General features: G+C 60.2%; 84 protein-coding genes, 8 tRNA genes and 1 pseudogene (1 of these 93 only partly in view). 35 read left to right on the forward strand and 58 right to left on the reverse strand.

The features are described 5' to 3' along the window. On the forward strand, positions 1–476 hold the 3' portion of the coding sequence (locus HX805_RS13715) for an SGNH/GDSL hydrolase family protein (protein WP_177116932.1). It extends 439 nt beyond the left edge of the window; 476 of the gene's 915 nt are visible here — the last part of the coding sequence; the start codon falls outside the window, past its left edge; it ends in the stop codon at positions 474–476. Between the two features lie 27 nt (positions 477–503). On the opposite strand, the gene HX805_RS13720 is transcribed toward HX805_RS13715, so the two are convergent. Then, entirely contained in the window at positions 504–740 is a 237-nt protein-coding gene (locus HX805_RS13720; protein WP_177116933.1) for a hypothetical protein, read from the reverse strand. Further along, on the reverse strand, positions 740–1,516 hold the full coding sequence (locus tag HX805_RS13725; RefSeq protein ID WP_177009388.1) for an AraC family transcriptional regulator: 777 nt from the start codon (positions 1,514–1,516) through the stop codon (positions 740–742). The genes HX805_RS13720 and HX805_RS13725 overlap by 1 nt, the downstream gene beginning before the upstream one ends. A 211-nt stretch (positions 1,517–1,727) precedes the next feature. On the opposite strand from HX805_RS13725, the gene HX805_RS13730 reads away from it, so the two are divergent. From HX805_RS13730 to HX805_RS13755, 6 genes are all read left to right on the forward strand, one after another. After that, positions 1,728–3,344: an APC family permease gene (locus tag HX805_RS13730; RefSeq protein ID WP_008438731.1), complete on the forward strand. Its 1,617-nt coding sequence runs from the start codon at positions 1,728–1,730 to the stop codon at positions 3,342–3,344. A gap of 30 nt (positions 3,345–3,374) precedes the next feature. Next, the gene (locus HX805_RS13735; RefSeq protein ID WP_177009387.1) at positions 3,375–4,301 is read left to right on the forward strand and encodes a 4-hydroxyproline epimerase; all 927 of its coding nucleotides are present in this window, start codon (positions 3,375–3,377) and stop codon (positions 4,299–4,301) included. A gap of 38 nt (positions 4,302–4,339) precedes the next feature. Then, positions 4,340–5,287 (forward strand): dihydrodipicolinate synthase family protein, encoded by a 948-nt coding sequence (locus HX805_RS13740; protein ID WP_087693960.1) that lies wholly within the window; start codon positions 4,340–4,342, stop codon positions 5,285–5,287. 179 nt (positions 5,288–5,466) lie between these two features. Next, the gene (locus tag HX805_RS13745; RefSeq protein WP_177116934.1) at positions 5,467–7,038 is read left to right on the forward strand and encodes an aldehyde dehydrogenase (NADP(+)); all 1,572 of its coding nucleotides are present in this window, start codon (positions 5,467–5,469) and stop codon (positions 7,036–7,038) included. A 3-nt stretch (positions 7,039–7,041) separates the two neighbouring features. Next, positions 7,042–8,301, forward strand: a complete 1,260-nt coding sequence (locus HX805_RS13750) for an FAD-binding oxidoreductase (RefSeq protein WP_177116935.1) — start codon at positions 7,042–7,044, stop codon at positions 8,299–8,301. Between the two features lie 214 nt (positions 8,302–8,515). Then, positions 8,516–9,607 (forward strand): carboxylesterase, encoded by a 1,092-nt coding sequence (locus tag HX805_RS13755; RefSeq protein WP_250884727.1) that lies wholly within the window; start codon positions 8,516–8,518, stop codon positions 9,605–9,607. Between the two features lie 23 nt (positions 9,608–9,630). Here the strand turns inward: HX805_RS13755 and gltS are convergent, their stop codons facing one another. Continuing rightward, on the reverse strand, positions 9,631–10,842 hold the full coding sequence (gene gltS, locus HX805_RS13760) for a sodium/glutamate symporter (protein WP_177116936.1): 1,212 nt from the start codon (positions 10,840–10,842) through the stop codon (positions 9,631–9,633). 361 nt (positions 10,843–11,203) lie between these two features. Here gltS and HX805_RS13765 point away from each other — a divergent pair, with 361 nt between their 5' ends. After that, positions 11,204–12,328 (forward strand): acyltransferase, encoded by a 1,125-nt coding sequence (locus tag HX805_RS13765; RefSeq protein ID WP_177080683.1) that lies wholly within the window; start codon positions 11,204–11,206, stop codon positions 12,326–12,328. 204 nt (positions 12,329–12,532) lie between these two features. On the opposite strand, the pseudogene HX805_RS13770 reads toward HX805_RS13765, so the two are convergent. From HX805_RS13770 to HX805_RS13780, 3 genes and pseudogenes are all read right to left on the reverse strand, one after another. Then, positions 12,533–12,873, reverse strand: a pseudogene (locus tag HX805_RS13770) (transposase domain-containing protein); the annotation flags it as partial. A 112-nt stretch (positions 12,874–12,985) separates the two neighbouring features. Further along, positions 12,986–14,200 (reverse strand): hypothetical protein, encoded by a 1,215-nt coding sequence (locus HX805_RS13775; protein WP_256344563.1) that lies wholly within the window; start codon positions 14,198–14,200, stop codon positions 12,986–12,988. 188 nt (positions 14,201–14,388) lie between these two features. After that, positions 14,389–14,465, reverse strand: a tRNA-Val gene (locus HX805_RS13780). 183 nt (positions 14,466–14,648) lie between these two features. Here HX805_RS13780 and HX805_RS13785 point away from each other — a divergent pair. Next, positions 14,649–15,932, forward strand: a complete 1,284-nt coding sequence (locus HX805_RS13785; protein ID WP_003212689.1) for an FAD-binding oxidoreductase — start codon at positions 14,649–14,651, stop codon at positions 15,930–15,932. Positions 15,933–16,098: 166 nt separating this feature from the next. On the opposite strand, the gene HX805_RS13790 is transcribed toward HX805_RS13785, so the two are convergent. The 19 genes from HX805_RS13790 to leuC form a co-directional block, all read right to left on the reverse strand. Further along, a tRNA-Asp gene (locus HX805_RS13790) sits at positions 16,099–16,175 on the reverse strand. A 105-nt stretch (positions 16,176–16,280) separates the two neighbouring features. After that, positions 16,281–16,357: transfer RNA gene (locus HX805_RS13795), tRNA-Asp, on the reverse strand. Positions 16,358–16,412: 55 nt separating this feature from the next. Further along, positions 16,413–16,488: transfer RNA gene (locus HX805_RS13800), tRNA-Val, on the reverse strand. A 107-nt stretch (positions 16,489–16,595) separates the two neighbouring features. After that, positions 16,596–17,360 carry an SDR family oxidoreductase gene (locus HX805_RS13805; protein WP_003212687.1) on the reverse strand — a complete coding sequence of 255 codons (765 nt, stop codon included), beginning with the start codon at positions 17,358–17,360 and terminating at the stop codon, positions 16,596–16,598. 11 nt (positions 17,361–17,371) lie between these two features. Continuing rightward, positions 17,372–18,583, reverse strand: a complete 1,212-nt coding sequence (locus tag HX805_RS13810; RefSeq protein ID WP_177116937.1) for an O-succinylhomoserine sulfhydrylase — start codon at positions 18,581–18,583, stop codon at positions 17,372–17,374. Between the two features lie 66 nt (positions 18,584–18,649). Then, the gene (gene purF / locus HX805_RS13815; protein WP_003212683.1) at positions 18,650–20,155 is read right to left on the reverse strand and encodes an amidophosphoribosyltransferase; all 1,506 of its coding nucleotides are present in this window, start codon (positions 20,153–20,155) and stop codon (positions 18,650–18,652) included. Positions 20,156–20,196: 41 nt separating this feature from the next. Then, positions 20,197–20,754 carry a CvpA family protein gene (locus HX805_RS13820; protein WP_003212681.1) on the reverse strand — a complete coding sequence of 186 codons (558 nt, stop codon included), beginning with the start codon at positions 20,752–20,754 and terminating at the stop codon, positions 20,197–20,199. A gap of 254 nt (positions 20,755–21,008) precedes the next feature. After that, the gene (locus HX805_RS13825) at positions 21,009–21,671 is read right to left on the reverse strand and encodes an SPOR domain-containing protein (protein ID WP_087693954.1); all 663 of its coding nucleotides are present in this window, start codon (positions 21,669–21,671) and stop codon (positions 21,009–21,011) included. Then, entirely contained in the window at positions 21,655–22,962 is a 1,308-nt protein-coding gene (gene folC, locus HX805_RS13830) for a bifunctional tetrahydrofolate synthase/dihydrofolate synthase (protein ID WP_177116938.1), read from the reverse strand. Before folC ends, HX805_RS13825 begins: the two co-directional genes overlap by 17 nt. Beyond that, positions 22,959–23,879 (reverse strand): acetyl-CoA carboxylase, carboxyltransferase subunit beta, encoded by a 921-nt coding sequence (gene accD / locus HX805_RS13835; protein ID WP_003212675.1) that lies wholly within the window; start codon positions 23,877–23,879, stop codon positions 22,959–22,961. Before accD ends, folC begins: the two co-directional genes overlap by 4 nt. Before the next feature lie 243 nt (positions 23,880–24,122). Beyond that, positions 24,123–24,755, reverse strand: coding sequence for a phosphoribosylanthranilate isomerase (locus HX805_RS13840; protein ID WP_003212673.1), 633 nt, complete (start codon positions 24,753–24,755; stop codon positions 24,123–24,125). A 63-nt stretch (positions 24,756–24,818) separates the two neighbouring features. Continuing rightward, complete coding sequence (truA, locus tag HX805_RS13845) at positions 24,819–25,643, reverse strand: tRNA pseudouridine(38-40) synthase TruA (RefSeq protein WP_003212671.1); 825 nt, start codon at positions 25,641–25,643, stop codon at positions 24,819–24,821. A 156-nt stretch (positions 25,644–25,799) separates the two neighbouring features. Then, positions 25,800–28,361 (reverse strand): FimV family protein, encoded by a 2,562-nt coding sequence (locus HX805_RS13850; RefSeq protein ID WP_177116939.1) that lies wholly within the window; start codon positions 28,359–28,361, stop codon positions 25,800–25,802. A 160-nt stretch (positions 28,362–28,521) separates the two neighbouring features. Then, on the reverse strand, positions 28,522–29,532 hold the full coding sequence (locus tag HX805_RS13855; protein WP_003212668.1) for an aspartate-semialdehyde dehydrogenase: 1,011 nt from the start codon (positions 29,530–29,532) through the stop codon (positions 28,522–28,524). A gap of 248 nt (positions 29,533–29,780) precedes the next feature. Continuing rightward, complete coding sequence (asd, locus tag HX805_RS13860; protein WP_003212667.1) at positions 29,781–30,893, reverse strand: aspartate-semialdehyde dehydrogenase; 1,113 nt, start codon at positions 30,891–30,893, stop codon at positions 29,781–29,783. A 64-nt stretch (positions 30,894–30,957) separates the two neighbouring features. Further along, on the reverse strand, positions 30,958–32,040 hold the full coding sequence (gene leuB, locus HX805_RS13865) for a 3-isopropylmalate dehydrogenase (RefSeq protein WP_003212664.1): 1,083 nt from the start codon (positions 32,038–32,040) through the stop codon (positions 30,958–30,960). 53 nt (positions 32,041–32,093) lie between these two features. Beyond that, complete coding sequence (locus HX805_RS13870) at positions 32,094–32,858, reverse strand: class I SAM-dependent methyltransferase (RefSeq protein WP_003212662.1); 765 nt, start codon at positions 32,856–32,858, stop codon at positions 32,094–32,096. A 146-nt stretch (positions 32,859–33,004) separates the two neighbouring features. Continuing rightward, a complete protein-coding gene (leuD, locus tag HX805_RS13875; protein ID WP_003212660.1) occupies positions 33,005–33,649 on the reverse strand; it encodes a 3-isopropylmalate dehydratase small subunit in 645 nt (214 codons plus the stop codon). Between the two features lie 10 nt (positions 33,650–33,659). Beyond that, entirely contained in the window at positions 33,660–35,078 is a 1,419-nt protein-coding gene (gene leuC, locus HX805_RS13880) for a 3-isopropylmalate dehydratase large subunit (protein ID WP_003212658.1), read from the reverse strand. Positions 35,079–35,223: 145 nt separating this feature from the next. Between leuC and HX805_RS13885 the strand changes: the two genes are divergently transcribed. After that, positions 35,224–36,114, forward strand: coding sequence for a LysR family transcriptional regulator (locus HX805_RS13885; RefSeq protein ID WP_003212656.1), 891 nt, complete (start codon positions 35,224–35,226; stop codon positions 36,112–36,114). A 64-nt stretch (positions 36,115–36,178) separates the two neighbouring features. After that, the gene (locus tag HX805_RS13890) at positions 36,179–39,484 is read left to right on the forward strand and encodes a bifunctional diguanylate cyclase/phosphodiesterase (protein ID WP_003212653.1); all 3,306 of its coding nucleotides are present in this window, start codon (positions 36,179–36,181) and stop codon (positions 39,482–39,484) included. Here HX805_RS13890 and HX805_RS13895 read toward each other — a convergent pair. From HX805_RS13895 to HX805_RS13910, 4 genes are all read right to left on the reverse strand, one after another. Then, the gene (locus tag HX805_RS13895; protein ID WP_177054538.1) at positions 39,438–39,686 is read right to left on the reverse strand and encodes a hypothetical protein; all 249 of its coding nucleotides are present in this window, start codon (positions 39,684–39,686) and stop codon (positions 39,438–39,440) included. The genes HX805_RS13890 and HX805_RS13895 overlap by 47 nt on opposite strands. 167 nt (positions 39,687–39,853) lie before the next feature. Continuing rightward, complete coding sequence (locus HX805_RS13900) at positions 39,854–41,818, reverse strand: hypothetical protein (protein ID WP_177116940.1); 1,965 nt, start codon at positions 41,816–41,818, stop codon at positions 39,854–39,856. A 221-nt stretch (positions 41,819–42,039) separates the two neighbouring features. Then, positions 42,040–42,993 carry a hypothetical protein gene (locus HX805_RS13905; protein WP_218167347.1) on the reverse strand — a complete coding sequence of 318 codons (954 nt, stop codon included), beginning with the start codon at positions 42,991–42,993 and terminating at the stop codon, positions 42,040–42,042. A gap of 79 nt (positions 42,994–43,072) precedes the next feature. Then, entirely contained in the window at positions 43,073–44,056 is a 984-nt protein-coding gene (locus HX805_RS13910) for an adhesin (RefSeq protein WP_177116941.1), read from the reverse strand. Positions 44,057–44,218: 162 nt separating this feature from the next. Between HX805_RS13910 and HX805_RS13915 the strand changes: the two genes are divergently transcribed. Then, positions 44,219–44,425 carry a hypothetical protein gene (locus HX805_RS13915; protein WP_134326072.1) on the forward strand — a complete coding sequence of 69 codons (207 nt, stop codon included), beginning with the start codon at positions 44,219–44,221 and terminating at the stop codon, positions 44,423–44,425. Positions 44,426–44,601: 176 nt separating this feature from the next. Here the strand turns inward: HX805_RS13915 and HX805_RS13920 are convergent, their stop codons facing one another. From HX805_RS13920 to gltX, 9 genes are all read right to left on the reverse strand, one after another. Further along, positions 44,602–45,567, reverse strand: coding sequence for a tRNA-dihydrouridine synthase (locus HX805_RS13920; RefSeq protein ID WP_003214454.1), 966 nt, complete (start codon positions 45,565–45,567; stop codon positions 44,602–44,604). A 40-nt stretch (positions 45,568–45,607) separates the two neighbouring features. Then, entirely contained in the window at positions 45,608–46,057 is a 450-nt protein-coding gene (locus HX805_RS13925) for a thioesterase family protein (RefSeq protein ID WP_177020871.1), read from the reverse strand. Positions 46,058–46,107: 50 nt separating this feature from the next. Further along, positions 46,108–46,941 carry an alpha/beta hydrolase gene (locus tag HX805_RS13930; RefSeq protein WP_102368520.1) on the reverse strand — a complete coding sequence of 278 codons (834 nt, stop codon included), beginning with the start codon at positions 46,939–46,941 and terminating at the stop codon, positions 46,108–46,110. A gap of 28 nt (positions 46,942–46,969) precedes the next feature. Continuing rightward, positions 46,970–47,509 (reverse strand): TetR/AcrR family transcriptional regulator, encoded by a 540-nt coding sequence (locus HX805_RS13935; protein ID WP_003214462.1) that lies wholly within the window; start codon positions 47,507–47,509, stop codon positions 46,970–46,972. Between the two features lie 184 nt (positions 47,510–47,693). After that, a tRNA-Glu gene (locus HX805_RS13940) sits at positions 47,694–47,769 on the reverse strand. 80 nt (positions 47,770–47,849) lie between these two features. Beyond that, a tRNA-Ala gene (locus HX805_RS13945) sits at positions 47,850–47,925 on the reverse strand. Between the two features lie 50 nt (positions 47,926–47,975). Then, a tRNA-Glu gene (locus HX805_RS13950) sits at positions 47,976–48,051 on the reverse strand. Positions 48,052–48,130: 79 nt separating this feature from the next. Then, positions 48,131–48,206 (reverse strand) — tRNA-Ala (locus HX805_RS13955). Positions 48,207–48,353: 147 nt separating this feature from the next. Beyond that, positions 48,354–49,835, reverse strand: a complete 1,482-nt coding sequence (gltX, locus tag HX805_RS13960; RefSeq protein WP_177040487.1) for a glutamate--tRNA ligase — start codon at positions 49,833–49,835, stop codon at positions 48,354–48,356. A gap of 196 nt (positions 49,836–50,031) precedes the next feature. Here gltX and HX805_RS13965 point away from each other — a divergent pair, with 196 nt between their 5' ends. Continuing rightward, positions 50,032–51,078: an HlyD family secretion protein gene (locus tag HX805_RS13965; protein ID WP_102368518.1), complete on the forward strand. Its 1,047-nt coding sequence runs from the start codon at positions 50,032–50,034 to the stop codon at positions 51,076–51,078. Further along, positions 51,068–52,618 (forward strand): MDR family MFS transporter, encoded by a 1,551-nt coding sequence (locus HX805_RS13970; protein WP_177116942.1) that lies wholly within the window; start codon positions 51,068–51,070, stop codon positions 52,616–52,618. Before HX805_RS13965 ends, HX805_RS13970 begins: the two co-directional genes overlap by 11 nt. A gap of 152 nt (positions 52,619–52,770) precedes the next feature. Here the strand turns inward: HX805_RS13970 and uvrB are convergent, their stop codons facing one another. Further along, the gene (uvrB, locus tag HX805_RS13975; protein ID WP_003214470.1) at positions 52,771–54,786 is read right to left on the reverse strand and encodes an excinuclease ABC subunit UvrB; all 2,016 of its coding nucleotides are present in this window, start codon (positions 54,784–54,786) and stop codon (positions 52,771–52,773) included. Positions 54,787–55,129: 343 nt separating this feature from the next. On the opposite strand from uvrB, the gene HX805_RS13980 reads away from it, so the two are divergent. Beyond that, positions 55,130–56,326, forward strand: coding sequence for an amino acid aminotransferase (locus HX805_RS13980; RefSeq protein ID WP_177116943.1), 1,197 nt, complete (start codon positions 55,130–55,132; stop codon positions 56,324–56,326). Between the two features lie 310 nt (positions 56,327–56,636). Beyond that, positions 56,637–56,846, forward strand: a complete 210-nt coding sequence (locus HX805_RS13985; RefSeq protein ID WP_017478782.1) for a hypothetical protein — start codon at positions 56,637–56,639, stop codon at positions 56,844–56,846. A gap of 528 nt (positions 56,847–57,374) precedes the next feature. Here the strand turns inward: HX805_RS13985 and HX805_RS13990 are convergent. Next, positions 57,375–58,250 (reverse strand): LysR family transcriptional regulator, encoded by an 876-nt coding sequence (locus HX805_RS13990; protein WP_003214475.1) that lies wholly within the window; start codon positions 58,248–58,250, stop codon positions 57,375–57,377. A gap of 104 nt (positions 58,251–58,354) precedes the next feature. Here HX805_RS13990 and HX805_RS13995 point away from each other — a divergent pair, with 104 nt between their 5' ends. Beyond that, complete coding sequence (locus tag HX805_RS13995; RefSeq protein ID WP_177116944.1) at positions 58,355–59,746, forward strand: aldehyde dehydrogenase family protein; 1,392 nt, start codon at positions 58,355–58,357, stop codon at positions 59,744–59,746. 34 nt (positions 59,747–59,780) lie between these two features. On the opposite strand, the gene HX805_RS14000 is transcribed toward HX805_RS13995, so the two are convergent. Then, positions 59,781–60,419 carry a TetR family transcriptional regulator gene (locus HX805_RS14000; RefSeq protein ID WP_177048505.1) on the reverse strand — a complete coding sequence of 213 codons (639 nt, stop codon included), beginning with the start codon at positions 60,417–60,419 and terminating at the stop codon, positions 59,781–59,783. A 129-nt stretch (positions 60,420–60,548) separates the two neighbouring features. Between HX805_RS14000 and HX805_RS14005 the strand changes: the two genes are divergently transcribed. The 3 genes from HX805_RS14005 to HX805_RS14015 are packed head-to-tail and all read left to right on the forward strand — an operon-like array spanning position 60,549 to position 63,665. Next, the gene (locus HX805_RS14005) at positions 60,549–61,205 is read left to right on the forward strand and encodes an O-methyltransferase (RefSeq protein ID WP_003214482.1); all 657 of its coding nucleotides are present in this window, start codon (positions 60,549–60,551) and stop codon (positions 61,203–61,205) included. Between the two features lie 22 nt (positions 61,206–61,227). Further along, positions 61,228–62,433 carry an arabinose transporter gene (locus HX805_RS14010; RefSeq protein WP_177116945.1) on the forward strand — a complete coding sequence of 402 codons (1,206 nt, stop codon included), beginning with the start codon at positions 61,228–61,230 and terminating at the stop codon, positions 62,431–62,433. Positions 62,434–62,453: 20 nt separating this feature from the next. Next, a complete protein-coding gene (locus HX805_RS14015; protein ID WP_177116946.1) occupies positions 62,454–63,665 on the forward strand; it encodes a YeeE/YedE family protein in 1,212 nt (403 codons plus the stop codon). Positions 63,666–63,780: 115 nt separating this feature from the next. Here the strand turns inward: HX805_RS14015 and HX805_RS14020 are convergent, their stop codons facing one another. The 5 genes from HX805_RS14020 to HX805_RS14040 form a co-directional block, all read right to left on the reverse strand. Continuing rightward, entirely contained in the window at positions 63,781–64,164 is a 384-nt protein-coding gene (locus HX805_RS14020; RefSeq protein WP_102368511.1) for a cytochrome c, read from the reverse strand. 33 nt (positions 64,165–64,197) lie between these two features. After that, positions 64,198–65,097, reverse strand: coding sequence for an alpha/beta hydrolase (locus tag HX805_RS14025; RefSeq protein WP_102605764.1), 900 nt, complete (start codon positions 65,095–65,097; stop codon positions 64,198–64,200). Between the two features lie 147 nt (positions 65,098–65,244). Beyond that, the gene (locus HX805_RS14030) at positions 65,245–65,685 is read right to left on the reverse strand and encodes a TspO/MBR family protein (protein ID WP_076016149.1); all 441 of its coding nucleotides are present in this window, start codon (positions 65,683–65,685) and stop codon (positions 65,245–65,247) included. Positions 65,686–65,809: 124 nt separating this feature from the next. Next, on the reverse strand, positions 65,810–66,202 hold the full coding sequence (locus tag HX805_RS14035) for a hypothetical protein (protein ID WP_008438809.1): 393 nt from the start codon (positions 66,200–66,202) through the stop codon (positions 65,810–65,812). 48 nt (positions 66,203–66,250) lie between these two features. Beyond that, on the reverse strand, positions 66,251–66,850 hold the full coding sequence (locus HX805_RS14040; RefSeq protein WP_177116947.1) for a hypothetical protein: 600 nt from the start codon (positions 66,848–66,850) through the stop codon (positions 66,251–66,253). A gap of 114 nt (positions 66,851–66,964) precedes the next feature. On the opposite strand from HX805_RS14040, the gene HX805_RS32345 reads away from it, so the two are divergent. After that, positions 66,965–67,093: a hypothetical protein gene (locus HX805_RS32345; RefSeq protein ID WP_256344535.1), complete on the forward strand. Its 129-nt coding sequence runs from the start codon at positions 66,965–66,967 to the stop codon at positions 67,091–67,093. Between the two features lie 321 nt (positions 67,094–67,414). Continuing rightward, positions 67,415–67,747 (forward strand): DUF6124 family protein, encoded by a 333-nt coding sequence (locus HX805_RS14045; RefSeq protein WP_177040495.1) that lies wholly within the window; start codon positions 67,415–67,417, stop codon positions 67,745–67,747. Positions 67,748–67,769: 22 nt separating this feature from the next. Here the strand turns inward: HX805_RS14045 and HX805_RS14050 are convergent, their stop codons facing one another. Next, positions 67,770–68,003 carry a hypothetical protein gene (locus HX805_RS14050; RefSeq protein WP_003214497.1) on the reverse strand — a complete coding sequence of 78 codons (234 nt, stop codon included), beginning with the start codon at positions 68,001–68,003 and terminating at the stop codon, positions 67,770–67,772. 509 nt (positions 68,004–68,512) lie between these two features. Between HX805_RS14050 and HX805_RS14055 the strand changes: the two genes are divergently transcribed. Both HX805_RS14055 and HX805_RS14060 read left to right on the forward strand, forming a co-directional pair. Beyond that, the gene (locus HX805_RS14055; RefSeq protein ID WP_177116948.1) at positions 68,513–69,736 is read left to right on the forward strand and encodes a DUF262 domain-containing protein; all 1,224 of its coding nucleotides are present in this window, start codon (positions 68,513–68,515) and stop codon (positions 69,734–69,736) included. After that, positions 69,729–70,340 (forward strand): HEPN domain-containing protein, encoded by a 612-nt coding sequence (locus tag HX805_RS14060; RefSeq protein ID WP_177116949.1) that lies wholly within the window; start codon positions 69,729–69,731, stop codon positions 70,338–70,340. Before HX805_RS14055 ends, HX805_RS14060 begins: the two co-directional genes overlap by 8 nt. A 520-nt stretch (positions 70,341–70,860) precedes the next feature. Here the strand turns inward: HX805_RS14060 and HX805_RS14065 are convergent. Next, the gene (locus tag HX805_RS14065; RefSeq protein WP_177116950.1) at positions 70,861–71,109 is read right to left on the reverse strand and encodes a hypothetical protein; all 249 of its coding nucleotides are present in this window, start codon (positions 71,107–71,109) and stop codon (positions 70,861–70,863) included. Between the two features lie 680 nt (positions 71,110–71,789). Here HX805_RS14065 and HX805_RS14070 point away from each other — a divergent pair. Next, a complete protein-coding gene (locus HX805_RS14070) occupies positions 71,790–72,734 on the forward strand; it encodes an EamA family transporter (RefSeq protein ID WP_177116951.1) in 945 nt (314 codons plus the stop codon). An 88-nt stretch (positions 72,735–72,822) separates the two neighbouring features. On the opposite strand, the gene HX805_RS14075 is transcribed toward HX805_RS14070, so the two are convergent. The 3 genes from HX805_RS14075 to HX805_RS14085 all read right to left on the reverse strand — a co-directional run bounded on the left by HX805_RS14075 (position 72,823) and on the right by HX805_RS14085 (position 74,477). Then, entirely contained in the window at positions 72,823–73,065 is a 243-nt protein-coding gene (locus HX805_RS14075) for a hypothetical protein (protein ID WP_177116952.1), read from the reverse strand. Positions 73,066–73,077: 12 nt separating this feature from the next. Next, on the reverse strand, positions 73,078–73,557 hold the full coding sequence (locus HX805_RS14080; protein WP_177116953.1) for a hypothetical protein: 480 nt from the start codon (positions 73,555–73,557) through the stop codon (positions 73,078–73,080). Between the two features lie 266 nt (positions 73,558–73,823). Continuing rightward, positions 73,824–74,477 (reverse strand): hypothetical protein, encoded by a 654-nt coding sequence (locus HX805_RS14085; protein WP_177116954.1) that lies wholly within the window; start codon positions 74,475–74,477, stop codon positions 73,824–73,826. Between the two features lie 601 nt (positions 74,478–75,078). Here HX805_RS14085 and HX805_RS14090 point away from each other — a divergent pair. Both HX805_RS14090 and HX805_RS14095 read left to right on the forward strand, forming a co-directional pair. Continuing rightward, positions 75,079–76,794, forward strand: a complete 1,716-nt coding sequence (locus HX805_RS14090; RefSeq protein ID WP_177116955.1) for an ABC transporter ATP-binding protein — start codon at positions 75,079–75,081, stop codon at positions 76,792–76,794. Between the two features lie 320 nt (positions 76,795–77,114). Beyond that, entirely contained in the window at positions 77,115–78,452 is a 1,338-nt protein-coding gene (locus HX805_RS14095; RefSeq protein ID WP_177116956.1) for an MFS transporter, read from the forward strand. A gap of 199 nt (positions 78,453–78,651) precedes the next feature. Here HX805_RS14095 and HX805_RS14100 read toward each other — a convergent pair whose 3' ends face one another. After that, positions 78,652–80,151, reverse strand: coding sequence for a PLP-dependent aminotransferase family protein (locus HX805_RS14100; RefSeq protein ID WP_177116957.1), 1,500 nt, complete (start codon positions 80,149–80,151; stop codon positions 78,652–78,654). 77 nt (positions 80,152–80,228) lie between these two features. Here HX805_RS14100 and HX805_RS14105 point away from each other — a divergent pair, with 77 nt between their 5' ends. Further along, a complete protein-coding gene (locus HX805_RS14105) occupies positions 80,229–81,902 on the forward strand; it encodes a M24 family metallopeptidase (RefSeq protein ID WP_177116958.1) in 1,674 nt (557 codons plus the stop codon). Positions 81,903–81,987: 85 nt separating this feature from the next. Further along, positions 81,988–82,206: a DUF4287 domain-containing protein gene (locus HX805_RS14110; protein ID WP_003214516.1), complete on the forward strand. Its 219-nt coding sequence runs from the start codon at positions 81,988–81,990 to the stop codon at positions 82,204–82,206. A 28-nt stretch (positions 82,207–82,234) separates the two neighbouring features. On the opposite strand, the gene HX805_RS14115 is transcribed toward HX805_RS14110, so the two are convergent. The 3 genes from HX805_RS14115 to HX805_RS14125 form a co-directional block, all read right to left on the reverse strand. Further along, positions 82,235–82,738, reverse strand: a complete 504-nt coding sequence (locus HX805_RS14115; protein ID WP_177116959.1) for a DUF2867 domain-containing protein — start codon at positions 82,736–82,738, stop codon at positions 82,235–82,237. Positions 82,739–82,758: 20 nt separating this feature from the next. Continuing rightward, the gene (locus HX805_RS14120) at positions 82,759–83,136 is read right to left on the reverse strand and encodes a glyoxalase/bleomycin resistance/extradiol dioxygenase family protein (RefSeq protein ID WP_177116960.1); all 378 of its coding nucleotides are present in this window, start codon (positions 83,134–83,136) and stop codon (positions 82,759–82,761) included. A 293-nt stretch (positions 83,137–83,429) separates the two neighbouring features. After that, complete coding sequence (locus HX805_RS14125; protein WP_177116961.1) at positions 83,430–84,662, reverse strand: MFS transporter; 1,233 nt, start codon at positions 84,660–84,662, stop codon at positions 83,430–83,432. Positions 84,663–84,727: 65 nt separating this feature from the next. On the opposite strand from HX805_RS14125, the gene HX805_RS14130 reads away from it, so the two are divergent. Continuing rightward, a complete protein-coding gene (locus HX805_RS14130; protein ID WP_177116962.1) occupies positions 84,728–85,717 on the forward strand; it encodes an AraC family transcriptional regulator in 990 nt (329 codons plus the stop codon). 4 nt (positions 85,718–85,721) lie between these two features. On the opposite strand, the gene HX805_RS14135 is transcribed toward HX805_RS14130, so the two are convergent. After that, positions 85,722–86,585, reverse strand: coding sequence for a LysR family transcriptional regulator (locus HX805_RS14135; RefSeq protein WP_177116963.1), 864 nt, complete (start codon positions 86,583–86,585; stop codon positions 85,722–85,724). Between the two features lie 107 nt (positions 86,586–86,692). Between HX805_RS14135 and HX805_RS14140 the strand changes: the two genes are divergently transcribed. Then, positions 86,693–87,085: a tautomerase family protein gene (locus HX805_RS14140; RefSeq protein ID WP_003214522.1), complete on the forward strand. Its 393-nt coding sequence runs from the start codon at positions 86,693–86,695 to the stop codon at positions 87,083–87,085. A 32-nt stretch (positions 87,086–87,117) separates the two neighbouring features. Here HX805_RS14140 and HX805_RS14145 read toward each other — a convergent pair whose 3' ends face one another. Both HX805_RS14145 and HX805_RS14150 read right to left on the reverse strand, forming a co-directional pair. Then, entirely contained in the window at positions 87,118–88,221 is a 1,104-nt protein-coding gene (locus tag HX805_RS14145; protein ID WP_177116964.1) for a beta-eliminating lyase-related protein, read from the reverse strand. Positions 88,222–88,279: 58 nt separating this feature from the next. Beyond that, a complete protein-coding gene (locus HX805_RS14150; protein ID WP_177021312.1) occupies positions 88,280–88,522 on the reverse strand; it encodes a hypothetical protein in 243 nt (80 codons plus the stop codon). Positions 88,523–88,621: 99 nt separating this feature from the next. On the opposite strand from HX805_RS14150, the gene HX805_RS14155 reads away from it, so the two are divergent. The 4 genes from HX805_RS14155 to HX805_RS14170 are packed head-to-tail and all read left to right on the forward strand — an operon-like array spanning position 88,622 to position 91,215. Continuing rightward, complete coding sequence (locus HX805_RS14155; RefSeq protein ID WP_003214523.1) at positions 88,622–89,071, forward strand: MarR family winged helix-turn-helix transcriptional regulator; 450 nt, start codon at positions 88,622–88,624, stop codon at positions 89,069–89,071. A gap of 28 nt (positions 89,072–89,099) precedes the next feature. Continuing rightward, positions 89,100–89,663 carry an isochorismatase family protein gene (locus HX805_RS14160; RefSeq protein ID WP_177116965.1) on the forward strand — a complete coding sequence of 188 codons (564 nt, stop codon included), beginning with the start codon at positions 89,100–89,102 and terminating at the stop codon, positions 89,661–89,663. Positions 89,664–89,665: 2 nt separating this feature from the next. Then, entirely contained in the window at positions 89,666–89,995 is a 330-nt protein-coding gene (locus tag HX805_RS14165) for a hypothetical protein (RefSeq protein WP_102368490.1), read from the forward strand. 5 nt (positions 89,996–90,000) lie between these two features. Then, entirely contained in the window at positions 90,001–91,215 is a 1,215-nt protein-coding gene (locus tag HX805_RS14170; protein ID WP_003214526.1) for an MFS transporter, read from the forward strand. Positions 91,216–91,255: the final 40 nt, after the last annotated feature.

A 91,255-nucleotide genomic window follows, 5' to 3' on the forward strand; every position in this document is an offset into this window, starting at 1 on the left:
GGGCCGACTTCTCGCACACCGAGTCGGTTGCCGTACTTAGCCAGAACAGCGTGGCAAATATTCAGAAAGCCACCGAGACACTGATTACAGCGGGCGCAAAACACGTGATGGTAGTGGGCACCACGGATTTGAGTCATGTGCCAGCCGTGGTGCAGGGCAATCAAGTCGAGAACGCGAAAAACTACCAGCAGGTACTGGAACAAGAACTGCCGGTTGTGCTGAGCACATTGGCTAAGGCGCATCAGGTCAGCATCAGCTACTTCGACCACGTGGCGTTCAGCGACAAGCTGCGCGCAGCTCCCCAGGTGGCGGGGTTGAAAGACCTGGATACGCCCTGCCAACACACCTATCCGGACGTGAAGCCGGTGTGTGAAAACCCGGATGCGCATTACTACTGGGATGAATGGCATCCGACGCGCAAGGTGCATGCGCTGGCAGCACAGGCGATGCTTGAAACGTTGAAGGCCGGCCAGTGATTACCCAGGTGACGCCGTCCTACTGAGTCAAGGCGAACACCCACCGATAACCGCTTCTCTTCTGAACGAATCGGGAGAGCCCCCGGTGCTTTTGTCGGTGACATCCACCACGCAGCCACTCACCGGCACGGACTGGATGACTTGATAAGTCGCACCAACGGCAGGGATAAAACTGACCAGGTTTGCGCAACTGCGAAGAGCGTTGGCGCCCTCCTTGTTGGCGCCACCGCTGCTCATGACATTCACGTAGATCCAATTAGACATCACCGCACACTGGTCGCCTGCCGATACTGGCGCGGCGTAAACCCGGTCAACGCCTTGAACTGCCGGGTAAACGCACTGTGGTCGGTATACCCGCACTGCAACGCCACCTCAGTGATCGGCAGCTCGGTATGCAGCAGCCGGTGCGCATGTTCCAGGCGTACCTTCTGGATCATCTGGCGCGGTGTCAGGTGGAACACGCGCTTGCAGTAGCGCTCCAGTTGCGCCACGGAAATCCCGGCGATCCGCGTCAGTTCACCCAACGTGACCCGCCGATTGAAATGCGCCCGGATGTGCTCGTCCACCGCCGCCAGCCGTTGATAGGCCGGGTGGGTTTCGCTGGCGGTTTGCAGGTCGACCGAGATGCCCGCCAGGCCGATGATTGCAGCGTCGCGGCTGTACAGCGGCCATTTGTGGGTCAGGCACCAACCCGGCTCGCGGGTACCGTACAAATGCAATTCCAACTGGTCTTCGAGGACAAATCCCTGCTCCAGCACCCGCCGATCCTGCTCGGTATAGCCGGGCCCCAACTGCGCGGGAAATACCTCGGCGCTGGTTTTTCCCAACAGCGGTTGCAAGTCCTTCAAGCCGCACCGCTGCACCAAGGTGCGGTTGGCCAATACGTAGCGCGCCTGCACGTCCTTGATAAAGATCGCGGCATTGGGAATCACGTCCAGCATCGGCAACAGCAACCCCACGCCGGCCAGTAATTCTTCGATGGTCTGTGGACGATTCGACCCGCTCCCTTGGCATAGGGTCGCGAACGCGCTCTGCATCATGACGCTCTCTCCTGCATTTTGCGGACAGGCCAGGCGCCCGGCGGGCGGTGCCTGGCGAGCAGATTGCCGCATGGCGGTGGCCCTGTCGAGCACTCGCAATTGTGCTGATTTCGTCATCGCAGCCTGCGCAAAACATCAATCGCGGCGCCGTTGATGGGTTCACTGTATGGCCACTGCATGCCTATCCAATAACCCACAAGAAGGCGCCGCCATGTCAGCCCAAGGCAAGTTCAAGAAACAGCTTTCATTGATCGACCTCACCTTTATCGGACTGGGAGCGATCTTCGGTTCGGGCTGGCTGTTCGCGGCCAGTCACGTCTCCGCCATCGCCGGACCGGCGGGGATTTTTTCCTGGTTGCTGGGCGGCTTCGCCGTGTTGCTGCTGGGCATTGTGTATTGCGAACTGGGGGCGGCATTGCCCCGCGCCGGCGGCGTGGTGCGCTACCCGGTCTATTCCCACGGCCCGCTGCTGGGCTACCTGATGGGCTTTATCACGCTGATCGCGTTTTCAAGCCTGGTGGCAATTGAAGTGGTCGCCTCGCGCCAATACGCCGCGGCGTGGTTTCCCGAGTTGACGCAGGCGGGTTCCAGCAACCCCACCGTCCTCGGCTGGTTCGTGCAGTTTGCGCTGCTCTCGCTGTTTTTCGCCCTCAACTACCGCAGCGTGAAGACCTTCGCCATGGCCAATAACCTGGTCAGCGTGTTCAAGTTCATCGTGCCCCTGCTGGTGATCGGCGTGCTGTTCACCTTTTTCAAGCCGGAGAATTTCCACGCCCAGGGCTTCGCGCCGTTCGGCCTGTCGGGGATTGAAATGGCCGTGTCTGCCGGCGGGGTGATTTTCGCCTACCTGGGCCTGACGCCGATCATCTCGGTGGCCAGCGAAGTGAAGAACCCGCAACGCACCATTCCAATTGCACTGATCCTGTCGGTGCTGCTCTCCACTGCAATCTACGTGCTGTTGCAGACCGCTTTCCTCGGCGGCATCCCCACCGAAATGCTCGCCAACGGCTGGGCCGGCGTCGCCAAGGAACTGGCCCTGCCGTACCGCGACATCGCGCTCGCCCTGGGCGTGGGCTGGCTGGCGTACCTGGTGGTCGCCGACGCCGTGATCTCCCCCAGCGGCTGCGGCAATATCTACATGAACGCCACGCCACGGGTGATCTACGGCTGGGCGCAAACCGGAACCTTCTTCAAGATCTTCACCCGCATCGACGAAAAGTCCGGCATCCCGCGCCCGGCGCTGTGGCTGACCTTTGGCCTGTCGGTGTTCTGGACCCTGCCCTTCCCGTCGTGGGAAGCGCTGATCAACGTGGTGTCCGCCGCGCTGGTGTTGAGCTACGCCGTGGCGCCGGTATCCGTGGCCGCCCTGCGCCGCAATGCGCCTGACCTGCCGCGCCCGTTCCGGGTCAAGTGGATGGGCTTGCTCGGCCCGCTGTCGTTCATCATCGCCGCGCTGATCGTCTACTGGTCCGGCTGGAGCACCGTGTCGTGGCTGCTCGGCCTGCAAATCCTGATGTTCGTGGTGTACCTGCTGTGCGGCCGTTTTGTGCCGACCCTGCACCTGAGCCTGGGCCGCCAGGTTCGCTCCTCCGCCTGGCTGATCGGCTTCTACGCCGTGACCATCATCCTGTCGAAGCTCGGCAGCTTCGGTGGCCTGGGCATCCTCGGCCATCCCTTCGACACCGTGGTCGTCGCCGCTTGCGCGCTGGGGATCTATTACTGGGGCGCGGCCACCGGCGTGCCGGCGCACCTGGTTCGCCTGGAAACCGAAGACGACGAAAGCGAAGCCCCTGAGCCCGACATCGGCCGAGTGCAGCTTGCTTCCTGAGCCTCAGCCAACCACTGGATGGATTGTTCTATGAAACGAGTGCACATCATTGATTCCCACACCGGCGGCGAACCCACGCGCCTGGTGATGACGGGGTTTCCCACGTTGGCCGGCGAGACCATGGTCGACAAGCTCGACGACCTGCGCACCCGGCATGACCAATGGCGCAGGGCGTGCCTGCTGGAGCCCCGTGGCAACGATGTACTGGTGGGCGCGCTGTATTGCGCGCCGGTCTCGGCCGATGCCACCTGCGGCGTGATTTTCTTCAATAACGCCGGCTACCTCGGCATGTGCGGCCACGGCACCATCGGCCTGGTTGCCTCGCTGCATCACCTGGGGCAGATCGCGCCGGGGGTGCACAAGATCGACACGCCGGTCGGCCCGGTCAGCGCCACGTTGCACGCCGACGGCGCGGTCACGTTGCGCAATGTGCCCGCCTATCGCTATCGCCAGCATGTCTCGGTGCAAGTGCCTGGACATGGCTTGGTCTACGGCGATATCGCCTGGGGCGGCAATTGGTTCTTCCTGGTTTCCGATCATGGCCAAGCGCTGGAAATGGACAACGTCGAAGCCCTGACCGACTACACCTGGACAATGCTCAAGGCCCTCGAAGCCCAGGGCATCCACGGCGAAGACGGTGCCCTGATCGACCATATCGAACTGTTCGCCGACGACCCCCAGGCCGACAGCCGCAACTTTGTCATGTGCCCAGGCAAGGCCTACGACCGCTCGCCCTGCGGCACCGGCACCAGCGCCAAGCTCGCATGCCTGGCGGCCGACGGGAAACTCGCCGCCGGTGAGCCGTGGATACAAGCCAGCATCACCGGCAGCCAATTCGAAGGCAGCTATGAATGGGAGGGCGAACGTGTGCGCCCTTCCATCACCGGCCGCGCCTACATGACCGCCGACAGCACCTTGCTGATCGACGAACAGGACCCCTTCGCGTGGGGCATCTGAACCGCCCCCGCCCCTTCAATCAAACTGGAGCTGAAACAATGAATACCACTATCTTCACCGGTTGCATCCCTGCATTGATGACGCCGTGCACCGCCCAGCGCAAACCGGACTTTGACGCACTGGTCGCCAAGGGCCGCGAACTGATCGATATCGGCATGAGCGCGGTGGTGTACTGCGGCTCTATGGGCGACTGGCCGTTGCTGACCGAGGCCGAGCGCCAGGAAGGCGTGGCGCGCCTGGTGGCCGCCGGTGTGCCGACCATCGTCGGCACCGGCGCGGTCAACAGCCGTGAAGCCGTGGCCCATGCAGCGCATGCGGCGAAGGTCGGCGCCCATGGTTTGATGGTCATCCCGCGGGTGCTGTCCCGTGGCGCATCGGCGACGGCGCAAAAAGATCACTTTGCAGCCATCCTCAAGGCGGCGCCAAACCTGCCGGCGGTGATCTACAACAGCCCTTACTACGGCTTCGCCACCCGCGCCGACCTGTTCTTCGAACTGCGTCGCGAGTACCCGAACCTGATCGGCTTCAAGGAATTCGGCGGTGCTGCAGACCTGCGCTACGCGGCCGAACACATCACCTCCAAGGACGATGACGTGACCTTGATGGTCGGCGTGGATACCCAAGTGGTGCACGGCTTCGTCAACTGCAACGCCACCGGCGCAATCACCGGCATCGGCAATGCACTGCCACGGGAAGTCCTGCAACTGGTGGCCTTGAGCAAGAAAGCCGCCAAGGGCGACGCCACTGCACGTCGCCAGGCGCGGGAGTTGGAGTCGGCGCTGGCGGTGCTGTCGTCCTTCGACGAAGGCTGCGACCTGGTGCTGTTCTACAAACATCTGATGGTGCTCAACGGCGACAAGGAATACACCCTGCACTTCAACGAGACCGATGCCCTCAGCGATGCCCAGCGTCGTTATGCAGAGAACCAGTACGCGCTGTTCCGCCAGTGGTACGCCAACTGGTCGGCCGAGCAGAACGTCGCTTAACACTATTCAAGGCAGCAAAAATCAAATGTGGGAGCTGTCGAGCTCCGGCGAGGCTGCGATGGGATCACTGCGGTGTACCTGCCAGACCGCAGCGCCTGCATCGCAGCCTCGCTGGGGCTCGACAGCTCCCACAGTGGATTCTCTTCGCCAAGCCCATCTTTACTTTCCAGGACTACGCCATGACTCTGACGGGCACCATGCTGATTGGTCAGCACTCCATTCCAGGCAGCCGCGAGGCCATCCGGGCGATCAATCCTGCCACCAACCTTGCGTTGGAACCCGCCTACGCCGGCGGCACCGCCGAACATGTCGAACACGCCTGTGCGTTGGCCTGGAGCGCCTTCGATAACTATCGCGAAACGCCGTTGGCGGCTCGCGCCGAATTCCTTGAAACCATCGCCAACGAAATCGAAGCCCTGGGCGATGAACTGATTGAACGGGCGATGGCCGAGACCGGCCTGCCCCGCCCACGCATCCAGGGCGAACGCGGGCGTACCTGCCAGCAATTGCGCACCTTTGCCCGCACCGTGCGCGCGGGTGAATGGCTGGATGTGCGGGTGGATACTGCACAACCGGAACGCCAGCCGCTGCCTCGCTCGGACCTGCGTCAACGCCACGTACCGCTGGGGCCGGTGGCCGTGTTCGGCGCGAGCAATTTTCCGCTGGCATTCTCGGTGGCGGGCGGTGATACCGCGTCGGCACTGGCGGCCGGTTGCCCGGTGATCGTGAAGGCACACGGCGCGCATCCTGGCACCAGCGAACTGGTGGGCCGCGCGGTGGCCCGGGCCGTTCAGCAATGTGGCCTGCCTGAGGGTGTGTTTTCGCTGTTGTATGGCTCGGGCCGCGAGGTCGGTATCGCGCTGGTGTGCGATCCGCGCATCAAGGCCGTGGGTTTCACCGGTTCGCGCAGCGGCGGTATTGCCTTGTGCCAGGCGGCCCAGGCGCGCCCCGAGCCGATCCCGGTGTATGCAGAGATGAGCTCGATCAATCCGGTCTACCTGTTTCCCGCTGCGTTGAGCGCACGCGGTGAAGCATTGGCACAAGGTTTTGTCGCGTCCCTGACCCAGGGTGCCGGCCAGTTCTGCACCAACCCCGGGGTGGTGATTGCCGTTGCAGGGCAAGCGCTGGACCACTTCGTCGGCACGGCTGCCAACCTGCTTCAACACAGCACTGCCCAGACCATGCTGACACCGGGGATCTTCAAGGCTTACGAAGACGGTGTCAGCGCCCTGACCCGGCATGCTCAGCTCGCAGGTACCGGTCTGCCGGCAGAAGGGCCGAACCAGGGACAGGCCCATTTGTTCGTGACCCAGGCCCGGGACTTTCTCGCCAATCACAGCCTGCAAGCCGAGATATTCGGCGCCGCGTCATTGATCGTGCAATGTGCCAACGTCGATGAGGTCCGCCGGGTCAGCGAACACCTGGAGGGCCAACTGACCGCCACACTGCATCTGGATGACGACGACCTGGCAACTGCCCGCGCGCTGCTGCCGACCCTGGAACGCAAGGCCGGCCGCCTGCTGGTCAACGGCTGGCCGACCGGCGTTGAAGTGTGTGATGCGATGGTGCACGGAGGACCATTCCCGGCCACCTCGGACTCACGCACCACCTCGGTGGGCACCGCCGCGATCCTGCGATTCCTGCGGCCGGTGTGCTACCAGGATTTCCTGGATAGCTTGCTGCCGACGGCCCTGCAACACGGCAACCCATTGCTGCTGCGGCGCTTGCTCGACGGTCAGAGGGAAGCCTAGAACATGTCCGATAACGTCATGCCAGACATCGCCGTAGTGGGCGCCGGCATCATCGGCGTCGCCTGCGCGCTGCAACTGGCGCGCCAGGGCCGGCGGGTGGTCATCATCGATCAGCAGGAACCCGGCCACGGCGCCTCGTTCGGCAATGCCGGCCACCTGGCGACCGAGCAAGTGTTCCCCATCGCGGATGCGTCGATCCTGACGCGTTTGCCCGCCATGCTCATGGACCCGATGGGCCCGCTGCGCCTGGACTGGAAATACCTGCCGCGTGCACTGCCGTGGTTTACCCGGCTGCTGCTGAACCTGCGCCCGGCGCCCTTCCAGCGCACCGTCGCCGGGATCCGCGCGCTCAATGAAGGCAGCCTGGGCGCCTGGCACCGGCTGCTGGGCAGCATCGAGCGCCCGCACCTGATGCGCGAAGACGGCTCGTTGCTGGTCTTCGAGCGCGCCGAGTCGCGACAGGCCATTGATGCATTGCTGGCACGCATGAGTCAGCAGGAAGTGCCGGTGGACCACTGGCACGCCAGCGGGGTGCAGGACGCGGCGCCACAACTCAGCAAAGGGATTCAGGGCGGGTTGTTCTTTCCTCGCACCGGGCATTTTCTCGATCCCTATGGGGTGGTTTGCGAGCTGATGGAAGCGGCCAAAGCCAGCGGGGTGCAATTTCTCAAGCGCCAGGTCGTGGGCGGGAAGCTGGACGAGCACGGTGTTTCATTGCGGACTGACCAAGGCACCGTGGCCGCGCGCCAGGTGTTGATCGCATGCGGTGCGCACTCAGCCAGCCTGACCGGCGCACTGACTGGCAAAAAGGTCCCGCTGGATACAGAGCGCGGCTATCACCTGATGTTGCCCCATGAGCATGGACGGTTGCCGTTTGCGGTCACGTCATTGGAGCGCAAGTTCATCATGACGCCCATGGACGGCGGATTGCGGCTGGCAGGTACCGTGGAGTTCGCCGGCCTTGATCGCCCACCGAACATGGAACGCGCGTGGCAGTTGCATCGACTGAGCCAGGGGCTGTTTCGTCGTGACTTGAGTGCCGAGGACGCAACGCCGTGGATGGGGTTTCGCCCTTCCCTGCCGGACTCGCTGCCGATTATCGACAAGGTGTGCGAGGGCAAGGTGCTGCTTGCCTTTGGGCATCAGCATCTGGGCCTGACGCAGGCTGCGGTGACGGCGGAGTTGATTGCACGGCTGGCATCGCCTGCGGCCGCGTCCAACGGGCTGCCGGCGCTTGAGCCCTACCGGCTGGATCGTTTCTGAGATCATCGGAAACGTCTTGCTACTGTTTCGCACTTTCGGCGATACAAGGCAGGTCATTATCGTGCATGACCTTACGGTTACGCTCCGTTGAGAACCTGCCTTGAACAACCACACCTGTATGCAGCCCCGTCCATCGATGCGCAGAACGCTCCGAAGCGTTGCTTGCGGCATGCTCGCCCTATTGCTCTGCACGACAGCCCTGGCAGAACCGGGCATGCCGCTTGGCCAGAAGTCATTCGAAGCGTATCGCGCCGCTACCTTGCAATGGCTGCGGGACCATCGTGACTTCCAGGGCACCGACAAGGATGCCGAACTCAACTGGAACGCCCCGCAGGAATGGCGCCCGGCTGGTGCCCCCAAGCGCGGGATCATTCTCGTGCATGGCCTGGGTGACTCACCCTGGTCTTTCCACGATATCGGCAGCGCACTGGCCGCCCGCGGCTTCCTGGTCAGGACCGTGCTGCTGCCCGGCCACGGCACGCAACCGGCCGACATGCTGCAGGTGCGCATGGAAGACTGGCGCCGGGTGGTGGACGAACAGGCTGCGATCCTTCGCGCAGAGGTGGGAGAAATCTACCTCGGCGGCTTTTCCACCGGCGCCAACCTGGTACTCGACTACGCCTACAAACACGACGACGTCGCGGGGCTGCTGCTGTTCTCTCCCGCGTTCCAGTCCAGCATGACCTACGACTGGCTGACACCCCTGATCAGTTGGGCGCGCCCCTGGCTGCTGGCGCCAGACGCCAGCCGGCCACAACAGAGCCTGGTGCGCTACATGACAGTGCCCACCAACGGTTTTGCCCAGTTCTACCGCAGCAGCCGGCTAGCCCGCCAGGACCTGGAGCGGCGCCCCTATGACAAGCCGGTGTTCATTGCCGTCGCAGCCCACGACTCAGTACTCGATACGCACTACGTGCTGGAGACCTTCCAGCAACGCTTCAGCAACCCCCATAGCCGCCTCGCCTGGTACGGCACATTGCCAGAGAGCGCCTGGGATACCCGCCGTGTAAAAGCGCGTACCGACTACCTGCCGGAGTTGCGGATCAGCCAGTTCTCCCACATGGGGTTGCTGTTCTCACCCGACAACGCTCTGTATGGCGAACAGGGCAGCCTGCGGTTTTGCTGGAACGGCCAGACGGACGACGCAACCCGCGCCTGCGAACAAGGGGCCGACGTGTGGTATTCGGACTGGGGCTACCGTGAGCCGGGCAAGATGCACGCGCGGTTGACGTTCAATCCGTATTTCACCTGGCAGCTTGGGGTGATTGACGAGGTCCTGGGCAAGCAGGACCTGGCGAGTCATTAAACGGCAAATCCGGTAAACCGCGTTTATCCCGCGACGCCCAGGAACGGCAGCGCCAGGTACAACTTGATCACGATCGCATTGGTGATATCGATGAAAAAGGCGCCCACCATCGGCACCACCAGAAATGCAATCTGCGATGGCCCGAAACGCTGGGTCACCGCCTGCATGTTCGCAATGGCAGTTGGCGTGGCACCGAGCCCGAAACCGCAGTGCCCCGCCGCCAGGACCGCCGCGTCATAGTTGCTCCCCATCACCCGGAACGTCACGAAAATCGCAAACAGCGCCATCATCAACGCCTGCGCAGCCAGCAGGATGAAAATCGGCAGGGCCAGCGCGGCGAGGTCCCAGAGCTTGAGCGACATCAATGCAATCGCCAGGAACAACGACAGGCTGACATTCCCGAGCACCGAGACTTCGCGCTCGAATACCTGGTGCCAGCCGAGCGCCGACAGGCCATTACGCAACACCACACCGACAAACAAGACACACACAAACGTCGGCAGCTCAAAGGCCGTGCCCTGGATAAAACCGCTGAGGAACGTGCCCACTTGCAGGCTGATGGCGAGCAGCGCCAGGGTCTCGATAAACGAGAAGGAGGTGATCATGCGCTCTTGATTCGGCTGCTCGAATCCTTTTGGCCCACGCGGTTGTACCGGCGCCAGGGCGGGCGTCTGGACGCGCTTGATCAGCAGGCGAGCGACCGGGCCGCCAATCAGGCCGCCGAGCACCAGGCCAAAGGTCGCGGAAGCAATGGCCAGTTCGGACGCCGACGCCACGCCATACTTCTCGCTGAACACCGCGCCCCAGGCCGCGCCGGTCCCGTGCCCACCCGACAGCGTAATGGAGCCCGCCAACAACCCCATCAACGGATCGAGCCCCAGCGCCTTGGCCAGCGCAATCCCCATCGCGTTCTGGACCACCAGGAGCGCCGTCACCACCAGCAGGAAAATCCCCAGCACCCGCCCGCCTTTCTTCAGGCTGGCAAAATCCGCATTCAAACCAATGGTGCCAAAGAAAGCCAACATCAGTGGCGTCTGCAGCGACGAATCAAACCGGACCTCAATGCCAGCGAGCATACGCAGGACCAGGAGCAGCACCGCCACCACTAAACCGCCGGCCACCGGCTCCGGAATATTGTAAGTGCGCAGGAAACCGACTCGAGCGACCAGCCCGCGCCCGAGTAAAAGCACCAGGGAGGCGGCGACCAGCGTTGAATAGAAGTCGAGTTGAAGCATGGGGCAGCTCTCTGTAGTTATTTATGACGAATCGGGGCAGGCCTATCGATCCTTCGGAACAACACAGGAAGAGTAGTAGTACGACGCCATCTTTAACCTCGGAAAAGTCCTAACGTTGCCGAACGGAATCCCCAAGACGTTCAGGCGAAAGACTTGCGAAGCGCAATCTGAAGGGGCACGACGAGAAAATCGAGTGCATGACAATGGCTGCAGAACTGCGTCTGGACGGGCGCTTTACAGGTTCCGCGGCATCCTGCCGACTCAGCGCCCATTCGAATTTGACAATCTCCGGCGTCCTGTCCAAAGCCACCTATAATCATGTCCGGTCGACAGGATCGTCGATGATAAACAGGACAACATCATGCAACGGATCGCTTTCGCAAACGCTTTGCGAGGTATTGCGGCGCTCAGCGTCGTCATTGCCCATTACATTCTGATGTTCAACTACCTCAAAGGTGGCTTCGGTGGCCTGCCACCCCTAGCTGAGCCACCCTTTCCAGCCTGGATGATCAGCATCTTTAATCCGCTCAACAACGTGAACATGGGCGGGTTCGGAGTGGCATTGTTCTTTCTGATCAGCGGTCTGGTAATTCCAATCTCGGTATCCAGCCTGAGCGGAACGGCTCTTGCGAAAACGAAATTCGTGATTGGCCGGCTTTTTCGAATATGGCCTACCTATATCATTGGCCTTCTAATCACCCTGGGTAGCCTTGAAATAGCTGCCTCATATATGGGGAACATCACGACCTACACGACTCTCCAGGTCCTCGCGCAAATGTCTTTGTTTCGAGACTGGTTTGGCAGTTCCGCACCGCTGGATGGCGTGGTGTGGACACTGGAGGTTGAAATCAAGTTCTACCTGATCGTGCTTCTGTGTTGGTCAATGATTACCAAGGGAAAATTGCTGCCGCTCGTGTTGCTGGGCGTCGCAACTGTGCTGGCCGCGAACCTATACCCTGGAGATATTTATCTCACCGGTCCGTTGGCCGCGTTCGTCTTCCCGTTCAAATACATTTTTTTCATGATGATCGGCGTTGCGTTCAACTATTACTACCGTGGACTGTTAAGCCTTGAAAAGCTGTTCGGCATAACCATCTGTATGCTCTGCGTGTTCGGGTATAGCGGGTTCACTGAAGGCTGGCCGTTTGAAGTGATCGCTGCCTACTTTATGGCATTTGCGCTGTTTACCGTGTTCTACCTGTTTTGCAGCAACTGGACGGGGCCCCCGGTATTCAATTTTCTGGCCGATATCAGCTATCCGCTATACGCCTGCCATGGGGCGTTTGGTATTGTCGGGATGCGGATTATGATTGACCAGGGGATCAGCCCGATTCCTGCCCTCGTTATCCAGTCACTAGCCACCATTTTACTGTCCTGGCTTATCCATCAGGGGGTTGAAGCCCCTACCCACGTACTCGGAAAAAGAATCGCCGGCCTGTTCAGTACAAAGCCAACTAATAATTTGCTACCTGGACAATCCCAATAAAAAGCCCGCTCAATGCGCAATGCTGTTCACTTAAGCGGAGCAGCATTGCGGGTAATCGAATACCGGTTTTTTGACAGCCTCACCGCCCTAAGCCTCGCTGGCCTGGGGCGTTTTGTTATGAAGAGCACACCTATGCTGCCGCGAAGCTCTTCCATGCGTCTTGGCGTGTGTGATGGCGACACGGCGCCAGCCATGGCCACCAAGGAGTCCACGCCAGTCGTCTTGTAGGTAGCGCTCATATCCCCAGGCGTTGGCGATCCTGGGCAGTCCGCTCTTGCCCAGGAGCATCTCCTTGGCAATTCCATCGGCGCAGATATTTAATCAACGGGCGACTTCAATGACCGGCTCGCCCCTGAAAAGGGCCATCCCGACAACCAGCCAAAGCACCATATCCGAAGGCAGACGGCGACGTCGGATCGTTGCTTTATCAGCCAGCGTGGCCGCTGCTTTTATCCATCAGGAATATGATCGGCGAACACCTCAAGACGTGAGAGTGGTCGCTCAGCAAAATTCAGAACGGTGTTTAAATCCTGAGCAACAGGCATAAAAAATCCGAAGTCCTTATCAGACTTCGGATTTTCCGGCTGCTTGAGGATTAGTCAACAATCCTTAAGTGAACAGCATTGCGCTCAATGCGGGCTTTCTTTTCCATGATTATCAGGAAAAAGGTATGGGCTCAACCATATAGCAATCAACGCAGTCTGAAGTGATGACGTTATCCAGAATCAGAGGGGACTCGGTCGCAGGTCGAAGGAACCCGGTACGAATAGACGCTGTATAGACCCCAACGTTTACTGTATTGAGGCGAGCCCTAGCGTTAATCGACACACAATCAATGCTGTAATTCATCCCCATCCCCAAGCCGCAATTTTCACCACCTGAATTAATCACGCGGGTAGAGTCCTGCCCCTCAATGACAACACCCCAGGCGGTCTGTTCAGGATCAACACCTGGCTCAGTAGCCGTGCAATAACTATCAAGAATGGTGTTGTACTCGCCACCGTTGTCCAGCAGCAGCATGCAGCGCCCGGTCCAGTCAACCGACGTGATGTTCTCTATAACACAGTGTTGTGCGTAGTGCAGATGCAGGCCAACCGCAGCGTCCCCGGTGAACTCAAGGTTGCGGATATACACGTTTTTAATCGGGTCACATAAAGCCACGATTGCGCCCAAGGGATGATCACGTTTGATTACGCGATTAACAATCAATGAGTTAGCCAGCACATATATAACCTGGCGAACCTCCAGGGGGCCGTCAAGTGGCATAGGGTAGGTTGCAAAATCGGTTGAAGCGTCCGAGATGACGATCCAGGAACCGTTTGTGTACGGAGTCGTGTCGGCCACGGAGATTTCGGTCGTATTGACGTAGGCCGGCGCGGTCAAATAACTGCCCGGGCGAACATTGCCTTGGTAGTCGATGGCGGCATAACTTGGATCTGTGGGGTCCAGCGGGTTACGGCCGATCCCTGAAACGTCAATAGTGACCTTATCGATCCCTGGGGCAGGCTCGATGATCTGCCCACTGTAGGGCCAGTTGTCATCACGGTTTAGCAGGACTGTTGTCCCGATAGGGCAGTCAGTGCCATTGATTTGAATCCAACGGTATCCGGCCTTCATCACCGACTGGAGTTGAGGGCCGTTATCCGCAGAAGGATTCGGGGTAAAAACATAAGGGGTATCGATGTAAATTGACATATGACTTCTCCTGATTTCCCATGGCCATTTTTCGGCGAAACAACTGTACATGCATACAGCTAAAAATCCTACAAAAGCAGCACTCTCAATGCTCACTTTATTGCCCACAGACACCGACATACGCATCACACGCGCCGGACGCGTGATCAAGCCGTTATCGCGTTCAGTGAGGCTCATGGGAGACGGGAAAAGAAGATGCCGAAGCACGCTCAGAAAGGCGCAACGGGACAAAAATCGACAAGCCAGGAGGAGCCGCCGAATCGTCATTCTGAGGGGGTAGGTTGTAAAGGCTTCGCAAATCGCAACAAAAAAGGGCCCACCTTTCGGTGAGCCCTTCTAGACCGCCCAGCAGAGCGGATTTTGTTTGGTAGGCGCGATTGGACTCGAACCAACGACCCCCACCATGTCAAGGTGGTGCTCTAACCAACTGAGCTACGTGCCTGCTGTGAGGCGGCATTCTACGGAATTCCCGAGGGGTGTCAACACCTTTTTTGCAGCTAAGCCTATGAATATGCGAATTTTTTATTTGTGGCCAGCACAACGGTATTTTCCGGCGGCTGGCAGCGGATTTTCAACTCAGGTAGGATCGGCGCACTCGTAAAAAATATAAAACAGAGGTTCCAGGATGGCGAACACCCCCTACCCCCAGTCGTATTACGCCGCGTCCGCGAATGCGGTACCTCCTCGCCCAGAGCTGCAAGGTGAAGTCGAAACCGATGTGTGCGTGATTGGCGCCGGTTATACCGGCCTGTCCAGTGCGCTGTTCCTGCTGGAAAACGGCTTTCGCGTGACAGTGCTGGAAGCTGCCAAGGTAGGCTTTGGCGCGTCGGGCCGCAATGGTGGGCAGATCGTCAACAGCTACAGCCGTGATATCGATGTGATCGAGCGCAGTGTCGGCCCCCAGCAGGCGAAATTACTCGGCGACATGGCATTTGAAGGCGGCAGGATCATTCGGGAGCGGGTGGCCAAGTATCAGATCCAGTGCGATCTGAAGGACGGCGGTGTATTTGCGGCACTGAACAGCAAGCACATGGGCCACCTGGAGTCGCAGAAGCGCCTGTGGGAGCGCTACGGCCACACCCAGCTGGAGCTGCTGGACGAGCGGCGCATTCGAGAAGTGGTCGCCTGTGACAACTATGTGGGCGGCCTGCTCGACATGAGCGGCGGGCACATTCACCCGCTGAACCTGGCGCTGGGCGAAGCGGCAGCCGTGGAGTCCCTGGGCGGCACCATTTATGAGCAGTCGGCGGCGACTCGCATCGAGCGCGGCGCCAATCCGGTGGTGCATACGGCGCACGGCAAGGTCAGGGCCAAATTCATTATTGTCGCGGGCAACGCCTATCTGGGGAACCTGGTTCCGGAACTGGCGGCCAAGTCGATGCCGTGTGGTACGCAGGTGATTACCACCGCGCCACTGGGCGATGAACTGGCGAAGACGCTGCTGCCGCAGGATTACTGCGTCGAGGACTGCAATTACCTGCTGGACTACTACCGCCTGACGAGCGACAAGCGCCTGATCTTCGGCGGTGGCGTGGTGTACGGCGCGCGTGACCCGGCGAATATCGAGGCGATCATCCGGCCGAAGATGCTCAAGGCCTTCCCGCAGCTCAAGGACGTGAAGATCGACTACGCCTGGACCGGCAATTTCCTGCTGACCTTGTCGCGCCTGCCGCAGGTCGGTCGCCTGGGGGATAACATCTACTACTCCCAGGGCTGTAGCGGCCATGGCGTGACGTATACCCACCTGGCGGGCAAGGTACTGGCGGAAGCGCTGAGAGGCCAGGCAGAACGTTTTGATGCGTTTGCCGGCCTGCCGCACTACCCCTTCCCCGGCGGACAACTGTTGCGCACGCCGTTTGCGGCGCTGGGGGCCTGGTATTACGGGTTGCGGGACAAGCTGGGATTCTGACCCCGGACCACGGGGCTGGCTTGCCGGCCCCTGTACTTGCCGCCCCGGCACCCAATCGCAGACACAAAAAACCCCGGTCTTTCGACCAGGGTCTTTGCTATCGATCCAACCAAGCCAGCGGCTTGCTTTGGCGTCTCAGGGCGTTCAGTGGGCCCTGGAACAGATATGGCGCAGCGGACGGGACTCGAACCCGCGACCCCCGGCGTGACAGGCCGGTATTCTAACCGACTGAACTACCGCTGCGTATCGCTCAGACTGCTGAAGTGTCACCTTCAACCGCCTTCAAACATCTGACTGACCAACCTTGGCTGTTCAATCTAAAATCTGAAACATCAGACCTGGAAAATATGGCGCAGCGGACGGGACTCGAACCCGCGACCCCCGGCGTGACAGGCCGGTATTCTAACCGACTGAACTACCGCTGCGCGTCGGTGCAACCTTTAACGTTGCGTCTTGCCCTAGGGCAAAACTCTCAAGAAGTGGTGGGTGATGACGGGATCGAACCGCCGACCCTCTGCTTGTAAGGCAGATGCTCTCCCAGCTGAGCTAATCACCCTTTGCTTCGTTGAGGCCGCGAAATTTACGCAGGTAGCGGACCTAAGTCAATAGCCTGCTTGAAGTTTTTCTGAAAAAGACAAAATGGCTTCAGGACCGCGACCCGCCCTACTCGGTGTAAATCATCTTCTTGCTCATGCCGCCGTCGACGACGAACTCTTGCCCGGTGACAAACCCGGCATTGCGCGACAGCAACCACGCCACCATCGCCGCTACGTCTTCCACAGTGCCTACCCTGCCCGCCGGGTGCTGGGCGTGATCCGCATCCGTCAGCGGCTCGGCACGGCGTGCAGCCGGGTCACGGGCATCGATCCAGCCCGGGCTGACGGCATTGACCCGTACTTCCGGCCCGAGGCTGATAGCCAACGCGTGGGTCAGGGCCAGCAAACCGCCCTTGCTCGCCGCATAGGCTTCGGTGTCCGGTTCCGACTGGCGTGCCCGGGTCGACGCCAGGTTGACGATGGCGCCGCCGTGGGCCCGCAGGTAGGGCGCACAGTGCTTGGCCAGCAACATGGGACCACTGAGGTTCACCGCCAGTACACGATTCCAGTAAGCCAGGTCGAGACTTTCCAGGGTGATGTTGCGCGGGTCGGCCACAGCGGCATTGCACACCAGCGCATCCAGGCGCCCGAACTGGCCAAGTACCTCGGCCACGCCCTGGGCAACCTGCCGCTCATCGGCCACGTCCATGGTAATAAACCAGGCGTTGTCGCCGAGCACCTTGGACACCTTGGAACCGCGCTCACGGTCCAGGTCCGTCAATACCACCTGCCAGCCTTCGCTGATCAACCAGGCGGCAATCCCCAGGCCGATGCCCCGCGCCGCGCCGGTCACCAGCGCGACCCGCCCGTTACTGGCGCTCGCCGCCTCCATGGACCACTCGATCACAGGGCAGCCAACCCACGGGCCAGGTCGGCCTGCAGGTCAGCGACGTCTTCCAGGCCCACCGCAATGCGGATCAGGCTGTCACGGATCCCGGCAGCTTCACGCTCCTGCGGCGCCAGGCGGCCGTGGGAGGTGGTGCTCGGGTGAGTGATAGTGGTCTTGCTGTCACCCAGGTTGGCGGTGATGGAGATCAAGCGAGTCGCATCGATAAAGCGCCAGGCGCCCTCTTTGCCGCCCTTGACCTCGAAACTCACCACGGCGCCGAATCCACGTTGCTGGCGCTGGGCCAACTCGTGTTGCGGGTGACTCTTGAGGCCGGCGTAGTGGACTTTCTCGATGCCGTCCTGCTGCTCCAGCCACTCGGCCAGGGCCTGGGCGTTGGCACAATGGGCCTTCATCCGTAGGCTCAAGGTCTCCAGGCCTTTAAGGAAGATCCAGGCGTTGAACGGGCTCAGGGTCGGGCCGGCGGTGCGCAAGAAGCCCACCACTTCCTTCATCTGCTCGCTGCGGCCGGCAACCACGCCCCCCATGCAACGGCCCTGGCCGTCGATGAATTTGGTGGCCGAGTGCACAACGATGTCTGCGCCCAGCTTCAGCGGCTGCTGCAATGCAGGGGTGCAGAAGCAGTTGTCGACGATCAGCATCGTGCCCTTGGCGTGGGCCACTTCGGACAATGCGGCAATGTCCACCAGCTCGGCCAATGGATTGGACGGCGACTCGACGAACAGCAATTTGGTGTTGGCCTTGATGGCCGCGTCCCAGCCGGACAGGTCCGCCAGCGGCACGTAGTCGACTTCAATACCAAAACGCTTGAAGTACTTTTCGAACAGGCTGATGGTCGAACCAAACACGCTGCGCGATACCAGGACGTGGTCGCCGGCGCTGCACAGGCTCATGACTACCGCGAGAATCGCGGCCATGCCCGTGGCAGTGGCGACAGCTTGCTCGGCGCCTTCCAGCGCGGCGATACGCTCTTCGAACGCGCGCACGGTCGGGTTGGTGTAACGCGAATAAACGTTGCCCGGTACTTCACCGGCAAAACGCGCAGCGGCGTCGGCCGCAGTGCGGAACACATAGCTGGAGGTAAAGAACATCGGGTCACCGTGCTCACCTTCCGGGGTGCGGTGCTGGCCGGCGCGCACAGCCAGGGTATCGAAAGCTACGCCATCGAGGTCGCTGTCCAAGCGACCGGCATCCCATTCCTGACTCATGCTCTACTCCTCAACTCGAATGCTTTATCAAAGATACAAAACCGGCCCCTCAGGGCCGGTGTCTACTCAGTTGTTGTACAGGTCGATGATCGCGCTGACCGCCTGGGTCTTGATCTTCGAGGAATCGTTACGGGCCTGCTCGATCTTGTTCAGGTAGGCCTCGTCGACATCGCCGGTGACGTACTTGCCGTCGAACACCGCGCAATCGAACTCCTCGATCTTGATCTTGCCACCACCGACGGCTTCGATCAGGTCCGGCAGGTCCTGGTAGATCAGCCAGTCGGCGCCGATCAGGTCCGCAACGTCCTGGGTCGAACGGTTGTGGGCGATCAGTTCGTGGGCGCTCGGCATGTCGATGCCGTACACGTTCGGGTAACGCACGGCAGGCGCGGCGGAACAGAAATAAACGTTCTTCGCACCGGCTTCGCGGGCCATCTGGATGATCTGCTTGCAGGTGGTGCCGCGTACGATGGAGTCATCCACCAGCATCACGTTCTTGCCGCGGAACTCCAGCTCGATCGCGTTGAGCTTCTGGCGCACCGACTTCTTGCGCGCAGCCTGGCCAGGCATGATGAAGGTACGGCCGATGTAACGGTTCTTGACGAAGCCTTCGCGGAATTTCACGCCCAGGTGGTTCGCCAACTCCAGCGCAGCGGTGCGGCTGGTGTCCGGGATCGGGATAACCACGTCGATGTCGTGATCCGGGCGCTCGCGCAGGATCTTGTCCGCCAGCTTCTCGCCCATGCGCAGGCGCGCCTTGTACACCGAAACACCGTCGATGATCGAATCCGGACGCGCCAGGTAGACGTGTTCGAAGATGCACGGGGTGAGTTTCGGGTTCAGTGCGCACTGACGGGTGTGCAGCTTGCCGTCTTCAGTGATGTAGACCGCTTCGCCCGGCGCCAGGTCGCGAATCAGGGTAAAGCCCAGCACGTCCAGGGACACGCTTTCGGAAGCGATCATGTACTCGACGCCTTCGTCGGTGTGACGCTGGCCGAACACGATCGGGCGGATGCCGTGGGGGTCGCGGAAACCGACGATACCGTAGCCGGTCACCATCGCCACTACCGCATAGCCACCGACGCAGCGGTTGTGCACGTCAGTCACGGCAGCGAACACGTCTTCTTCGGTCGGCTGCAGCTTGCCGCGCTGGGCCAGCTCGTGGGCGAACACGTTCAGCAGTACTTCGGAGTCCGAGTTGGTGTTGACGTGGCGCAGGTCAGATTCGTAAATCTCCTTGGCCAGTTGTTCAACGTTGGTCAGGTTGCCGTTGTGCGCCAGGGTGATGCCATAGGGCGAGTTGACGTAGAACGGCTGGGCTTCGGCCGAAGTCGAGCTGCCCGCTGTCGGGTAGCGCACGTGGCCAATGCCCATGTGCCCGACCAGGCGCTGCATGTGGCGCTGATGGAACACGTCACGCACCAGACCATTGTCCTTGCGCAGGAATAACCGGCCGTCGTGGCTGGTCACAATACCGGCAGCATCCTGGCCGCGGTGCTGGAGGACGGTTAGCGCGTCATACAGCGCCTGATTCACGTTCGACTTACCGACGATACCGACGATGCCACACATGCGACGCAACCCCTACTTAATGAATCTTGACTGAACACAACTTACTGAGGCGTTTTGGCCGGCAAGAGGTGTTCCTTGAACGGAAGATCAGCGGGTACGCTGATCCCGCTGGCCAGCCACTGACTGCTCCACCCCAAAATGAGGTTTTTGGACCAATCTGCAACCAATAGAAATTTTGGCACGAGTACCGACTCCTGCCACCACGAATCCTGCTGTACCGGCCCCAGGCTCAACAGCCCGACCGCCACGACCACCAGCAAGCCGCCACGCGCGGCGCCGAAGGCCATGCCGAGAAATCGATCGGTCCCGGAGAGGCCGGTGACGCGTATCAATTCGCCGATAAGATAATTGACCATTGCCCCCACCAACAACGTGGCGATGAACATGATGGCGCAGCCCGCGATGACGCGAGCCGAAGGTGTCTCGATGTATCCGGCCAGGTAGACAGACAATGAACCGCCGAACATCCAGGCTACAACTCCTGCGATGATCCATGTCAGCAGCGACAATGCTTCTTTGACGAAGCCGCGGCTCAGACTGATCAAAGCGGAGATGGCGACGATTGCAACGATCGCCCAATCAACCCAGGTAAATGGCACAGTTCAGCCTACAGACGGATAAGGCGGCGCATTTTAGCAGAGCGCTGGGCTATCGGTAAGCTGTGATTGGCAGTGCATTTGAAATCAATGAGTTATAGGGGAAACCGGCCTGTTGCGGCACACCCAAAACACTTGTGGGAGCGGGCGTGCTCGCGAAGGCGGTGGGGCAGCCAATAAATCTGCTGGCTGATACACCGCTTCGCGAGCAAGCCCGCTCCCACATTGACCGCATTCCAGCTTGAATCCCTGCAGCCTCAGCCTTTTTCGGGCTGGAAGCGAACCACAAAACCCTTGAGGTTCTGCTGGCGATCCAACAGGTCCCGCAGGCGATCGGCTTCGGCGCGCTCGATCAGCGGCCCGATGAATACCCGGTTCTTGCCATCGGCGCTGCGGATATAGGCGTTGTAACCCTGGGTGCGCAGCTTCTTCTGCAACGCATCAGCACTTTCGCGGTTAGCCAGGCTGGCCAGCTGGATCGACCAGCTGATCGGCAAGCCATTCGGGTCAATACGGCTCTGGCCCACGTCCGGCTTGCCTGGTGCCGCAGGTTGCGGGGCCACAGGTTTTGGCGCTGGCGCCGGCGCCGCAGGCTTCGCAGCAACTGCAGGAGCAGCAGGCGCAGGCTTAACCACCGGCACGCTCGGCTGCACCGGCATCGACGGCGCTTGCTGTGCAGCCACTTCGTCATCGGTCGGCACCGGCTCTTCTTCCGGCAGCGCTTGCGGCTCGGGAACCACCACCGGCTCAACCTGAACCTGAGGCACCGCAGGCGCCTGGGGCGCAGCTGGCGCTTCAACGGTCACTTGGCGCTGCTCATCCTGACGGGAAAACAGCATCGGCAGGAAAATCACCGCCAACGCCACCAGGACCAGGGCTCCAACCATTCGCTGCTTGTATGCGCTATCCAGTAATGCCATGTGCAGCTTCCTCCGTGGAGCGCCGGGCCAACCATTCGAGCGCCTCGGCAACACAATAAAATGATCCGAACAACAGAATCTCATCCTCAGGCGTCGCAACCGCGCACTGGGCTTCCAGGCCGGCTGTCACGCTTGCATGGGACGTCACGGACGCGCCAAGGTTCTGCAAGGCAACCTGCAACTCGACGGCAGGACGACTGCGGGACGTATCCAGCGGTGCAACCGCCCAGGCCTGGACGTCACCCAACAAGGGTGCAACCACGCCGTCCAGGTCCTTGTCGGACAACAACCCGAACACCGCGAGGCGGCGACCGGCGGGCGGCGTGCGTGCCAGGCGCCTGGCCAGGTATTCAGCGGCGTGAGGGTTATGCCCCACATCCAGCAGCAGGTTCAGGCGCTTGCCCTCCCAGTCGAACGTGCGCCGGTCAAGGCGCCCCACCACGCGAGTAGCCTGCAACGTAGCGGCAATCTGCTCGGCATGCCAGGGCAAATCCAGCAACAGGTAGGCTTGCAGCGCGAGCGCGGCGTTTTCCATCGGCAGGTTCAGCAGTGGCAAGTCGCGCAACTCGACGGTTTGACCGCGCGCGTCAAGCCCGCGCCATTGCCAGAATTGGTCGCCAATCTCGAGATTGAAATCACGCCCACGCAGGAAGAACGGGCAATCCAGCTCGCGCACCTTGTCCAGCAAGGTATGCGGCGGATCCAGGTCGCCGCACAGTGCAGGCTTGCCCTGGCGGAAGATCCCGGCTTTTTCATAGGCCACGGACTCACGGGTGTTACCCAGGTAGTCCGCATGGTCGACGCCAATACTGGTAATCAGCGCCAGGTCGGCATCCACCACGTTGACCGTGTCCAGACGCCCGCCCAGACCGACTTCCAGCACCACTACATCCAGCTGCGCACGCTCGAACAGCCAGAACGCCGCCAGGGTGCCCATCTCGAAATAAGTCAGGGAAATCTCGCCACGCCCGGCATCAAGTGCGGCGAAGGCTTCGCAGAGTTGCTCGTCAGTGGCTTCGACGCCATTGAGCTGCACCCGCTCGTTGTAGCGCAGCAGGTGCGGCGAGTTGTACACGCCGACCTTCAGGCCCTGGGCTTGCAGCAAGGCCGCGACAAAGGCGCAGGTAGAGCCCTTGCCGTTGGTGCCGGTCACCGTGATCACACGCGGCGCCGGCCGGCCCAACCCGAGGCGGGCCGCTACCTGTTGCGAGCGCTCCAGGCCCATGTCGATGGCTGACGGATGCAACTGCTCAAGGTAGGCGAGCCATTCGCCCAGGGTACGTTGGGTCATATGTTTGCAGGCACCGGTGGCACGACAATCGGCTCGATTTTAGGCGCGACGTACACAGGTGTCGGCAGGCCCATCATTTGCGCCAGCAGGCTACCCAGGCGCGGACGCAGTTCGCCGCGCGGAATGATCAGGTCGATCGCGCCGTGCTCCAGCAGGAACTCGCTGCGCTGGAAACCTTCCGGCAGTTTTTCGCGAACGGTCTGCTCGATAACACGCGGGCCGGCAAAGCCGATCAGCGCCTTCGGCTCACCGACGATCACGTCACCCAGCATCGCCAGGCTGGCGGAAACACCACCGTAGACCGGGTCGGTCAGCACGGAGATGAACGGAATACCTTCTTCGCGCAGACGCGCCAGTACCGCGGAGGTCTTGGCCATTTGCATCAGGGAGATCAGTGCTTCCTGCATCCGCGCACCGCCGGAGGCGGCGAAGCAGATCATCGGGCAACGGTTTTCCAGCGCGTAGTTGGCGGCACGTACGAAACGCTCACCGACGATGGCGCCCATCGAGCCGCCCATGAAGGAGAATTCGAAGGCCGAAACCACCACCGGCATGCCCAGCAGCTTGCCGCTGACGGAAATCAGCGCGTCCTTTTCACCGGTCTGCTTCTGGGCCGCGGTCAGGCGGTCCTTGTACTTCTTGCCGTCGCGGAACTTCAAACGGTCAACCGGCTCCAGGTCAGCGCCCAGTTCGGAGCGACCATCGGCGTCGAGGAAAATATCAATGCGGGCGCGGGCGCCGATACGCATGTGGTGATTGCACTTGGGGCAAACGTCCAGGGTCTTTTCCAGCTCCGGGCGGTACAGCACCGCGTCGCAGGATGGGCACTTGTGCCAAAGACCTTCAGGAACCGAGCTTTTCTTCACCTCGGAACGCATGATCGAAGGGATCAGTTTGTCTACTAACCAGTTGCTCATGCTTTCTTTCTCCAGTACCGGTGGCTTGAACACAGCCCCGCGTATGCCCTTGAGCTAAATTCATATGTGGCGATGACACAAACTGGACGGGGTCAGACGTTCGACCAGCCATTTCCTGCCTGTGCCCTCAGCCTTCCAGACAACCTGCCGTGCAGGGTTGCCACTTCATTTCCGGGCCTCCCACAGGCGGCGCCGGGCTGTTTTACACAGTGGTAGTTATGGACGGCGGCAGACTGCCAGCCGTCACATCGTCCCGCTGCTGTCGCGCACGGCCTGCATGAATGCGCGAATCCTTGCGTGATCCTTGATGCCCTTGCCCTGCTCTACCCCGCCGCTGACGTCCACGGCATACGGCCGAACCTGCTGGATGGCACTGGCCACGTTGTCCGGATTCAGGCCGCCCGCGAGGATAATCGGCTTGCTCAACCCCTCGGGAATCAACGACCAGTCAAACGCCTCGCCCGTACCACCGGGAACGCCTTCGACGTAGGTGTCGAGAAGAATCCCGCGAGCCCCGCCATAGGCAGCGCATGCCGCAGCAATATCGTCCCCGGCCTTGACCCGCAGCGCCTTGATGTACGGGCGCTGGTAGCTCTCGCACTCGTCCGGACTCTCATCGCCATGGAACTGCAGCATGTCCAGTTGCACGGCGTCGAGGGTTTCATTGAGCTCGCAGCGGCTGGCGTTGACGAACAACCCCACGGTGGTCACGAACGGTGGCAACGCGGCAATGATCGCCCGCGCCTGCAAGACATTCACCGCCCGCGGGCTTTTGGCATAAAACACGAAACCGATGGCATCGGCCCCCGCCTCGACCGCCGCCAACGCGTCTTCTATGCGGGTAATCCCGCAAATCTTGCTGCGAACGGCAGACATGTCGATGAAACCTCAGGGCGTGTCCGGGAAAGTCCCGGATGGTAACAAATGCTTTTGAGGGCGTCAGCCGCCAAGTTCGCTGAAACCTGTGAGGAAGTGTGGCCCGATGAATCGCTGGGGCAATTCGAACTCGTCGCGGTACTCCACATCCACCAGGTACAGGCCGAACGGATGCGCCGTGACGCCGCCGGTACGGCGAATCCGGCTTTCCAGGACTTCCCTGGCCCATTCCACCGGGCGTTCGCCGGTACCGATGGTCATCAGCACCCCGGCGATATTGCGCACCATATGATGCAGGAACGCGCCGGCGCGGATATCCAGCACGATCATCTTGCCGTGGCGCGTCACCCGCAGGTGGTGGACTTCCTTGATCGGCGACTTGGCCTGGCACTGCCCGGCACGGAACGCGCTGAAATCGTGGATACCTACAAGATGCTGGGCCGCCTCGGCCATGCGCTCGGCGTCCAGCGGGCGGTGGTTCCAGGTGATTTCTTCGTTGAGATGGGCCGGGCGGATCTGATCGTTGTAGATCACATAGCGATAACGCCGGGCGATGGCCTTGAAGCGCGCGTGAAAGTCCGCCGGCATCACCTTGGCCCAACTGACGCTGACGTCGTGGGGCAAGTTGATATTGGCGCCCATCACCCATGCCTTCATCGAGCGCTCGGCCTGAGTGTCAAAGTGCACCACTTGCCCGCAAGCGTGCACGCCGGCATCGGTCCGCCCGGCGCACATCAGCGACACCGGTGAGTCGGCGACTTTCGACAGGGCCTTCTCCAGGGTTTCCTGCACCGTCGGCACACCGGAGGCCTGGCGTTGCCAGCCACGATAGCGCGAGCCTTTGTATTCCACGCCCAGGGCGATTCTGAAAAAGCCTGCGGCCGCCATTTCGGCGGCCGCGTTATCTATATTTGCCAAGAACTGAGAGCCTGATGAGTTGCGCAAAGGCGGCCATTATAAGGCCGTGCGCCTGGGACGCCATGGATTTGGTGCCTGGATGGCAAAACGGCAGCCCGAAGGCTGCCGTTGTATTTACCGCGCGTATCAAGCCAGCCGGCTGAGCATTTCCTTGGCTTCGCCCTTCTGACCGTCATCGCCTTCCTTGAGCACCTCGCCAAGAATGTCCCGCGCCCCGTCGGCATCGCCCATGTCGATGTAGGCCTGCGCCAGGTCGAGCTTGGTGGCCACTTCGTCGGTACCCGAGAGGAAGTCGAATTCCGGCTCATCGCCACCCAACGCCGCGTCGTCGGCGGTGAAGGACGGTTCGATTGGCGGATGTTCCAGGCTTTGCGACAGGCGATCCAGCTCGGCGTTGACATCATCAAGCTCCGACGCAAACGCGTCCGGCTTGGCCGCTGCAGGCGCCTCGGGCTCGTCGGCCAGGGACAGGTCGAAATCCTCCGGCAGGTCGAGGTCGTCCAGGTCGGCCGGCGTCAGTGTCGGCGGCTCTACCGGCGGCAGGTCCTTCATCTGGTCTTCAAGGCCGGAGAGGAAGTCGTCGTCTGACTGGGTCGACGAGGGTGGATCGAGTTGCAGGTCCAGGTCGAAATCCGAGAGGTCTTCCGCACTGGCCTTGGCCTCGGTCTGCTGTTGCAGCACCGATTCAAAGCTCAGGTCGTCGTCCGACGTCGGGCGGACCACAGCTGGCGAAGCAGCCTCCAGATCGTCCAGGCTGAGGTCGAAGTCAGTGTCAAACGCGTCCGGCGCAGGCTCAGGTGCAAGCGGTGCCGGGTCGTCCTTGAGCAGGTCCTTGACGTATTGGGCGTCGAGAGCGGCAGCGGCAACGGCAGCGCTGACGCCTGCTGCGAACACGGCCATGGCCGGGAAGCGGCTTTTCAGTTGTTCGACCTGGGCATGGTTGTCGCCATTGGCGACCAGTTGGCGCTCCTGGGTGACAAACCCGTCCTTGTTGCCCTGCAAGCCGTGGACTTCCATCAGCTTGAGACGCAGGTCACTGCGGGCGGGCTCTTGCTTGATTGCATCTTCCAGCACTTCCGCAGCCTGGTTCAGGTGGCCACGGTCGATATGCGACTGGGCTTGCGCCAGGGCGTCGGTCGGACGCTGCACAGCAACAGGTGCGACCACCGGCGCAATCACCGGGGCAACCACCGCCGCTGGAGCTGGAGCTGGAGCTGGAGCTGGAGCCAGCTTGACGTTCGGCGGCGGTACATCAAGGCCTTCGAAACTGTCGGATGGCAGGTCGTGATCAATGTTCGGCGCAAATTCCGGCTCTTCAGCCAGGGCCCGTGCCATGCGCAGGTGCTTTTCTTCTTCAAGGCGCGCATTGCGATGACGGGCCCACAGCAGCAGAAGCAACAGCACCAGCAAACCCGCTGCGCCGCCGATCACCCCCAGCACGATCGGGTTGGTCAGCAGGTCGTTGAATTTACCTTCAGTGCTGGCAGGTGCCGCATCCGGCTTGACCGGGGTCTCGACCGGCGCAGCCGCGGGGGTTGCTGCCGGAGCTGCCGCTGCCGCCGCCGGTTGTGCAGCCAGCTCGGCCGGCATCGCCGCCGTTGCAGCAGGCTGCGCCGCAGCGCCACCCGGGGTCTGCAACTTGGCCAGTTGGTTGTTCTTGAGCTCGATCAGCCGCTGCAGCTTGTCCAGCTGACTTTGCAGGTCAGCCATGCGGCTTTTCAGTTCTTCATTCTCGCGACGGGTCGAATCCAGGCTTTCCTGGGTCACCGCCAGCTTGTTGTTCAAGGCCCGGCTGTCGCCCGCCGCGCCCTTCCCGCCTTTCCTGGCCGCTTCGGCCGAGACCAGGCTCAAATTGTCCTTGGTATTGGTCTGCGACGGCGCATTACCCGCCTGGGTACGCTTGGTCGCGTCCAACTGCGCCTTGCCGGCGAGCTGATTGCCGCCACGGCGACCCTCGCGCCACGCCGCGTTTTGCGCCGTCACTTCAGCAATCGCCTCGGGCTGCGGCAGGCTGGTGCTTTGCCCCGAATCCGGCAGGCGCAGGACCTGGCCGGTTTTCATGCGGTTGATGTTGCCGTCGATAAAGGCGTCAGGGTTCAGCGCCTGAATGGCCAGCATGGTCTGCTGCACCGAGGCGCCATTGCGGTTTTTCGCGGCGATTTCCCACAAGGTGTCACGGGAAGTCGTGGTGTGTTCCTTGGCCTTGGTGACTGCCGGAGCCGTCGTCGCAGGCGCACTCAAGCGTGGCGCGGGTGCAGGTGCACCGGCGGCCGGGGTCGACTGGTCAAACTTGGCCGGGTCCAGCAACACGCTGTAGTCGCGCATCAGGCGACCGTTGGGCCATTGCACCTGCAGCAGGAAACGCACGTAGGAATCCGGCAGCGGCTTGCTGGAGGTGACACGCACCACACTGCGGCCGTTGGGATTGACCACCGGGGTAAAGGTCAGGTCGTTCAGGAACGCCTGGCGATCGACGCCCGCATCCACAAAGGCCTGGGACGACGCGAGGCTGGGGGTGATCTCGGAGGCGGTCAGGCCACCGACATCGAGCAACTCGATTTCCACCGACAGCGGCTGGTTCAGCTTCGACTTGAGGGTCATCTCCCCAAGCTGCAGTGCTTGCGCCATACCGGAGGACAGCGCCGAGGCGGCCGCTATTGCTAACACCAGTTTGCGAACTTGAACCATAGCCTCATCCTTTTTGAACACTCCCCGGCCGGCGAGAAGGTGGGTAACCGCTGCCATTAGGCATGGCGAGCCGATAGGTCACCGACGCGCAATTTTTCCAGCTTGGGGCCAAGCATAGCGCTTGGCTAGAATCAATCTACAAATTGCCGCCAAGTATCTTTTACACAAGGCCTTTTATCAACAACTGCGCCAGCTGTACGGCGTTCAGTGCCGCCCCTTTGCGTACGTTATCTGACGCCAGCCACATATTTAGTTCCGCAGGGTCATCAACACCGGCACGAACCCGGCCCACGTAGACCACGTCCTGACCGACCGCATCGCCCACAGCCGTGGGGTAATCGCCCTCTTCCACCAACTCGACACCCGGTGCCGAGTCCAGGGCACGGTTGACGGCAGCGAGATCCACCGCTGCCCCCAATTGCAGTGACACAGTCAGGCTATCGCCAAAAAACACCGGGGCTTGAACGCAAGTGACGGAAATCTTTAGCAAAGGCATTTCCAGCACGGCGCGCAATTCGTGCACCAGGCGTTTTTCCAGGGCGGTGTGGCCTTGCGCGTCAGGCTTGCCGACCTGGGCCAGCAGGTTAAAGGCCATTTGCCGGTCGAAGAACTTCGGCTCCAGCGGGCGCACATTCAGCAACTCGGCGGTCTGCCGGGCGAGTTCGCTGACAGCCTCACGGCCCTGGGCGGAAACAGCGAGGTTGGCGGTGACGTTGACGCGCTGAATGTCCAGCAAGCCGCGCAGTGGCGCCAGCACCACGGCCAGGGCAGTGGCCGACGGGCTTGGGCTGCTGACCTGATAAGGTTTTTTCAGGCCATCGAGGATCTGTGCGTTGGCTTCCGGCACTACCTGCGGCGCCTGATCGGCCGGCAAGGCGCCGGACAAGTCGATCAGGGTGCAGCCCGCAGCGGTGGCGCGCGGGGCAAAACTCAAGGTGACCGCAGGGCCGGCGGCGAAGAACACCAGTTGGACTTTGCTGAAATCGAATTCATCGACTTCCCGCACCCGCACGTTCTTGCCACGAAACGGCACCGAATGCCCGGCCGACTCGCTGCTGGCCAACAGGTGCAGGCTGCCTACCGGGAAGTCCTGCTCTTCGAGGATCTGCACCAGGGTTTCGCCAACGGTGCCGGTGGCGCCGATCACGGCAATATCAAAGGTCTGGGTCATGGGGGCTGCCTCGGGCATTGCGGGGGGAGCGGCACTTTACCGGGTGGCTGGGGGTGAGGCAATTAACCTGGGGGTTGTGGTGTGGCTGATGGCCTCTTCGCGAGCAAGCCCGCTCCCACATTTGATCGCATTTCAACTGAAGAAACTCGCTCGAATGTGGGAGCGGGCTTGCTCGCGAAGAGGCCCGAGCGCGCAATAAAAAACCCGCGCCTGTCACCAGAACGCGGGTTTCTTATTACCAGCAGCGATTACCGCTCCAGCAAGATCCGCAGCATGCGACGCAACGGCTCAGCCGCGCCCCACAGCAGTTGGTCGCCGACGGTGAACGCGCCCAGGTACTGCGTCCCCATGTTCAGCTTGCGCAGACGGCCAACCGGCACATTCAGGGTACCGGTCACCTTGTTCGGGCTCAGTTCCTGGATACTGATATCACGGTTGTTCGGCACCAGCTTGACCCAAGGGTTGTGCTGGCTGATCAGCCCTTCGATATCGGCGATCGGCACGTCTTTGTTCAGCTTGATGGTCAACGCCTGGCTGTGGCAACGCATGGCGCCGATGCGCACGCAGATACCGTCCACCGGGATCGGGCTCTTGAAGCGACCGAGGATCTTGTTGGTCTCGGCCTGGGCCTTCCACTCTTCACGGCTCTGGCCGTTAGGCAGTTCCTTGTCGATCCACGGGATCAGGCTGCCGGCCAATGGCACACCGAAGTTCTCGGTCGGGTAGGCCTCGCTGCGCATGGCCTCGGCCACACGGCGGTCGATGTCGAGGATCGCGCTGGCCGGGTCAGCCAGTTGATCGGCGACAGCGGCGTGGGTCGCGCCCATCTGCTTGATCAGTTCACGCATGTTCTGCGCGCCGGCACCGGAGGCCGCCTGATAGGTCATGGCGCTCATCCACTCCACCAGGCCGGCTTCGAACAAGCCGCCCAGGCCCATCAGCATCAGGCTGACGGTGCAGTTGCCGCCGATGTAGTTCCTGGTGCCCGCGTCCAGTTGCTGGTCGATCACCTTGCGGTTGACCGGGTCCAGCACGATCACCGCGTCATCCTGCATGCGCAGGCTGGAAGCGGCGTCGATCCAGTAACCCTGCCAGCCGGCTTCGCGCAGCTTGGGGAAGACTTCGCTGGTGTAGTCGCCACCCTGGCAGGTCAGAATGACGTCGAGGGTCTTCAGTTCTTCAATGTTGTAGGCGTCCTTGAGCGGAGCAATGTCCTTGCCCACGGACGGCCCTTGACCACCTACATTGGAGGTGGTGAAAAACACCGGCTCAATAAGATCGAAATCCTGCTCTTCCAGCATCCGCTGCATGAGCACGGAACCGACCATACCGCGCCAACCGATCAGACCTACACGTTTCATCGCAACTACACCTTGTTCAAAAGTGGGCCGCCTTGCAGCAACATCTGCAAGCGGGCCCGAGAGATTACAGATTCCGCAGCGCGGCGACTACTGCGTCGCCCATTTCTTGCGTACCGACCTTGGTGCAACCCTGGGACCAGATGTCGCCAGTGCGCAGGCCCTGGTCGAGCACCAGGCTCACGGCCTGCTCGATGGCATCCGCGGCGTCGGTCAGGTTGAAGCTGTAACGCAGCATCATCGACACCGACAAAATGGTCGCCAACGGGTTGGCAATGCCCTGCCCGGCGATGTCCGGCGCCGAACCGTGGCACGGCTCGTACATGCCCTTGTTGTTGGCATCCAGGGAGGCCGACGGCAGCATGCCGATGGAACCGGTGAGCATCGAGGCCTGGTCGGACAGGATGTCGCCGAACAGGTTGTCGGTGACGATCACGTCGAACTGCTTCGGTGCACGCACCAGCTGCATGGCGGCGTTGTCGACGTACATGTGGCTCAGCTCGACGTCCGGGTAGTCCTTGGCGACTTCTTCGACGATTTCACGCCACAGCTGGCTGGACGCCAATACGTTGGCCTTGTCCACCGAGCAGACCTTCTTGCCACGCACACGGGCCATGTCGAAACCGACACGGGCGATACGGCGGATTTCACTCTCGCTGTACGGCAGGGTGTCGTAGGCCTGACGCTCGCCATTCTCCAACTCGCGCACGCCCCGTGGCGAGCCGAAGTAGATACCGCCGGTCAGTTCGCGGACGATCAGGATGTCCAGGCCCGCGACGATTTCCGGCTTCAGGCTGGAAGCGTCCGCCAGTTGCGGGTAAAGGATCGCCGGGCGCAGGTTGCCGAACAGGCCCAGTTGCGCACGGATCTTCAGCAGGCCGCGCTCAGGGCGGATGTCACGTTCGATCTTGTCCCATTTCGGGCCACCCACGGCGCCCAGCAGCACGGCGTCGGCTGCGCGGGCACGCTCCAGGGTTTCGTCGGCCAGAGGCACGCCGTGCTTGTCGATGGCCGCGCCGCCGATCACGTCGTGGCTCAGTTCGAAGCCCAGGCTGTACTTGGCGTTAGCCACTTCCAGCACCTTGACCGCTTCGGCCATGATTTCCGGACCAATGCCGTCGCCAGGGAGAATCAGAATCTGCTTGCTCATGGGTTCCTCATTTCATCAAGCGACCCGCCCGTGGGCAGGTCGGGAAAAATTAATCAGCGTTCGGCCCACACCACCAGCACGTCGGTGCTGAAGGTGCCGTCGGCTTGAATCTCGAAGTAATCGCGCACTTCCTGGCCCATTGCCTTTTGCAGCTCCAGGATCGCGGCACGCAATACCTCTGGGGTGCGCATGCGCTCGACCCACGAGGTGTATTCCAGGCGCAGGCGCTGGCGGCTGCTGTTGCGCACATGCAAACCGGCTTCGCTGAGCTGGCGCATCCACTCGCCGGCGGAATAGTCACGCACGTGGCTGGTGTCGCGCAGCACTTCGACGGTTTGCAGGTAAGTGTCCAACAGCGGGCTGCCCGGTGACAAGACGTCCACGAAAGCGGCCACGCCACCCGGCTTGAGCACCCGGCGCACTTCACGCAGGGCCAGGCCCAGGTCGCTCCAATGGTGCGCCGAGTAGCGGCTGAACACGAAGTCGAATTCGCCATCGGCAAACGGCAGGCGCTCGGCGGCGCCGTGCACGGTGCGGATGTTGTCCAGGCCACGGTCCACGGCCGCGGCGGCGACCACGTCAAGCATCTGCTGGGACAGGTCGTACGCCACCACTTCCTTGACCAACGGTGCCACGTTGAAACTCACATGACCGGCGCCGCAACCCAGGTCCAGCAGTCGTGCAGCGCCCTGCCCGGCCAGTTCGGCCTGGAGCAGCGCGAACTCGGTGCCTTGAGCATGTACTGCGCTGCTCAGGTAGGCCGAGGCCTGTTCGCCGAATTGTTTTTGCACGACTTGGGTGTGGGCGGTGCTGGTCATGATGATGTCCCTGGTTTTTGTGTTGCTGTTGCTGGCCCTTTCGCGAGCAAGCCCGCTCCCACATTCGACCGAGTTCCTTCAGTTGAAATGCAATCAAATGTGGGAGCGGGCTTGCTCGCGAAGGGGCCAGTCCGGTCTACATGGAATCAAGCGTCACGAAACAACCAAGGCTGGCTGGCCCGGTGTTTGGTTTCAAACGCTGCAATCGCATCGCCGTCCTGCAAGGTCAGGCCGATATCGTCCAGGCCATTGATCAGGCAGTGCTTGCGGAAGGCGTCCACTTCAAAGTGATACACCTTGCCGTCCGGACGGGTCACGGTCTGCGCCGCCAGGTCGATGGTCAACTGGTAGCCCACATCGGCTTCCACCTGCTGGAACAACTCATCCACTTCGGCATCGCTCAAGATGATCGGCAGCAAGCCGTTCTTGAAGCTGTTGTTGAAGAAGATGTCGGCGTAGCTCGGCGCGATGATGCTGCGAAAGCCATATTCTTCCAGGGCCCACGGCGCGTGCTCACGGCTGGAGCCGCAACCGAAGTTTTCCCGGGCGAGCAACACGCTGGCACCCTGGTAACGCTCGGCGTTGAGTACAAAGTCCTTGTTCAGCGGGCGCTTGGAGTTGTCCTGGTAGGCGTAGCCCACGTCCAGGTAGCGCCACTCGTCGAACAGGTTCGGGCCAAAACCGGTGCGCTTGATCGATTTCAAGAACTGCTTGGGAATGATCTGGTCGGTGTCCACGTTGGCACGGTCCAACGGCGCGACTAAACCGGTGTGTTGAGTAAAAGCTTTCATCGGGTATTCCTCAGATCAATTCGCGAACGTCGATGAAACGACCGTTGACGGCAGCCGCAGCAGCCATGGCCGGGCTGACGAGATGGGTACGGCCACCGGCGCCCTGACGCCCTTCGAAGTTACGGTTGGAGGTGGACGCGCAATGCTCGCCCGACTCCAAACGGTCCGGGTTCATCGCCAGGCACATCGAGCAACCCGGCTCGCGCCATTCAAAACCGGCTTCGAGGAAGATCTTGTCGAGGCCTTCGGCTTCAGCCTGGGCCTTGACCAGGCCCGAACCTGGCACCACGATCGCCTGCTTGATGGTAGAGGCGACTTTGCGGCCCTTGGCGATCACCGCCGCAGCGCGCAAATCCTCGATCCGCGAGTTGGTGCAGGAGCCGATGAATACGCGATCCAGCTGGATGTCGGTAATCGCCTGATTGGCTTTCAAGCCCATGTACTTCAAGGCGCGCTCAATGGAACCACGCTTGACCAGGTCGGTTTCCTTGGCCGGGTCCGGCACGTTCTGGTCAACGGCCAACACCATTTCCGGCGAGGTGCCCCAGCTGACTTGCGGCTTGATCTGGGCGGCATCGAGGGTAACCACGGTGTCGAACACCGCATCGGCGTCGGAAACCAGGTCTTTCCAGGCTTCGACAGCGGCGTCCCAATCGGCACCGCTCGGTGCGAATGGGCGACCCTTGACGTAGGCAATGGTCTTTTCGTCCGCCGCCACCATGCCCACGCGGGCACCGGCTTCGATGGACATGTTGCAGATGGTCATGCGGCCTTCGATGGACAGGTCGCGAATCGCGCTGCCGGCGAATTCGATGGCGTGGCCGTTACCGCCGGCGGTGCCGATCTTGCCGATCACGGCGAGGACGATGTCCTTGGCAGTGACGCCGAAAGGCAACTCACCTTCCACCGACACCAACATGTTCTTCATTTTCTTGGCGACGAGGCACTGGGTGGCGAATACATGTTCCACCTCGGAGGTACCAATACCGTGGGCCAGGGCGCCAAACGCCCCGTGGGTAGAGGTGTGGGAGTCGCCGCAGACCACGGTCATGCCGGGCAAGGTAGCGCCCTGCTCCGGGCCGATCACGTGAACGATGCCCTGGCGCACGTCATTCATCTTGAATTCGGTGATGCCATATTCGTCGCAGTAATCATCGAGGGTCTGCACCTGGAGGCGCGACACGGTGTCGACAATGGCGTCGATCCCGCCTTTACGCTCCGGGGTGGTCGGCACGTTGTGGTCCGGGGTGGCGATGATCGAGTCGACGCGCCAAGGCTTGCGCCCGGCCAGTCGCAGGCCTTCGAACGCTTGGGGCGAGGTCACTTCATGGATGATGTGACGGTCGATGTAGATCAGCGACGACCCATCATCGCGCCGTTTCACTTCATGGGAATCCCAAAGCTTGTCGTAAAGCGTTTTGCCGGCCATCACGCGGTCCTCATCAGGTGTTTCTATGCCCCGGGCCTTGAACGATTCAATAACCCTTTGGCTTGTGAGGCTGATGGTATGGCGCTACATTAAATAACTCAAATTCATATTTTTTATGCTTTGGATTACCAACTGGAATAGCACAATGGACCTGGCCAACCTCAATGCCTTTATCGCCATCGCCGAGACCGGCAGCTTCTCCGGTGCCGGTGAACGCCTGCACCTGACCCAACCGGCCATCAGCAAGCGCATCGCCGGCCTGGAGCAACAATTAAAGGTGCGCCTGTTCGACCGGCTGGGGCGTGAAGTCGGCCTCACCGAAGCCGGACGGGCGCTGCTGCCCCGGGCGTATCAGATTCTCAATGTACTGGACGACACTCGCCGCGCCCTGACCAACCTGACCGGCGAGGTCAGCGGTCGTCTCACCCTGGCCACCAGCCATCACATCGGCCTGCATCGCCTGCCGCCCGTACTGCGAACGTTTACCCGGGAATACCCGAACGTCGCGCTGGATATTCAGTTTCTCGATTCGGAAGTGGCCTACGAAGAAATCCTCCATGGCCGCGCCGAAGTGGCCGTGATCACCCTGGCGCCGGAGCCCCACACGCTGGTGCGGGCCACCCCGGTGTGGGACGACCCGCTGGATTTCGTGGTGGCGCCGGAACACAGCCTGATCAGCAACGGCAGCGTCAGCCTGGCGGACATCGCCCGGCACCCGGCGGTGTTTCCCGGCGGCAACACCTTTACCCACCATATCGTGCAGCGGCTGTTCGAGGCCCAGGGCCTGACGCCAAACATCGCCATGAGCACCAACTACCTGGAAACCATCAAGATGATGGTCTCCATTGGCCTTGCCTGGAGCGTATTGCCGCGCACCATGCTCGATGACCAGGTGGCACGCATCGCTTTGCCGGGCATACAGCTCAGTCGCCAGCTAGGCTATATCGTGCACACCGAAAGGACGCTGTCGAACGCTGCGCGGGCTTTCATGAGCCTATTGGATGCACAGGTCGATCTGCCAGGGAATCAGGCTTGAATCGCCGTGGCCCGTAGACCGTGGAACCCGCGCCGAACGCCCATCGAGCCAAGGCCCTTTGATAATGCGCAACCCCGTCGATACCGTGCCACCCCTGCCCCGCATCTACGCCCTGGACCCACAGGAGGCGGAGCAAAGCTGGGACAGCGCGCCGCAACTGCTGGCGGCGCTCAACGCTGCCCGGCTGGGCGCCTGGAGCTGGGAAATCGATACCGGCCGGATCAGCTGGTCCCGAGGCACTCAGGCCCTGTTCGGCTTCGACCCGCGCCAGCCGCTGCCTGAAGACCTGGAGTACCTGGACCTGCTGGCCCCCGAGGACCGCGCCAAGGTGGTCCGGGCCTTTCATGCGGTGCTGGCCGGCGAACCCGCTGTCCAGGCCATGCACCACCGTATCCAATGGCCCGATGGCAGCCTGCACTGGCTGGAAATCAACGGCAGCCTGCTACCGGACAAGGCCGGGCGTCGGCGAATGATCGGGGTGATCCGCGAAATCACCCACCAGCGCGAGCGCGAACACGCCCTCAGCCATTCGGAAAAGCGCTTCGCCACCCTGTTCCATTTGTGCCCGCTGATGGTCCTGCTGACCCGCCAGGCGGACGGCCTGATCAGCGAAGCCAACCAGTATTTCGAAAGCCTGTTCGGCTGGCCGTTGGCCGATGCCATTGGCCGCAGCACATTGGAGCTGGGCCTCTGGGTACACCCGGAACAACGCGCGCATCTGGTCAAGGCCACCCAGCGCAAAGGCGCCCCCATCACCATGGAAGTGCAGTTTCGCGCCAGCAACGGGCAGGTCCACGATGGCACCCTCAGCGCCCAGAAAGTCGAGCTGGACGGCGAGGACTACCTGATCAGCACCTTCCTCGACACCACCGAGCGCAAGAATGCCGAGCAGGCCCTCAAGGACAGCCAGGAACGCCTGGACCTGGCCCTGGACTCGGCGCAACTGGGCACCTGGGACTGGCACATCCCCAGCGGCATGCTCTATGGCTCGGCCCGCGCCGCCCAACTGCACGGGCTGGAACCCCAACCGTTCCACGAATCCTTCGAGGCCTTCTTTGAAGGCATGCCCCAGGAAGAGCGCGAGAGCATGCGCAACGCCTACCGCACCCTGCGCGAAGGCCCGGCGGGCAACTACCAACTGACCTACCGCGTGCAACTGGAAGACGGCAGTTCGCGCTACCTGGAAAGCCGCGCCCGCCTGTATCGCGATGACACGGGCGTACCGTTGCGAATGGCCGGGACTTTGCTCGACATTACCGACCAGGTTGAACGTGAGCAGCGCCTGATCGCATCCGAAGAAAAATTCGCCAGCCTGTTCCTCGCCAGCCCCGACCCGATCTGCGTGACGCGCCTGGAGACCGGCCAGTTTATCGAAATCAACCCGGCCTTCACCCAGACCTTCGGCTGGACCGCCGCCGAGGTGCTCAACAACAACGCCGAGCAGATCGGCTTGTGGGAGGAGTCCAGCCAACGCCTGCAGCGCATCGAGCAGGTGATCCGCGAACAATCCCTGAGCAACGTGGCAATCACCGTTCATCACAAGAACGGCCAGACCCTGAACTGTGTGATATCCAGCCGCCTGATCCAGGTCAGCGACCAACCCTGCATCGTCACCACCCTGCGGGACATCACCCAACAACAACGCTCGGAAGCGGCGCTCAAGGCCAGCGAAGAGAAGTTCGCCAAGGCCTTTCATTCCAGCCCCGATGCGGTGTCGATCACCGAGCGCGATACCGGGCGCTACGTGGAGGTCAATGACGGTTTCTGCCGCCTCACCGGCTACCGCGCCGAAGAAGCGATCGGCCTGACGCTGTACCAGATCGGCATCTGGGCCGATGAAAACCAGCGCGCGGCGTTATTGGCCGAGTTGCAGATCAAGGGCCGCATTCATCACCTGGAAATGCTCTGGCACAACAAACGCGGCGAAGTGCTGGCGGTTGAAGTGTCGGTGGAGCCCATCACCCTCAACGAAACCCCCTGCCTGTTGCTGACCGCCCGGGACGTCAGCCTGCTGAAAAACGCCCAGGCGCAGATTCGCCACCTGGCCTATCACGACCCCCTGACCAACCTGCCCAACCGCGCCCTGCTGATGGACCGCCTGAGCCAGCAGATCGCCCTGCTCAAGCGCCACAACCTGCGGGGCGCCCTGCTGTTTCTTGACCTGGACCATTTCAAGCACATCAACGATTCCCTCGGCCACCCGGTCGGCGACACGGTGCTGAAGATCGTCACTGCACGCCTCGAAGCCAGTGTGCGCATGGAAGACACCGTGGCACGCCTGGGCGGCGATGAGTTTGTGGTGCTGCTCAGCGGCCTGGAAGGCACGCGCCCGCAAGTCAGCACTCAGGTCCAGGAGCTGGCCGATACCCTGCGCGAACTGTTATCCGAACCGATGTTCCTGGATGGCCACCGCCTGCAAGTCACCCCGAGCATTGGCGTGGCGCTGATCCCCGATCACGGCTCAACCCCGGCCGATTTGCTCAAGCGCGCCGACATCGCCCTGTACCGGGCCAAGGATTCAGGGCGCAACACCATCCAGATGTTCCACAACAGCATGCAGAAAACCGCCAGCGAGCGGCTGCGCATGGAAACCGACCTGCGCCTGGCCCTGTCCCGCGGCGAGTTCAGCGTGCATTACCAACCCCAGGTGGATGCGCGCGGCAACACCATCGTCGGCGCCGAGGCCCTGGTGCGCTGGCAACACCCGCAGTTGGGCGCACAGTCCCCGACGGAATTCATCAAGGTCCTGGAAGACAGCGGCCTGATCCTTGAAGTGGGCACCTGGATCCTCGACGAAGCCTGCAGCACCTTCGCGCAGTTGATTGCCGAGGGGCTGGTAGACCCGCTGAACTTCAGCCTGTGCGTCAACATCAGCCCGCGGCAGTTTCGCCAGAATGATTTTGTCGAACGGGTAGAACGCAGCCTGCGCACCCACCATCTGCCTTATACCCTGCTGAAGCTGGAAATCACCGAAGGCATCGTGATCCAGAATCTGGACGACACCATCAGCAAAATGCGCCGCCTGAAAAAGCTCGGCGTGAGTTTTGCGATGGATGATTTCGGCACCGGCTATTCGTCGCTGACCTACCTCAAGCGCCTGCCGGTGGATGCGCTGAAGATCGACCAGTCGTTTGTGCGCGACGCCACCCATGACCCCAACGATGCGGAGATCATCCGTGCCATTGTGGCCATGGCGCGCAGCTTGAACCTGGACGTCATTGCCGAAGGAGTGGAAACCCCTGAGCAACTGGCGTTTTTGCAGGGGCTTGGGTGTCATTTGTATCAGGGGTATCTGCACAGTCGGCCCTTGCCGGTGGAAGGGTTCAGGCAGGTACTGAAGCGAATGCCCCAGGCCACTTCATCGGAATAAGTTGCACCGGATTTTCCTGATGGGCAGCTGCTTTTTGAGCCTGTAGGTTCAAGTGCTTTCCATTTTCGGGCACACCTACCATGCAGGATGCAAAGCACTCCCCGGCGCTGCTGGGCGGCGCCTCGAGATAACCGGCGCCAGGGTTGATGGACACCATGGGAGCAGACAGGGCATACAGCCAATGCTGTTGAATTTCATCCATGACCAGGAGGTTCCAGAGTCGATGAGAGTAGCCGAGGCCAACTACCTATGCGGACACAGATTGCAAGGCATATGTAGCCGGCCACCATCGGGCTTGTCCTTTCTGCGCGCAGAAAAAAGACCACGAGATCTCGTGGCCTGTGTTTCTCAAACTTTGCACCTTTAAACCTAAACCAGCGTTAGCGCGGTGCCCTCTTCATCCATCCAGCTTGATGATTTCAGTGGGTGTTTATACCCGTAATCATCAAAAGCCCCATCAACGACGACAACAGAATGCATGAAGTTCGCCAACGTGCCGGTTGCACCATCTGCCAGCGCCTGGACGCTGCTGCTTCGGGTAAAGGCGAACAAACCCAGGCGCCGCAGTGCATCACCAGGGGTCTCGCCATCATTGAGCGTGCTCATCGCCGCTTCAAAGCTCTCGCCGGCACGAAACTCGTGGTTCTCCATTTGCGCCCGCTTGGCGCTGACGGCGTACAGGAAATTCGCATCCTTGAGCAGGCCGGCGTCGGTGCCTTTGAAATTCGAGTGTTCGCGGGCTGTTTTCAGTTCTGCATGGGTCAAGCTGACCTTGCTGGAATCGCGCATCGTCACGGTGTAACCGTCGCGGGTCTCGGTGATGTTTTTATAGATGCCCCGGGGACTTTGCCCATACTTCATCATCGCCGCCTTGATCGCCGATACCGTGACACAGTTCCCCTCGACACCTTGATAGAATCCACTCCAGATATCCCCAGGCTTGACCCCGACCGGTACATTGGAAATAGGCGGGGGCCGCGAGCTTGAACCAACGGGCACTCCGTCCGGTACCTCCTCGGCGAGCATGTAGCCATAAGATTTGACGATAGATGGCTTGTCACCATTGCTGTGCTGCAGGCCATCCAGTACCAAGGCACTCGAATAGCCAAAAGTACTGACCACCCCCACCGCGCCCTGCTCCTGCATCTTGGCGGGTGGCACGATGCGCAAGAAGCCAGTCATGCCCAAGCCCTTCAACACGCGGTATTCCGTATCGCCTTTGAGCGTGTTCGATAAAATCTTTTCAAACGATGCCCCAGGGTCCTGGTCACCGCGGGTCATCTGCTTGCGCTTCGTGTACGCCGCCAGCATGAAGTTGGCCTGCTTCACCGCGTCGGGGTTGTTCCCAGCGAAACGCGAGGCCGTGGTCGCTTGCTGCAACTCTTGCCGGGAAAAATGCAGTTCGAAACCGTCCTTCATCGTGATGTCATAACCGTCTCCCGCCGGGGTGACTTTCTCGAACATATCCGTGGCGTCTGGACCAAACCTCATCATCATCATTTTTATGACGCAGGCATGGCTGCTGCCATCAACAACCTCACCGAATCCTCGCTCGGCCGCGTTAAATCCGCTGAGAATGTCAACGGGCTTGCGGCCACGCCGGGTGGACGGCGTATCGACGTGGGGAACATCGACCGGAGCAACCGGCACATCTCGCTTGACCGGCTTAGCCGATTGCCCCTCCTTGTCCAGCACGTAGACGTAGGGACGGTCGGGGCGATATTGACGGTCAAACCGATGCGCCACCCCATCCCGAATCAACGCGGCACCGAAGTTATGCGCCTCCATGACGCCGACGGAGTTCCTGCCGACGAGTTGCTCCGAAGGGATCTGCTGCATAAAACGGCCCATGCCCATGCCCTTGAGCAGGTTCGATGCAGTCTCACCCTGTAAGGACGTGGTCAAGGCCGCGTTAAAGCTGCTGCTGATACGGCTGTCGGAACTGGACAATTGTTTGCGCTTGACGAAGACAGCCAATGCGAAATTCGCGTTTTCCACTGTACTGGCATCACCACCGACAAATCTCGACGCTGACGCAGTGCCATGCACTTCATGATCGGAAACATGCAACTTATAACCGTCTTTCAGCGTAATGTCATACCCCGAGCCAACGCGCTTTACTTCATCAAATAGATCAGCGCGCGCGGGACCGAAGGTCGATATCATCATCTGGATAACAGCAGAATGGCTGCTCGTATCAAAATGCTCACCGAACTGTCGCTCGGTAGAATTCAAAGTACTTACACTGTCGACGGATTTATTTTCACCCCCGTGTACACGCGCAGGATGATGGACCGCCGTACTCATTGTATAACCCGTATTCATCGTAATCATGGAGCACTCCTTTAAAGGGCGAACACACAATGGCCCGTGGTAAACGCTGCCACCTGCACGTTGTGTTCAGGCATAAAAAGAAAGTGCATGAACACGGCATACAGTATTTTCTGCACGCGATGAACTGCACTCAGTCAGATAATAAGTTCAACAAGATCTAGTTATAGATTTAACGTATTGCGCAGCAACGATCATCTTCTTATTGTTTTATGGACGGCCCGTTAGCCAACCAATGCAATAGCCCGTCCAAACCGCGGTCTTCCCGCTTTAGTCCCATACATCTCCTCACACCCGTCAACCACTGCTACAGAGTGCCTGCTCCTGTTGACCATACCGATCAATGATTTATCAGCAAACGCACTGACCGGAACTTCTTTCATATGCTGGCGCAAGCCCAGACGCTTGAAGCCTTCCCCGGGTCCCGTTTCGTCTTCACCGTCGTTGAGGCTGTTTATCGCGGATTGAAAGCTCCTGCCTGCAGTCCCGTCATTGTTTTCCAGCATCGCTCGCTTGGCGCTGACGGCAAATAGAAAGTGCGCATCCTTGAGCATGCCGGGATCGCGCATCGGGACAAACTTCGAGCCACGCCTGGCTTGGGCCAATTCATCCTTGCTCAAATCCAGCGCGTACCCGTCACGCATGACAATGTGATAGCCATCACCCTTGGCTTGAACAGACTTGAAGATATCGGTCGGGCTTTGACCGAACTTCGCCATCGCCGCCTTGATCGCCGAAATGGTCACGCAATTACCATCAGGGCCCTGGCGAAAACCGTTCCATATATTTGCAGGCTTGGCGCCGTTGCGCTTATCGGACAGATCAGGAAGCGGCTGCGGTGCTGGATCCGGCAGGGGTGCATCCGGCTTGGGCAGCACTGCCGGCGGGGGCGCAGGCGTTACCTTGGTCGCCACTGTATTCGCCAGTTCCTTGCCCGCCAGCAGGCCTTGCAACTGTGTAAAAAACTGGGTGAACAGTTCGAGGAGCTTTGCTAACAGCGGGGTGTCGCTGGCTGTGTTTCCAACGGTACTTTGATCGTTATTACCGAACGATGAGAGGACTTGGTTATTAACGAATACCGGCTGCACGGGAACCGATCGTCCTGGTGTGTTGCCGGTTTGCGAATGTTGATAATAGTTTCTGACCGCGCCCGCATTATTGATTTCTGAACAAGACATATAACCATCCTTCATCAAGGGCCCCCCGACGTTTTTGATCGGGAGCGCCTTGTTGAAAAAAACTGAGGAAGTGGCCGACTTACCTGCTTATCCGGCGGCCGGGATTAAACCGCCAGTCGTTGTCGAACGCTCGACGCCTGCCGCTGGTTTCGAACTCAAAGAAATCCTCAGACGGCCCTGGCGAAGTGATGTCCGGCTCCGGCTTATCCGGCTTCGGAGCATCTGGTTTAGGCGCATCCGGCTTCGGTGGGACCGGAGCGTCTGGCTTCGGCGGGACCGGCACATCGGGCTTCGGCGGAACCGGTGCATCGGGCTTCGGCGGAACCGGCACGTCTGGCTTCGGCGGGACCGGTGCATCGGGCTTAGGCGGGACCGGCTTCGTTGCATCCGGGTGAGGGCAATGGCAGTTCATCACTTGGACCGTGACGTTCACGTCGGAACTGCTCCGGGCGTTCGGCTGCACGTCCTTGCCCGATGCGGGGTCTGGCCTGCGGGGCTCTGGCAGGGGTTTAGGCGTTACCTTAACCTCGGAACTCGGGACCGCTGGATTGTTTGCTGGCTTGTCTTTCTGTACTGACACCTCAGGGTTGGTCCCGGACTTGTCCTTGAGTGCAGTGTTCAATACCGGCGAGTTGGTCTCGGCTTTGTCCTTGGCTACAGTGTTCGGCACTTGCGAGTCAGTCCCCGCCTTGTCCTTGGCCGCAGTGTCCGGCACATTCGATTTACTGTCCGCCTTATCCTTCACCGGAGTATCGCTACTCTTTTCGGGTTTAGGCAGCGGGCCAGCATCGGGTACCAACTTGGGCATCCCGCCCTGCCCGGAGAGCATGTTCCGTATGGCCTTGAATGCATATTCAAACAACTCGAACAACTTCTCGAGTGCATCCTTGTTGAAGGTGACGGTTCCATCCGTCACCACGGCGGGATTGTTTTTCAATACTGTGCCGGGCGTATTCGCCCGGATTTCGCCGGCGCTCTTGTCGACAGACTTTGGCAGGTCTGCATTCTGCTGATTGAAGTCATTAGTCAAGCGAGGGAAATTATTGACCGACAAATTAGACATAAACAAATCCTTATTCAGTGATTGCCAAAACTCCTTCAGCGGTCTGCAAACAGACCGTCCAGGTTCTGGACTGGAAACAAACCCGAGTGCTGCACACTCCCTACTTTCGTGGGTGTTGCGAGCATCGGGTTCCGAAAATCGGCCTTCACATAAGGAAATCAAATGAAAATAGAGACTTTATCCTATGGACTTTCCGTAAAACATCATGCTTACCCGGTGGTCGCCGTGGGCAAAATGGATATATCAGGCAACAGTCAGCCGTTAAGGCAAATTGATGAAATCACTCACCCACGCCAGTCATTCATATCTGTGTTATTGCGCGCGCCCCTCATACTCCAACTAACAAAACTTAAAAATATGCGCCGCTGACACCGCAAGACCCTGTAGCAAACAAGAAACTTGCTCACATATATAAAGCAATCAAAAAGCTCTAGCCACGTGCCCACAAACACTCGCTGTTAACGATCCGCGGCCTTATTTCAAGCAAAAAAAAGGGCGCCCACGGCACCCTTTCCTACTGGATTGAAACGCTTATATATATGTACTCAATTTTGCAGCGCAACCGAATCAGGCACCCCTAACAATCGTCCTACCTGCTCCAGGTCGGTTTCCCGCCGCATCAGCGTAAATAGTTCAACTGCTTCGGGATAGTTGCGGGTCAGCATCGCCAGCCATTGCTTCAAGCGTCCCGGCGCCTGGCGCTCGGTCAATTGCTCAACGGATTGCCGCCAGAATTCCTGGAGCATGGGTTGCATCTGCGCCCAAGTCATCTCGACCACCTCTTCCCCGGCCCGCGCGGCAGCAATCTGCCGGGCCAGGTCGGGACGAGCCACCAGGCCGCGACCGAGCATGATGTCTTCGACACCACTGATTTCGCGACACCGCCGCCAGTCTTCAACGCTCCAGATATCACCGTTGGCGAACACCGGCACCTTGACCACCTCTTGCACACGCGGGATCCACTCCCAGTGCGCCGGAGGTTTGTAGCCGTCAGCCTTGGTGCGGGCATGCACCACGATATGCGCTGCGCCGCCTTCGGCCAGGGCCGTGGCGCACACCAGGGCACCGTCGGGGCTGTCGAAGCCCAGGCGCATCTTGGCCGTGACGGGAATATGTGCCGGCACCGCACGCCGTACGTGTTCGACGATCTGGTTAAGCAGCTCCGGCTCCTTGAGCAGCACCGCACCGCCACGGGACTTGTTCACGGTCTTGGCCGGGCAACCGAAGTTGAGGTCAACCACCTGAGAGCCCAGCTCACACGCCAGGGCTGCGTTTTCCGCCAAACACACCGGGTCTGAACCGAGTAACTGCACACGCAGCGGCACGCCGGCAGCGGTCTTGGCACCGTGCAGCAACTCAGGGGCGAGTTTGTGGAAATAGGCAGGCGTCAGCAGGCGGTCGTTGACCCGGATGAACTCGGTCACGCACCAATCAATACCACCGACCCGGGTCAGCACGTCCCGCAGGATGTTGTCGACCAACCCCTCCATGGGCGCCAAAGCAATTTGCATGGAAAACACTCAACGAAAAACGTGGCGCAGTTTACTGGTTTCAGACGCTGGCAGGTAATTCGCCATGCAGCGCAGGGCCATAACCCTCAAGAAATTCCGACGGCATGCGCTTGGGCTTGCCGCTGGACAGTTCGATGCAGACAAAGGTGGTTTGCGCTCGCAGCAAGGTAGCGCCATCACGCGGGCGTACCAGCTGGAAGCGTCGGGTCATTTTCAGGCGCTGGTCCCAGTCGACGATCCAGGTCGCCAACTGCAGCTCATCGCCCTCGTAACCGGCGGCGAGGTAATCGATCTCATGACGCACCACGGCCATCGCGCGATCCAGCCTGCGGTACTCGCTAAGGTCCAGCCCCAGGCGCTGGGAATGGCGCCAGGCGCAGCGTTCGAGCCAGGACACGTAAACGGCGTTGTTGGCATGCCCCAGACCGTCGATGTCTTCGGCACCGACCTGCAGATCAATGATAAACGGCGTTGCCAAATCCCAGCCCATGGGGTGCTCCCGGTCGATTAATGTCGGCGGCGAGCAGTGTAACCCATGGCTCAGGCGGTTTGGCGCTCCGGCACGTGGCGGCCGGCCAGCAGCGCCAGCACGCCTTCGATCACACGCGGATCCGCCAGCACTTTCTGGTGCCCGCCCTGCTCCAGGCGCAGCAGGCGGCTGTCGAACCAGGCGTCATGGATGACCTGGCAAGCCTTGACCGAGACGAAGGTATCGTCTTCGGCATGCACGATCAGGCCCGGGATATTCATTTGATAGTGGGCGACATCGAGGTGCTTGAGAGGCATGCCCATCGTCAGCTCGACCTCCTGGATAAACGCCGAACGCGCTCGCGCCGGCAAACCGACCATGCCGGCAAAGCCGCGCAGTACGTCGAGAAACCGCGAGGGTGCGGCGATACTGACCAACGCCTTGGTGCGCAAGCCCAACTGCACCGCCAACATCGCGCTGGCCCCACCCATGGAGTGACCGACAACCGCATGCAGCGGTGGCAGTTCGGCAGCCGCTTCCAGCATGGCACGGGCAAACAGCAGCACATGGGCTTCGCGCCCCGGCGAACGCCCGTGGGCCGGGCCGTCCAGCGCAACCACCGAATAACCCGCGTCCACCAATGCGCTGATCAGGCTGGCGAATTGCGTCGGGCGCCCTTCCCAGCCGTGCATCAACAGCACCGCAGGGCCCTGGCCCCACTTCAGCGCCGACAGGCCGAAACGCAAAGTGATGCGCTCGGACTGCGCCAGCAGCGGCAGCTCCCAGTCACGGGGCGGCAAATCGCGAGGCGTCATGAACACCCGACGCATCTTGCTGGCCACCGTTTGCGGCGCCAGCCGGCCCAAGGTGCCATTGACGCCACGAATCCATTTCAACGTGCCCATCGCTCATCCCTCAGGCCAGAAGCCGTTCTTAACGCACTGCGGACTTGGCCGCACGCAATACACGATCCGATAACTCACCCGGGCCCAGGGCGCGGGCCAGCGACAAACCGCCGATCATCAGCGCCATGTCGGCCAGGGCCTTGTCGGTGTCTTCCGGGCTGGCGGCCAGCTGTGCTGCCATCAGTTCGCAGTGTTCGTTCAAGGCCTGGCGAAATTCGTCCGGCAGGCGGCTCATCTCGCCCACGGTGGACGGGATCGGGCACGCCTGGCTGGTGGAGTCACGGTGCTTGCGCGACAGGTAGAATGCTGCGACCAGCGCGCGACGCTCTTCACCGGTCAGCGAGGAGTCCATGTCATCGACGGCGGCGCGACGCCGGGCCAGCAACTCGGTGAAGGCCTCCAGCATCAGTGCGTCCTTGCTTTCAAAGTGCGCGTAGAAACCGCCGACGGTAAGCCCCGCCGCGCCCATGACTTCGCCCACACTCGGCTCGGCCGGGCCGCGTTGTACCAGGGCGGCGCCGGCAGCTTGCAGAATGCGTTCGCGGGTTTGCGCTTTTTTATCGTTCATCGTTGCCTCCGAATCTCATGCTTCGAATATTATTACCATAATAATATTTCGCAAGCCACAGGCATGACCATTGGTCAGAAGAACATTCAGGGAAAAAGGAAGGAGGATTGGCCAAACGCCAGACAAACAAAAGGGCCATTCAATAATTGAATGACCCTTCAAAATCCCGCAGAGCGGGTAATCGTGGCGTCCCCTAGGGGACTCGAACCCCTGTTACCGCCGTGAAAGGGCGGTGTCCTAGGCCACTAGACGAAGGGGACACAAACCTTCTGTACAACTGATCAGCGCTGAGAACTGATCGAATTCAAGGACGGTGTGGCCAGACCTTGAACCTGTAAATTGGTGGAGCTAAACGGGATCGAACCGTTGACCTCTTGCATGCCATGCAAGCGCTCTCCCAGCTGAGCTATAGCCCCGGATTTTTCGCCTCGCGGCGCAGCAGACCTTTCGAACTGCTTGTTGAAACTGGCGTCCCCTAGGGGACTCGAACCCCTGTTACCGCCGTGAAAGGGCGGTGTCCTAGGCCACTAGACGAAGGGGACACAAACCTTCTATACAACGTGATCAGGCTGAGTCTGATCGAATTCAAGGACGGTGTGGCCAGACCTTGAACCTGTAAATTGGTGGAGCTAAACGGGATCGAACCGTTGACCTCTTGCATGCCATGCAAGCGCTCTCCCAGCTGAGCTATAGCCCCTCGTCGGTGAGGACGGGGCGAATCTTAATGGCGTATTCGAAACGTGTCAAATTTATTTTCAACAATTTTCAAAATTTTTTGCCGAGATAACAATCACTTACCGAGCAAACCCCGGAAAACCGGGGTTTGGCCGTTACAACAGCGTGCTTAAGCGATAGCGCCCAGCAGCTTTTCCCATTCCTTGTTTTCTTTCTTCGACACACCACCAAGCAAATCAAGGGCTTGGCGCAGACGGAAGCGAGTCAGGTCCGGGCCCAGAATTTCCATCGCATCGAGCACCGACACCGAACTCGCCTGCCCGGTGATCGCGGCAAACATCAGCGGCATCGCATCGCGCAATTTCAGCTCCAGGGATTCAACCACCGCCTGGATAGTCGCGGTAATCGCCTCCTTCTCCCACTGGCGCAGGCTTTCGAGCTTCCACAGGATCAACTGCATCAACTGGCGAACCTGGTCACCCGAGAGTTTCTTCGACTCAAACAGCTTCACGTCCGGGTTCACGCCACCGGCAAAGAAGAAACTCGCCAACGGTGCGACCTGGCTGAAGGTCTCCACCCTGCCCTGCACCAGCGGCGCGATCTTCATCATGTACTCGGGGTTCAACGCCCATTTCTGCACGCGGCTGGCGAACTCTTCCACCGGCAGGTCACGCAGCCACTGGCCGTTGAGCCACGAGAGTTTCTCGATGTCGAAGATCGGCCCACCCAGGGACACGCGGGACAGGTCGAAGTTATCGACCATTTCCTGCAACGAGAACTTCTCGCGCTCGTCCGGCATCGACCAGCCCATGCGGCCCAGGTAGTTGAGCATCGCTTCGGGCATGAAGCCCATGCGCTCGTAGAAGGTCACCGAGGTCGGATTCTTGCGCTTGGACAGCTTGCTCTTGTCCGGGTTACGCAGCAGCGGCATGTAGCACAGCTGCGGTTGTTCCCAGCCGAAGTACTCGTACAGCAGGATCAGTTTCGGCGCCGATGGCAGCCACTCTTCGCCACGCAGTACGTGGGTGATGCCCATCAGGTGGTCGTCCACCACGTTGGCCAGGAAGTACGTCGGCAGGCCGTCAGTCTTCATCAGCACTTGCATGTCCATGCGGTCCCACGGGATCTCGACGTCACCGCGCAGCATGTCCGGCACCACGCACACGCCTTCGCTCGGCACCTTCATGCGGATAACGTGCGGCTCGCCGGCGGCCAGGCGCCGGGCCACTTCTTCCTTCGACAGCAGCAGTGCGCGGCCGTCATAGCGCGGGGTTTCGCCACGGGCCTGCTGCTCGGCGCGCATCTGGTCCAGCTCTTCGGCGGTGCAGAAGCACGGGAAGGCGTGGCCCATGTCGACCAGTTGCTGGGTGTACTGCTTGTAGATGTCGCTGCGCTCGCTCTGGCGATACGGGCCGTGGGGGCCACCGACGTCCGGGCCTTCAGCCCAGGTAATGCCCAACCAGCGCAGGGCATCGAAAATCTGCTGTTCCGACTCGCGCGTGGAGCGCAGTTGATCGGTGTCTTCGATCCGCAGGATGAATTCACCGCCATGCTGCTTGGCAAAGCAGTAGTTGAACAAGGCGATGTAAGCAGTACCTACGTGGGGATCCCCAGTAGGCGATGGCGCGATGCGCGTGCGGACGGTGGTCATGGCGGGTCTCGAATTGGCGATAAAACTGAAAATGAAACAAGGGGCGAATGGTAACAGCCCCAAGCCCTTGGGCTCCAGCGTGGGGAGGCGAACAAAGGGCATATGAGACAAGCTCCGGTCTCAAGTCTCGACATGGCTATTTGCCAGACCGTTCGCTGGCTATATTCCATTACCTTTTGTCGACGACATCATCGCCATGCCTGCCCCGCTCAAACGCCGCCTGTTTATCTTCCTGTTTATCGTGGTCCTGATCGCCGCGGGCTTTTTCGCTCAGTGGTTCTTCAAGGGCCGTTTTTATGAAAGCACCGACAACGCCTACGTCCAGGGCGAGATCACCCGGGTCTCCAGCCAACTGGGTGCGCGCATCGTCGAGGTGCTGGTGGGCGACAACGAGCACGTGGAAAAAGGCCAACTGCTGGTCAAGCTCGAAGGCGACGACTTCCACCTCGCCGTCGACCGCGCCAACGCCGCCCTGGCCATGCGCGAAGCCGAGCGCGTGCAGGCCCAGAGCAAACTGACCCAGCAAGCCAGCCTGATCGCCGCCGGTGCAGCCAAGGTCTCGTCCAGCCAGGCCACCCTCGGCCGCTCGCAGATCGACCTGAACCGCGCACAAACCCTGCGCAAACCCGGCTATGTCTCCGAAGAACGGGTCACCACCCTCGACGCCGACAACCACATCGCCCGCTCCCAGGTGACCATGGCCCAGGCCGACCTGCAGGGCCAGCGCCAGCAGGTCAACGCCCTGAACGCCGAGATCAAGCGCCTCGACGCGATGATCGCCAACGCCAGGACCGACCTGGCCCAGGCCGAACTGAACCTGACCCGCAGCGAAATCCACGCGCCCATCAGCGGCCTGATCGGCCAGCGTGCCGCACGCAACGGTCAATACGTACAGGCCGGCGCCTACCTGCTGTCGATCGTCCCGGACCAGGACATCTGGGTGCAGGCCAACTTCAAGGAAACCCAGATCGGCCATATGCAGCCTGGGCAAAAAGCCGAGCTGACATTCGACGCCTACAGCGATACTCCAATCGAAGGCCGCGTGGCCAACCTGTTCGGCGCTTCCGGCGCGCAATTCAGCCTGCTGCCGCCGGACAATGCCACGGGCAACTTCACCAAAGTCGTACAACGGATTCCGGTCAAACTGACCTTCGCCACCGACAACCCGCTGCAGGGCAAAATCCGCCCGGGCATGTCGGTGACGGTCAAAGTGAACATCCAAGACCCGCACGATGGCCGGTGATCAACTGCTGCCGCCGGTAGGCGAACCGAGCCGGCGCGACTGGATCGCGGTCATGAGCGTGATGCTCGGCGCCTTCATGGCAGTGCTCGACATCCAGATCACCAACTCGTCCCTCAAGGACATCCAGGGCGCGCTGTCGGCCACCCTGGAAGAAGGTTCGTGGATTTCCACCTCCTACCTTGTGGCCGAAATCATCATGATCCCCCTCACCGCCTGGCTGGTGCAGCTGCTGTCGGCGCGTCGGCTGGCGGTGTGGGTCTCGGGCGGGTTCCTGATCGCCTCGCTGATGTGCTCCATGGCCTGGAGCCTGGAAAGCATGATCGTATTCCGCGCGCTGCAGGGCTTTACCGGCGGCGCGCTGATCCCCCTGGCGTTCACCCTCACGCTGATCAAGCTGCCCGAACATCACCGCGCCAAAGGCATGGCCATGTTCGCCATGACCGCCACCTTCGCCCCGTCCATCGGCCCGACCATTGGCGGCTGGCTCACGGAAAACTGGGGTTGGGAATACATCTTCTACATCAACATCCCACCGGGCCTGATCATGATCGCCGGGCTGCTGTACGGCCTGGAGAAAAAGGACTCCAACTGGGACCTGCTCAAAAGCACCGACTATCTTGGCATCGTCACCATGGCCGTGGGCCTTGGGTGTTTGCAGGTGTTTCTGGAAGAAGGCCATCGCAAGGACTGGCTGGAGTCGAACCTGATTGTCAGTCTGGGCACCGTCGCTCTGTTGAGCTTGATCACCTTTGTGATCGTGCAGATGTCCAAGCCCAACCCGCTGATCAACCTGCGGATCCTCGGCAATCGCAATTTCGGGCTGTCGAGTATTTCGAGCCTGGGGATGGGCGTGGGGTTGTATGGCTCGATTTATCTGCTGCCGCTGTACCTGGCGCAGATCCAGAACTACAACGCCCTGCAAATCGGCGAAGTGATCATGTGGATGGGGGTTCCGCAGCTGTTTTTGATTCCGCTGGTGCCCAAGCTGATGAAGTACGTGTCGCCCAAATGGCTGTGTACGCTGGGGTTCGGGCTGTTCGGGTTGGCGAGTTTTTCATCGGGGGTGCTGAACCCGGACTTTGCCGGCGACCAGTTCAACCGCATCCAGATCATCCGTGCGCTGGGGCAGCCGTTGATCATGGTGACAATTTCGTTGATTGCCACGGCATACATCATGCAGAAGGACGCGGGGTCGGCGTCGAGCCTGTTCAATATTTTGCGAAACCTGGGCGGGGCGATCGGGATTGCGTTGCTGGCGACGCTGCTGGATGCACGCACCAAGACCTACTTTGATTACCTGCGTGAGGCGATTGTGCCGACCAATCCGCAGGTGGCAGAGCGCATGGCCAGGCTGACGGAGACGTTTGGGAGTGAGACGGCGGCGTTGGGCCAGTTGAGTGAGATAGCGCATCAGCAGGCGCAGATCATGGCCTATAACGATGCGTTCCATTTTGTAGGGTTGGCGTTGGGGATCAGTATGGTGGCGATCTTGTTGACCAAGGCGTTGCCGGCGGGGCTTAAGGCTGGGGAAGCCCACTGAAATAACCTGTGGCGAGGGAGCTTGTTGTGGCGAGGGAGCTTGAAGATCGTTCCCACGCTCTGCGTGGGAATGCCTCACTGGACGCTCCGCGTCCGCTCTTGGGACGCAGAGCGTCCCGGGCTGCTTTCCCACGCAGAGCGTGGGAACGATCATCAGACCGCCAGTAACCGCTCCCGCAACTTGCCGATCTCATCGCGCATCTGCGCCGCCGCTTCAAACTCCAGATCCCGCGCCAGCTGGTACATCTTCTCTTCCAACTGACGAATACGCTTGGTGATCTCGCTCGGCGAACGCAATTCCGCTTCGTACTTGGCATTCTCCTCCGCAGCCTTGGCCATGCCCTTGCGCTTCTTGCTGCGCGAACCCGGCACGGTGGCGCCTTCCATGATGTCGGCCACGTCCTTGAACACACCCTTCGGCGTGATGCCATGCTCCAGGTTGTAGGCAATCTGCTTGTCGCGACGACGCTCGGTCTCGCCAATCGCCCGTTCCATGGAACCGGTGATCCGGTCCGCATACAGAATCGCCCGGCCATTCAGGTTGCGCGCCGCCCGGCCAATGGTCTGGATCAACGAACGCTCAGACCGCAGGAAGCCTTCCTTGTCCGCATCCAGAATCGCCACCAGGGACACTTCCGGCATATCCAGGCCTTCACGCAGCAGGTTGATCCCCACCAGCACATCGAACGCCCCCAGGCGCAGGTCGCGGATGATTTCCACGCGCTCCACGGTGTCGATGTCCGAGTGCAAATAGCGCACGCGCACGCCGTGGTCGGCCAGGTAATCGGTCAAGTCTTCGGACATGCGCTTGGTCAGCGTGGTGACCAGCACCCGCTCCTCCAGGGCCACGCGCTTGGTGATCTCCGAGAGCAAGTCATCCACCTGGGTCAGCGCCGGGCGGATTTCGATTTGCGGGTCCACCAGGCCGGTCGGGCGCACCAGTTGCTCAACTACCCGCCCGGCATGTTCGGCCTCGTAGTTACCCGGCGTGGCCGAGACAAAAATCGTCTGCGGGCTGATGCCTTCGAACTCGTCAAAACGCATCGGCCGGTTATCCAGCGCCGATGGCAGGCGGAAGCCGTATTCCACCAGGGTCTCTTTACGGGAACGGTCACCTTTGTACATCGCGCCCACCTGCGGCACGCTGACGTGGGACTCGTCGATCACCAGCAAGGCATCGTCCGGCAGGTAATCGAACAAGGTAGGTGGCGCCTGCCCGGACTCGCGGCCCGAGAGGTAGCGCGAGTAGTTTTCGATGCCGTTGCAGTAGCCCAGTTCGAGGATCATCTCCAGGTCGAAGCGGGTGCGCTGTTCCAGGCGCTGGGCTTCCACCAGCTTGTTGTTGGAACGCAGGTATTCCAGGCGCTCCACCAGCTCAGCCTTGATGCCCTCGATGGCGCCCATCAGGGTTTCGCGCGGGGTCACGTAGTGGCTTTTCGGGTAGAAGGTGAAGCGCGGCAGCTTGCGGATCACTTCGCCGGTCAACGGGTCGAAGGCCGACAGGCTCTCGACTTCATCGTCGAACAGCTCGATGCGGATCGCTTCCAGGTCGGATTCCGCCGGGTAGATATCGATCACATCGCCGCGCACGCGGAAGCTCGCCCGGGCGAAGTCTATGTCGTTGCGGGTGTATTGCAGGCTCGTCAGGCGACGCAACAGTTCGCGCTGGTCGAGTTTGTCGCCGCGGTCGACGTGCAGCACCATCTTCAAATAGGTTTCCGGGCTGCCCAGGCCGTAGATGCACGACACCGTGGTGACGATGATCGCGTCCTTGCGTTCCAGCAGCGCCTTGGTCGCCGAGAGTCGCATCTGCTCGATGTGGTCGTTGATCGAGGCGTCTTTCTCGATAAAGGTGTCGGAGGACGGTACGTAGGCTTCGGGCTGGTAGTAGTCGTAGTAGGAAACGAAGTACTCCACCGCGTTGTTCGGGAAGAACGCCTTGAACTCGCCATACAACTGCGCGGCCAGGGTCTTGTTCGGCGCCAGCACCAGGGTCGGGCGGTTCACCTGGGCGATCACGTTGGCGATGCTGAAGGTCTTGCCGGAGCCGGTCACGCCGAGCAAGGTCTGGTGCGCGAGGCCGGCCTCAATGCCTTCGACCATCAGGCGGATGGCTTCCGGTTGATCGCCGGCGGGCTCGAAGCGGGTGACTAGCTGGAAATCCGACATAACGTACCTCTTGAGTCACCCCGGGGCCGGAAAAAGCAACGGGGACGAAAAAGACCGCGACCCGCGACTGTTCGGCGCAGGTTGCAGGAAAAAACCATGATAGCTGTAGAAGTGGAGGCGAATGTGACGGGTTTCAAGGCAATCGTCCTACATGCCGTTGGTCACCCATGTTGCAATAAGACTAACGGTCGGTAAATAAACCGAAAAACTTGGCCGAAAAGCCGTTTCGGCTGTCGCCGTGAGCAGTGATGGCCTCTATACTAGCTCCCCGTTTGTGCACCGCTCTAGTGCATTCGGCTGGAGCGCGACACGTCCCTCCACTCTCTATAGAGCTGCCGCAAAAATGAGCCTGTTCTCCGCTGTCGAAATGGCACCACGCGATCCAATCCTGGGCCTCAACGAAGCATTCAACGCCGATACCCGAACCACCAAGGTGAACCTTGGCGTGGGCGTTTACTGCAACGAGGAGGGGAAGATTCCACTCTTGCGTGCCGTTGCCGAAGCGGAAGCCATTCGCGTGGCGCAACACGCCGCCCGTGGCTACTTGCCGATCGACGGTATTGTCGCCTACGACCAGGCCGTGCAAAAGCTGCTGTTCGGCGAGCAATCGCCGCTGATCAGCTCCGGCCGCGTCATCACCGCCCAAGCGGTCGGCGGCACCGGCGCCCTGAAAATCGGCGCTGACTTCCTCAAGCAACTGCTGCCCAACGCCGTCGTCGCCATCAGCGACCCGAGCTGGGAAAACCACCAGGCGCTGTTCGAAAAAGCCGGCTTCCCGGTGCAAACCTATCGTTACTACGACGCCGCCACCCACGACGTAAACCGCGCCGGCCTGCTGGAAGACCTCAACGCCCTGCCGCCACAGTCCATCGTCGTGCTGCACGCCTGCTGCCACAACCCGACCGGCGTCGACCTGAGCCCGGCCGACTGGCAACAAGTGCTGGACGTGGTTAAGGCGAAAAACCTCGTGCCGTTCCTCGACATGGCCTACCAGGGCTTTGGCGACGGCATCGACGAAGACGCCGCTGCGGTGCGCCTGTTCGCCGAGTCGGGCCTGACCTTCTTTGTGTCCAGCTCGTTCTCCAAGTCGTTCTCGCTGTACGGCGAGCGCGTGGGCGCCCTGTCCATCGTCACCGACTCCAAGGAAGAAAGCGCGCGCATCCTGTCCCAGGTCAAGCGTGTGATCCGCACCAACTACTCCAACCCGCCGACCCACGGCGCGGCGATCGTGGCAGCGGTGCTGAACAACCCTGAGCTGCGCGCCCAGTGGGAAGCGGAACTGGCGGAAATGCGCCTGCGTATTCGCGGCATGCGCGAGCAGATGGTGGCTGACCTGGCCAAGGCTGCTCCGGGCCACGACTTCAGCTTCGTCGGTCGCCAGCGTGGGATGTTCTCCTACTCCGGCCTGAGCGTTGAACAAGTGACACGCCTGCGTAGCGAGTTTGGTATCTACGCGCTGGATACCGGCCGTATCTGTGTGGCGGCGTTGAACCAGAAAAACATTGATGCAGTGACCAAGGCCATCGTTCAGGTGCTGTAAGCCTGTTGTGATGCAAAAAAAGGGGAAGCCAATGGCTTCCCCTTTTTCATTCTGAAAACCGCGCCCCCTGTGGCGAGGGAGCTTGCTCCCACTGGGATGCGAAGCGGCCCCAAAACCTGCCACCGTGAACTTTATGAATGAATGCGGTGCCTGAACTGGGGCTGCTGCGCAGCCCAGCGGGAGCAAGCTCCCTCGCCACAGGGTGGGTGGTTTGCCTTCAAGAGCGGGTGTTCAGCCCCTAAAAATTCGCTGCTTTCAGTCCGCTGCCCCTAGACTGACAGCAAGACAGTCCCTTCCCCTTGAGTATCCTATGAGAAACGACGACCTGGACCTGCGTGCCGACCGCGACGAACTGGACCACTTCACCCCGCGCCCACCACCCGCCAAGCGCCAGAAAAGCCTGGTGCTGCAAGTCGCGCTCGGCGTATTCCTCGGTGGTTTGGCCTTATGGCTGGTGCAACTGGGCGCCGGCGCCCTGATGGCCAAGCTGGCCATGGGCACCTTCCAGTTCGGCGGCTGACAAAGATCAAATGTGGGGGCCGTCGAGCTTTAGCGAGGCCGCGATAGCGGTGGGTCAGGCACCCTCAATGTCGACTGTGCCGACGCCTTCGCAGCCTCGCTGAAGCTCGACAGCTCCCACAGGAGATCTACTCCCGCCTTCAGTCCGCGCTCGTATGGTTGGTGCAACTCGTGCAAGCAGACACCTGCAATTTGGCGGCTGACAAAGACCAAATGTGGGAGCCGTCGAGCTTCAGCGAGGCCGCGATAGCGGTGGGTCAGGCACCCTCAATATCGACTGTGCCGACGCCTTCGCAGCCTCGCTGAAGCTCGACAGCTCCCACAGGAGATCTACTCCCGCCTTCAGTCCGCGCTCGTGTGGCTGGTTCAACTCGATCCAAGCAGTCCCCCTGCAATTTGGCGGCTGACAAAGATCAAATGTGGGAGCCGTCGAGCTTTAGCGAGGCCGCGATAGCGGTGGGTCAGGCACCATAAATGTCGACTGTGCCGACGCCATCGCAGCCTCGCTGAAGCTCGACAGCTGCTACGGCTACGATGCCAGGGCCAGGCCACGCTCTTCCAGCAACTGCACAAAACTGTTCAGGCTCTGCGACACCGTACCCCGGCGCCAGATCAGCCAGGTATTCAGAATCCGGAACGTATCGGTCAGCGGCCACACACTCACCGCCGTAAACCCCGGCATGCTCTCCAGCATGCTCCGCGGCATCAGCGCCAACCCGGCACCGGCACTCACACACGCGAGCATCCCGTGGTAGGACTCCATCTCAAAGATCTTCCCCGGCACCGCGCCATCCTGTGAAAACCAGCGCTCGAAGTGATGCCGGTACGAACAGTTCGAACGAAACGTGTAGATGCTCTCCCCGCTCACATCCCGCCCCCGGGTGATCGGCGCGTGATGCAACGGCGCAATCACCACCATCTCCTCCTCGAACACCGCCACGCCCTCCAGCGTCGCGTGCAACACCGGCCCATCGACAAACGCCGCCGCCAGCCGCCCCGACAACACACCCTCGATCATCGTGCCGGACGGCCCGGTGGTCAGGTCCAGCTCAACCTTGGCGTGCTTCTGGTTATACGCCGCGAGCAATGCCGGGATGCGCACCGCCGCCGTACTCTCCAGCGAGCCCAACGCAAACGCGCCCTGGGGCTCCTCCCCCGCCACCGTCGCCCGGGCCTCTTGCACCAGGTCGAGAATGCGCCGCGCATACCCGAGGAAATTCCACCCGGCCGGCGATAACCGCAGCCGGCTCTTCTCGCGAATAAACAAGTCCACGCCCAGGTCCTGCTCCAATTGCTTGATCCGCGTGGTCAGGTTCGACGGCACGCGATGGATCAATTGCGCTGCAGCGCTGATGCTGCCTTGCTCGGCAACGGCTTTGAAAATTTCCAGCTGGACCAGATCCAAGTCATTCTCCAAACGTGAACGTATTGCTTAATATTATTCAGTTTCCGAAAAAGATACAGCCCCGTACGCTGGCGTCCATCCCATTCACTGCGCAGGACGGTGCCATGAACTCCATTTCCTCCCAGACCCACGCGTTGTCGATCAACCCCGCCAACGGTGAAACGGTCGCCAGCTACCCGTACGAAACCGAGGCGCAGCTGGATGCCGCCCTCACCCGCTCGATCAACGCCTTCCGCAACGGGCGCAATACCCCCGTCGCCCAGCGCGCCGAATTACTGCTGGCCCTGGCCAGCACCCTGCGCGACCAGGCCGAAGAAATGGCCCAGATGATCACCCTGGAAATGGGCAAACCCATCGCCCAGGCCCGTGGCGAAATCGAAAAATGCGCGCAACTCGCCGAGTGGTACGCCGCCCACGGCCCAGCCATGCTGGCCCCGGAAGCCACCCTGGTGGACAACGGCACCGCCCAGATCGAATACCGCCCGCTGGGCCCGATCCTCGCTGTAATGCCGTGGAACTTCCCGGTGTGGCAAGTGCTGCGCGGCGCGGTGCCAACCATGCTCAGCGGCAACACCTACGTGCTCAAGCACGCGCCTAACGTGATGGGCAGCGCGTACCTGATGAAACAAGCCTTCCAGCGCGCCGGCTTCGCCGATGGCCTGTTCGAAGTGATCAACGTCACCCAGGACGGCGTGTCCAAAGCCATCGCCGACCCGCGCATCGCCGCCGTGACCCTCACCGGCAGCGTGCGCGCCGGCATGGCCATCGGTTCCCAGGCCGGGGCCGCGCTGAAAAAATGCGTACTGGAGCTGGGCGGTTCCGACCCGTTCATTGTGCTCAACGACGCCAACCTCGACGAAGCCGTGCAAGCCGCCCTGATCGGCCGTTTCCAGAACTCCGGCCAGGTGTGCGCCGCCGCCAAGCGCCTGATCATCGAAGAAGGCGTGGTGGAAGCCTTCACCGCCAAATTCCTCGAAGCCAGCCGCAACCTGGTGATGGGCGACCCGACTGCCAGCGAGACCTACATCGGGCCGATGGCCCGGTTCGACCTGCGGGACGAACTCGACGGCCAGGTCCAGGCCACCCTGGCCGAAGGCGCCACCCTGCTGCTGGGCGGCAACAAAGTCGAAGGCGCGGGCAACTATTACGCCCCCACCGTGCTGGCCAACGTCACCGACCAGATGACCTCGTTCAAACAGGAACTGTTCGGGCCGGTCGCCTCCATCATCACCGCCCGCGATGCGGACCACGCCGTGGCCCTCGCCAACGACAGTGAGTTCGGCCTGACCGCCAGTGTGTTCACCACCGACCCGCAGAAGGCACGCAGCATCGCCAACCAACTGGAAACCGGCGGGATCTTTATCAACGCCTACAGCGTGTCCGATCCCCGGGTCTCGTTTGGGGGTGTGAAAAAGAGCGGCTTCGGGCGGGAGTTGTCGCACTTCGGTGTGCGGGAGTTCTGCAACGCGCAGACCGTGTGGCTGAACCGCCGCTAAGGCAAGCGCTGCAAACGATGGCCCGCCCTGCGGGTCATCGTGCTGTCTGGTTCAGCACCGTCACGTACGCACCGAACATATCCGCCATGGCGTCCGCATAGGCGGTGATTTGCGCCTCGGTGCGCGGGCTTCCCGAGAATTCCTTCGCCACCGAACTGAAGGTGGTGGCGATCAAATCGCAGGCCAGGGCGCGGGTGGCTTCAGGCACCTGCGGCAGCAGTTCCAGCATGAACGCCTGGAAAATCTGTTGCCCTTCTGCGCGAACCTCATGGGCTTCGGGCGCATCACGGTACAGTGGCGCGGCGTCGCTCAGGGCGACGCGCATCTGCGCCTCCTCACATTCCGAACGAATAAACGCATGCACCAACGCCCGCAAGCGCTCAAGGGCCGGCTGGCTTACGTCCTGCAGAATGCGGCTGAGCATCTGCGAGGTTTGCTGCCACTCATCCGTCTGCAGCCGAAACAGGATGGCCGCCTTGTTGGGAAAGTACTGGTACACCGACCCCACGCTGACACCGGCCTTTTCCGCGACACGGGCGGTGGTGAAACGGCTGGCACCTTCCTTGGCCAAAACCTGAATAGCCGCTTCGAGAATGGCCGACACCAACCCGGTGGATCGCGCCTGTTTGGGCTCTTTGCGTGAGGAAATCTGCGAGGTCTGGCGATCGGTCATGGGGCGTTCCTGCTGCCGTTGGAATGCGAATAGCGAATGTGACGAATTGTTCGCATACTTTAAATGCGACGAATCATTCGCATACTAGCCCGGCGCCTCACGGCGCTCAACCTGCAGCAGGACATCCCCATGAATACGCTTACCTCGGCCCCGATGGCGGCCCTGATTGAACGGCTGTACACACAGGCCGATGCCGCCACCAGCCCCATCATCAACACAGTGACCCACGAAGAACGCGACCGCCTGATGCGCAGCAAGACCGACTACCTGGCACTCTACGGAATGCTGAAAGACCTGTGGTTGCCCGTCTCCCGCGACACCGGCACCCTGCTGTACATGCTCGCACGCAGCAGCAAAGCGCAGGCCATCGTCGAGTTCGGTACTTCGTTCGGCCTGTCCACCCTGCACCTGGCGGCCGCCCTGCGGGACAACGGCGGCGGCACGCTGATCAGCAGCGAGTTCGAGCCCTCGAAGATCGCTCTCGCCCGGCAACACCTGGAGCAAGGCGGCGTGAGCGACCTCGTGGAGATCCGCCAAGGCGATGCCCTGGTTACCCTGGCCACCGGCCTGCCCGACAGTGTCGACCTGCTGCTGCTCGACGGCGCCAAGGCGCTGTATGGCGATGTGCTGAACCTGGTGGAAAGCCGCCTCAAGCCCGGCGCGCTGATCATCGCCGACAACACCGACTACTGCCCCGACTACCTGGCCCGGGTGCGCTCGCCGGCAAACGGCTACCTGTCGGTGCCGATCGGTGACGACGTCGAGCTTTCCGTTCGCCTGGGCTGATGCCCGTCAGAGGATTCAACTCATGTCTGGATTGGTAAGCCCAGTGGTACTGAAATTACTGCCCATCACCCTGGCGGTGTTTGTCGGGTTCCTGATCATCGGCATGCAACTGCCGGTGCTGCCGCTGCACCTGCACAACACCTTGGGCATGGACCCGCTGGTGGTGGGCGTGGTGATCGGTGCGCAGTTTGCCGGGGCATTGTTGTCGCGGTCCTGGGCCGGCAATTTTGCCGATATGCGCGGCCCCAAGCGCGCCATGCTCGTGGGCATGCTGGTGGCGGCCAGCTCCGGCTTGATCTACCTCGCGTCCCTGGCGTTTGTGGCATCACCGGTCATCTCGGTGTGGGTGTTGCTCGCCGGTCGCGTGGTGCTGGCGCTGGGGGAAAGCCTGATCGTGACCGGCTCGATGGGCTGGGGTGTCGGGTTGGTGGGGCCGCAAAATACCGGCAAGGTCATGGCCTGGATCGGCATCGCAATCTACGCCGCGTTTGCCCTGGGCGCGCCCCTCGGGGTGGCGGTGAATAGCCAGTGGGGTTTCAGCGGGATCGCCGTCGGGACCATGGTGATTCCGCTGCTGGCACTGGCCATCGTCGCCGGAGCGCAAGGCGTTGCGCCGACCAGCCAGCGGCGCACCTCGTTTTTCAAGGTGCTGCGCTCGGTGTGGGTACCGGGGTTGGGCCTGGCCTTTGCAAGCGTCGGGTTTGGCGTGATTACCGCGTTTATCGCGCTGCTGTTTGCCACCAAGGCCTGGGGCAATGCGTCATTGGCGTTTACCGCCTTTGGTCTGGCGTTTATCGGCGCGCGGATTTTCTTCGGGCACCTGCCCGACAAGATCGGCGGTGCCAAGGTCGCGCTGGTGTGCGTGATAATTGAAGCCGCCGGTCAGCTGTTGATCTGGGGCGCAGACAGCGCCTTGACCGCCTACCTGGGCGCGGCGCTGACCGGTTTCGGCTACTCCCTGGCGTTTCCCGGCTTTGGGGTGGAGGCGATAAAGCGCGCGCCGCCCCAATCCCGCAGCCTGACGATGGGTGCGTATGTGGCGTTCCTGGATATTTCGCTGGGGGTCAGCACCCCGCTGATCGGCGCCTTGGCCGGCATGGCCGGAGTGGCATCGGTGTACCTGGCGGGCGCAGTGGCCGTGGCGCTGTCGGTGATCGTGGCGCTGGCGTTGCTTTTCAAGGCGCCAGTGGCGGAGCGCGAGGTTTATACTTCGCCACCTCGCCCTTAACCCATCACCCGAGATTCCCGATGAGCCTTTCCCTGTCCACAACCCCAGCGCGCAAGCCGGTCGCGCCATTGCTGGCGTTTGCCATCCTGCTGTTCGGCGCCGTCTTCCTGCAAAACAGCGTCGGCTCGCGCCAGGTGCTGTTGCTGGTGGTCGGCGCCGCACTGGGCCTGACGCTGTACCACGCTGCCTTCGGCTTTACCTCGGCCTGGCGAGTGTTCATCACCGACCGGCGTGGCGCGGGCTTGCGTGCGCAGATGGTGATGCTGGCGATTGCCGTGGTGCTGTTCTTCCCCGCGCTGGGGGCCGGCACCCTGTTCGGCCAGCCCGTGGTCGGGCTGGTGGCACCGGCCGGGGTTTCGGTGGTGTTCGGGGCATTCATTTTCGGCATCGGCATGCAGCTGGGCGGCGGTTGTGCGTCCGGCACCCTGTTCACCGTGGGCGGCGGTAATGCGCGCATGCTGGTGACGCTGTTCTTCTTTATCTGTGGTTCGTTGATCGCGACTCACCACGTCGACTGGTGGTTCTCGCTGCCTTCGTTCCCGGCGGTTTCCATCGTCAAAAGCTTCGGCGTGGTGCCGGCCTTGCTGCTGAGCCTGGCCGTATTTAGCATCATCGCAGCAGTCACCGTGCGCCTGGAAAAAGGTCGTCACGGGCAACTCGAAGCCGGCGTCACCAGCGAACACCAGGGCCTGCGCCGCTTCCTGCGCGGGCCATGGCCATTGGTGTGGGGCGCAATTGGCCTGGCCCTGCTCAACTACGCCACCCTGGCACTGGCCGGGCGGCCATGGGGTATCACTTCGGCGTTCGCGCTGTGGGGCGCCAAGGTTGCCGGCGGGTTGGGCGTAGACGTAGGCAGCTGGGCGTTCTGGCAAATGCCGGGCAATGCCAAGGCCCTGGCGGCGCCGGTGTGGGAAGACGTCACCAGTGTGATGGACGTCGGCATCATCCTCGGTGCGCTGTTGGCTGCGGGATTGGCCGGGCGTTTCGCTCCAAGCCTGAAGATTCCGGCACGCTCGCTGTTCGCCGCGGTGATCGGTGGGTTGCTGCTGGGTTATGGCTCGCGACTGGCGTACGGCTGCAACATCGGCGCGTACTTCAGCGGGATTGCCTCGGGCAGCCTGCATGGCTGGGTGTGGTTGGTGGCGGCGTTTATCGGCAATAGCGTGGGCGTGCGGTTGCGGCCGTTCTTCTTTGCAGGTGAGCGTCCGCAAGTAGCGTTGAGCGGTTGCTGACTGATCGTTCCCACGCTCCGCGTGGGAATGCCGCCTGGGACGCTCTGCGTCCCGCTGTTGGTGACGCGGAGCGTCACGGGATGCATTCCCACGCAGAGCGTGGGAACGAGCAGCATCATCGGCTTTTTGAAATCACTCCACTCATGTACTGATTCAAGTCGCGGAAGTCCTGAACTTTCCAGGTGAACGGTGACAACCTCACACCGTTCTCCCGCAACGTTCTGGGAATCAGGTCGCCATTTGGACGAAGAATGACGGACGACACGATAACGCCCGGATAATCACTCAAGCGTTTTTTGAAAGTAGCCGTTGTCAGGTCAGGCGTAGGCGGATTGCTTTTATTCGCCAAGGGTCCCGTGCCTTTGATATCCGCGCCGTGGCACATGGCGCAGCGCTGCAGATAAATGTTTTTCCCGTTAGCGTTGTCCGCAAAGGACAGTGATGTTTGAACCAGCGATAAAATCCCCAGCGACGCGATGAACGACTTTCTTATTTTCATCTTTCCATGTGGCCTTGTTGTAAAAATCCAATATCAACCAACCGAGCGTAAACGACCCGTGATCCAATCGCGGCTGTAAGCCAGCACGCGGCCCGACATCGCCGTCGGAAAATGAATAAACCCATGAGCCGCCTGCGGTAACAAAAACACCTCGGACCCCGCCCACCGCTCGGCCATCTGCAGCGTGTCGTCCAGCAACGGGTCCAGCTCCCCCACAAACATCAGCGCTGGCGGCAGCCCGGCAAGGTCGCCATACAACGGTGACAACGGCGGCTGCCGACGCTGCTCGTCACTCAGGCCCGGCGTCAGCAAACGCAGCGCCTCCACCATGCCCGGCCCGTCCAGCAACAGCGTTTCCCGCCCCGCCGTGCGCACGCTCGGTGTACCGGTCAAATCGTAGACGCCGTAATACAGCACCGCCCCGCTCACCCGCGCCAGCAATTCGGGCGATTGCTTCAGCGCCAGCAGCGTGGCCGCCGCCAGATGCCCACCGGCAGACTCGCCGACAACGATCACCGGCAGGCCGGCGAACTCCTCACAGTCCCCGAGCAACCAGCGCGCCGTGGCCAGACAGTCTTCCAGAATCCCTTCGACCGGTGTATTCACCGCCAGCCGGTAATCCACCGACACCACCGCCACCTCGCACGCATTCACCATGGCCACGTTGAGGTCGTCATTCATCTGCGCATTGCCAATCACCCAGCCGCCGCCATGGATATCCAGCACCACGCCTTTGGCCTTGCCCTTCGGCCGGATGATGCGCACCGGCACCGAGCCCACCCGCCGGCTTTCAGCCTGCAGGCCATGCTTGAGCAACTTGTTGCCGGCCACCATCTGACTGGAGCGCAACAGCGCTTGGATCACCCGGGGCGTCACGCGGTTGCGGATGCGAAAGCGCGGCATCCAGGCGAGCTTCTGGTTAAAGCGCTGCATTTGCGCCAGTTCATGTTCTTCAGCAGGCCACAGCGTGTGAGTTCCCAATTCGATATTCCCTCTATCTCTAAAAGAGATGTTCACCTTGGCCAGTGTGCGTGGGCATCATGGCAATGATGTTTCCGCCCTCTGCCCACGCCGCCAGGCTCAGCGGTTATTGCGCAGGATGGAGAAATTCAACGCAGCCGCAACGCTTAGCCACACCAGGTACGGGAACAGGATCAGCCCGGTGATCAAATCCAGCCGCACCGTCAGCAGCACCATGGCGGCCACTACCAGCCACAGCAGCGTGATGATCACCATCCCGGCGAAAATCCGGTGGGCACCGAAGAACACGGGCGTCCACAGGGTGTTGAGTGCGATCTGTGCGGCCCATAGAGCCAGCACGATTTCGCTGCCGGGAATCAGGGTCAAGCGATAGCCAGCCCAAGCCAGCAGCAGGTAGATGATGGTCCAGGCGACCGGGAACAGCCAGTTGGGAGGGGTGAAGCTGGGTTTGACCAGGGTGGCGTACCAGTCGCCCGGTTTGAAGATAATGCCGGTGCTCGCAGCAGCACCGCAGGCCAGAAGAAAAATAAACAACGTCACCATGATCGGTCCTTAGCTGAGAGCAGCTGCCTGGAGATGAAAGCCTTGACGGCGGTTTCAGGGTTGGACGCCCCGCGCAGCAAAAAGTGTATTTTTCTTTGCTCCGTGCCCCGCCACAGATGCCCTAGCTGAACGCGATGTAAACAGGCTGCTGCTCCACCGCCGACTGCTCACAAGCACGGACCAGATCCCGTACACAATAAAGTCGCCAGCCCTTGCCCGCGCCCCACTTGGCAGCCACATCATCAAACGACGCCGCTTCATCCCGCGCGGCCCGCTCCCAATCATCGTGCCCGATATCGGCGATCAAGCGTGTTTGGTAGTCCTTCAAAAAGGGAAGCAAGCCCTGCGCATGATCAACCTCCAGCAGCACAACGTCAGCCGAGTCCAGTTGCTGCCTGGCCGCCTCGACCCAGTCCCGCGCCTGCAACGGAAGCGCGTCCAGCACCGCCTCAAAGGCCGACCCCGACTTGTCGCTGCCCTGAAACGAACCACACCCAATCTCGCCACCCGCCATGTCGCTCTCCTTGATAGTGATTCATACGCGCTGGGTTACTGCCGGCGACTACTTTTCCGGACAGGGATTGAACACTTCCGTCGCCGCCACCGCAGACACATACGGAATTTTCGTACCTGGAATGATCCCGACGGAGTAGGCATTTTTGCCGGTGTCACGCACATAGGTCTTGTCGGTGGTCAGACCGCCCGGCTGGTTCTCACCGAGCAGGTAATCCAGAAACTGGATTTTCACCGGCGTATTGAACTGCCCTTCGGCCGTCAGCGGAATGATCTGAGCAGCCCCCGCCCGAGTGAACGCGAAAAACGCCGCGGCGGCTTCACGGCTGCGGAAGGTTTTCACGCACAGCACATCGCGGGTACGCAGCGTGATAAAGCGCTGATAACGACCACCGGAATAGGTGCTCAGAATCAAGCCATCGTCCACCAGAACGCCCAGCCCCTGAGTGGCACGGCACTGGCCATCGCCGCCATTCTCCGAGCCGTAGGGCAAGTAGCACCAGTTGGTCTGGCTCAGGGCCCGCACCGAACCGGGGGCAATCTGCAGGTCGTGCTCGATTTGCTGCCGGGCTTCGGGTGTTTGATACGGAATGCTGCAGCCGCTGAGGATCAGGGCCAGTAACACGTACAACAGGCGATAAGAGCGCATAGGTTTTCCATAACGGGCACGGCAGGTCGTTGCGCGGGTTGCCAGGGGGTCATTCCTTTGAAAGCTGCGCAGGTTCTGTCACATTCTACGACAAGTACCTTTCGGCGAAACTTTATGGAAATACAGATTTCGGAAACGTCCGACTGGCAATTGTTCGCGGCCACAGCCGAAGTGCTGGAGCACGGTTTGAACGGTGAATGGACCGTAAAGGCCGACGGGCTGGTGGTTCCATTTGCGGGATAAAGGAGACTTTGCGTAGGCCGTAGCACCTTGCTCCTTTGCCTACGCTTGCGTCAGAATCCGCCGGCTTGTGCACCTGGGTGGTCATCTCTAAGGTTGCTCGGTCGCTGAAAACTCAGTGATCGGGTTTAGTAGCCTGAGTTTGGATATCTGTGCATGAGCTTCACCTTCTTCAGACAAGTTGTCTGTGCTTGATGGTGGCTGTGTGCAGGGCGCCTTCGGGCGCGCCGGCTCTAGATATCCACCGGTCTACTAACCTGTGCACAGCTGCCACCCTATCGTTTAGTAGCGACAAGGTGGCCGCCTCATCCAGGATATCTATATATGTTCAAAATAACGCCGAATCCGCCAAACAAGCCGGATCTAAAACTCCACCAGGCTGCCCAGCGCGCCATTGATCACTACCTCAATCCCGGCACTGATGCCGAGACAGTCCCAGAGACAACCGCCCTCTTCAGCGTCACCTCCGGCGTCAGCAGCGAAATCCTGATCGCCAACAGCTACGAAACCGTTTCCTCCGTCAGCGCCCTGCTGCTCGACCTGTCCGACGAACTGACCGGCAAAGACCGCGACGTGGCATTGGCCATACACCAACTGAGCGAATTGAGCGTACTGCTGATCGGCAAACTGATGGACCGCGAAACACCTCGGGCGTGAAGCCCAACGCGGTCCTGCGGGACTAGCCCTTCAACTCACCCAACCGATTACTCGCCGCGTCGTCGTATGCCACATACAACGACTCGGCGATTTGGCTTTTGATGGCTTTGGCACTTTCCAGCCCCAATACAAAACCTTCGGCTTTGCCGCCTGCGCGGTTCAGGTCTTCTTTGGTGTCAGCACCGGTGATGGCGTCGAGGAGCTTGATGGCCTGCGGGCCTACGCCTTTTGGGAGGCTGATTTGGTCGATGCTCATTGGGATGCCTCGGATGTGGGGCGGGATGGGGTGGTGCGGGTGAACGAGGTCATGGGCGGTACCTTGAGATTGAGGTCGGTAGCGCGTGGAACCACTGCCGGGGGTGGCATGGTAGACCGGTATGGGAATTAAAGGGCCTATTTCGGCCAAAAGCGGTCGCTGATGATGGACAGCAAACGTACATAAGTAGACTGCAAACGAACCAAGCCCAGAGTCACTAGCCATAACCAGGCGAGGAAGATTGCGTGCCTGAAGCTTAGGCTTGATTATGAGCAATCCTCAGACCCGTTTCAGCTCATATATGCGCAGGTGAAGACGGCGACGATTACCCAGCACAGCCTCTGGAAAGGTCACTGGCAAATTGCTGTAGCTTAGTGAATTCCTCTGGTGAGAGTCGAAAAGTGCGTTGCTGCTGCGCCCTCGTGCCCCCAGAGCATACAGCTTTACCATACGGGAATTCTGAATTAGCATTAATGACTGCAATTAATTATACAAAAGGGAAGTAGTGTATGGCTAATGATTTGAATGATGAAAGTATCTTTACCGAAGATGAGAGCCAGCTAGAGAGCGAGAAAGATATTGATATTTCTCACGAAAACTTCGACTTTTCCTCCATAGCTATCAGTGCCAGTGATTGGACGACAGAGACAATAGTCAGTCAAATAGATAAGGGAAATATCTTATTAAGCCCGGACTTTCAACGCCGAGATGCATGGGATGCTGCAAGGAAAAGTCGCTTTATTGAGTCCTTAATCCTGGGGTTTCCGATTCCTCAAATTGTTTTAGCCGAATCCAAAGCTAAAAAAGGTTCTTATATAGTACTTGATGGAAAACAACGCCTTTTAAGCATTCGACAATTTTTTGCGACAACAGACCAAGCTGAAAGCTACAAAAAGTTAACTCTAAAAAGTCTAGACTTAAAAGACGATCTAAATAACAAGACGATTGAGGCATTAAGAGAGAACCCCAAGTTTTTAAATGACATCGCCTCCTTGGAAAATCAGACAATAAGGACAGTTGTAATAAAAAATTGGGGAGATGAGCGCTTTCTGTATCATGTTTTTCTCCGCCTGAACACTGGAAGCGTACCTCTTTCACCTCAAGAACTTCGGCAAGCTTTGCACCCTGGCCCTTTTGTTAATTTCTTGGAGAAGAAGTCGACGAATTCTACTCAGTTGAGAGAAATTCTTAAAATTAAGTCTGCCGACTTCAGAATGCGGGACTCTGAGCTTTTACTCAGATACTTTGCCTTCAAAGGATTTTTAGTCTCTTACAAAGGAGATCTGAAGAATTTTCTTGATTCTACCTGCAAACTATATAATGAGCGCTGGCCAGGCTGTGAAGCAGAAGTAAACCAGCAGTATGAAGATTTTATAGCTTCACACGAAACAGTTAAAGCAATTTTCGCTGGTCATGCATATAGAAAATGGACAGGTCAGCAATACGAATCTAGATTTAACAGGGCTGTTTTCGATGTCATGATTTTAGCATTCTCTCACTCAGAGGTGAGAAAGCTAGCGGTTGGGCATTATGAAGATATTGAACAAGCGTATAAAGAAGTTTGCAGCGAATCGGCTTTTTTAACTGCGGTTGAGGCTACCACTAAGAGCATGGATGCTACTGTAACTAGACTCGCTGCTTGGTACGAAAAGCTAAATAATTTGATTGGTGCAGGCTTGGGAATCCCTCAGAAGGAGAATGGCAATATAGTAGTGAAAAACGCTCATGACTAATACTCTTAGATATTCTGAGCTTTCAAATAGGCTGGCCGAACTTGAGGATCACCTTATCACCAAGGAGTTTAGTGATATTGGTGATTACGAAGAACAAGTTAAAGATATGGCGCGCGGCTATAGGCTCTTAGCGCACGCAGAGATCGAATCTTACTTAGAGGATGTAGTGAGGCAAATTGCCGACAAAACTCTAGCCAAATGGCAAACCTCAAATATTGGCAGCAAAGAACTGATCAGCGTTTTAGCTGCGTTAAAAAACGACCCAGAGATATCAGATAGGCAATTATCCTCACTAAAAACTACTGAAGAAACAGTGATTTATTCGTTTGTTTTATTTAAAAAACGAATCACCAAAAATAACGGAATAAAGGAGAAGGACGTTAAAGCTTTAATGTCTCCGATAGGTTTTGATATCGAAGCTTTAATTCCAGAGCTTGTCCCGTTATTAGATAGTTTTGGAACTAAGCGTGGAGAGGTGGCCCACAGCACATCTCTAAAAAAGGAAATCAACCCCAAAGACGAGGTTGCTGATGTGAAAAACATACATGGATATCTCGAGAAGTTAGATAAAAAAATGTTTATAGTCATTGAATCTCTGACCTAAGAACCGGTGAACAGGTGAGGCGCACTTGGTTCTTAACATACGTTTCATTAGTAGGCAATTGAGCTTGGCTCCGGCTTTATCGAATAAAAAGTGGCGCTAAAATGTGCAGCTTTTGGTCGATTACTGTCGTTCGCGACCGGCGGCGTTCTGAAAAAATCCGCCGGTCACAAGAGGCCAAGAACTGGCCGGGAGTGAATATCTAGCGTCTGAGAAGTTGAAGTCTTAGCCTGTTCCCGTGAGCGAAGAGAACGATTTGAACAAACTGTTATCTGCATGGTGTAAAGCCACTGAGGGCTTCATAGCTAGCATGAAGGTCGTTAAGGAAATCCTCAGCCAATTCAGGCAGGCCCAAGATATAGGTGTCTCGGTAGGAGATTTTGAATAGCTTGTAATTTTGCATGCTATCAATGCGCCCCGTGGATACTGGTTTGAATGGTCGGCTTATGAGTATCTCTCTATTAAGCTGCTTTTCTTCAATTATGTTGTATTGATCCGCTGTCAAGTCTATTGCTGTCTCCTGTTACTCAAGCCAGTAATGGGAAATCGTATCGTCCCCGACATAGTTTGCGGCTCTTCCACTAACACCATAAATCACTATAGATGGCCACTTTTGAAGTGCGTGGTAAGCGAATAGCAAGGAGGATAGCTTGCAGTTCATGACTGGAAAATCTTCTGTAACTAATAAATTATTTTCTTTTTTGGCAAGCTCCAGTTTAAGTCTGAATTGTTCTGCCTCAGCAACTACTTCATTTATATCTGGCTCGATCATAATTCTATTCACGTTACGCTTGAGTTAAGGGCAAACAAAAGCACAGCCTTTGACTGTCCAGCGAACGAAGTAGCGACTATTTCTACTTCGGCTGAAACACTAATCGATTCGAACGGAACATGTCTATTGCAAGGGGAGGGCAAGCGTTGTATCCGGTTCCAACGTTATCGTCATGCCGCCAAAATGGGAGCCGCCGAAATCGTGGTACTTCTATCCGGCATAGCGGGGTATGGCTGCGTCTCTATCAATACTCAGAACCAGGCGCTATCCGCACTGCTGTCGACAGGCAGCTTTTGGCCGAAAGCGGTCTTTCGCGAACAGCCGTTCTCGACCATCAAGAATGATCAACTTATCTCCATATTGTTGCGAAAAAAGCGATCTATTCCAAATCAAAAATCCGTCCCTTTCCGAGCTAGATGCCGAGGCACACTGGGACGCTTCCGCCAAACGACTCATACGACCTCTTCCTAATGACCATCTGAACCATAGCTATCCGTCCCACGCCCGACTCCCCTGCAAATTTCGGTGGAAATGTCTTCATTAGTGACTCTAAGCCAACCAACTAAAACAACCCCTTGCCCCCTCGTACCAAACACGCTACAAATCCACCACCAAGTTGTACGACAACCTAAAAATAAATCCCCATCCCCGACGATGGCGCCAACTCCCCGAGCCCCCCCATGACTCCCCCTGCCCCCACCCAATTCCCGCGCCACATCGCCGTTCTAATCCTGCTCTGCATGGGCTGCGCCTTCGCCGGCAACCACATCGCCGCGCGCGTAGCCTTCGACGACGGCGCCGGTGTCCTGCTGGCAATCCTCATGCGCTCCGGCGGCACCCTGTTGGTTCTGGCGATACTGGTCCTATACCAACGCCAAAACCTACGCCTCCCCCCAGGTGCATGGCGCTGGCAAGTCCTCTTGGGCCTGCTCATCGCCACCCAAAGCCTCTGCCTCTACTCCGCCGTCGCCCGCGTGCCGGTAGCGCTGGCCTTATTGGTCGCCAACGTCTTCCCCATCCTGCTGGCCCTGCTCACCTGGGCACTCGGCGGGCCACGCCCCACCGCACGCACGGCCTTGCTGATGAGCCTGATTCTGGTGGGCCTGGTGTTCGTGCTGGACGTACCCGGCCGTCTCTCCGCCAACACCACCCTCGGCCCGGAATGGCTGGTCGGCGTTTCCCTGGCCTTTTGCGCCGCGTTCGTATTCGCCTGCGCGCTGTGGATCACCGACCACAAGTTGTCTCAGGTACGCGGTTCGGTGCGCAGTCTGCTGACGATTTTTATCGTGTTCAGCAGCGTCAATCTCGCAGGCTTGAGCGGTGCGCTTGTCGATGGCCTGAACTTGCCTGCAACCAGTACCGGCTGGCTGGCACTGGCCACGTTGGTGGTGCTGTATGGCACGGGTTTTATCGTGCTGTTCATTTCGGTGCCGCGCCTGGATATGCAGCGTAATGCGCCGGTGATGAACATTGAGCCGCTGGCGACGTTGTTGATGGGCTGGATCGTGCTCGACCAGATGCTCAGCGCCGGCCAGGTGGTGGGCGGGGTGATTGTGGTGACGGGGATTGTGCTGCTGACGTATCGCAAGTCGCCCCAGCCGGCCGTCAAGGCTCAGGCTGCGTAGGTCGAGAGGCGAATCGGAAAAGGGACGGATCTTTTCAGATCAGTCCGTCCCTTTTTACTGCCGGGCGTGGGGAAACTCCTGCCATCCTTCAACCAATCGGCTCGAACCGCCGCCGCTTCAGGAACAACCCCACCCCCAGTGCAACGGCAAAGATCGACAGCAGCCCCAGGTCAAACCCAAACAAACGGATTTGGCTCACAGCCACGCAGCCGACCGCCCCCATCGCTGCCAACAGCACCCCTAGCCATTTGCGAAGCGGGTACGACTTGATAAACCGATCAAGCAGAAAGAACAGCACCAGGGCAACGACCAGCTGGGTAATGTCAGACATGTATTTCTCCCGTCAGGTCTTGATGATCAGTGTCGAGGCACTGCGTTGCGGGCCGATGCCGCCGCTCACCTGCGCTTCGATGCTGACCAGTATGTCGCCTGCATGATAGGTGGGCAGGGTGTCATTCACGTACATGCGCACTCCAGCGCCGACAGGGGCGCCCACGTAAGGGGACGCTACGTAAGAGGTGGCGCCAGCGAAAGCCGAGGCCGCAAGGTTGGCGATTTTAGTGCGTTGGGCGTTGAGCACGTCGCCCTGTTGCCGGGTCAGCGGCTTGGAGATGCCGATCATCATCAGGCACGGCAGGTTCTTGGCCAGCATCTTGTCGTACACCTCGACGACTTTGCGGTTGACCTCGTAGTGGGCGCTTTTCGCTTCGCCAAAATGCAGCTCGCCCAGGCGTCCGCGTTCGCTGTCGGTGAGGGTGATCTGCGAGACGTTGAACACGATCCCGTGATTGCCCATGTATTGGAAAGTCCCTTCGAACTTCATCGCACGCATCCTTTCGAGCCAAAGGCGGGGATTGTCTAGAAGGCGTGCGCCGGATTCAAATCATTTCACCTGGCTGGCAAGGTGTGTTGCGCGCCGTAAGGTGCTGACGGACATAATAATTGTCGAATTCGGTGCTTTCGACGAACTACCCTGCGATTCTACGAACCTGGCCGCTATTCTATCTCCGCGAAATGCCAGAAATGGCCGCCGGCTATTTTCCTCGAAAGGCCGCTTCTGGCCGATGCTGTTGAAAAAGTCGTACTCACTTAGCCAAGGTGACCGCCTGCATCAATGAATAGCTTGCGGAGTTTTTTTCGAGCCGCCTCTGAAAGACGCTGTGAATAGCGTTGAAACTCTTCTTCGGCTGTGTCGGGCTTGCCGTTCATGGCCAATACAAACGCGTATGCAAGAGGATGTTGTATGTAGTTGTAGAAACCCAGGCCACCCGTCGACAAATGCTGCTTGACCCGCTCGAAAGCACCAGGCAGGTCGGCTATCGAACGAGCCTCGTCCCAAAACGATTCAGCTTTTGGAATGGCAGCCCGGAGGATATTGGGTGCGCTGGTTGCTATGGCATCAGGTCCGTAGCTGCATGAGATATCAAACGCTCGATCGCGCACATCGAAAGTCAGATCAGGTCGTGCCGATTTTGACGTCCTGTGCCATTTGATTTCATTGCCGGAAAGGTGGGGAACGAAGTCCAGTGACAGAGCCCATGACGGCGCTAGCGCGCCGCCTTTCCACTGTTCAAGGCGAAAGAGTTGGCGAATCGGAGCATCGACGCTACGAAGCCAGGACAGCGGGCCCTGAACTTCGAATCCTAACGGCTGTAAAAGTGACTCTACGGTTGGCGAAACAATTTCGTGGATTTGATCTGTTCGCACTATCTCGAACGTTTTTCCCTGCATCAGCGGCCCCATGCTCAAAAGTAATCCCACTTCGACAACTTCGGTCGTTGGTACGACCTCAGATAATAAATGCAGAAATAGGGGTCAGACCACCATTATTGAAAACGTGGTCTGCCCCCTATTCTTCTCTTGTGTCTGCGCCGTTTGGGTCTTGCAGCTGGCGATTAACGCGAGCTGCGAAAGCGTGGTGACGTGCCTGACGGGAGAACGGTGAAGGGCTGGTATCAACTGCGCAGTAGAAAATAGAGAACTGCGTCATGAAGTATTTTCTTGGCAAATAGTGGCCCGTGCCGGGAAAGTCACGACGTGACAACGCCATGCGGCAAGTTGATTGGAATATCCTGAGAGTTCCTGAATTCACGCCCCATGAGGCACAACATGTGAAAATTTATAGAGTAGTCTCATAGAATATTTTTCTCTTGGGATATGCATAAATAATAGCGAAGTTGGTATTGGAGGCTAGTGTGAACTGGGATAGCCTGCGCCCACATTTTTAAATAGGGGTCAGACCACCATTATTGAAAACGGGGGCTGCCCCCTACTCTTTTCTCTCGTGGTACCCAACAACGTTTTGCTTGAACACAATTAACGAGAGCAACTGAGGAGGCGGGTCATGCTTGAGGATTTTAAACACGCACTTTACCGTCATAAGAGGCTGTTCTGGCTAGTGATGGTTATTGTCATCCTATCCAAAGTGGCAACCATAATGCCGGCGATTATCATCGGGCGCGTAGTAGATACCTTTACCCAGCACACCTTGGATTCAGAGACGGCCTTGTATCTGTTGGGGTTTATCTGCGTCGGCGTTATTAACGTTATTCTTATCCCTATTCAGGGGTATTATTTGACCCGTTTTATTCAAAAAGGGCTCAGCGATGTTTCGATTCGATGGGTTCGCGAGATATTCACCAAGCACTTCGACCTGTTCTCATCGATCAATATCGGCAAGATGCTCAAATCGATTGAACGCGGCATACAAGCCAGCGAGCGAATTCTTAACTATGCGCTGATCACTATTTTGCCGCTTTGCATCGAGTTCATCGTGATTTCGGCGTGGCTGGTATGGATTGCGAATATTGTGTTCCTGGCGCTTGTGCTTGCACTTTCCGGCGTCTACCTGGCATTGACCCACTACTTGATCACGTGGCGTCGCGCTCATATCGATGCGGTCAATGACGCCGAAGATGAACAGGCGGGAGTATTTGCAAACACGATTCAGGCGGGTAAACAGATAAGGCTGGAGCGGGCCCAGGAATCGGGGCTGAAACCCCTGTTCGATACGTTTTACCAGTACGCGGATGCCGCCACAAAAGTCGGATATTCCGCTGCGGTACTAGGGGCGTCAAGGGCACTTTTCTTAACCCTGACCAGCAGCACAGTGATCGGGTACGGCATCTTTGTAAGACAGGCTTCGGTGTCCGAACTGACGGTTGGCGACTTTGTCGTCTTGTTTACCTTATCCACGATGTTTTTCAACACGGTGTTCAGCATCGGAGAGGTCTATCGTTTCGCCGATCAATTCTCTTCGGACTACGCCAAGTTTCGATCGATTCTGCGCGAGCAAAGCTTCAAGGGTAAGACCGAGAGCTTGCCCTCGGATTCTGACAGCTTGATTTACCCCGCCTCCACTGCACTGATCGCCGAGGGAGTTTCATTAGTCATTCAACAGGCCATCGAAGTGCGCCCCGGTGAGCATCTTGCCGTCGTTGGGGCAAGTGGCTCCGGAAAATCAACCTTTGTGGAACTGCTCGTGGGCGTGAAGCAGCGTCCCGGGCTCACCGTCCGGATAGGACAGACCGCGCTAGAGTCAATCGCTGAAGAGGAACATTTTCGGCTCATTCGGTATTGCCCCCAAACTCCGAAGTTTTTATCAGGCAACCTGGCAGACGCTGTTTTTTTTCATGGCTCGTTCAACTCGACATTTAGCAGCGTCGCGGCGCAGCTTAATATCCAGCATCTGTTTGACGAATTGCCTGTTCGAACGATAAATCAAGACGCGACCAGTATTTCCGGTGGCGAAGCAAAAAAGCTTTCGCTTCTACGCGTGCTGCTAAGACCTGGGAATTTCAACATATTCGATGAGCCGACCTCATCCGTTGATCCCCAGGGCGCCTCGTTAATCTGGGATGCACTCTTCACCTGCTTTGCCGATAAAAGTCTGATCTGTGTAACCCACGATTTCACTGTGCTCAATCACTTTGATCGAGTCATCGTCTTCGACACGGGCAGAATCGTTGCAGATGGCAAGTGGCAAGACCTGGTGGCTCTGGAGTCGGTCTCCAACGTCATACGCAAAGTTCAGGAGGAAGAGCCGGTTTCAGGGCATTAAGTTACTGAAACGGCTTTGTACGCTAAGAATGAAATAGGAGTCAGACCCCTATTCCTCTCAGGTCGCGTAGGTCTCAATACGGGACGGAAAAGGGGGCATTTATTTTTGATCTAATAAATGCCCCCTTTTCCGTTGTGGTCCTTGCGTAGAAATCACCCACCCCTTCTCTGGATAGCTCCCTGCCTTACCTGGCCCAAATCCTGCCTGCATCACTCCCACCCAGTCGCTACTGACTACGCGGACGACTCTTTTGAGCCCCGCCGCCCAATCCCCGCCCCCGATAATCAAGCATCCCCTTACCACCGCCGAGGCCTTCCCCCATGACGAGCCCATCCACCGACCAGGTCAGCCCCCAAACCCTGCGCAGAGTGATCATCGCCGCCGGCATCGGTAACTTCGTGGAGTGGTTCGACTTCGCCGTCTACGGCTTTCTCGCCACCACCATCGCCCAGCAATTCTTCCCCAGCGGTGACGCCAGCGCGGCGTTGCTGAAGACCTTTGCGGTGTTCGCGGTGGCCTTCGCCTTCCGGCCCCTGGGCGGGATTTTCTTTGGCATGCTCGGCGACCGGATCGGGCGCAAACGCACGCTGGCCATGACGATTTTGCTGATGGCCGGCGCCACCACGCTGATCGGCCTGCTGCCCACCTACGCCGCCAGCGGCGTGGCGGCGCCGATTCTGTTGTCGTTGATCCGCTGCGCCCAGGGTTTTTCCGCCGGGGGCGAATACGCCGGGGCCTGTGCCTATCTGATGGAGCACGCGCCCAGTGACAAGCGCGCCTGGTATGGCAGTTTTGTGCCGGTGTCGACGTTTTCTGCGTTCGCTGCGGCGGCCGTGGTGGCGTACGCCCTGGAGGCTTCGCTGTCCGCCGAGGCAATGGGCAGCTGGGGCTGGCGCTTGCCGTTCCTGATCGCTGCGCCGCTGGGGCTGGTGGGGCTTTACCTGCGCTGGAAGCTGGATGAGACGCCGGCCTTCCAGGCGGTGAAGCAGGAGCACGCGGTCGCGCACTCTCCCCTCAAGGAAACCTTGCGCAACCATGGTGCGGCGATCTGTTGCCTGGGCGCTTTTGTGTCGCTTACGGCGTTGTCGTTTTATATGTTTACCACCTACTTCGCGACGTATCTGCAGGTGGCGGGTGGCTTGAGTCGGGCGGTGGCGTTGCTGGTGTCGCTGATTGCGCTGATTTTCGCGGCGGCGATCTGCCCGCTGGCGGGGTTGTATTCGGATCGGATGGGGCGTCGGGTCACGGTGATGACGGCGTGTGTGTTGTTGATTGTGGTGGTGTACCCGTCGTTCCTGATGGCCAGTTCCGGGTCGTTCGCGGCATCGGTGGTGGGGGTGATGTTGCTGGCGGTGGGCGCGGTGCTGTGTGGGGTGGTGACGGCGGCGTTGTTGTCGGAGACCTTTCCGACACGCACTCGGTATACGGCTTCGGCGATTACCTACAACATGGCGTACACGATCTTTGGCGGTACGGCGCCGTTGGTGGCGACGTGGTTGATCAGTACCACCGGCAGCAACCTGTCGCCGGCGTTTTATCTGATTGCGGTGGCGGTGCTGGCGTTGGCGGGCGGGTTGGCGTTGCCGGAGACGTCGCGGATTTCGCTGCATGAGGTGGGCGTGGAGGAAAAAGGCGCAGCGCCGGTGTTGTCGCGCTAGGTTCGGCTGGTGTGAACGCAATGCCCAATCCAACAAAGATCAACTGTGGGAACGGGCTTGCTCGCGAATGCGGTCTGTCAGTGAAAAATGTGCTGACTGGCCCACCGCATTCGCGAGCAAGCCCGCTCCCACACTGGTTTTTCTTTGCTTGTTAGATCTCCACTTCCGGACTGAACAGTGTGGGCGTCAGCCGGCGTAACTATTTAGCCACTTCCCCAATCGCCCGCGCCGCCTGAGCCAAACGCTGCGTGGCGACGCGGATTTCCTCCGAATTGAGCGAGGCGAAGCCCAGGCGCAAGGCATTTTCAGGATGATCAAACGGTGAAAACAGGCGACCGCTGCGCACCACCAGGTCCAGCTCCAGCGCTTTTTCGGCCAGTCGGTCGACGTCGATTGAGTCGGCGAACCTTACCCACAACGCCAGCCCGCCTTCGGGTTCCTGCACAGAGATCTGCTCGCCAAAAGCTTCCAGCAAACAACTGAGCAGGGTCTCCCGACGCCGACGGTATTCCCTGGAAACCCGTCGCAGGTGCTTCTTCAATTCGCCATCGTTGATCAGGTCCGCGAGCATCCGCTGCATCACGGCATCGCCCTGGCCCAGGCTCACCGCCGCCGTACGCTCAAGCACTTCGATGAGGTTCGACGGTGCAACGATATAGCTGCAACGGAAGGTGCTGCCCAGGGACTTGGACAGCGAGCCGATGTAGATCACATGACGCTGGGCGCTGTCACTGGCCAGGGGCAAATAGGGCCGTCCGGCAAAGTGATACTCGTGGTCGTAGTCTTCCTCGATGATGCAGAAGTCATGCAGCCGGGCCAGTTCCAGGAGCTGCTGGCGACGTCCGGCACGCAGGCTGACGGTGGTAGGAAACTGGTGATGGGGGGTGACGTACATCATCCGTACGTCATGCAGGCGGCACAGCTCGGCGAGTTGGTCGACCCGGCAACCTTCGTCGTCCAGGTCCACGGTGACCAGTTGCGCGCCCAACTGGCGGAAAATCTCCCAGGCCGGTGGGTAACTCAGGCGTTCGACCACCACCACATCACCGGGTTTGAGCAGCGCGCTGGCGGTCAGGTACAGCGACATCTGCACGCCTTGGGTCAGGCAAATCTGCGGCGCGCCGACCGTCAGGCCGCGATTGTGGCGCAACATTTCGGCCAGGGCGTTGCGCAGGTACTGGCCGCTGCCTTCGCTGCCATGGCGCACGGTGTTGGTGGTAAAGCTGTTGCGCAAGGCATTGCGGTAATAGCGGTGCAGCACGGCTTGCGGCAGCAAGCGATGGTCACAGGCGCCATTGTCGAAAAACAGCGCGCCGGGCCGGTGTTGCAGGGCTGTCACCTGTTCGCCCGGGGTGAAATAGGCCGCCGCAGGCACCTCCCGCAATGCCGGGGCAAACGACTTCGGGGCGCGGGTGGCCGGCACCGCGCCTGTCGCCAGCTGCGAACTGACGAAGGTACCGCGACGTTGAAGGCTGACCAGCCAGCCCTTGGTCACCGCCTCCTCGTAGGCAAGGATCACCGTCTTGCGGTTGACGTCCAGCAGTTGCGCCATCTCCCGCGTGCCGGGCAACAGCGCTCCGGGGCGCAGGCGGCCCTCGACAATCGCACTCACCAGGCCCTCGACGATCTTTCTGTAGGACGCCTGCGGCTGCGCCCCATCGAGTTTGAGCAACGGGCGCCATTTGCGAAGCTGGACCATATGAATTATCCAAAACTGGAGGTTCTCCTGGTCCTAGTCTACCGCAACAATCGAGCCTCAATTGCCCCGAGGTGTTTATGCAAAACCGCCATGTCGTTGAATTGTTGCCCTCGGGCAAATCCTTCGAAGCTGCCGATCAATTGCTGCTCGACGCCATGCTGGCCAGCGGTCTCGCCGTACCCTTTTCCTGCCGGCGCGGCGCCTGCGGGTCGTGCAAGGTCAAGGTGGTGTCGGGCCAGCACCGGGAAAAGCTGCGCACACCCGACACCCCTGCCCCTTCTTATCCGCTCGCGGCTGACGAGATGTTGCTGTGCCAGAGCCATGCCTGCAGCGACATGCGCCTGGAAATCCCCGGCTGGTCACTGGACACGCCCGCGCTGGAAGCCAGCGCACAGGTGATCAGCAAACGCGCGTTGAGCGCCGACATCGTCGAGCTGGTGTTGCTGACTGCCCAGCCACTCGAAGTCCGGGCCGGCCAGTACCTCAGGTTTCGCCTCGACGATGGCGACAGCCGCTGTTTCTCCGTGGCCAATCTGCCCGCGCAGGATCAAGGCCGGTTGGTATTTCATATTCGCCAGGTCAGCGGCGGCCTGTTTTCCGAACGCATCCTGCCGACCCTGCAAGTGGGCGATGCCGTGAAACTCGAAGGCCCCGTGGGCGCCTGCACCTGGCAACACGACGATGGGCGCCCTGTTGTGCTGTTCGCTACCGGGACCGGTTATGCCGGTATCAAGCCCTTGTTGCTGACGGCCCTGGCCCGCCAGGCCGAGGTCACCCTGTATTGGGGTAACTCGGCCCCGGCGGACTTCTACGACGTCGAGTTTCTCGAACGGGCCAGCCAGGCCCATCCACGCTTTCTCTGGCATCGGGTTTTGTCGGCAGACGCCCGCGTACAGCAGGTCGCGTTGACACAGCCCCATGACTGGGCCGAGAGCCAAATCTACGCCTGCGGCAATAGCACGATGATCAACCAGGCCCGCGAAGCCTGCCTGGCGGCGGGTGCGCAGGCGCATCGTTTTGTCGCCGAAGCCTTCGTCCCCAGCGGTGCATTGACGCCAGCGGAGTCGCTCAACACGCGACACCCGGTGCTGGAAAAAGTCGGCCCGCGCTACTCGCTGGACGGCATGCTCGCGGCCCGCGAGCAAACGGTCAGGGCCCTCGCCGCCATCGCCGACCAATTGAAAGTCGGCATGACCACGGCGCAAGCCCTCGCAATGGCCAGTGAGACATTGCAGGCCATGGGCGCGTCTCACACCTGGCATCCCACCTATATCCGCTTTGGCGAAGACACCGTCCGCACACCCCGCCAAGGCATCGACCTGCTGCGCAAGCTCCGCGCCACCGACATCGCCGTGGTGGACCTTGGCCCGGTGTGGGATGGCTATGAAGGCGACTATGGCGACACCTTCGTATTCGGCGAGCACCCATTGCATGACGCTTGCACGAAGGCCCTGCATGAAGTGTTCGACGAGACCCGCGATGCCTGGCACCGTGGGCTGACCGGGCGCGAACTGTACGACTTCGCTGAGGGTAGCGCCCTCTCCAAGGGCTGGCGCCTTGAGCGCAACCTGGCCGGACACCGCATCGCCGACTTCCCGCATGCCCTGTTCGGGCAGGACAAGCTGGCTGAAGTCGAGATCGTACCGAGCGAGATGGTCTGGGTGCTGGAGATACAGATCTGCCATCCCACACAACCGGTCGGGGCGTTCTTCGAGGATATTCTGATTGGCGAGGCCAACGGGGGCGTGTAGGGACGGGCCGTACGGTGGACCCGGTGAGTCCAGAGCGGTAACGTTATCCGGGCATTATCACCTCAGCAAAAAGGGAGTTTGCATCATGACCGACGACACAAAAACAAAAGGGCCAGCGTCGTACTTCCCCTCCATCGAAAAAAACTATGGGCAACCCATTAGCCACTGGCTGGATCTGCTCAAGGCCGCAAGTTCCAGGAAGCATATGGAGCTTGTGGCCTTGCTCAAGACTGAACACGGCATGGGCCATGGTCACGCCAATGCGTTGGTTGCGTACTTCTTGGCGGCTGAAAAAGGCAATTGATCCACCTCCCGGCGGGCGGTGAACGTGCCTACCCGCCGGGCGTTGCGGCTGTCTCTTGCAGCGTTCGTTCAAGTCGTCGTAGGTGAGCATTCACAATGAGTTTGTGCGCTGGCCCCACTGGCAGCATGTAGAGGCGCCCATAGGTGTTATGGGTGACAACCGACGAGGTGATCGTGAGTACACGGTCAGCGATTGAAAGGCAGATCATCACATCCAGGTGCCGGTCACGCTCGGTCAGCACCAGCATGTCGGGCGCGCTGCGTTCCACGAGGAAGAAGTCCAGCCGGTCGCCGACCTGCACAGCCTCGCGCAAGGTGCCGGAGAACCCACCGATGCACTTCACACCAAACAACGAGGAAATGGCATCCCTGATTCGGAAAGCCACCTGCATCAACGGCCCCGGTTCGCCGGTCATGATGTTCCAGGCATCCAGCGCGGTGATTTCAGTAGGCAGCGGGGCTGACCGGGTGTCGTAGTAATCAAGCTCTGACGGTGCACGCAGCGTGTGAACAACATCGGTAGTCGTCAACATTATCTTCCCTGATTGCTCGGTTAGAGCGGCTGACCTACATCAATACGATTCCCGTCCGGGTCTTCGAACACAAACGCCCGCAACCCGTAATCCTGATCCTTGAGGCGCTTGATGATCCTCGCCCCATGCTGCACGCAAGCGGCGTGCAGCCTGTCGACATCGTCCACCATCAGGTGGGCAATCGTGAACGCGGCAGCTGGATGGTTGGGTTGCAAGGTCAAATGCAGCTCGCCGTGGTCGCGCTGCAGAATCATGAAGCCGATCGGGTTTCCATTTTCGAAGGCTTTCGTAAACCCCAGGACCCTGGTGTAAAAATCATGGGCCCTGCCCATGTCCTTTACGGGAAGCGTTACTGCAATTCGTCCGAAACGGACGCCATGATCAACGACTGCGCTCATCGCAGAACCTCAACGTGCAAGCACCATGACACCTGCCAGGCGGTGCTGGTGAGTGTGAAGCGCCTTGCCAAACCTGAAGGAGCAGGACGGTGCCTGCGAGGCAGAGGTTATTTTGCGTAGCTACCGAAGTAAAGAGAGATACGAGGGTCGTTGCCGGGCAATGATCAGCAGGCGGTCGTTCATCTACGATTGCTCGGAGTCGGACCTTAGCCCAAAACCAGCAGGATTGAACAAGCGGACTGAAGGGGGCGAAGCGCATGCGTTTATTCTCACCCCCTGCCTCTAACACGGTTTCAGAGATGAAACACCGGCCCCGCCTCTGCACCTTGTGGAGGCGCTTCAACCTTCACCTTCAGCGCAATCAACAGTGCCGCCAACAGCATCAAGATACCTGCCGCGACAAAGACCCCGCCGATACCACTGAAACTGAACATCGCGCCGCCTGCCGCCGCCCCGGCTGCAATCGCCGACTGCACTGAAGCCACCACCATGCCCCCGGCGCTTTCGGCCTGGTCAGGCACTGCCCGCGCCACCCAGTTCGACCAGGCCACCGGCACCCCGCCAAACGCCAGGCCCCAGAGCATCAACAACCACACCTGGCCGGTCACGGTTGCCGGCAACAGCGCCAGGGCGAGCGCCGCAACGCCCACCAGCGCGGGCATCAGCACCAATGTTCCACGCGGCAGACGCACCAGCAGCCAGCCGGCCAGCAGCGTGCCGGCAAAGTTCGCAACACCGAATCCCAGCAACATCAACGCCAGCCCCTCGGCATCGACGCCAGTGGTGCTTTCCAGGAATGGCCGGATATAGGTGAACAGCGCAAAGTGCCCGGTGTGCACCAGCACGCACCCCAACATGCCCACGGCAATGCCCGGACGCAACAGCACTTCCAGCACCGTCCTCAAGCGGGCGGTCCTGCGGGGTGCGAGCGGCGGCAGGGTGAACAGCTGGAACACCAGGGTCACGCCGCCCACTGCGGCGGCGGCGAGAAACGCGCTGCGCCAGCCGTACAGCCCTCCCAAAAAGCTGCCCAGCGGCACCGCCACGACAGTGCCCACCGCGATGCCGCTGAAGATGATCGACAAGGCACGCGGCAGCAGTGCCGCCGGTACAAGCCGCATCGCCACCGCCGCCGCCATGCTCCAGAAGCCACCCAGGGCGATGCCCAGCAGGACGCGCATCAGCAGCAACACCGTGAGGCTCGACGAGACCGCCACCAGCAGGTTGGAGCAGATCATCAGTGCGCTGAAGCACAACAGCACCACGCGCCGGTCGATCCCACGGGTCAGGCCCGGTACCAGCAACCCGGCGAACAACGCCACCACCGCCGTGACTGTCACCGCCTGCCCTGCCAAGGCTTCCGAGACGCCGAGTTCGGCCGCCATCGGCGTCAACAAACTGGCCGGCAGGTACTCCGCCGTGAGTAATCCGAACACGCCCATCGCCAACGAAAACACCGCCATCCAGGCCGGTGTCGCGGGCGCTGCATCTGCACCGGTTACGGCGTCACACACACAACTGCTCATCACTGGTCACCCTCCAAAAGTTATCGCGACCGCCAGTCTAGGTACGCAGGGCAGGATGATCTATGATGCAAAATCTTGAATCCTTTACCGAAACCCCGAAAATGATGCCTCCAGAACCGTTCGACGTGTCCTCTGACCTCATCAACGAGCTGTTGCGCGGCATGCGCCTGCGGGGCGTCGAGTACCGCCGTATCCAGGCCGGGCCGGCGTTTGGCCTGGGCTTTGCGGCCAAACCCGGGCATGCGTACTTCCACCTTGTCGCCGCCGGCGGCGTCACCCTGCGTACCGAGGACGGCACGCAGTACGAACTGACGCCGGGCAACGCCGTGTTCATCTCCCACGGGGGCGCCCATCAGTTGCTCTCCAGCCCGGAGGTGCCGGTGCAGGACATCGACAGCTTCAACGCCGCAGCCCTCGGCGATGCGGTGTGTGCCGTGGATGCCCGCACCGATGCAGGCGTGGCTCAAAGCACCCTGCTCTTCAGCGGCTGCATGGAGTTTGAACTGGGGAGTTTGCACGGCCTTGGCCGCCTGATGCCGGACCTGATGCTGATCGACGCCAAGGGCCAACGTTATCCGGGGTTGATGCCGATCCTGGCGGCCATGGAGCGTGAAGTCAGCAGCGCCCGCATCGGCTTCGCCGGCATACTGGCGCGCCTGGCGGACGTGGTGGCGGCCATGGTTGTTCGGGGCTGGGTCGAATGTGCCTGCGGGAATGCGTCCGGCCTGGTGGCCGCGCTACGCGACCCGCGCCTGGCCAAGGCCCTGCTGGCGTTGCATCAACAGCCTGGGCGCGACTGGACGGTGGAAGAGCTCGCGGCGCAGTGTCATACCTCGCGCTCGGTGTTCGCCCAACACTTTCAAACCACAATCGGAACGCCACCGTTGCGCTACGCCACCGAACTGCGGATGCGCCTGGCCAGCCAGTGGCTGACGCTGGAGCGGCTGCCCATTGAAACCGTGGCGCAGCGCCTTGGCTATAACTCCCAGGCCGCGTTCAGCCGGGCATTCAAGCGCGTCACCGGGCAGCCGCCGGGGGCCAGCCGGCGATCTTGAGCCGCTAGGAAAAGTGCGTGATCAACATTTCTCGCACTGCACTGACCAGCGAAGCCTCGCCCGGACGCGGCGGTAACAGGCTGAACTCGACATCGGGCAGCGCCGGAAGCGTTTGAATCGACCGGCATGCCTCGGCCCCGGCAGGCACGGCCGAGCTGTTCAGGCACGCCACGCCCAGCCCCGCCAGCAGTGCCGATTGCAGGCCCGCCACCCCGGACGCGGAATGCGCAATGACATACGGCACCCCGCGCGCATCCAACAGGTCGATGGTGAACCGCTGCAAGCTGCAATCCTGGGGAAGTACCACCAACGGCAGCGGCGCCACGTGTTCGTGCTGTGCGTCGAACCCACTGAGTGCCACCCACCGCAGGGCCTCTCGTCGTACGGGAATGCCTTCGGGAAGGCTGCGACCGTCGAGGATGCGCATCGACAGGCCAATGTCGAATTCGCCGCTGTTGGCGCCCTTTTCGATTTGCAGGCTCTTGCGCACCGAAACATGCAACCGAAGCTGCGGATATCGCGTGCGCAAACCCTTCAACATGCCCGCGATGGCGCTCGGCAAAAAATAGTCGGTGATGGCCAGGCGCAGTTCGCCGCTCAAGGTCACGCCGCGCATGTCCTCAAGCACGCAGTCACTCAGCGCGAGCAATTCACGCGCATGTGCCAGCAGGCGCTCCCCGGCAGGTGTGGGGCTCACGCCTTTTTTGCCGCGCTCCAGCAGCGTCACGCCGGTGAAGGTTTCCAGCTTGCGAAGTTGCTCACTGAGCGCGGACTGGGAACGGCACAGCTTGGGCGCGGCCGCCGAAAGGCTGCCGGATTCCAGGATGGTGACGAAGGAGCGCAGTTGCTCAAGGTCAAAGGGGCGCATGTCTAACCTGCGTTTTTTCCGATAGATATCATTATATCTTCCCGTTTTTCAGATCCGAATAATTTTCTTAATCTGGCACCTCACCCTACCCTTACGAGGAATTCGCCATGCCAGGCATCACCCTGAAAATATCCGGAGAACGCAATCCCGAACTGGTCCGCCAGCTCGTCCCGCAGCTCACTGCACTGACCTGTGAAGTGCTCGAGAAACGCCCGGAGCAGACCTTGCTGATTCTCGATTTTGTACCGCATGACCAGTGGTTCATTCATAACCGCTCGCTGGCCGAACATGGGCGCAACGCATTCCGCCTGGAAGTCACCGTGACCGATGAGACCAACACCAAGGCGCAAAAGGCGCGTTTTCATCGTGAGGCCTACACGCTGTTGGCGGAGTTGATCGGCAACCTGCACCCGCACTCCAATGTGCACATCATCGACTGCCGGGCCAGTGCCTACGGCTATGAAGGGGTGACTCAGGAGTACCGCTATCAACACACTTGATAGGCCGGGAAAAAGCCGCGCATGCATGTCGATCAGGTCAATGCGCGGCTCATCAAGTCCGTGAACAGTTGCAGAACCCGTTCATCATCCACGCCCAACAATCGATCCCCCACATAGCATTCGGTCTTGCACCATCCCGGCACCTCGGTGGGTTGCAGGTGTGTGAACAGCCAACACCCGTGCTGGCGGGTAATCTCATCACGGGCGTTGAGCAGTGCCGCGCAGTCTGCGTCGAAATACAGGTGAAGCATGTTCACCTGAGGCGTGCGCGGCAGGGTGCGAATGCCGGGAATCGCTTGCAGGCAGGTCGCCAGGCGCAGGGCGCGCTGATAGCAGGCCTCCAGCATCCCCAGGCGTTGGTCAAAGCGCATGGCCGTGGAGACCACCATCGGGCTCTGCTTTATCAAGGTGCCGCCCAGCCGTTTACGCCACAGGCGGGCCTGCTGGATAAAGTCGGTGTCGCCCGCCAGCAGCGAGCCGGCGATACCGCCGAGGCCCTTGTAGGCCGAGACGTACACGGAGGAGAAACCTTCAGCGATTTCGGCGTAAGAGCGCTGGTAGTAGGCGCGGGTTTCCCATAGGCGGGCCCCGTCCATATGCAGCGGTGTATTCGAGGCCGCCGCCGTCGCCTTCAAGGCCTCCAGTTCATGCCATTCAGGCAGTTGCCCACCGATCTCCCGGGCAGGCAGCTCCACCACCAGGCAGCTCAGTGGCTCGGCAATCGCTGCGAGGTCGTCGGCCAGGATCGGTCGCAATCGGTGGCCCACCATCACCCCATGCAAGTGCAGCAAGGCCTGGAACGCCTGCTCTTCGTGCAGCTGCAAATGCGAGGACGCATGTATCCCGAAGCGCGGCAGCCGGCGTCGCTCACTCCAGATATTGAGCGCAATCAATTGCGCCATCACGCCACTGGGCATGAACACTGCCGCGGGCTTGCCCAACAATTCGGCAACCTTGGCTTCAAAGCCTTCGATCAAGGCACCGCTGCCATAGTTGTCATGGGACACATGGTTGGCCTGTGCCCAGTCCGCCATTTCCTGGAACCACTGGGCCGGCGTGGGCTCTGCAAACCCATTGATCTCTTCAGTGCAGGCCGCCTTGAGTAGGCGGCGTTCTTCATCAATGTCTGATGTCACGGTTGAGCGCCTGTGCAGGGAGGAAGTACGTCCAGGAATGGCCGGCCTGGTGAACGTATCAGTCCTTGACGAGGCTGGCCATGCGCAGCCTTAAAAGATCATGCCCACTCACCACCACAATCCCCACCAGCACCAGCACCGAGCCCACGATGAACGATGACTGCAGCGTCTCGTCCGGCAACCACACCAGCAGGCTCAGGAACGAGAACACCACCGTCTGGAAGGCCAGGCTGGCGACGGTAATGGCCGAGAAATGCACCCGGATTTGCCCGGTCGCACACGCAAGCGCAGCCAGGATCACAAATGCCTCGGCAAAAGGACCGTTGACGCGGGCTTTTATGACAAAAAATTCATACAGCTAAACTGTACAGTTTTTCTGCACGCATGCTAATGTCCGAGCATGAACAAACCTTCCATCACCTCCGAAACCCAATCCGCCGCCCTGGCTGCCGAGCTGCGCATCTCCCTGGGCAAGCTGATACGCCGGCTGCGGGAACAAACCCATCCGAACGATTTCACTTCCGCCCAGAAGTCGGTGCTGCTGCGCCTGGACCGAGACGGGCCCAGCACCGTCTCGGCCCTGGCCCGGGCGGAGAGCGTGCGGCCGCAGTCCATGCGCATAACCGTGGCCGGGCTGGAAACGATGAAAGCGATCAGGGGCAAACCCGACCCCAGCGATGGGCGCCAAACCCTGATCGAGCTGACTCCCGGCTTTCGTAAGCACCTGATCGCCAGCCGGGCAGCCAAGGACGATTGGCTGTTGCGGGCGCTGCAGGAGCAACTGTCTGCCGAAGAACAAGCTGAACTCGCGGCAGCGGTAAAGCTGCTGGAGCGCCTCGCCGACTTTTGAGCCACTTCTATCCGTTCGAGGACCTCCCATGGCCGTCACCTTGCTGGATCCCAACACCGCGCTGATCATCGTGGACTTGCAAAAAGGCATCGCCGAATACCCGTTCATCCACCCCATCGGCGCCGTGGTGGAACGCTCCCGTGCACTGCTCGACGCGTTCCGCGAGCGCGGCATGCCGGTGGTGCTGGTCAACGTCACAGGCTTCGCCCCCGGGCGTACCGAGCGGCCACGGCGCAGTGATGTGTTTCCACCAGGATGGGCCGACCTGTTGCCCGAACTCGATCAGCAACCCGGCGACATAGGGGTGACCAAACGCACCTGGGGCGCCTTCGCCAGCACTGATCTTGAGGCGCAACTCAAAGCACTCGGCGTGACTCAAGTAGTGATCACCGGCGTTGCTACCGGAACCGGCGTGGAGTCCACCGCGCGCCAGGCCTACGAGGCCGGCTTCAACGTGACCCTGGCCGTCGATGCCATGACCGACGCGAACGCCGAGGCCCATCACTACAGCCTGAACCAGGTACTCCCGAAGCTCGGGGAAACCGGCACCGCGCAAGAGATCATCGGCTTGCTTGCAACAAGGGGTGCGTGACGATGCAATGGCATGAGCTGGTGTCTTATTTCTTCGGCGGCGTATTGCTCGCCAACGCGCTGCCCCATTGCCTCAGTGGCTTGATGGGCCAGTCCTTCCAGACGCCGTTTGCCAAGCCGCGCGGCCAGGGGCGGTCCTCCTCGACGCTGAATGTGCTCTGGGGTTTTCTCAACCTGGTGATCGGCTACGTGCTGGTCTGCCGGGTTGGGGACTTCGACCTCAAAAGCACCGCTGATGTGCTCGCCCTCGGGCTCGGGGCCTTGGCCCTGAGTGTATTCCTGGCGCAGCATTTCGGGCGCTTCAACGGTGGTCATTCCTCAGGGCCGGTGTGAGTTCGATGGGCATTTTCCGCTCGCTGCGCAGCGTCAACTACCGCATTTGGGCCGCCGGCGCCCTAGTGTCGAATATCGGCACCTGGATGCAACGCACGGCCCAGGACTGGCTGGTGCTGACCCAGCTCACGCCGCATAACGCGTCGGCCGTCGGCATCGTCATGGCGTTGCAGTTCGGGCCGCAATTGCTGTTGCTGCCCTGGACCGGCTTCGCCGCCGATCACTACGACAAGCGCAAGCTGCTGATGGTCACCCAGGGCGTGATGGGCGTGCTGGCGCTGATGCTGGGGGTGTTTACCCTGACCGGCATCGTGCAGCTGTGGCACGTGTATGTGTTCGCGTTTTTGTCCGGCTGCGCCTCGGCCTTCGATGCGCCGGTGCGGCAGATATTCGTGGCAGAGCTGGTGGGCGAAGCGGACCTGTCCAATGCCATCGCGCTCAATTCCACCTCGTTCAACATGGCGCGCATGATTGGCCCGGCGGTGGCCGGCGTGACCATCGCGTCGGTGGGCACCGGCTGGGCGTTCCTGCTCAATGGCGCGAGCTTTTTCGCGGTGCTGGCCTCGCTGTTTCTGCTGCGGGTTTCCGGCCTGCACACCAGCCTGCGGGCGCTGCGCACCAAGGGCAGTCTGACTGAAGGCCTGCGCTATGTGTGGGCGCGGCCGGACCTGATGGCGATCCTGATCATGCTGTTCTTGATCGGCACCTTCGGCATGAATTTTCCGATCTTCATCTCGACCATGGCCGTCACCGTGTTCCACGCCGATGCCCGCGGCTATGGCCTGCTGACGTCGACCCTGGCCATCGGCACCGTTGCCGGGGCGCTGCTCGCAGCCGGTCGCGAGCGGCCACACTTCAAGGCGTTGTTGATCGGCGCGCTGGTATTCGGGGTGGGCTGCACGCTGGCGGCGATTGCCCCGAACTATTGGTTGTTCGCCGGGGCGCTGGTGATCATCGGCGTGGGCGCCCTGACCTTCAGCAACACCACCAACAGCCTGATGCAACTCACCACCGAACCTTCCATGCGCGGCCGGGTAATCGCCCTGCGGGTGGGCGTGGCCCTGGGCGGCACACCGATTGGCGCACCGATTGTGGGCTGGGTGGCCGACCATCTTGGCCCGCGCTGGGCGTTGGCGGTCGGCGCGGCCTCGGGCATCCTGGCGGCCGGCGTGGCGGTGTACACCATGACGCGCAAGCTGGATCGGCCTAAAAATATGTGATGGGCAACACAGCTCCCACAGTTGATCTTCGCAGGCTCGC

The sequence above is a fragment of the Pseudomonas sp. G5001 genome, assembly GCF_013385475.1.
Lineage (GTDB): Bacteria > Pseudomonadota > Gammaproteobacteria > Pseudomonadales > Pseudomonadaceae > Aquipseudomonas.

Coding starts and splice junctions, on each gene's coding strand:
- HX805_RS13720 (WP_177116933.1), bottom strand. CDS start 740: ATGTCTAATTGGATCTACGTGAATGTCATGAGCAGCGGTGGCGCCAAC.
- HX805_RS13725 (WP_177009388.1), bottom strand. CDS start 1,516: ATGATGCAGAGCGCGTTCGCGACCCTATGCCAAGGGAGCGGGTCGAAT.
- HX805_RS13730 (WP_008438731.1), top strand. CDS start 1,728: ATGTCAGCCCAAGGCAAGTTCAAGAAACAGCTTTCATTGATCGACCTC.
- HX805_RS13735 (WP_177009387.1), top strand. CDS start 3,375: ATGAAACGAGTGCACATCATTGATTCCCACACCGGCGGCGAACCCACG.
- HX805_RS13740 (WP_087693960.1), top strand. CDS start 4,340: ATGAATACCACTATCTTCACCGGTTGCATCCCTGCATTGATGACGCCG.
- HX805_RS13745 (WP_177116934.1), top strand. CDS start 5,467: ATGACTCTGACGGGCACCATGCTGATTGGTCAGCACTCCATTCCAGGC.
- HX805_RS13750 (WP_177116935.1), top strand. CDS start 7,042: ATGTCCGATAACGTCATGCCAGACATCGCCGTAGTGGGCGCCGGCATC.
- HX805_RS13755 (WP_250884727.1), top strand. CDS start 8,516: ATGCCGCTTGGCCAGAAGTCATTCGAAGCGTATCGCGCCGCTACCTTG.
- gltS (WP_177116936.1), bottom strand. CDS start 10,842: ATGCTTCAACTCGACTTCTATTCAACGCTGGTCGCCGCCTCCCTGGTG.
- HX805_RS13765 (WP_177080683.1), top strand. CDS start 11,204: ATGCAACGGATCGCTTTCGCAAACGCTTTGCGAGGTATTGCGGCGCTC.
- HX805_RS13775 (WP_256344563.1), bottom strand. CDS start 14,200: ATGAGCCTCACTGAACGCGATAACGGCTTGATCACGCGTCCGGCGCGT.
- HX805_RS13785 (WP_003212689.1), top strand. CDS start 14,649: ATGGCGAACACCCCCTACCCCCAGTCGTATTACGCCGCGTCCGCGAAT.
- HX805_RS13805 (WP_003212687.1), bottom strand. CDS start 17,360: ATGGAGGCGGCGAGCGCCAGTAACGGGCGGGTCGCGCTGGTGACCGGC.
- HX805_RS13810 (WP_177116937.1), bottom strand. CDS start 18,583: ATGAGTCAGGAATGGGATGCCGGTCGCTTGGACAGCGACCTCGATGGC.
- purF (WP_003212683.1), bottom strand. CDS start 20,155: ATGTGTGGCATCGTCGGTATCGTCGGTAAGTCGAACGTGAATCAGGCG.
- HX805_RS13825 (WP_087693954.1), bottom strand. CDS start 21,671: ATGGCATTACTGGATAGCGCATACAAGCAGCGAATGGTTGGAGCCCTG.
- folC (WP_177116938.1), bottom strand. CDS start 22,962: ATGACCCAACGTACCCTGGGCGAATGGCTCGCCTACCTTGAGCAGTTG.
- accD (WP_003212675.1), bottom strand. CDS start 23,879: ATGAGCAACTGGTTAGTAGACAAACTGATCCCTTCGATCATGCGTTCC.
- HX805_RS13840 (WP_003212673.1), bottom strand. CDS start 24,755: ATGTCTGCCGTTCGCAGCAAGATTTGCGGGATTACCCGCATAGAAGAC.
- truA (WP_003212671.1), bottom strand. CDS start 25,643: ATGGCGGCCGCAGGCTTTTTCAGAATCGCCCTGGGCGTGGAATACAAA.
- HX805_RS13850 (WP_177116939.1), bottom strand. CDS start 28,361: ATGGTTCAAGTTCGCAAACTGGTGTTAGCAATAGCGGCCGCCTCGGCG.
- HX805_RS13855 (WP_003212668.1), bottom strand. CDS start 29,532: ATGACCCAGACCTTTGATATTGCCGTGATCGGCGCCACCGGCACCGTT.
- asd (WP_003212667.1), bottom strand. CDS start 30,893: ATGAAACGTGTAGGTCTGATCGGTTGGCGCGGTATGGTCGGTTCCGTG.
- leuB (WP_003212664.1), bottom strand. CDS start 32,040: ATGAGCAAGCAGATTCTGATTCTCCCTGGCGACGGCATTGGTCCGGAA.
- HX805_RS13870 (WP_003212662.1), bottom strand. CDS start 32,858: ATGACCAGCACCGCCCACACCCAAGTCGTGCAAAAACAATTCGGCGAA.
- leuD (WP_003212660.1), bottom strand. CDS start 33,649: ATGAAAGCTTTTACTCAACACACCGGTTTAGTCGCGCCGTTGGACCGT.
- leuC (WP_003212658.1), bottom strand. CDS start 35,078: ATGGCCGGCAAAACGCTTTACGACAAGCTTTGGGATTCCCATGAAGTG.
- HX805_RS13885 (WP_003212656.1), top strand. CDS start 35,224: ATGGACCTGGCCAACCTCAATGCCTTTATCGCCATCGCCGAGACCGGC.
- HX805_RS13890 (WP_003212653.1), top strand. CDS start 36,179: ATGCGCAACCCCGTCGATACCGTGCCACCCCTGCCCCGCATCTACGCC.
- HX805_RS13895 (WP_177054538.1), bottom strand. CDS start 39,686: ATGGATGAAATTCAACAGCATTGGCTGTATGCCCTGTCTGCTCCCATG.
- HX805_RS13900 (WP_177116940.1), bottom strand. CDS start 41,818: ATGATTACGATGAATACGGGTTATACAATGAGTACGGCGGTCCATCAT.
- HX805_RS13905 (WP_218167347.1), bottom strand. CDS start 42,993: ATGTCTTGTTCAGAAATCAATAATGCGGGCGCGGTCAGAAACTATTAT.
- HX805_RS13910 (WP_177116941.1), bottom strand. CDS start 44,056: ATGTCTAATTTGTCGGTCAATAATTTCCCTCGCTTGACTAATGACTTC.
- HX805_RS13915 (WP_134326072.1), top strand. CDS start 44,219: ATGAAAATAGAGACTTTATCCTATGGACTTTCCGTAAAACATCATGCT.
- HX805_RS13920 (WP_003214454.1), bottom strand. CDS start 45,567: ATGCAAATTGCTTTGGCGCCCATGGAGGGGTTGGTCGACAACATCCTG.
- HX805_RS13925 (WP_177020871.1), bottom strand. CDS start 46,057: ATGGGCTGGGATTTGGCAACGCCGTTTATCATTGATCTGCAGGTCGGT.
- HX805_RS13930 (WP_102368520.1), bottom strand. CDS start 46,941: ATGGGCACGTTGAAATGGATTCGTGGCGTCAATGGCACCTTGGGCCGG.
- HX805_RS13935 (WP_003214462.1), bottom strand. CDS start 47,509: ATGAACGATAAAAAAGCGCAAACCCGCGAACGCATTCTGCAAGCTGCC.
- gltX (WP_177040487.1), bottom strand. CDS start 49,835: ATGACCACCGTCCGCACGCGCATCGCGCCATCGCCTACTGGGGATCCC.
- HX805_RS13965 (WP_102368518.1), top strand. CDS start 50,032: ATGCCTGCCCCGCTCAAACGCCGCCTGTTTATCTTCCTGTTTATCGTG.
- HX805_RS13970 (WP_177116942.1), top strand. CDS start 51,068: ATGGCCGGTGATCAACTGCTGCCGCCGGTAGGCGAACCGAGCCGGCGC.
- uvrB (WP_003214470.1), bottom strand. CDS start 54,786: ATGTCGGATTTCCAGCTAGTCACCCGCTTCGAGCCCGCCGGCGATCAA.
- HX805_RS13980 (WP_177116943.1), top strand. CDS start 55,130: ATGAGCCTGTTCTCCGCTGTCGAAATGGCACCACGCGATCCAATCCTG.
- HX805_RS13985 (WP_017478782.1), top strand. CDS start 56,637: ATGAGAAACGACGACCTGGACCTGCGTGCCGACCGCGACGAACTGGAC.
- HX805_RS13995 (WP_177116944.1), top strand. CDS start 58,355: ATGAACTCCATTTCCTCCCAGACCCACGCGTTGTCGATCAACCCCGCC.
- HX805_RS14000 (WP_177048505.1), bottom strand. CDS start 60,419: ATGACCGATCGCCAGACCTCGCAGATTTCCTCACGCAAAGAGCCCAAA.
- HX805_RS14005 (WP_003214482.1), top strand. CDS start 60,549: ATGAATACGCTTACCTCGGCCCCGATGGCGGCCCTGATTGAACGGCTG.
- HX805_RS14010 (WP_177116945.1), top strand. CDS start 61,228: ATGTCTGGATTGGTAAGCCCAGTGGTACTGAAATTACTGCCCATCACC.
- HX805_RS14015 (WP_177116946.1), top strand. CDS start 62,454: ATGAGCCTTTCCCTGTCCACAACCCCAGCGCGCAAGCCGGTCGCGCCA.
- HX805_RS14020 (WP_102368511.1), bottom strand. CDS start 64,164: ATGAAAATAAGAAAGTCGTTCATCGCGTCGCTGGGGATTTTATCGCTG.
- HX805_RS14025 (WP_102605764.1), bottom strand. CDS start 65,097: ATGCAGCGCTTTAACCAGAAGCTCGCCTGGATGCCGCGCTTTCGCATC.
- HX805_RS14035 (WP_008438809.1), bottom strand. CDS start 66,202: ATGGCGGGTGGCGAGATTGGGTGTGGTTCGTTTCAGGGCAGCGACAAG.
- HX805_RS14040 (WP_177116947.1), bottom strand. CDS start 66,850: ATGCGCTCTTATCGCCTGTTGTACGTGTTACTGGCCCTGATCCTCAGC.
- HX805_RS32345 (WP_256344535.1), top strand. CDS start 66,965: ATGGAAATACAGATTTCGGAAACGTCCGACTGGCAATTGTTCGCGGCC.
- HX805_RS14045 (WP_177040495.1), top strand. CDS start 67,415: ATGTTCAAAATAACGCCGAATCCGCCAAACAAGCCGGATCTAAAACTC.
- HX805_RS14050 (WP_003214497.1), bottom strand. CDS start 68,003: ATGAGCATCGACCAAATCAGCCTCCCAAAAGGCGTAGGCCCGCAGGCC.
- HX805_RS14055 (WP_177116948.1), top strand. CDS start 68,513: ATGGCTAATGATTTGAATGATGAAAGTATCTTTACCGAAGATGAGAGC.
- HX805_RS14060 (WP_177116949.1), top strand. CDS start 69,729: ATGACTAATACTCTTAGATATTCTGAGCTTTCAAATAGGCTGGCCGAA.
- HX805_RS14065 (WP_177116950.1), bottom strand. CDS start 71,109: ATGATCGAGCCAGATATAAATGAAGTAGTTGCTGAGGCAGAACAATTC.
- HX805_RS14070 (WP_177116951.1), top strand. CDS start 71,790: ATGACTCCCCCTGCCCCCACCCAATTCCCGCGCCACATCGCCGTTCTA.
- HX805_RS14075 (WP_177116952.1), bottom strand. CDS start 73,065: ATGTCTGACATTACCCAGCTGGTCGTTGCCCTGGTGCTGTTCTTTCTG.
- HX805_RS14080 (WP_177116953.1), bottom strand. CDS start 73,557: ATGAAGTTCGAAGGGACTTTCCAATACATGGGCAATCACGGGATCGTG.
- HX805_RS14085 (WP_177116954.1), bottom strand. CDS start 74,477: ATGGGGCCGCTGATGCAGGGAAAAACGTTCGAGATAGTGCGAACAGAT.
- HX805_RS14090 (WP_177116955.1), top strand. CDS start 75,079: ATGCTTGAGGATTTTAAACACGCACTTTACCGTCATAAGAGGCTGTTC.
- HX805_RS14095 (WP_177116956.1), top strand. CDS start 77,115: ATGACGAGCCCATCCACCGACCAGGTCAGCCCCCAAACCCTGCGCAGA.
- HX805_RS14100 (WP_177116957.1), bottom strand. CDS start 80,151: ATGGTCCAGCTTCGCAAATGGCGCCCGTTGCTCAAACTCGATGGGGCG.
- HX805_RS14105 (WP_177116958.1), top strand. CDS start 80,229: ATGCAAAACCGCCATGTCGTTGAATTGTTGCCCTCGGGCAAATCCTTC.
- HX805_RS14110 (WP_003214516.1), top strand. CDS start 81,988: ATGACCGACGACACAAAAACAAAAGGGCCAGCGTCGTACTTCCCCTCC.
- HX805_RS14115 (WP_177116959.1), bottom strand. CDS start 82,738: ATGTTGACGACTACCGATGTTGTTCACACGCTGCGTGCACCGTCAGAG.
- HX805_RS14120 (WP_177116960.1), bottom strand. CDS start 83,136: ATGAGCGCAGTCGTTGATCATGGCGTCCGTTTCGGACGAATTGCAGTA.
- HX805_RS14125 (WP_177116961.1), bottom strand. CDS start 84,662: ATGAGCAGTTGTGTGTGTGACGCCGTAACCGGTGCAGATGCAGCGCCC.
- HX805_RS14130 (WP_177116962.1), top strand. CDS start 84,728: ATGCAAAATCTTGAATCCTTTACCGAAACCCCGAAAATGATGCCTCCA.
- HX805_RS14135 (WP_177116963.1), bottom strand. CDS start 86,585: ATGCGCCCCTTTGACCTTGAGCAACTGCGCTCCTTCGTCACCATCCTG.
- HX805_RS14140 (WP_003214522.1), top strand. CDS start 86,693: ATGCCAGGCATCACCCTGAAAATATCCGGAGAACGCAATCCCGAACTG.
- HX805_RS14155 (WP_003214523.1), top strand. CDS start 88,622: ATGAACAAACCTTCCATCACCTCCGAAACCCAATCCGCCGCCCTGGCT.
- HX805_RS14160 (WP_177116965.1), top strand. CDS start 89,100: ATGGCCGTCACCTTGCTGGATCCCAACACCGCGCTGATCATCGTGGAC.
- HX805_RS14165 (WP_102368490.1), top strand. CDS start 89,666: ATGCAATGGCATGAGCTGGTGTCTTATTTCTTCGGCGGCGTATTGCTC.
- HX805_RS14170 (WP_003214526.1), top strand. CDS start 90,001: ATGGGCATTTTCCGCTCGCTGCGCAGCGTCAACTACCGCATTTGGGCC.